The sequence below is a fragment of the Cognatiyoonia sp. IB215446 genome, assembly GCF_033963825.1.
Taxonomy (GTDB): Bacteria; Pseudomonadota; Alphaproteobacteria; order Rhodobacterales; family Rhodobacteraceae; genus Yoonia.
The window spans coordinates 1-111874 of the sequence record NZ_JAXBMD010000001.1 but is presented as its reverse complement, the minus strand read 5'-3'; the positions used below and the strand labels follow the sequence as shown (position 1 = coordinate 111874).

Here is a 111874-nt window from a genome sequence, read left to right as displayed (position 1 = left end):
GTGTGGATCGGGATCTCGTCAGCTGTTGCCTTCGGTATCAGCTGATAGGTGATACCAGTTGAGAGCGGTTGATAGATCAACGCCCCTTCGCCCTTGGTGGCTTCGTAGCACTCAACCCCTTTCTCGGTGTTATAGCCGGTCTCACATTCTACAACGCGGATCGTCTCCCCCCCGATCCCGCCATCGCGCGCATTCAAAAGCGCGAAGTAATCCTGATAGCCGTCCGAAAATGGCGTTCCGCCTGCCGCGTAAGGCCCGGTCCGGTAGCTCAGATCAGGGATGACAAGGTCTGCCATCGCGGAACTGCCGGCCACCGCCGCGCCAAGGGCCATTGCGGCCAGTGTCTTTCTTTTCATCGGTTTTTTCCTCCCATAGGTTTTATCCGAAATGTGGTCAGGGTTTTCCCCTGTCTTGGTTTAATAAGGGAACGGCCACAGCCGTAACTTCTCTTTTGCCAGCCGCCACAGCTGGGCCAGCCCGTGTGGTTCCTTGATCAGGAAGAACATGATCAGCGCGCCAATGATGACCAATTGGAAATGCGCCACAAGGTCCGTGGGCCATCCTAGCAGATCAACACCGATCACTTTCAAAAGCACCGGCAACAGGACAAGGAACGCCGCCCCGGCAAAGCTGCCAAAGATCGACCCCAACCCGCCAATGATGATCATGAAGAGCACAAGGAACGATTTCTGAATGCCAAAGGCCTCGCCCACTTCCACAGCGCCCAGATAGACAGCAAAGAAGAGCGCGCCTGAGATGCCGATAAAGAACGAGGACACCGCAAAGGCAGTCAGCTTCGCCCGCAGCGGGTTCACCCCGATAATCTCCGCCGCGATATCCATATCCCGGATCGCCATCCACGACCGGCCCGTTGTGCCGCGTGTCAGGTTACGGGCAATCAGCGCACACACCGCCACGAAGATCAGACAGATCATGTACTGCGCCCAAGGCTCCGTATTCGGCCCGGTCACCGCGATCTGCCCCACAAACCGTTCCGGCGCATTGATCTGACCGGAAGCGGAGTAGTTGTAAAACCAGCTGATCTTGTTGAACATCCAGACAAGGAAAAACTGCGCGGCGAGCGTCGCGACCGCGAGGTAAAACCCCTTAATCCGCAGGCTCGGCAAACCAAACAGCACGCCCACAAAGGCCGTGACAAACCCCGCCAGAATGACAGCGATCATCGGATTGATCTGACCTAGAATATAAACGGTCCATTCAGCATTCTGCGCGATCGTGAAGAACAGGAACTGCCCCGTCACCTCAAACGTCTCGCCGCCCTTGGGGATCATCGCGCCATCGCCCGGTGTATAGCCCGAACTGGCAAAATAGATATCAAGGCCTGTCATCAGCTTGTAACAGGCATAGGCCCCCACCGCCATGAAACCACCCGTCCCAAGGCTCACCTGCCCGCAATAGCCCGTCAGGATGTTCAGCCCGATCGCCGCGATGGCATAGATCAGAAAGGGCACAAAGATCGCATTGGCCCAGTAATCGTTGATCACCAGCGGAATGATCCCAAAGGCAATCGCCAACGTGACCCAAAACCCGATCCGATCAAACTTGATCGGGAAGGTATGGTTGTCGGCATGGTAGGAGGTTTTGAAGTCCCCTGCTTCACGGTAGAGCATTAGAACCTCCCTCGACATGCGTGGGTTTCACCCACCCTACGGGCGGTCTGTAGGGTGGGTGAAACCCACGCGAAAATGCCATCTGGGGCTCCACCCTTTGAAGGGCTCAAACGCTCCCCCAGAGCCTTTGCAAGACGCCCTTCAAACCCTCTCAATGATCTTCTCCCCAAAGAGACCCTGCGGTCGGAACACCAAAAAGATCAGGGCGAGCATATAGGCGAACCAGTTCTCCGTTGCCCCGCCAAGGAACGGCGCGCCAATCGTGTATTCGAACAGCTTCTCGCCCACCCCGATGATCAACCCGCCGACAATCGCTCCAGGGATCGAGGTAAACCCACCCAGCATCAGCACCGGCAGCGCCTTTAGCGCAATCAGCGACAGCGAAAACTGCACGCCCGATTTCGCCCCCCACATGATGCCCGCCACCATCGCAACGATCCCGGCAAGCGACCAGACCAGCACCCAGATATAGTTCAGCGAAATCCCGACGCTCAGCGCGGCCTGATGGTCATCGGCCACCGCCCGCATCGCACGTCCCTGCTTGGTATACTGCGCAAAGGCGATCAGGCTGATCACCAGAATGACGGCCACCACCGTCGCCACCATATCCAGCTTGTCGATGAAGAACCCAAAGAAGTCATCGCCGCCCAAACCGGATGTGGCCTCTTCCACCCAAAGCGAGCCGCCCTGCGGCAGACCAAGTGCGATGGTCTTGATATCCGACCCCCACATCAGATCGCCGACCCCTTCCAGGAAATAGGCCAGGCCAATGGTCGCCATGAACAGAATAATCGGCTCCTGCCCGACCAGATGTCGAAACACGAACCTTTGCACAGCCCATGCAAAGAAGATCATGACAAGGACAGTCATGAAAATCGCCAGAAGCGCAGGCACATGCCACCCGAAATGGTGGATCTCCGTCCCGAAAATCGCATTGATCAGATGCGCAAAGGGCACCTGCCCCTCCATTATCCCCACAAGCGTCAGCGCCGCGAAAAGCGCCATGACCCCTTGCGCATAATTGAAGATGCCAGACGCCTTGAAAATCAGCACAAAGCCCAGCGCCACCAGCGCATAAAGCACCCCGGCCATCAGCCCGTTGATGACAACTTCGATCCCATAGAGGAAATCAGCGGACATGCGCGCCTCCTGCCCAATCAATCATGCGCCACCCCCAGATAGGCATCGATCACCTGCTCATTATTGCGCACCTCATCGGGCGTCCCATCCCCGATCTTGCGTCCGTAATCCATCACGACCACCCGGTCCGAGAGGTCCATGACCACCCCCATATCATGTTCAATCAGCGCAATCGTGGTCCCGAATTCATCATTCACATCAAGGATAAAGCGGGACATGTCCTCTTTCTCCTCAACGTTCATCCCCGCCATCGGCTCATCCAGCAACAAAAGCTTCGGCTCCGCCGCCAGCGCCCGCGCCAGTTCGACCCGCTTCTTCAACCCGTAAGGCAGCCGCCCCACAGGCGTTTTCCGGATCGCCTGAATCTCAAGAAAATCAATGATCCGCTCGACTTTCTCGCGGTTCTCAACCTCTTCGTTCTCGGCCCGCCCGCTCCAGATCGCCTGCCAGAACATGTTTGCCTTCATATGGGTCAAACGGCCCGTCATGACGTTGTCGAGCACGGTCATCCCCTCAAACAGGGCGATGTTCTGGAACGTCCGCGCAATCCCCAGCCGCGCCACCTGATAAGGCTTTATCGGCGGGCGCTTCTCGCCGCGGAACCAAACCTCACCTTCCTGCGGATTATAAAACCCCGAAATCACATTGAGCATCGACGACTTGCCCGCCCCATTCGGCCCAATAATCGCGCGGATTTCGCCCTCACGGATGTCGAACGAAATATCCTTGATCGCCTCAACCCCGCCAAAACGCAGCGTGATGCCGCGCATATCCATCAAAACGCCACCAATCTGGCGCCCGTCCGGGGTGACGTAAGGCTCAACCACATCTTTCATACCCAAGCCCTTATCATCTCGCCAAAAATACTCCCGCCGGAGGCACAACGGGATGGCGGGCGGGGCGAAAGCGTAGCTGAGCGTCGCATCGTCATTCCGCAGCCACCTTATGCGCAACGGTCAGCACTTCCGCATCGCGGATCGCCAAAGTCGCATTGATACTGCCCTTGCGCCCGTCCTCGTAAGTCACTTCCGTTTCGGTGTAGATTTCCGATTTCCCGCCATAAAGCGCCTCGATCAGATCGCTGTATTTCTCATCCACGATCCGGCGCCGCACCTTCCGCGTCCGGGTCATTTCGCCATCATCGGCATCGAGTTCCTTATGCAGCACAAGGAACCTGTGGATCTGACACCCGGCCAGCATCTCATCCGCTGCAACGGATTTATTCACCTCAGTCACATGCGCCTCAATCGCATCCAGCACGCGCGGATGCTGCGACAATTCCTGATAGCTGGAATAGGCGATATTGTTCCGCTCCGCCCAGTTCCCCACCGCCGTCAGGTCAATATTAATGAAGGCCACGCAGTAATCGCGCCCCGCCCCAAACACGACAGCCTCAAGAATATCCGGATAAAACTTCAGCTTGTTCTCAACATATTTCGGCGCAAACAGCGCGCCTGACGCCATCTTGCCCACATCTTTCGCCCGGTCGATGATCCGCAGATGCCCGCTGCCTTCTTCAATGAACCCGGCATCACCGGTCGCAACCCAGCCTTCGGCATCCTTGGTCGAGGCGGTGCTGTCCGGGTTCTTGTAATACTCAACAAAAACACCGGGCGAGCGATAGAAGACCTCGCCATTATCAGCGATCTTCAACTCCACGCCAGGGCTCGGCACACCCACCGTGTCTGACCGCACTTCGCCATCGGGCTGCTGGGTGATGAACACCGTCGCCTCAGTCTGGCCGTAAAGCTGTTTGAGGTTGATGCCCAGCGCCCGATAGAAATCGAAGATCTCCGGTCCAATCGCCTCACCCGCCGTATAGCCCACCCGCACACGGCTGAGGCCTAGCGTATTCTTCAAAGGTCCAATCACCAGCAAATCGGCCAGCCGATATTGCACCCTTTCCATGCCAGAGACCGCCTCACCATCCAGAATCTTCGGCCCGATCCGGCGGGCGAGCGCCATGTAGTGATGGAACAGCCACTTCTTGAACCGCCCGGCATCCTCCATCCGGATCATCACATTGGTGAGCTGCTGTTCAAAGACGCGCGGCGGCGCGAAGAAATATGTAGGACCGATCTCGCGCAGATCGGTCTGCATCGTCTCTGCACTTTCCGGGCAGTTCACACAGAACCCCGCCCACATCGCCTGTCCGATGGAAAAGATGAAATCACCCACCCAGGCCATAGGCAGATAGGCCAGCACCTCATCCCCCGGCTGCAGATGGTCAAACTCCGCAGAGTTCTTCGACGTCTCGATCACATTGTAATTCGACAGCACCACACCCTTCGGCCGCCCTGTTGTGCCCGACGTATAAAGCATCACACAAGTATCATCGAGCGTCAGCGCCGCAGTGCGCTCTTCCACCTCGCCCATCCGCCCGCTCTCACGCCCGGCTTTCTGCAGGTCGTCGTAAGACGTCATATGCGTGTGGTCGTATTTCCGCAGACCCCGCCCATCGAGGTAAATCACATGGTCCAGCACGTGCAGCTGATCCCGGATATCGGCGATCTTGTCGACCTGCTCCTGATCGCCGGCGACAACAAACCGCGCGCCGCAATGATCCAGCGCATAGGCGATCTCCTCCGCCGCAGCATCGGCATAAAGCGGCACGGGCACGCAGCCCACCTTCTGTGCCGCCACCATCGCCCAGTAAAGCGCGGGCCGATTGCGCCCGGCAATGGCAATGTGGTCGCCCACTTCCGCCCCTAGCGTCAGGAAGCCTGCCGCGAGCGCATCAATCTCAAAAGCCGCCTCTTCCCAGGTCCAGCTTTGCCAGATACCAAATTCCTTCTCGCGATAGGCAGCCTTGCCCCCGAATTGCGCCACATTCCGCGCGAGCAGATCAGGAACAGATACGGGACCGCCGGTCGCGGATGCAGTCATGCCAAAATTCCTCCCTTACTGGCCTTGCACCAGTTATCGGGTGCGAGTCGCCTCCCCGCGACTGCACCCTTTGGCACTATACTGTGGGGCAGCCACCCGTCCCGTCAAATCATTTTTTGAACGAGCGTTCATTTAAATTGCGCAAATGCCGCAATCAGCCAAATTTTTTGACCGCAATGGATGTCGCCGCTGCCGGAAAGTTACTCGGCAGCGACCTGACCTTCGACCTTTTCCACTCTCACGGCAGCAAATTTGAACTCAGGGATTTTACCGTAGGGGTCAACTGCCGGATTTGTCAGGATGTTGGCTGCAGCCTCGACATAGGCGAAGGGCACGAAAACCATATCTGGCGAAACGGCCCGGTCAGCGCGGGCCATGATCTCAATCGAACCGCGCCGGGTCGACAGCCTGACCAACCCGCCCGGTGCAACACCGAGTTTGCGCAACGTCGACGGGTGAAGCGAGCAATTCGCCTCGGGCTCGACCGCATCCAGCACTTTGGATCGGCGGGTCATGGAGCCTGTATGCCAATGTTCCAACTGCCGCCCGGTGGTCAGCACCATGGGGTAGTCAGCATCCGGTGCCTCATCGGGTGCGATCACACTCGCAGGGGTGAATTTCGCGCGCCCATTCTCGCGCGGGAAGCCGTCGCCAAAGACGATGGGCTGGCCAGGGTCCTCCGGCGAGAGCGACGGGTAGGTGACCGCATTCTGGTTTTCCAGCCGGTCCCAGGTGATGTTGCTGAGCGATTTCATCGAGCGCGCCATTTCGCCGAACACATCGCGAGGGTGGCTGTAACTCCATGGCAGGCCAAGGCGTTTGGCGAGTTCCACGGTGATCCACCAATCTTCTTTCGCGTCACCGGGTGGCGGCACGGCAGAGCGGCCCATCTGCACCTGCCGGTTGGTGTTGGTCACGGTCCCGGACTTCTCGGCAAAGGCCGAGGCGGGCAGGATCACATCCGCAAAATTCGCAGTCTCCGTGATGAAGATATCCTGCACAACCAGATGCTTGAGCTTCGCCAGCGCATCACGCGCATGTTCGACATCCGGGTCGGACATGGCTGGGTTCTCACCCAGGATATACATGCCGTGGATGTCGCACGCATGCACGGCATCGAGTATTTCGGTCACGGTCAGCCCCTTATTCGGGTCGATGCTACCGCCCTCCCAAATCTCCTGAAAGGCGCTGCGCACGCCGTCATCGCCGACAGGCTGATAATCCGGCAGGAACATCGGGATCAAGCCCGCGTCAGAAGCCCCCTGTACATTGTTTTGCCCACGTAGTGGATGCAGCCCCGCGCCGGGGCGGCCCACCTGACCGGTCATCAGCGCAAGGCTGATCAGGCAGCGTGAATTGTCCGTGCCATGGATGTGCTGCGACACACCCATGCCCCAGAAAATCATCGCGGCCTGCGCACTGGCAAAGGTCCGGGCGACGTCGCGCAGTGTCTCCGCATCGATCCCACAGATATCCGTCATTTTTTCGGGCGTGAAATCGGCCAGATGCGCTTTCTCGGCTTCCCAGTTTTCGGTGTAGGCTTCGATATACTGGCGGTCGTAGAGCTCTTCTTCCACGATCACGTGCATGATCGCGTTCAGCATCGAGACGTCCGCACCGGGCCGGAATTGCAGCATGTGCGAGGCGAACCGCTTCAGCGCCTGCCCGCGCGGGTCCATGACGATCAGCTTGCCGCCGCGTTTGGTGAATTGCTTGAAATAGGTGGCGGCGACGGGGTGGTTTTCAATCGGGTTTGCGCCGATGACGATGGCGACATCGGCGTTTTCGATCTCGTTAAACGTGGCGGTGACCGCGCCGGAGCCGACATTTTCCAAGAGCGCGGCAACCGAGGAGGCATGGCAGAGCCGCGTGCAGTGATCCACATTGTTATGGCCAAAGCCCTGACGGATCAGTTTCTGGAACAGATACGCCTCTTCATTGGTGCATTTGGCCGAGCCGAACCCGGCCACGCCGCGCCCGCCGATATCCTTCAGGCCATTCGCGGCAACATCCAGCGCCTCGTCCCATGTCGCCTCGCGGAAATGGGTTTGCCAGTTCGCCGGATCCACATTCAGCCCCTTCGCAGGCGCGTCGTCGCGGCGGATCAGCGGCTTGGTCAGGCGGTGGTTGTGGTGGATATAGTCAAAGCCGAAGCGGCCCTTGACGCAAAGCCGCCCTTCATTGGCGGGGCCATTGATGCCTTCGACGAATTTAACCTTGTTGTCTTTGACCTTAAGCGAGACCTGACACCCGACGCCGCAGAACGGGCAGACGCTTTCGACCTCGCGGTCGTAATCCTTGGTGTCGCCGATCTGGTTTTCGTCGGTCACGGTGGCGGGCAGAAGCGCCCCGGTCGGGCAAGCCTGCACACATTCGCCGCAGGCCACACAGCTCGAGGCACCCATAGGGTCGTCCATGTCGAACACCGGATAAGCCTGCGCCCCGCGCCCTGCCATGCCGATCACGTCATTGACCTGCACCTCGCGGCAGGCCCGTACGCAGAGGCCGCATTGAATGCAAGCGTCGAGATTAACGGACATGGCGACATGGCTGTCATCGAGAAGCGGGATATGGTCCGCATCCTTGGTGGGAAAGCGGCTGTCATCCACATCCTGCTTTGCAGCCATGTCCCAAAGGTGGCTGGACTTGTCATGCGCAACCGCCTGCTCCGGCTGGTCGGCGACTAGCAGCTCCATGACCATGCGGCGCGCCTGCACCTCGCGCGGTTGGTCGGTGGTGACAACCATTCCCTCGGATGGTTCACGGATGCAAGAGGCGGCCAGCGTCCGTTCGCCTTCAATCGCGACCATGCAGGCTCGGCAATTGCCGTCAGAGCGATAGCCGGGGGCGGGCTTGTGGCAGAGATGCGGGATGACGAGGCCACGGCCATTGGCGACCTCCCAGATGGTTTCGCCGGGCTGGGCCGTCACGGTTTCGCCGTCAAGCGTGAAGGTGATCGGGTCTGACATCTGGAATCTCCGCCTCTTTGCGGCAGACTACACCATGCACGTGCCGCACGCGAAAGGTCATGGGCGACGGCAGGTGACGCATTTGCGCCATGCCGGATTTCCGATGGGCGGCGCGGGTTTCACAAGAGATGCGGTCAGCACTGTCATGCCGCTTATTCCGGGTCGACAAACTGCTCCATCACCCAGCGATGCTTGCCGATCTGGCGGCTGCGTTCAAAGCCGTGTCGCGCGAACATGGCCATCGCTCCGTGGAACAGAAAGGCAGCGGCAACCTTTCGGTCCGTGCAGTCCTCCGGATAGGCCTCGACCCGTCCGCCGCCCAGGCGCGCGATTTGCTCCAAAGCGCCTTTCAAACCGGCCTCTGCGACGCCTTTGCGCCGGTGACCCTTGCCGGTAAACGTGCAGGTGATGCGCCAATCGGGCAGGACCGGGTCGGTGGAAAGATAGGCCTTCAGGTTCTGTATCTTGGGCAGTTCCACCGGCGTTCCGAACTGGCACCACCCGACACAATCGTCGCCTTCAAATACAAGCGCCGCATGGGCCGTGCCACCGCGCACATGCGCCTCTTTCTCCAGCCGGTTCTGCGCGGGCGTCTTGTGCGTGCCGATGCCTTCGGGGTGATAGCTCATGCACCAGCAGCCACCCCAAACACCCTTGTTCTCTTCAACCAGACGGGCGAAGTCATTCCATGTCGCGGGATCGAGCGGTTTCGTCGTCAGAGTCATCGGGCTGCACCCCGCCGCCATGTTCTGTATTTGTTCTTATCGAGCGTTCAACCATGCATGTCAATGGAGTTCGGCTCGTCGCTACACTAACCCGCGAGTTCGTGGTTCACCTGAGCAAGGTTGTTGCGGATTTCAGGGACGCTGGGATCAATGCGTTGCGCTTGCCGCAAGGCGGTGCGCGCGCCGCGCAGGTCGCCCTGCCCATAACGAGCATTTGCCAATCCAAATTGCCAGATCCAGCTGTAGGGCCAGCGTGCCGCGCCGGTTTCGTACAGCGTTTCGGCGGCGGCCAATTGACCTACACGCTCCAGCGCGGCACCTGCTGAGAGAATATCGGGTTCGGGCACACTGACCGGCAGATCATCGGGCGGCAGAACGACCAGCCCCCAGTAATCGCCGCGACGCCATGTGCGCTCAAACGTGGCAAAGGGCAGAACCATCTGCTCAAGCTGACCGGAATTGAGGTAAACCTCATCCCTGCCGAAGTCGTAGCCGGTCACGACGCCATAATGCCAGACCGGCGCGATGCCCAGGCCGAGATTTTGAAAGACGATGACCGGGTGGCCAGCATCGATTTCGGACAAAAGCTGGTCGAAGGTGCTGATCTCAACAGCAAGCTGCCCAAGCCGCCTGCTGCTGCCGATCATATCCGCCAGATAGGTCCCCCGCGCGCCGGGGCTGAAGGCGAGCCAGGCCACATCCTCCTGGTCGATATCCGCACCCGCCCATTGCATAACCATCGCAATGGAGGCGGGCCCACAGTAGAAATCGGCCTGCCGGATCAGCGGCACATTAGCCACCTGCGCGCGGGTCGGGACGTCGACATCAAGCCGCGCATCAGGATCGAAAGCTGGCGCACAGGCCGCGATCCAGCTGGCAATCAGCAGGAATGCGACCCGGCGCAGAGCGCTTAGCGGATACAACGTGTAAAGTTGAAGATCCGGGTGAAGCACAGCAGGTCAGTGACCAGCAGGATGATAAAGACGGTAAACAGCGTACCGACGATATCGGCACCGGCGCTGTCATTTTCCATCTGCGTCAGGATCGTGCTGATCTCTTCATCCGAGAGGGCCGCAAGCCGCTGTTCAGCCTCTGCGGGATCAACACCAAGTTCGATGATCTGCTCACGAACTTCACTGCGCTGCAATTCATCCATCAAGACGCTGCGATTTGCCATCGCGGTGTATTTGCTGATCGCGGCATCTGTGCCGACCATCTGCGCCTCTGCCAATGTCACGGCCTGCGTGGCCAGCACCAACTGCGCGGAAAGCGCAAGTGCGACGCCTTTTTTGGTCAGGTTAAGAAAGCCCATCGGTAAAATCCCTCTTCTTAAGGGCGACGCTTATCCAGCCGCCCGGTGCCCCATCCTGGGCAGTTTTTCGCAATTGAGCAGGCAGCGCAAGCATCCACGCCCTGCGATTCTCGGGATGAGCGGAAAAATGGCCGTCAGCGAAAGAGGGTTGAGCAACCTACGTGATCAGGTTCCGCAAGATAATGATGCCCAACAGCACAACGACAGGCGACAGATCGATCCCGCCCATATCCGGCAGAAATCGCCTGATGCGGCTATAGACCGGCTGCAAGATACGTTCGAGCCCGTACCATATCTGTCCAACCAATTCCTGGCGGATGTTCAGCACCTCAAATCTGATCAGCCAGCTCATGATGAAATGCACAATCACCAGGAAGTAGGCGAAGCTGAGAATGGGCGACAGAATGTCCGATACGATTTCCATGTGCAGCGCTTTCTAACAAAGTCCGCCATGACCTAAGCCTTTGTCCGCGTGGGGACAAGTCCGTCAGTTCCGCAAGGTTAAAGTTGACGCGCAGGTCAATCGCGCCAATGTGCCGATCACGCAAAGAACGAGACCCCGATGTATCCTTTTGTTCGCCTGATCAAAGAAGTGCTGCACGCGCGCAAACTGCCGCCGCTTCCCCCACTTGGGACCCATATCTCGCATCACCGGTGTTGGCCGCAGGATATTGATCAGTTCATCGAGATGAACAATGGTCGCATCCTGACGATCCTTGACCTTGGACGGACCGGGCTGGCGCAACGCGTGGGCCTCTTGCGCGCGCTCTCCAAAAACCGCTGGGGTCTGACCGTTGCAGGCTCGTCGGTCATGTACCGCAAACGGGTTCGCCCTTTCGTGAAGTTCCGGGTGGTCAGCAAATGCGTGGGCTGGGACGAGCGGTTTATGTATCTTGATCAGTCGCTCTGGATTGGCGACGATTGCGCGGTTCAGGCCCTCTACCGCACTGCCGTGACAGATCGCAACGGCATCGTCCGCCCCGAACGCCTGATGGCGGCCCTTGGACTGCGCGACCAATCTCCGGCCTTTCCCGAATGGGTGCAGCGCTGGATCGAAGCCGACAAGGTCCGCCCCTGGCCCCCGCTTGATGACGGTACGTCCGCTTAAAGGATCGCTTGCCACAGCGCGTATTATCAGTGTCTTATCCCTGCAACAACAAAGAGCAGGGACAGGCACATGGCAGTCAGCAAGAGACGCATCTGGGGATGGATGTCCTTTGATTGGGCATCGCAACCCTTTTACACGCTTGGCCTGACGTTTATCTTCGGCCCTTACTTCGCGGTTGTCGCCACCGAGTATTTCCTCGGCACCGGGCTGGACGAACGGGCCGCAGACGCGCAGGCGCAATGGGTCTGGTCACTGGGCCAGACGGTGGCCGGTCTGTTGATTGCGTTCAGCGCACCCTTTCTGGGGGCCTTTGCCGACAATTCAGGGCGCAAGATCCCCTGGATTGCGTTCTTTTCCATCGTCTACGTGATTTCAACGACGCTCTTGTGGGGCCTAACACCAGACGGCTCCGCCCTGATCCTGATGCTGGTCATCTTCTATGTTGGTTTCATCGCGGCTGAAAGCGCGCTTAACTTTGTCAACGCGATCCTGCCGTCGCTGGGCACGGATGAGGAGGTTGGGCGCATCTCAGGCTCTGGCGCGGCCTTCGGCTATTGGGGCGGCGTTACGTCGCTTTTTATCATGCTGTTGCTCTTGGCCGAAAACGATCAGGGCGTCACGTTGCTGGGCAACGCACCGCTTTTCGGGCTGGACCCGGACCTGCGCGAAGGCACGCGGTCGGTCGGCCCCTTTATTGCGCTCTGGTACGTGATCTTTATCATCCCGTTCTTTCTATTCGTCCATGACGACCCAAACGCGGAAAAGAAATCGACGCGGATTGGGGCGGTTTGGGGCGAGTTGGTCGATACGCTGAAAGGCGTGTTGGACCGGAAAAGCCTTTTGAACTTTCTGCTGGGGTCGATGTTCTATCGCGACGCGCTGAATGCGGTCTATGCCTTTGGTGGGGTCTATGCCGCACTTGTGCTGGATTGGCAGACAATCCAGATCGGCGTTTTCGGGATTATCGCGGCCATCGCCGCGGCCATCACCACATGGCTGTCAGGTCTCGCCGATCAGCGCTTTGGCCCCAAGCCCGTGATCCGCGTTGCTGTATGGGTCTTGATTGCGGTGTCGGTCACAATCGTGGGTATGTCGCGCGAAACGCTCTTTGGCATTCCTCTTGCCGAAGGGTCGCAGTTGCCGGATATCATATTTTATATCTGCGGGATGTGCATCGGCGGTGCGGGCGGTGCGGTTTACGCATCCTCCCGCTCAATGATGGTCCGCCACACCCACCCAGACCGCCCAACCGAGGCATTCGGCCTCTTTGCCTTAACCGGCAAGGCGACGGCCTTTCTTGCCCCTGCGCTGATCACCCTGTTCACTTGGATGACCGGCAGCAATCAATTGGGCTTTTTGCCTGTGATCTTTCTTTTCCTGTTAGGACTTTTGTTGCTACGATGGGTCAATAAAGACGGAGATCGCGCAGAATGGTCCGCTACATCATCGCAGTGATTGCAGCCTTCGGGCTTGCCGCATGCCAGACCGATCAGCCACCAGTCGAGATCGTGTCGCAAAACGCGAATGACACACGCATCGCCAAGCCACTCTTTGAGGCGGTGCCGACCGCAACAAGCCAACCACCGCAACCCATCGGTGGCTATTCGCGCGGTTGTCAGGCCGGCGGTCAGCAACTGGCCGAAACCGGCCCAACATGGCAGGCCATGCGGCTGTCGCGCAACCGCAACTGGTCACAGCCCATTACCATCGATTTCGTGCAGGACCTCAGCCGTTTTGCCGCCACCCAACCTGGGTGGGAAGGGCTTTATGTCGGCGATCTGAGCCTGCCGCGCGGCGGCCCGGTCAGCGGGCATGCCAGCCACCAGTCCGGCCTTGACGTGGATATCTGGATGCTGCCACCTGACCGGCTGAACCTGACCGAGGCAGAGCGTGAGAGCATTTCATCGATTTCCATGCGCCGCTCTGCCGGAGCCTTCACCAACAGCAGCTGGACACCACAGCATGAGGCGATCATGCGCCAAGCTGCTTCGGATCCAAGGGTCAGCCGCATCTTTGTCTTTCCCGGCGCAAAGGTGTCGATGTGCAACAATACAACCGGCGACCGGTCCTGGCTGAGCAAGATCCGACCCTGGTGGGGACACCATTATCATTTCCACGTGCGTTTGAATTGCCCATCTGGCGCAGCGACTTGTGTCGATCAGACGCCACCGCCATCCGGTGACGGATGCGCTGAAGCACAAGGTTGGGTGGATCGTATCCTCAACCCGCCACCGCCCGACCCGAACGCCCCTCCTCCAACTCCGAGGGCGGAATTGACGATGGCCAATCTGCCGGGCCAGTGCCTATCTGTGTTGAACGCGAATTAAGTGCGGCTGTTTCTTCGTACGATGGCCCTTCTGGGGGCGAGTCCAGCCTGCGCGGAGGCCACATTGATCAGCACCTATATCTGGCAGGATAGTGATCCGAATTTCGGCGGTTTCTCGGCCATTGAAGTCTCGGATGACGGGAGCAGCTTCATCGCGCTCAGTGACAGGGGCCATATGACCGAAGGCCGGTTTGCACGCGAAGACGGCGTGATCGAAGCAGTTAATCACCAAACCTTGGAAGTGCTGCGCGCACCCCATCGTGCGCCGCTGCGCCGTCACGAACGGGACAGTGAGGGGCTGGCATATGCACCCGACGGCGGCATTTTTGTTTCGTTCGAATGGACCCACGGGCTGCGATACTTTGAACGCGTTGGCGCCTTCGGCTCTGACCTGATCGACCCGCCCACAGCAATGGAACTACAGAGCAATTCATCGCTCGAGGCTTTGGCTATCGGCCTTGACGGTGCGCTTTATACACTTCCCGAACGATCCGGTCTCGCCACGCGTCCCTTTCCCGTTTTTCGCTACAAGGACGGGGTTTGGGATCAACCGTTTGAGGTGCCGCGCACCGGGCCTTACCTGATGGCGGGCGCAGATATCGGTCCGGATGGACGGCTTTATCTGCTGGAGCGCGACTTCGCCGGGATCGGATTTCGCAGCCGTGTCCGGCGGTTTGACCTGAATGGCGGATCGGAGGAGCTGATCCTGCAGACCGGGCTCGGCGTGCACGACAATCTGGAGGGGATCAGCGTCTGGGAAGACGAAGAAGGCCTACGCCTGACCATGATCTCGGACGACAATTTCAGCTTCTTCCAACAGACCCAGATCGTCGAATATCGGTTGACCGACTAGGCAATGGGCGTTAAGGCGCGCTGTCCCCAGCATCCGGGGGCCAAGTGCCGCACCCTTGCCAAAACGGAAAACCAGACATGACACGTATCCTTCCCGGCGTCCTCGCCATGGCGACCATCGTGGTCGCATCCAACATCCTTGTGCAATTCCTGATCCTCGACGGCCTCTTGACCTGGGGGGCGTTCACCTATCCGCTGGCCTTTCTGGTGACGGACGTGATGAACCGCATCTACGGTCCCGCTGCCGCGCGCAAGGTTGTGTTTGCAGGGCTCATTGTCGGGATCATCTGCTCGCTGATTGGGTCACAGATCATGCTGCAAGGGGACGGGTTTGAATACCCAGCGGTTGCTTTGCGCATCGCCATCGGTTCGGCGACCGCGTTTCTGATCGCGCAACTGCTTGATATCGTTGTCTTCAACCGGCTGCGGGAGGGCTCATGGTGGAAGGCGCCACTGGGCAGCACGCTGGTCGGCTCGACCGTCGACACGGCCATCTTTTTTTCAATCGCCTTTGCCGCCGTCTTCAACGGGCTCAGCGCCTCCGCCGCGGAAGAGGTGATGTGGGCGCAGGACGCCGCGCCGTTCTTGACGACGGGGCCGATGATGCCGCTTTGGGTCACGCTGGCCGTCGCGGACTGGGGCGTGAAGCTGAGCATCGCATTGCTCGCCCTGGTACCATTCCGCCTGATTGTTGGGCGCATGACTCACGCCAGCACATAAACACGAGGTCGGGCGTATTTTTACTTGAAATATACCAAATCTGTGCCACCCTCCTGAGCAGGCGAAACATAATGAAAGGAGGTGATCCAGTGCATCATGAGGTATTGGAGATACGTGTCGGGACAACTTGTGGGGGTCTCATCTAAGGCAGCCCTTGGCTGAGAAGACCATAAGGTGGGCAACCTAACCGACCCGCCTCCGTAATTCAGGAAAGGGCCATCCCATCGCCGGGGTGGCCCTTTTTCCATGGTGAATGCCACGCATTCACCAAGTGTGGGTAAGCGTTTGGCGCAGCCAAATGCGGCCACACCAGTCTGAATTTTCATGTAAATATCCCGTACAGAACCTGTACATATCCTGTACGTACAGGCGTGTTGCAGCCGCAGGAGCCTCCGGCGGGAGTTTTTGTGCCAAGATGAAGATTAATGACCAGATCACCATCGCCGATTGGGAGCTGACGGAGAGCTTTACTCGGTCGTCGGGCCCCGGTGGGCAGAATGTGAACAAGGTGTCCACAGCCGTTGAGTTGCGGTTCGAGGCGGCGCGGTCCCCCAACCTGCCCGAGCCGGTCAAGGCGCGGCTGCGGCGGCTGGCAGGGCGACGGTGGACGCAGGACGGGGCGGTGGTGATTTTCGTGCAAGAGACGCGGAGCCAGGCGCGCAACCGCGAGATCGCGCGGGAGAGGCTGGCAGAGCTGATCCGCAAAGCCTGCGAGCGGCCCAAACGACGGGTGGCGACACGGCCCACGAAAGGATCAATCCGCCGCAGGCTCGCGGAGAAGAAAGCGCGCGGGGAGGTGAAGGCGCTCAGGGGGAGGGTGGATGGGCAGGATTGACCGGACCCGCCGCCTGACCCATATTGTACCTATCTTTGGCACATGAGATCTGACCATGCCGCGCAACACATCCGTTTCCCTTGGCGAGCACTTCACTGGGTTCATCGACGCGAAGGTGAAAGAGGGGCGCTACAGCTCGGCCAGCGATGTGGTGCGGGCGGGGCTGCGGTTGTTGGAAGAACGCGAGGCGAATCTGGAGCAGTTGCGGGCGTTGATTGACGAAGGGATTGCGTCCGGGATTGCCGAAGAATTTGACTGGGATGATTTTCGTACGCAGAAGCGGGCAGCGTATGAGGCCCGAGAGAAAGCGTCCGGGTGAAGCGGATCAAGTACGCCCGTGCGGCAGTCGAAGACATCGCCACCATCTGGGACTACACGGAAGACCACTGGGGTTATGCGCAGGCCGTCACATATGACGCCATGCTGGAGGAGCGGATATTGGGGATCGCCACCGGTGAGGTTGCGTCGCGGTCAGCCTATGAGGTTCGCCCGGGCCTGCGGCGCGTATTGACTGGACGCCATGTGGTGTTCTTCCGGGAGGACGATACGGCAGTGACGGTTATTAGAATTCTGCATCAGCGGATGGATGTGCAGCGACTATAGCATTGCGGCGAGGAGAACTTCGCCCTACGGGCATTTGTGAGACCGTAGGGTGTTCGGTTTACGCGCACCATTGTGGTGAGAGACGATGCGCAGTGAATGCGCACCCTAGGCTTGCTAATCTGCAATTGCAACTTTTTGAGCCTCTAACAAGATTATCAATTTGTCTATGTCACGGGCTGTAATGTCCTCCGCACCAAACAAATTTATCGTCACAGTCTTTTCAGAGCCCAATTTCACTCGGAACCATTCTTCAACAAAAGCTTGGTTGGATGGTTTTGACGTAGTGCCCGGACTAGTCCTTCCTATCTGCTGAGCTGCATTGTCAAAGGAACCGATATCCTTGTTGTCAAGCTGATCAGTCACAATACTGTCGTGATCCAACTCAGCCCCCTGTTCAAGATCACCCTCGCCAATCGTGATACCTTCAGCGACAAGGAAGCGAACGCTTTCCAGATACGAGCGGATGATCGGCGAAATAGCCCGATCTTGGAAACCCTCCCTCACTAGCCAAGATTCAAGAGCTGACTTAGATGGCGTACCATCCTGAAATCTATTGCTTATCTGTTGAAATACGGTGGGAGAGTTAATTGCATCGCGAAGCGCTATTTGGCGGTCTTCCGGGCGGTCAGGATGGAGTATTTCTACCGCAAGCGATGTTACTTGGACTTCCCCGGTCCCTGCTTTCTCTAACAAGCCGTATTGCGCAAGCGTCGAAAGTGTCTTGTCGGCTGCGCCACTGAGTCCACTATATCCGATGTGTTTAGCCGCAGTTTCGCGGTCGATCGGATTAGTGCGATCTTCTTTAAAAACAAGTGAAATCAGCTGCAAACACTTCTGTAATGGTTGGTTGGGGTAGCTTGGGCTCCGTGGACGCGACATCTGACAATTCTCCTTCGTTGAAGTCGAAAATAAGTTATCTAAGCTATTTTTCAAGCTAGATATTAGCTAAGGCAAATTTTTTGCTTGCCCTGATCAACACAGCCTGCGATGTTGTGCCTAGGGTGAATCAGACACCCATATATGGCCGAGAAGGAAAGCTAATGAGACTCTATGGGCCCTGCTCCGATAGCCGCGCGGCGTTGCAGGGAGACCAAAAAGAAAAAGGCCGACAAGTAAACCTGTCGGCCCCCTAGCGGCAAAGCAGAGCAGTAGCAGCTGCAGAATACCACTGATTTGCATCTTAGTATTCTCACAGTCCGGCTACCGCATCAAATCAAATCCTCAATAGAGGAGTTACGGCTATGGGAAATTCAGTTTTTCCGCCCCCTCCACCGGGAAAGCGTTGGATCTTCCGCCCATGGAAGACTGATCCAAAAACCGGTGAACGCATCTATGCCAGTCAATTTGGCAAACGCGCTTGGCCTATTTTGATTGACGAGTGACCGATTGGCCAGTGGTGGGGTAGCAACACGCCCCGCCACTTTCACTAAACCACAACCTCCATCTCCACCTGCTCTCCGACCCCGAACACCCGTTTGTAGCGGGCGATCTCGTCCTCTGGCCCCATGGCCTTGTTGGGGTTGTCGCTCAGTTTGACGGTGGGTTTGCCGTTTGCGGCGATGGCTTTGCAGACGAAGGAGAAGGGGGCGAGGGCGTCGTTTTCCGTCAGGCCTTTGAAGTCGTTCGTGAGCATTGTGCCCCAGCCGAAGGACACGCGGACGCGGCCGGCGAATTGGGCCTGAAGCTCGATGATTTTGTCCACGTCGAGACCGTCTGAGAAGATGACGAGCTTTTCGCTGGGGTCCTCGCCCCGGCTTTTCCACCAGTTGATCGCCGTTTCCGCTCCGGTCGCGGGGTCGCCGCTGTCAACGCGGATGCCCGTCCAGCGGGCCAGCCAGTCGGGCGCGCGGTCGAGGAAGCCCTTCGTCCCGTAGGTGTCGGGCAGGATGATGCGCAGGTTGCCGTCATGCTCCTCATGCCAGTCGGCGAGCACGTCATAGGGGGCCTGGGCGAGGGCCTCGTCGGTCTCGGCCAAGGCGGCGTAGACCATGGGGAGTTCGTGGGCGTTGGTGCCAATCGCCTCCATATCCCGGTTCTTGGCGATCAGGCAGTTGGAGGTGCCGACGAAACGGTCGCCCAGGCCTTCGGTCATGGCCTGCACGCACCAGTCCTGCCAGAGGAAGGAATGCCGCCGCCTTGTGCCGAAATCGGCGAGGCGCAGGTCGGGGATGTTGCGGAGCTGTTCGACCTTTTGCCAGAGCTTGGTCATGGCGCGGGCATAGAGGACCTGAAGTTCGAACCGCCCCATCTCGCCTAGGACAGCGCGCCCGCGTAGCTCCATCAGCACGGCGAGGGCGGGGATTTCCCAGAGCATGACCTCGGGCCATGACCCTTCGAAGGTGAGCTCATATTGCCCGTCGCGTTTTTCGAGGTGGTAGGGGGGGAGTTGCAGGTTCTCGAACCATTCCATGAAGGCGGGGGTGAACATCTGGCGTTTGCCGTAGAAGGTGTTGCCGCGGAGCCATGTGCTTTCGCCGCGGGTGAGGGAGAGGGAGCGGATATGGTCGAGTTGTTCGCGCAGTTCGCCTTCGTCCACCAGATCGGCGAGGCGGATAGATTTGGTGCGGTTGATGAGTGAGAAGGTGACTTGGGTGTCGGGCTTGTTGCGGAAGACCGACTGGCACATCAGGAGCTTGTAGAAATCGGTGTCGATCAGGGACCGGACGATCGGGTCGATCTTCCATTTGTGGTTCCAGACGCGGGTGGCGATGTCGACCATGTGCTGTTCCCCCTCTTGACTGCCCGTGTTAGATCAAGCGGGCGCGGGGGTGGCAAGGGGGCCTAAGGGGATGGCATTGCGTTATGATTTCGACATGGTCGCGGTCACGCCTGAGGGGCTGCCGGACCAGTTTGGCGATCTGGCGGTGACGGGTGTGGCGACCGAGAAGCGGGCGATGTTTCGTGACGCGCGGGTCGTGGCGGCGCTGGAGAAAGCGGATGCGTCTGTACGCACGTTTTTTCTGGAGAGCGGGTTTGCTTTGCAGGTCTATGACAGTGGCGCGCCGCCGGGCCGGTATCCGATCAGCGATGAAGCGGCCCGTGTGGGGGTGATCGAGAAGTTGACCGCCAATCTGGGCAATCATGATCTGAGCGGCGTGAATTGGGGCGGTTTTGATTTTCAGAGCTTTCTGGCGTCCCTTGATGCAGCGAAGCCGTTGGAGGATGAGACCTTGCTTGCGCCGACCCCGCGCGCCGCGCCAGCGACAGCGCGACCCCGGCCCAAGAACCAGACGCGTCGGGGTATTGCGCTGCTTGGGCTGGGTGTGGGTCTTTTGCTGCTTCTTTATGTGGCGTTAGAATTCGTTCAGTGACAAAGACTTACCCGCCTTCAATGGTCGGCGCGGTTGTGCTGGCGATGTTTCTGATTGTCGGCGGTGACGCAGCGGCGACCCTGCTGACAGGTGCGGGATTTCCGCAGGTCTTTGTCGCCTGGACACGGTTTGCGCTGGCCGCGATTCTGCTCGCGCCGTTTTGTGCCCTGCAATGGACCGAGCTGGGCCAATTGCTGGATTGGCGTCTGTTCCTGCGGGCGGGCCTGATCGTGGGTGGGATCGTCTGTATCCTGACGGCACTGAAGACCGAGCCGCTCGCGAATGTGTTTGGTGGGTTCTTTGTGGGGCCGGTCGTGTCCTACTTCCTGTCGGCAGTGGCGTTGGGAGAGCAGATTACGCGGCTGCGTACTATCCTGTTGCTGGTCAGCTTTGCTGGGGTTCTGTTGGTGGTCCGCCCCGGTTTTGGGATGACCACCGGCATGGGCTTTGCCGTTCTGGCGGGGTGCTTTTACGGGGCCTATCTGGTGGCAACCCGTTGGTTGGCCCCCGCCTTTCGCCCGCGATTTTTGCTGCTGTCGCAACTAATCATCGGGGCGATCATTCTGGCGCCCTTCGCATTCCTACCCATACCGGCGCTGACACCGCAGGCCCTCGGCTTGATCACACTCTCCGCGCTTGGCTCGGCGGGTGGTAACTTCTTGCTGGTCATGGTCAACCGAACGACACCTGCCGCCGTGATTGCCCCGCTGATCTATAGCCAATTGCTGGCCGCGATGGTGATCGGGTGGGCGGTCTTTGGCCAATGGCCGGATCAGTTGAGCCTTGCCGGGCTGGTTGTGATCATGATTGCGGGCGTGTCATCGGTCTGGTTTGCCGGACGCGGGCGCTAGGCGAGCGTAACGCCAGCCTCATCCATCGCCGTCCGGGCGGCCTGAAGCGATCCGTTAAAATCAATCGCGCGGCAAAGGCCGGTGTTGACCGTGACGGTAAAGCCCAGCCTTGCTGCATCGACCGCGGAATAATTCACGCAGAAATCCGTCGCGAGGCCGACAAGTGTTACGGCATCGATACCACGCGTGCGCAGATAGCCTTCGAGGCCGGTGGGCGTGACCTTGTCATTCTCAAAGAAGGCCGAATAGCTGTCGATGGCCGGGTTGTAGCCTTTGCGGATGATCAAATCGGCACGGTCGACCAGCAAGTCTTTGTGAAATGCCGCCCCTTGCGTGCCCTGGATACAGTGATCGGGCCAAAGGACCTGTGGGCCGTAAGGCATTTCCGTCATGCTCATCGGAGCCGCGTCATGGCTTGAGGCAAAGGATGAATGGCCCGCCGGGTGCCAGTCCTGCGTCAGGATCACGGCATCGAATTTATCCATCTCGGCATCGATGCCCGGCACAATCTCATCGCCGCCAGCCACAGCCAAAGCGCCGCCGGGGCAGAAATCATTTTGCACATCAATCACAAGAAGTGCGTGGGTCATCATAAAGCCTCCGCTTTTCTAGGCAGGTTAGCAATGAATGCGGCCACCTGCGAGCGGGTTTGTAGGTGATAGACTTTCAGATGCGGGAACTCTTCAATGATACGCTGCATACGCGCCCTTTTGCTGTGCCGTGTCGTCCAGATCCACCACCAGAATTCAAGCGTGTGCTTGCCAAAGGTCTCAGGGCAGCCATCAGCCATATCGGGCCGTACTTTTCCAAAGTCGCGCAGTGACCGCCAAACCACGCGGTAGAAACGCAAGACCAGCGGCAGATCGAGCCAGATGAACGTGTCGGATCGCGCGGCGCGGTCATCATGGGTCTTTGAATGCCCACCTTCAAAGACCCATGCATCTTTGGCGATGATCTCCATGACGAGTGGCGTTTTCGCAGCCTTGTCCCGTTCAACCCAACCCGGTGTCCAGTGGATATGGTCCATGTGGTAAGCAGGCAGCCCCAATCGCTCACCCATGATCCGGGCAAGCGTGCTTTTGCCGGAGCCTGGCCCACCGCAGATCATGACCCTTTGCATACGTGCCTCTTACGGGCGGGCGCCATAGATGAAAAGCGTCAGCGCTCAATCCCTGTCTCGTAAGTGCAAAAATCCGTGTGCTGCAGAGTGGCATTGCCGTTCTCGATATAGAGGACACCGTAATGCGGTGCCTCTTTTGCGGGAACAAAGCTGCTCCAATCCCAAGGCGGTTGTGGTGGCGGAGCCTGAAACGACAACGCCCGCAGCGTCGCGAAAGGGATGCCCCGGATCGTACCGCATGTGGGGCGATGAACGTGACCGATGAAGAGATGGTCCACGCGGCCGGCGATGAGGTTGAGAAAGGCATCCCCATCTGCCAGCTTGATCTCGTCCTGTGGCGGCAAATGCAGATCCATGGGCGGATGGTGCATGAAGACATATGTCGGCGTGTCGCCAAGATGGGCCGCCAGCCACTCCTGACGCGCGGCGCAAAACTCACCGGCATGCGACCCAACCATATGGGTATCGAGGCAAAGGATCGTCGCGTCGGGCATCGCGATCTTGTACTGAATGAACTCATCCATAGTGCCATCTGGCAAAGTCAGATGCGCGCGAAACCCGGCCCTGTCGTCATTATTGCCGACGAGCGGATAGACGGGGATCTTGCTCTCGGCGAGGTATGTGGCAAGCAGCCGGTAGTCGCCTTCGATATCATCGCCGACCAGATCACCCGTCAGTACCAGAAAATCCGCATCCGCATGGTGTGTATTCATATGTGCGATCGCCGCTTTCAGTCGGGAGCGCGGGTTCAGATCACCTATAAGCCCTTCATTCTGGAAATGCGGGTCGGTCATCCAGATGATTTTTGCCATGTGCGCCTCCTTGGCCCGATGCTGACGCGCCCAAGGCGGTTGATCAAGCCCCCGGGGCGGGCTTGCATGTGTCGCGGCTTGCGCATATCAGGCGCGTCTTTCGCAAATCATTGGAGGCGGCGATGGCGGTTTTAGCGATCGATTTTGGAACCTCAAATACGGCTGCCGGGGTGATGATTGATGGCAGGCCCCAGCTGATTATGGTTGAGCCGGGGCGCACCACTTTGCCGACGTCTGTCTTCTTCGATTATGACCGAAAGATCACGACCTATGGGTCCGAAGCGAATGCGGCCCTCATCGATGGGCGCGAGGGGCGGTTCATGCGTGCGCTGAAATCCGTTCTCGGCACGCCGCTGATGCGTGAAAAGCGCCAGATCGCATATGAACGACTAACACTGATCGAAGTTGTGGCCCGGTTCCTGCGTATGCTGCGCAACCGGGCAGAGGCCGAAACCGGCGAGACCTACGATGTCGCCCTGTCGGGGCGGCCGGTGCGTTTCCATTCCAGCGATGCCACCCGTAACGCACAGGCCGAAGTGGATCTGCGCGAAGCGTATATGGTGGCCGGATATCGCGACGTGGCCTTCATGTATGAACCGGAAGCCGCCGCCCGCGCGAGTGGCCCGCTAGAGCCGGGGACGCTGGGCCTAATTGTCGATATCGGTGGGGGCACGTCGGATTTCTCCATCTTCACACGCGACGGTGACCAGACCCGGATCATCGCAAGCCACGGCGTGCGTGTCGGTGGTACAGATTTTGACCGCGCCATTTCCATCGCATCGGTGATGCCGCTTTTGGGTCGCGGCGCGCCCGTGCGCAACGAACTGGGTGACGGTCAGCATATCGCCCCCAACGCGATCTATAATGATCTGGCAACCTGGCAGAAGATTCCCTTTGTTTACACGCCGGAAAACCGGCGCATGGCTGCGGATTACGCAAAGCTGGGCGTCAACCCTGACCTATTTGTGCGCTTGCGGACGGTCCTGCAGATGGAACTGGGCCACGACATCGCCTTTGCGGTGGAAGACGGCAAGATCCGGCTAAACGCACAGGACATCGCGCAGACGCGCATTGATCTTAGTGTCGTAGCACCCGCGCTTGCTGCCGATCTGACAAAGGAAGCCATGGCGGCAATTCTGGAAGACTATGCCACTCAGATCCGCCTCTGCGCGGAAGAGACGCTGGCGATGGCCGGCGTCCAGCCCGCACAGATCGGAAAGATCGTCTTTGTCGGCGGCTCCAGCCTGCTGCAGGTGGTCGCTGATACCATGGTCGCGCTGTTCCCGCACGCTGCTTCGGAACAGGCCGAAGCCTTTACCGCCGTGGCCGATGGGCTAGCCATTGCCGCCGCACAGGGCGCGGTGTCAGACTAGACCTGCCTTCGCACTCATAATCACAAGGCCCAAGGCCATATAAGCAATCGCGAACCCGATCAGAAAAGCCGGGGGCGTTGGACGTTTACGCATCAAACCGCTCCGCATTCAGTTGCGTTCATAGGTTATACGTCCATGCCTACCATTTCCGTCGCTGTCGGTAACAAGGCCAACCCTTGCGGAAACGCACTTGCGGGCGTAACTGACGCCGCATGTATGTCGTCGCCGCCCTTTATCACTTCACCCGCTTTGACGCGCCCGCTGCGTTGCAGGCGCCACTTCTTGCCTTGTGCAAAGCAAACCGCGTGAGCGGCACGCTTTTGCTCGCACAGGAAGGAATCAACGGCACGATTGCAGGGGATCGCAGCGGCATTGATGCGGTTATCGCGCATATCCGCGCCTTGCCGGGCTGCGCCGATCTTGACTGGAAAGAGAGCACCGCGACAACTCCGCCCTTTCACCGCATGAAGGTGCGTCTGAAAAAAGAGATCGTCACAATGGGCCAGCCCGATGTCGATCCGGTCGCTCGCGTGGGTCACTACGTGGCGCCTGCCGATTGGAATGATCTGATCAGCGCGCCGGATGTGGCGGTGATTGATACGCGCAATGATTACGAGGTCGCGATTGGCACATTTGAGGGTGCAATCGATCCCGAAACCAAGAGCTTTGGTGAGTTTCCCGCATGGTGGGAAGAGAACAAGCATCGCTTTCACAACAAGCGGATCGCGATGTTCTGCACCGGCGGTATTCGGTGCGAGAAGTCCACGAATTACCTTCTGGGGCAAGGGGTTGAGGATGTCTATCACCTCAAAGGTGGCATCCTGAAATACCTTGAAGAAGTGCCTGAAGCGCAAAGCAAATGGGACGGGTCGTGCTTTGTCTTCGATGCCCGCGTGAGCGTCGAGCACGGCCTGAAAGAAGGGCCGCATATCCTGTGCCATGCCTGCCGCCGCCCGCTGGAACCCGGTGATCGCAATCATCCCGCCTATGAAACAGGCGTGTCCTGCCATCATTGCGTGGATGAGACATCGGACGCGGACAAGGCCCGCTTTCGCGAACGTCAAAAGCAGATCGCGCTGGCCAGAAGTCGCGGCACCCATCATATCGGCGGGCTCTAGCGGCGTTGTCATTCCGCCACTTGCTGCTGCCGTAACGGAAAGCTGTTTGCTTTTTGCTGCACACACTGTATGAGTGTCCGGGTCGGACCACATCAACAAGGGAGGGTTACGATGACTTACAATCTTAATCGCCCCCTATTCTGGTGTCATCCGGCTGGCGTGTCTGCAACGATGTTGCCTGCTGGCTCATCGACCAGCTAAGCGCCACCGGCCGGTTTTCCGGCCTTCTTTTCCACCCATCTACCCACGTTTGACTGCTGCGCCAGCAACCTTTGTTGCACGCGTTTTCGTCAAACCGGAACTACAACGAAAGGCCGCAATGTATTTGCGGAAATGGAGCAAGATGAATGCTTTACCACTGAAGAACCCACAACCTCTGACCGAGGTGATCGATGATCTTGTCGCGAATTTCGGTCTGCGACGTGTTGTCTTGGCTGTTGCTGCAAGGCTGTTTCGCAAGCAGCATCCACCTGACGTGTATGATGTTCCGACGCGGCACCGGAAGCCAAGCACTGATCGATTGTCAAATCATCTGCGGCAGGATCTGGGGCTTCCGCCCCAAGTGCACCATCAGGTGCGTATAGACCCAATTATGCTGCACCGGCACTAGATTGCCGGGGTCAACGGGCATCACATCCGCGATGCCCGTTGACCATCTTCGCCTCGCACCGCATGGTCCGCGCAACGCCGCCACATGCCGAAGCGATGGAACCGGATTCTGAATTCTCACGGATACTTTTGGCCCTGACGATTGGGCTGATCTTCGGTATCGGTGCTTATGCGGTTGGTCTGCCCTTACCATGGATGCTGGGGCCGATGATCGGCAACACATGCGCCGCGATGTTGCGCATGCCGGTACGTGCCCCCGCCGGTCTGCGCCCCTTTGTCATTCCGGTGATCGGTGTGATGCTTGGGTCGGGCGTGACGGCAGAGGTCTTTGGCCTCTTGGGAAGCTGGGTTTTGACGCTGCTTCTGCTGCCGGTCTTTCTGGCCTGCGCCGCTGGGCTGTCATTTCTCGTCTATCGGCGCATTGGCGGCTACGATCCGGTATCGGCCTATTATGCTGCAATGCCTGGCGGCTTGAATGAAATGATGCTGTTAGGGGCCGAGGCGGGTGGCGATGAAAGGCGGATTGCCCTTGCCCATGCCGCGCGTATCCTGATTGTGATCACATTCGTGGCTCTCTTCTTCGGGCTGATCCTTGGCGTTTCAAGCAATGGGACAGGTGCGAGCACCTGGGTCGCGCTCGATGCAATCAGCCTTTCAGACTACATCATCCTTGGCGCCTGTGCCGTCATTGGTGCCTGGGGCGGAAAACGCCTGCGGCTGCCTGCCGCCCCGGTATTTGGACCGCTTATTCTGAGCGGTGCAACCCATATTCTGGGCTGGGTCACGGTGGCACCACCCACCCTCTTTATCATCGCGGCACAGATCACAATCGGCACAATCATCGGCACCCGGTTCGTCGGAGCCACCTTCGCCGAGATTAGACGGGACCTGCTGCTCGCAACTATGTCTTCGCTTGCCATGCTGTGTGTGGCCGTTGGCTTTGCCGAGATCATCGCATTGCAAAGCGGCATCCCACTCAGTCAGGCTTTCCTTGCCTATTCGCCCGGTGGCTTGGCCGAGATGTCACTGCTTGCTTTGGCACTGGAACAAGACATCACCTACGTTTCGATCATGCATGTGATCCGCATCACGCTTGTCATCGCGGCAGCGCCGCTTGTCTTTGCGGTTTTGCTAAAGAGCCACGGAAAGTGACAACGATTGACATGGTGGCGAGCGAACTCTGCAAGCGCGAGGCGTGTTTGCATAGAAAACGATCTTGACAAATCGGTACTAAATCCACACCGCTTTAAGCATTTACGAGAACTTCAATAATCAAGTAATTTCAACGTTGTAAGGCAGATTCAGACGGCTCATGATACTTGGATGGGGAAAAGCTGACACTCACATTCAGTCGCCGTTCTTCAGAAATCGAGGTTCTCAACGCTCAGCGCATTGTCCTGAATGAACTCTCGCCGTGGTTCAACCACGTCGCCCATGAGTTTCGTAAACAGATCGTCGGCTTCGGCCACATCCTCGACCTTCACCTGCAGCAAGGTACGGGCGTCGGGGTCCAGCGTTGTCTCCCACAACTGATCGGGGTTCATCTCGCCCAGTCCCTTGTAGCGCTGGAGTGAGAGGCCCTTTTCACCCTCTTCCAAAATCGCCTTGAGCAGATCAATGGGCCCGTGGATCACCTGACTGCGGTCCTTGCGCACCAGCGTCGCAGGCAAGTTATAGACCTCTTGCAAGCTTTGGGTGAACGACCCGCTGCGCCGCGCCTCACCCGACCGCAGCATCGGGCCATCAAGTGTGCGCACTTCTTCGACGCCGCGCAGAATACGCGCAAGCCGAATGCCCTTGTCCTGCGTGATCCGCCCCTGCCAGCCGCGCTCCCATTCCAGCGCGATCAGGTCGAGCCGCTGTGCCACCGTGTCAGCCACGCCTTGCAGGTTGGTATCCACCGCACCCGGCACGAAAGCCCCGGCAATCGCCGCCTGTTCCAGGATGTGGCGGGGGTAGTGGGTTGGGAAGGCGTCAAGCACGCGCTTCAGCTGTCGCGCTTCGTCCACTACGCGACGCAGGTCGGCGCCGGCGATTTCCTCGCCATTGCCCTGCCGCAGCATCGCGCCTTCAATCCCCTGTTCGATCAGGTACTCGTCCATCGCGGCCTGATCCTTGAGATACACCTCGGACTTGCCGCGCGTGACTTTGTAAAGCGGCGGCTGCGCAATGTAGAGGTAGCCGCCTTCGATCAGTTCCGGCATCTGGCGGAAGAAGAAGGTGAGCAACAGGGTCCGGATATGCGCCCCATCCACATCGGCATCGGTCATGATGACAACCTTGTGGTAGCGCAGCTTGTCGATATTGAACTCATCCCGACCAATCCCGGTGCCGAGCGCCATAACGAGGTTGCCAACCTCCTGACTGCTAAGCATGCGGTCAAACCGCGCCCGTTCGACGTTCAGGATCTTCCCACGCAAAGGCAGGATGGCTTGCGTCTTGCGGTCGCGGCCTGTCTGGGCGGACCCCCCCGCGCTGTCCCCCTCGACCAGAAAAACCTCGGTTTTGGAGGGGTCTTTTTCAGAACAATCCTTGAGCTTCGATGCGTTGAAGTTCACATCCATCGCCGACTTGCGTCGGATTTCGCGGGCCTTGCGGGCAGCCTCGCGCGCTGCTGCGGCCTCAACGATTTTCGTGATGATCGACTTCGCCTCGGCGGGGTTTTCCTCAAACCATTCGTTCAGCTTCTCGTTCATAAGGCTTTCGACCGCTGGCCGCACCTCTGAACTGACCAGCTTGTCTTTCGTCTGGCTGGAAAACTTCGGATCGGGCACCTTGACCGACAGCACGCAGGTCAGGCCCTCGCGCGCATCGTCGCCGGTCAGCGCGACTTTCTCTTTCTTCGCAATCCCGCTTTCTGCAGCATATTTGCTGATCGCCCGCGTCAACGCCCCGCGAAAGCCCGCCATATGCGTGCCACCATCCCGCTGCGGGATGTTGTTGGTGAAAGGCAGCACCATTTCGTTGTAGCTGTCGTTCCACCACATCGCGACCTCGACACCGATTTCATCGCGCTCACCCGCCACATAGATCGGGGCGTCCATCAACGGGGTCTTGGAGCGATCCAAGTATTTGACGAATTCTTTGACGCCGCCCTCGTAGAACAGATCAACCTTCAGCGGTTCAGCAGGCCGCAGGTCTTCAAGGATGATCCGCACGCCGGAATTCAGGAAGGCGAGTTCGCGCAAGCGCTTTTCCAGCGTGTGAAAGTCGTAGTCGCGGTTGCTGAACGTGTCGGTCGAGGCGAGGAACGTCACCTCAGTTCCGTTGCGCCCGTTTGCGTCACCTTCGACCCGCAGATGCTCGGTTGTGAATCCACCTTCGAACCGGGCGTAGTGTTCTTTTCCATCGCGCCAGATGCGCAACTCTAGATAATCGGAAAGCGCGTTGACGACTGACACACCAACCCCGTGCAACCCGCCGGACACCTTATAGGAGTTGCTGTCGAACTTCCCGCCGGCATGCAGTTGGGTCATGATGACCTCGGCCGCGGAAACGCCCTCTTCCTCATGTATCCCGACCGGAATCCCGCGCCCGTTATCGCCCACCGTAACCGACCCGTCAGGGTTGATTTTCACATAGACATGGTCGGCGTGACCGGCGAGTGCCTCATCAATTCCATTGTCCACCACCTCATAGACCATATGATGCAAACCGGAGCCGTCATCCGTGTCTCCGATATACATGCCGGGACGCTTGCGAACCGCCTCTAAGCCCTTGAGAACTTTGATGGAGTCGGCGCCGTAATCTTGTTGGTCTTGGTTGGTGTCCGCCATTAGGGAATTCCTGTATTTTTATCCCCAAGATATATGCGTTTTCGCCACCTTTGTCACGCGAATGACACAAGATTTCGTATTCCAATGCAGGGTGTTGCGACCCCCTTCAGCCAAGCGCGATGACGGCACCAACACCGATTAATAACCATCCGGCAGTCAGGTTCATCCGCCGGACCGCGATGGGCGATTTCAGCAAACCCCGGACCTTATCAACCGAGGCTGCCAAGACCAGATTGCCGACGAGCGGCACAAAAAAGCTGAGGCTGCAGATGGCCACCATATCCGTTGCCGTGACAACGCTCAGATCAAAGAACCCCGGCAGGATGCCCATATAGAATAACGCCGCCTTGGGGTTACCGATGATCACGGCGAGGCCCGCGACAAAGCCCGCCCACATACCGGGCCGGGTCAGGCGGCTATTGGCACTCAGCGCATGGTCCGCGTCACGGATCAGGGCGAGCCCCATTATCACAAAAACGATCACAGCCACCCATTGCAGCACGGTCATAAAACCCGCAAACGCCGAGACAAGCCAAGCAACACCCATCACAGCCACCAGCGGCCAGACGATATCGCCAACAGCGACACCGATGGCGAGCGGCCAAGCCGCCTGAAACCCGCCCGAGAGCGACCGCGCAAGCAGCGCAACCCAGACCGGCCCCGGTGTCATAAAAAGAATGATCAGTGCCCCCGCATAAAGGAGCATATCGGCAATGGCGATCGTCATTCGGGCGGCAGGGTCAGGCTGCCATCATCGTTCAGCGGCCAGAACGGGTTATGCGCCACTTCCCAGACATGGCCATCCGGATCGGCATAATAGCCCGAATAGCCACCCCAGAAGACCTTTTGCGGCTCTTTCAGGACCGTCGCACCAGCGTTGATCGCCGTTTTGTAAGCCGCGTCAACTTCGGCTTCTGTGCTAAAGTTCTGCGCAAGCGTCATCGCACCGGTCCCAAGCTGCGCATCTGGCCGCCCTTGATCCTTGGCTAATGGACCCAGCCCAAAGAAACCCAGCGCCATGCCATTGATCTGATAGAAGACAACCTGACCCTCCACTTCGCGCGTGGGCGTCCAGCCCAGTGCTGCATAGAAAGTCTTGGCACATTCCAGATCGGCTACGCCGAGGGTTATGAGCGTCACGCGTTGTGGTGTCATGTGGCAACCTTTCGAATAAGGGTGGAATGGCCATCGGTTTCCGTCACTTCAATATGCTGGGCGCGGTCACCAAGCTCCGAAAAAAGCTCTTGTCCGGTGCCGGTCATGAAGGCCTGCGCGCCGAGGTCGCAGATTTCGTAATAAAGTGCTGCGCGACGATTTGCATCGAGATGAGCCGCGACCTCATCGAGCAACAGGATCGGTGGTGCACCGAAATCAGCGGCAAGTGCGCGGCCATTGGCAAGGATAAGGCTGATGAGCAATGCCTTTTGTTCACCAGTCGAACAGTCTTTCGCCGCTACACCCTTATCCGCAAAGACGGCATCAAGATCCACCCGGTGCGGGCCGATCAGCGTGCGGCCTGCCGCCATGTCGCGGGCGCGGTTGTCGGCAAGGGCCGTCTGCAGATCATCGGGGATGGGATCAGCGCTGATCAGGGCGAGCGCCGCCGTGGGAAAGGCTGTCGTCGCGGCCTCTTGGGCGGCCATAAGGGCGACGACCGCGTGCTGCCGATTGGCCTGGATGAGCGTCGCCGCCTCGGCCATTTGTAATTCAATCGCCGTGTACCAATGCGGGTCACGGACCATGTCCTTGAGCAGCCGGTTACGTTCGCGCATGGCCTTTTCATAGGTCAGCACAGCTTCCGCATGCCTCGGTTCAAAACTGAGCGTCGCGCGATCAAGAAATCGCCTGCGCCCTTCCGCCCCTTCAATCCAGAGCCGGTCCATGGACGGCACCAACCACAAGATGCGGCCAATCCTGCCAAGGGCGGTTTGCGGGGCGCTCTTGCCGTCGATACGCAGCTGGCGCGGGCCACCCGGTTCGGCCCAGGTTTCGATCTCATGCGTCTGGCCAAGCGATTGCAGATGCGCGGTGATCTTCCAGCCCAGCGCCTCTGGGCGGCGCGTCAAATCATCGGCACCGGCACGTCGCAGACCGCGCCCGGGCGAGAGTAGCGATACCGCCTCCAGCAAATTGGTCTTTCCAGCGCCATTGGGGCCAAAGAACGCGAGAGGCCGCGCATCAACTTCGAGAACGGCACGCTTATGCGACCGGAAATGCGACAATGCCAGCTTTGTCAGGGCCAGCGCTGTCATGAGCGCTGATCAGGATTTTCCAAAATCCTGCATCCAAAAATTTTGAAAATTTTTGGCCTCGTCACACGCGCATCGGCATGACGACATAGACGGCGCTTGTGTCGTTGCCTTCGCGCATTAGCGTGGGATCGCCTGATGAGTTGAACATGAAGACAGCGTTTTCCCGATCCACCTGACTTGCAATTTCCAGCAGGTATTTCGCGTTAAACCCGATCTCCAACCGCTCGTCGCCATAGGCGACTGCCAGTTCCTCTTCCGCAGCACCGCTGTCGGGGGCGTTGACCGACAAGACCAGCTTATCCCCGTCAAGCTGCAGTTTCACGGCACGCGAACGCTCGGACGAAACCGTTGCGACGCGATCAACCGCCTTTGCAAATTCGCCTGCATCCACTTCCAGCTTGCGACTGTTCCCTTGTGGGATGACGCGCGTGTAGTCGGGGAAGGTCCCGTCGATTACCTTGGATGTCAGCGTGATATCTGGCGTCGCAAAGCGTACCTTTGTCTCGGACACCGAGACGGCGATCTGCATGTCGTCGTCGTCCAGCAATTTGCGCAACTCACCCACCGTCTTGCGCGGCACGATGACACCTGCCATCTCCGCCGCGCCTTGGGGTAGGTCTGCGTCAATCCGGGCCAGGCGGTGGCCGTCTGTGGCCACACAGCGCAGCACCTTGCCGCCATCGCCATCAGCCACATGCATGTAGACACCGTTGAGATAGTACCGCGTTTCCTCAGTCGAGATCGCGAACTTCGACTTGTCAAAGAGCCGACGCAGGATCGGTGCGGAGGCCGAGAAATTCGCAGCATATTCTGAAGACGCCATGATCGGAAAGTCTTCTTTCGGCAACGTTGCCAGAGAGAAGTTCGACCGCCCCGCTTCAATCGTTAAGCGACCTGATGCGCCGTCTTCTGTCAGGGTCACCAAGGCTCCATCAGGCAGCTTGCGTACAATCTCGTTGAGCGTCACCGCAGCGACTGTCGTGGCTCCCGCCCGTTCAACCTTGGCCGGGGCTTTGTCGACCACTTCGATATCCAGATCTGTGGCGCGAAAATGCACTTCATCGCCTTCGGCTTCGATCAAGACGTTGGCGAGGATAGGTATCGTGTTGCGGCGTTCCACAACCGATTGGGCCTGCGCGACTGCCTTGAGAAGAACCGCGCGCTCAATGCTGAATTTCATGTCCCCAATCTCCGCATATCTTGGTGGCCGGGCCTGCCGGGACGCAAAATCTACTGCATTTCCGCGCTGGCTCAAGCGTTTTTTCGACTGTCCGTCAGGGGCGCGGCAGGGTCAAGCCCCGGCCACGTGCAAACCCTTTGTGCGGTGTATTTGAGGCGCAGTCAGCGGAAGATACTGAGAAAAGCAAGCCATGCATAAACGATGGGATAGCGCCATCGCGGATAGCCCAGAAAGAAACGGAGCATCTCGCGCGATGCTCTGGGCCCAAGTGGGTCGGCATAGCTCCCGCCGTGTTGCCCACCAGACCAGGCATGGCCCAATTCCTCGACCCGCCAGTATTCTGCGGCGGCATGATCGCCATTGGGGCGGATCACAAAGCGTCTGCAAGACCGCTGTCGGATACGAAAGCGCCTGCCGCGACCCAGGGCCTGAGCGAAGGCGATCCGGTCACCATTTGCAGAAGCCACCACATCATCATCGAGACCATGAAAGACAATTGTGCGCATCGGTCCCGGTCCCTTGTCCCCTGCATCACCCGTTTCCATCGCGTGCATCGCGCCAATTATCGTCGTCGCAGCCCCGGTCGGTACGCCGGAATGCACGCCGATTGCGCCGATCTGTTGCGGGAATGCGCGGCCCAGAATGGCGGCCATGCTGCCACCTGCCGAGAGGCCCGCGACAAAGACACGCGAGGGGGCGATGCCATGTTCTGTGGCCAGTTCATCGCGCACTTTCATGATTAACCCGGCCTCGCCCGCTGTGTCCTGATTGCGCGGATCAAACCAGTTCCAGCAGCGCAGTGGATTGGCCGTCAGATTCTGCTGCGGCAGGCACAGCAGAAATCCATGCAATGCGGCCAACCGCGCCATATCCGTTGCGTGGGCAAATTCCGCGGCTGTTTGGCGGCAACCATGCAACAGGACGATCAAGGCGGGTTTGCGTGCGAGCCAAACCGGGGTGAATAGCAGATAATCAAGATGGCGCTGCGCATTCTCGATCTTGCCTTCTGACCAAAGACCCGTCTCCGCCTGCCGCTTGGCCCGGAACGGAGCCATGATGTTAATCAGATGAGGATGCATAGCGGGCCAGCCATCTTTATTGCAAACAGCCTCCCTCTCGCTGACCGCAACACAGATTTTGGCACCGGTCCAGCGGGAAACTTTCAGCCAGCAAAGATGCGCCCAGTTGGGCTATTCCTCAAGCGCGCGGCGCAGCAGTTCCAGGTCGTCAGCGATCTGGCTGTCAAGCGCCTTGAGTTCTTCAATCTTGCGCACGCCGTGCATGACCGTCGTATGATCCCGCCCGCCAAAGCGCCGCCCGATCTCGGGTAAGGAGCGGTTGGTCATATGCTTGGCCAGATACATGGCCATTTGCCGTGGCCGCGCATAGTTGCGAACGCGCTTTGGGCCGATCATGTCCGACAGGCGGATATTGTAGTGCTCAGACACTTTGCGCTGGATCTCTTCGACCGTGACCTTGCGGTCGGATGCCTTCAGCACATCCGAAAGGCAATCCTGCGTCAGTTCCAGCGTGATTTCGCGGCCCACGAGCGATGCAAATGCAAAAAGACGCGTCAGCGCGCCTTCCAGTACGCGGACATTCGTGGTGATGCGATGGGCAAGGAATTCCAGAACACCATCAGCGATCTTGAGTTCGGGATATTGCGCCGCATAATACTCGACCTTCGACTGCAACACGCCCAAGCGCAGTTCGTAGTCTGTCGGGTGCAAATCAACGACCAAGCCGCATTGCAAACGAGATTTAATCCGCTCTTCTAGATCCTTGATCTCTCCCGGAGCCCGGTCAGCAGAAATGATGATCTGCTTTTGCCCGTCAACAAGGGCGTTGAAGGTATGAAAGAACTCTTCCTGCGTGCTGTCCTTGCCCGCAATGAACTGCACATCATCGACCATCAGCACGTCAACCGAGCGAAAGATTTGCTTGAAATCCATCATCTTGCGTTCGCGCAAGGCGGTGATGAAGCGATACATGAATTGCTCGGCCGACAGATAAAGCACGTTCAAGTCAGGGGAGCGCTGTTTCAGCTCGTGGGCGATCGCATGCATCAGGTGCGTCTTACCCAAGCCGACACCACCGTAAAGGAACAGGGGGTTAAAGGTGACGGGTCCACCTTCGGCCACTCGGCGGGCGGCGGCGTGGGCCAATTCGTTGGGTTTGCCGACGATAAACGTGTCAAAGGTAAAGCGGGCATCCAGCGGCGATCCTGCGATCTCGTCCACCTCAGTGGGCTTGGCCACAGGTTTAGTTGCGGGTTTCACGACTGACCGCGCTTGCCTGAGGACGTTGAACTGCAGCCGCTGTACGTCCTGCCCCTGTTTCTTCATCTGGTAAATGATCTGATCGCCAAAATTCTGCGACACATAATTGCCCATAAAAGGTGTCGGGACATGAAAGGTTGCAACACCACCTGACAGGTCATCAAACTCAAGTGGTTCGATCCAGCTTGAAAAGGAATTTGCCCCCAACGCGCCTTTGAGCCCCCGCAACACCTCTGCCCAGATATCGTTCGTCATCTTGTTCCTTTGTCCCACACTCTTATGGCGCATTCGCAAACAACGCACACCGGTTACACGCGACCAGGAAAGCTCCGGGCAAAAACTACCTGCCGCTCGGACTGTCCCTTTCCGAACGTCGGGCCTTGTGCCAATAACATAGGCCAAGGCGTCGCACCGCACATGACAGGCGCAGCACGTCCGCCCAATGGCAGTTGGTGGAACATAAACGACGCCGATCTTTGGAGAGCACTCTCCAAAAACGCGCAGACGCAAAATGACCTGGTGCGATAGCTTTAGCTACTTACCCCGACGCCACCTTTGCATGAAGCTCGACAGTCTGTTTGATCCGAACATTGCGCCATGACCGGCGCCAAATTAGACAATGACTGTCAATCCTCTTCATGTTCCCCCCGGAACGATGTGAATCGCATCGCTAAGCTAGCAAGGCGTCTGGGACCCCTTCAATACAACAACGCGCTTGACTCAATGATTGTGCAAAAAGAATCTGTGGGCCCCTTGAAATGACTGAGAAACCTGATTGCCGGTGCAACACGGCCAAAAAAAAGCACGCCTTGCGAGGCGTGCTTGTGTTGCCAAAATGGTCCGAATTCAGCCGACCGCTTTGACCCGTGCAGCCAGACGGGACATTTTCCGTGCGGCTGTATTCTTGTGATAAACGCCTTTCGTAACACCGCGCATAAGCTCCGGCTGGGCGGCTTTCAGTGCCGCTTGTGCGGCGTCCTTGTCGCCTGATACAATCGCTTCTTCAACGGCACGCAGGTAGGTACGAATGCGTGAACGACGCATCTTGTTGACAGCGAAACGGGCTTCGTTCTGACGTGCCCGCTTTTTCGCCTGGGGTGAGTTTGCCATGTATCGGTTCCCTTGATTGGGTCAAATTGAATGTGGTCGCGCAAGATGCCCAATCCGGGTTTTACAAACCGGCTGTCCGGCCAGAGCGGGCCTCACGCGCATGTACAAGCGGAGTTGTTAGAGTGCGCGTGGGGCAGAGTCAACAATGGAATACGGCAACGTGGCGTTGTTAGTAGACCCGTTTCGAGTAAATCGCATAAAGATGCGCAACGTCGTTCATCGTGTACATCTTGTCCGCGAGGATCTCGTAAAGCGTTTCGGCATTATCCGGTGCCAGCGCCCCGGTTTCCATGATCGTCACCAGGTGCCCTGAAATGACATCGAAGTCAGACGACATGTATTCCAGCTTGGCCGCGATCTCTGGCGTTGGCGGGGGCTGAATGCCCAGTTCAGGTGCACCGTTCTGCATCGCCGCCATGCCAAATTTGAACTGGCCAGCGGCCGTGTTCAAGAGGTCGATATATGTCTCATCAGCGGCACCTGACCACACAAGGCACCCAAGAAACGACAGGCGCTGGGACAGCATGCTTTGGCGTCCGGCTACCTCTAGCAGAAGCGCATCGGAATAGAGCAGTTCTACAGGATTGGCATATTCGCCCTCAAGCTCACTGAGCAGATAATAGGTTTGATCGAGCATGTCCGAGGCGGTTCCATAAAGCACCTCAACCGCAGATTCGTCTGACGGGTTGGCAAGAACCTGTTCTCCTGCCTCTTTCAAAGGCGCCCAGGAAACTTGGATCTCTTCGATCAGTCGCCTTGTCTTGGCGCGCTCTTCTCCTCCGACGATGCCGAAGTCAGGATTGCCGTTCAAAAGCGCATCGGCCATTACATCGAAGTTATCCAATCCCTCGCGCAGCAGCTTGGCGCTCATCTCTGGTGCGACGCCATTATGGAGATGGCAGACAGCGGCGGGTACTTCTTGCGAGATGGTGCGCAACGCATCGCCCGCCTCAATCCGGATCGCAGCGCCGGTATCTTCGACAAAGCCGATTTGCTGAAATCTTGCGAGCAGCGATGTCGCGCCTTCTGCCAGAACCGCGCCGGGTACGGCAAGCAAAGCCGCGGCAGTGACGGCACGCAAAGCAATTTTATGAAACATATCGTACTCCTTGAATGGGCGGGATTTGAACCCGCCAGCACTTGGTATTGGGTTCAGTAAACGCGCTTGGAATAGTCCTGGTACAACTCTTCAAGCTCTTCGACTTTGTAGAGTTTGAGCGCGAGGCGATGATAAAGGTCTTCACGGACCTGAAGACTGACATCGGCACCGGAGCGGATCTCGCTCAGATAGCCGCTGAGGATTTCCCAGTCTGAAGCAACATCTTCCAGATTGGCTTCGATCTCCGGCGTTGGCGGGGCCAGCACACCCAAGGCTGGCATGCCATTGGAAAGCGCATCCATGGACGCCTCGAAAATGCTGATGGACTTATCAAGCTCTGCCAGCGCATGCGCATCACCGTCACCTGACCAAACACGACAAGCCTCGTAGGCCATGCGCTGTGTCATGGCCGCCATCCGGCCAGACACTTCCAGCAACATCATGTCAGAGGCCAGCAACTCAACGGGATTGGCGTATTCGCCTTCCAGCTCGCTGAGCAGATGGTAGGTCTTTTCCAGCATCTCATCAGCGGAGGCATAGACGATCTCAGCTGCTGTTGCGTCGGTCGGGTCGTCCAGCACGGCCATCGCGGCGATGCGCTTGGGCTCCCACGTTTCGATCAACGCTTCGAGTTCGACAACCGTTTTGCGGCGTGTCTCGCCACCGATGATCCCCATCTCCTCATTGCCGTGCAGAAGCGCGAGGGCAACCGCATCAAATTTGGCGACGCTGTAGCTCAACAATTCGCGCGCCTCGGCAACATCCACATTGTTGTGCAGATGGCAGACGGCGGCAGGGATCTCCTGTGACAAGGTCCGCAGTATATCGCCCGCGACGATGCGGTTTGCTGCCCCTGTATCCTCAACAAAACTAAATTGCTGGGCGAGAACCAGTCGCCCGCCTTCCATGACCGTCTTGGGCGACGCCAATTGATTCAGGTCTGCAGTTGCCACACTAGGCACCGACATCGCAACGGCGATGACGGCCCCAATGGTTTCGAAAACGAACTCAGAACGCACTTTAACCACCTCACTTACAAGCTCACACCACGCGACAGAGCCGGGAGGTCCGACCTAACGCTGGGTAAACTTTAATAAGAAATGTGGCAAAAAATAGGGCAATACCTCTAAAATTGAGAGAAATCTGTCGAAACCACTGTCTTTTGACGTTAATAATTAACGATCCCGGAACTGTGCTTCTCGTTTTTCGAGGAATGCGGCCATGCCCTCGGTCTGATCCTCGGTCGCAAAGAGCGAGTTGAAGAGCCGTCTTTCGTAGTTGAGTCCCTCGGCCAGCGTCGTCTCATAGGCGCGGTCAACCGCATCCTTGGCAGCGATTGCCGCGATCTGCGACTTCTCGGCAATCTTCTCTGCCGCGGCGCGCGTCTCGGACATGAGTTTCTTGACCGGCACTACACGACTGACAAGCCCGCAGCGCTCGGCCTCTTCGGCATCCATGAAACGGCCCGTCAGGTGCATATCCATTGATTTGGACTTGCCGACGAAACGGGTGAGCCGCTGTGTCCCGCCAAGCCCGGCGATCACACCCAAGTTGATCTCGGGTTGGCCAAACTTGGCGTTGTCCGCAGCAATGATGAAGTCGCACATCATCGCCAACTCGCATCCACCCCCCAACGCATAGCCTGCGACCGCGGCAATAATGGGCTTGCGAATGCGGTTAAACCGGTCGGATTCATTCTCGAAATAGCGGCTCGTATACATCTCAACAAATGACTTGCTGGCCATGTCGCTGATGTCGGCGCCCGCCGCAAAAGCCTTTTCCGAACCGGTGATGATGATGCACCGCACCTTGTCGCTGGCATCGGCCTCTTCCAGCGCCATGCACAACTCGCTCAGAAGGTCGCTGTTGAGCGCATTTAGCGCATCTGGCCGGTTGAGAGTGATGGTGGCGATGTCGTCGCTGATATCCACGATGATCTTGTCAAAGGCCATGCTGCTGTCCCTGTTGCCGCTGGTCAGACCTTAACGCTTAGCAAAGCAAGCTGCCGGATCAAGCTATCTTTGACATTGCGGACAGAAGAAAGATGAGCGTCCGGATTGTACGATTCGCTGGATTTCTTTTTGACATCCGGGCGTTACGCAAGGCGCGCCAGCGCGGTCATAGACCTGGAAAACATGCTGGAAATACCCCAGTTCCCCGTCTGATTGCCGATAATCGCGCAAGGATGACCCGCCAGCGGCAATGGCTTCGGACAAGACATCGCGGATGATCGGCACCATGGCCGCAACACGCGGCGCGCTGATCCGGCCCGCTTTCCGCTTGGGGTGGATCCCTGCGCGAAACAGCACCTCGCACACGTAAATATTGCCTAATCCGGCCACGATCCGTTGGTCCAGAAGTGCAGACTTGATAGGCGTGTTCCGCCCCTTCAAAGCGTCGATGAGATATTGTTCATGAAAGGCATTGCCAAGCGGTTCGGGGCCCAGATCGCGGATCAACCAATGATCATCCTGCGCATCGGTCGCCATCAGATCCATCGTGCCAAACCGCCGCGCATCGTTAAAGATGATCCGCGCCCCGTTTTCCATATGAAAGATAACATGGTCATGTTTGGCAGGGGCGGGGTGCGGGTGATGAAAATCGCCAATCATATGGCCCGAGATCAGCATCCGCCCCGACATGCCCAGATGGATCAGCAGCGTTTCGTCGCTGTCGAGATCGACAAGAATGTACTTCGAACGGCGACGCAAACGCAGAACACGCTTGCCGGTCAAGCGTTCCGCCATCCTCTCAGGGAATGGCCAGCGCAGGTCCGGGCGGCTCACATCCGCCTGCACGATAACCTGCCCTTCCATCACGGGCGCTATTCCGGCCTTTACCGTTTCAACTTCGGGCAGTTCGGGCATGTCTGTTTCTGGGATGCGTCTATCGGTCCGTTGCATAGGCCACATTTCAGCGCGTGGCACAATGACAGTTTGTCTCTGCCGCCAAGTGGGTATAACGGGTTTCGGACAGATCTGCAGTGAAGGCATCCCATGACCGAAAAGCCACAGAACACCACGCATTTCGGGTTCGAAACGATCCAGGAGGATGACAAGGCGGGCCGCGTGCAGAGCGTATTTTCGTCGGTGGCGAACAAATACGACATTATGAACGATGTCATGTCTGCCGGCATTCACCGGATCTGGAAGGATGCGATGATGGATTGGCTGGCGCCGCGTGCAGGCCAGCGGCTGCTCGACGTGGCAGGTGGCACAGGCGATATCGCCTTTCGGTTCCTCAAACGCGCCGGGCACGGCCATGCGACAGTTCTGGACCTGACTGAGCCGATGCTGGTTGAGGGTCGCAAACGGGCCGAGGCGGCACGCATGTCCGACAGCCTCACTTGGGTGGTCGGCGATGCCATGTCGCTACCCTTTGAGGCCAATACGTTTGACGTCTACACAATCAGCTTCGGCATTCGGAACGTAACTCGCCCGCAGGACGCCCTTGCTGAAGCCTTTCGTGTCCTGAAACCGGGTGGACGCCTGATGGTGCTGGAATTCAGCCAGTTGCCGAACCCGATGATGCAGGCCGCTTATGATGCTTATTCGTTCAACATCATTCCGCGGATGGGTCAGATCATTGCAGGTGATCGGGACAGTTATCAATATCTGGTCGAATCGATCCGCAAGTTCCCCGATCAGGACACGTTCCTTGCCATGGTGCGCGACGCGGGTTTTGAGAACGCCAAGTATCGCAACCTCAGCATGGGGATTGCGGCCCTGCATTCGGGCTGGAAGCTTTAGCTTGCGAGGCCCTCACAACATCATTCGCCTAATCCGCACAGGCGCTACTTTTGAACGCACCGGCGCAATGAAGGTTGTGTTAGAGGCGCTCGAAGCCGGGCCACTTTTGCGTGTGACCTTCCGCACCCTCGCCTGGCCGTTCCGGTGGCTGGGCTACAGGGGCGATGTCAGCATGCCGCCCGTGCCTCGCGCGCTAACGGCTCTGGGTCCAGCTTACATCAAATTCGGTCAAATCCTCTCAACCCGACCCGATGTGGTGGGTGAGGATATGGCAGTGCAACTGCGTGTGCTGCAGGACAAGCTGCCGCCTTTTTCGATGCGCGCCGCCAAAGAGACGATCCAAAAGGAGCTGGGCCCATCCTTTGACCAGCTTTTCACATCCTTTTCCGAGCCTGTCGCAGCGGCATCACTCGCCCAAGTCCATAAGGCACATCTTGCCGATACGGGCGAGGCTGTCGCGGTCAAAATTCTGCGCCCGGGGATCGAACGCGCCTTTCGCACAGATATTGACGCTTTTTACTTTGCCGCCCGCACCATTGAATTCCTATCACCATCATCGCGGCGCCTCCGACCGATGGACGTCATCGCCCATTTTGAAGGCGTCGTAATGGCCGAGCTTGACTTGCGTTTGGAGAGTGCCGCCGCCGCAGAATTCGCCGCGAATACGGACGGCGACTCCGGTTTTCAGGTGCCGCAGGTTCGCTGGGCCTTGTCCGGTCGACGGGTCATGACTCTCGATTGGGCGGAAGGGACCAATATCGGCATCAACGAAGCGCTCGACAGAGCGGGCCATGACCGTAGCGAGCTAGCCGCCCGGGTGCTGCAATTGTTCCTCAATCATGCGCTGCGCGACGGGTATTTTCACGGCGATATGCATCAGGGGAACCTGAAGGTAGCGGCCAACGGTGACATCATCGCCTATGATTTCGGGATAATGGGCAGGATTGATGAATATACCCGGCGCGTCTATGCGGAGATCCTGTTCGGCTTCATCCGCAAGGACTATCAACGGGTTGCCGAAGTGCATTTTGAGGCGGGATATGTCCCCGCCGACCGTGATGTTGACGAATTTGCCCGTGCATTACGTGCGGTTGGTGAACCGATCTTCGGTATGGATGCCAGCCGGATTTCCGTGGCGCGCTTGCTCAGCTACCTCTTTGAGGTCACGGAGCGTTTCGGGATGGAGACGCGAACAGAGCTTATCCTGTTGCAGCGCACCATGGTTGTTGTCGAAGGTGTGGCCCGATCGCTCGACCCGCACATGAATATCTGGCAGGTCGCCAAGCCGGTGGTCGAGAACTACATTAAAGAGAGCATCGGACCAAAAGCGCTTTTACGTGATTTACGCAAAACGGCAGTGATCCTCGCACGATTTGGGCCGCAACTGCCGCGTTTGGCTGAAGAGGCGTTGATACGTCTCAACAATCCGCCACCACCGCCCAAACCGCAACGACGCCGTGCGCGGCTGGCATGGATGGCATTGGGCAGCGTTTTTACAGCGGTGTTGATTTGGATAGCCAGTCTGGTTTGACACATCCACCACAGCGCCATCTATATTATCAGCTATCGCGATCACAATCCGAGACTGTCCCGTCATGAAAAATGAGAGCCGCTCGTGCTATATTGCGAAGCAAGCGTCCGCAAGGCAAGTAAGACAGCCAAGCGTAATGGCGCCCAAACACAAATGCCAGTGATGCGGACACGCAACTAGCCGCCACGGCAGTCGTCATGCTGGGTCGCGCAAGGCCGTCACTTGGCTTGACGGTACTGCGGCACCACCCTTGAGGATAAGAACGGTCTGACCTTCAGTCATGCGGACCTCAGTCACATCGCTGTAAACTTCGACAAGGTCTTCCGACAAAATCTCATCGTCTGCGCGGCTGACCAGCTCGAATGTGTATTGTCCTGGCGAAAAGGGTTCACCACCCGGACCGACCCCTGCCCAGGAAACCGCCTCTGGCGTCGGTGAAACGGCAAATTGCTGAACCACCTGGCCATTTTCATTTCGCACAATGATCTCCGCACTTTCGGCCAGTGCAGGTGGATTCGGGGCCAGAGTAAGCGGCTCTCCATCAAAATATGCAGGAGCCGCGGCCCGCGCCTCTTTGCCGACCCAAGCGGCCATATCTGCCAAACCGCTGAAGTTCATCTGGGCCGTGAGTTCTTTCAGCAAATCGTTGGTCAGAACGGCCTGCTCAACATTTGAGAATGTTGCGAGTTGCGTTGCAAAATCGGTCGATTCAATCGGATTCAGCGGGTCCTGATACTGCATTTGCGCGGTCAGCATCTGTAAAAAAGTATCAAAGTCTGAACTGATCGCACTCGACGACGAGGTATTGGTATTGCTGCCAGTGTTTGCAGTATTTGCAATTTGGTTAACTTCCATCGTCATTCCTCACAATCTTAGATCCAGCCCCGACGTCGGTCCCGTCTTTGGGCGAAGTGGAACCTCTGATTTGTCAGAGGCCATGTTCATGTCGGGCATTTTTTCGGGAGCAGACCCATCATCCGATTTGCCATCACCATCGAACGAAAAGTTAATGTCATCATAGCCCAGATCCCGGAACTCCTGCGCAAGAACGTCAATGTTGCGTCGCAGGAGTTCGGCAGTTTCGGGGCGTTCAGCCGTCACGCTCAGCGTAATTGCAGCATCAAGCGACGTCATGGCCAGGCGCACCCGCCCCAATTCCTCAGGATGAAGTGCAATCTCCGTCATGCGTCCTGCATGTTGCGTCATTGAAGTGACCAGTTGCTGAGCGACCTGCCGTGTGGTTTCAGCTCCGTGGGGTGATGAAGTCACCACCACCTGTTGTGACGCATTTGCTGCCGGTCTTTCGCTAACCAGGAGCGTTTGCGTCAGTTCCACATCGCCAAGCGGCGCATTCGCGCCGGGCTTCGAGATGTCCTGCATCATCTGGGCAAGGGGCGTTGCCTGCACTGGCATCGGCGTTTCACGTATCAGCAGCGGCGCTACCTTTGGCGGTGTTCGGGCTTCAACCGGGATGTCGCGCTTCTCCGGCTTTGGCGGCAGCAATTCGTCCGCCACGGCCACTCCTGATTTTTCCTCAGGAAGCGCCATGGCGATTGGCGTCGTCGCAGTTGGTTTTGGAGTTGCCTCCTTGGACGCGCCCAACATATTGGTCGTCTCCTGCGGCATCGCATCGGCTGGCGGCGCCTTCGCTGACGGATCAATTGCCGGTGCAACAGGTGTTTTTGGCTGTCCGGCAACCAACACCTTTGCCGCCTCTGCAGTCTCAACTTTCGTTGGCGGCATCTGCACCTCAACGACGCGCTGCGCCATGGTTGGCGGTGTGGCGGGAGCCGACCCCTTAGCCATAGCAGGCCTCGGCACCTCTGCCTGCTTTGCGCCGGGCAACTCTTCACGCGGCGCGGTCTGTTCAGCATCAGGGCGCGGCATCAGCCTTTTGCCCTCTTCGACGACCGCTGACGGCGAATGCTCCGCCACGGCTTTGGGAGTCTCAGCAATCGCGATATCAGGTCCCTCAGGTGGGATCTCTGACTCAACTTGTGGCACTGGAGTTTCCAACTCTGCCTCAGGCGCAGAGACCAGCTTTTCCGCCTGATCTGCCTCCAAAGCAAAGGTCGCAGCAAAATCCAGCGCCTCACCGTCCTGCTCGGGCTGTTGCGCTGATTTTGACGCGCGCGCATCAACAGGACCACCCTTTGGGGGCGCACCCAAATCTGTCATTGGCAATGGTAGCATCGGTTCTCCGAAAGAATCGCGTTCTTCTTTTGTTTCGCGCAAAAAACTTACTGAATGTTTAGGAGTAACCGGCAAAAGGCAGGGAGTTGACAGAACCGGAGAACCCGATGACGCTCATCCCCGCACTTCCTGCACCCCAATCAAATGTAGCCCTTCCAGCCTATGCGCTAGAAGACGGAAAGTTGCGCGCCGCCGCAGAACAGCTAGAGGCGACTTTTCTTGCAGAAATGTTGAAATCGGCGGGTCTTGGTGCGCCGCGCGATTCCTTTGGCGGCGGTATCGGGGAAGAGCAATTCGGTTCGTTCCTGCGCGAAGCCCAAGCGAAAGAAATTGTGGCCGCAGGCGGCATTGGCCTCGCCGAAGCGTTGTTCGAAGCCATGAAGGTGCGCATGGATGCCTGAACAGATCAGCCATGACCTTATCGCTTTACTAAGGAATGAGCGTGCCGCCATTCGGCGCGCCGATTTTGATGAGCTGCAGAAGCTGACTGAAACAAAAGAGAGGTTGTTTTTGGAGCTTCAGTCGCACGCCCCAAGCCAGGCGGCGCTGGCCACGATCAAGGACTTGCTGACTACCAATCAGTCGCTCCTTTCTGCGGCAATGAAAGGTGTCAAGGATGCAAAGGCACGGCTCTTGGAGATCGCGGATGTGCAAAAGGGCCTGCGTGTTTATGACCCTGCTGGCCAAATGGCACATGTGAAAACACGGCAGTCAGGCTTGGAAAAGAAGGCGTAATTTCGCTCAAATTGCGCGCATTTGACCGATGCGTCTTAACAGGTTGTTCAGGTCACTTCGATTTATCTGCCGTCACTGCCAAGAAGGCAAACCGCATCGGTGAACGCACTGCGGTGATCACGTCAGAATGACGCTTCAACGCATCCATAAGGGTGTTTTCTGAATCAAAACGGCGCAAAGCGCCTTTCAAGAGGACCACGAAATATGTCCAGTATTCTGACTAACAACAGCGCAATGGTGGCGCTGCAGACGCTCAAATCAATCAACATGGACCTGGCCAAAACCCAGTCGATGATCTCGACCGGTAAAGAGGTTGGTTCGGCACGCGACAACTCTGCCGTGTGGGCCATCTCGAAAGTCATGGAATCGGACGTAAAGGGGTTCAAGGCCATTTCAGAAAGCCTGTCGCTGGGCTCTTCGTCTGTCGCAGTCGCCCGCAACGGTGCCGAAACCGTCACCGACCTTCTGAACGACATGAAGGAAAAGATCGTCGCCGCACAGGGCGAAAACGTTGACCGCACAAAACTACAAGCTGACGTTGACGCAATTGCGGACCAGATTTCATCTGTTGTTGGCGCAGCTCAGTTCAACGGCTTGAACATGCTGAATGGCACCGAAAGTGTGAATGTTCTTTCATCGCTTGATCGCGCAAGCGACGGAACGGTTTCGTCTGCAAACATCACAGTTGCCCGTCAGGATCTTAGCTTCGATGGCGGGGTCTATGGGACCGGCGCCGACCTGAGTGCAAACATCACAACAACGCTTGGCGCTAACCTTGCTGCTGACGGTACAGGTGATGCTTTCTCAAACGGTGCGAACGTTCTGGAAGCAACAGTTGCCGGTACTCTCACTGCCGGTGAAACCTACAACTTTCAGATCGCAGGCGAAACTGTAAGCTTCACGACTACGACGACTGCGGTAAACGACCTCGCTTCCGGATTGACTGCTGCCATCAACGCAGCTGGCATTGAAGATATCTCTGCCACCGTTGCTGGCGCCGTCATCAGCATCAACTCGACATCGCAGTTCGATGCAGTTGAGGTCAACACAAGCGGGACTGGCTCTGGTACTTTCGCGCTTGAAGCAAATGGAGCCACCGCAGCAGCGGCAACAACCAACACCCAGACAATCAATGCGCGTGCATCCGAACTTGCATTCTCAACAACCGCAGGCGTTAACGAGGGTGACGGTTACCGTGCAACAATCGGCGGTGTCAGCTACGACTATGTCGCTGGCCCCAACGAAACCTTCGAGGATGTCGCACGCGGCCTTAAGACGGTGATTGATGGTGCTGGTATCGAGAACATCGAAACGCGCGTTCGTCAGGATGCAACAACCGGTGCATGGGTGCTTCAGATTGACAATGATGGCGCTGCCCAGACCCTGACAGATGCTGGTGCTGCTGGCGGTACAGCAACCGGCGGTCTCGTTGGTTTGGACAACCTGGATGTCACATCTGACGAAGGCGTTGCCGCAGCTTTGGCGAATATCGAAACCTATATCGATACAACCATTGATGCCGCTGCTGAGTTCGGTTCCAGCCAAGGCCGGATCGATACGCAGGCAGAGTTCATCTCGAACCTGACCGACAGCCTGAAATCCGGTATTGGCGCACTGGTTGACGCCGATATGGAAGAGGCTTCTGCCCGCTTGCAGGCACTGCAGGTACAGCAGCAGTTGGGCGTACAGTCGCTGTCGATTGCCAATCAGGCACCGCAGACGATCCTGTCGCTGTTCCGGTAGTGACATTTGGCGGCGCGGGGTAACCGGCGCCGCCTCAATCCCGGCGCGGTAAAACCGCGTCTCGTTCAACACTGTCCCGGAAGGACCTCTCGTGAACGTTATTGACCAAGCCCGTCAGGCTTACGCCCCAACACAAGTTGCCGTTCGCACGGCACAATCAATCGAAGTTCAACTGATCAGCCAGATCACCGCCCGCATCAGACGCGCGCAGAGCTCTCAGCCCGTAAATTTTCCCGCTCTGACCAGCGCACTGCATGACAATCGGCGCATGTGGTACACCATGGCGGCGGATGTCGCCGACAAAGATAACGCATTGCCACGCGAACTACGGGCGCAGCTTTTCTACCTTGCCGAATTCACGGATCACCATAGCAAGCGTGTCCTGAAAGGTGAGGCTGACGCCAATGCGCTCATCGACATCAACACCGCTGTCATGCGCGGATTGAATGCCCAAGGACCCGCGTGATGTCAGGGCTCGTGTTAAAACTGAACCCAAAGGAAAGGGTGCTCGTCAATGGCGCTGTGATAGAGAATGGCGATAGGCGAAGTCGTCTGTCGATCCTGACGCCAAACGCCAACATCCTGCGTCTGCGCGATGCCATTCGCCCTGATGAGGTGAATACGCCAGTCCGACGTGTCTGCTACATTGCCCAATTGGTGCTGTCAGGAGATGTCACACCAGATGATGCAAGACTGCAGATTCTGCGTGGCATCGAACAGCTTAGCCAGGTTTTCCGGGATGAAGATAGTCGCACACATCTTGATGCCGCGACTAGTGCGCTTGACCAAGACGACTTCTACCGAACGCTCAAGGCGCTCCGCAACTTGCTTCCGCGGGAAGCACGGCTTTTGGCGGCACAACGCGCATGAGTTTTCAACCGGTTGTCCCCCTCTCCGGCTATGTCGGCTGGCGCTTTTTGGAACGCACGCTGGATGCGCAACAGACAGCATTTTCAGATAGCCAGCCGATCACTCGGGCCACCGATTACTTTCGCGAAAACATCGGCAATGTGCGAACGGTCGGGGATCTGGTGAACGACCGGCAATTACTGTCGGTCGCCCTGGGCGCCTATGGTCTGGACGACGATATCGACAATCGCTTCTTCATCCGAAAGATCCTTGAAGACGGCACTATCGATGAGGATGCCTTGGCAAATCGATTGGCCGATAATCGATATGCCGAGTTTAGCCGCGCGTTCGGCTTTGGTGATCAACCGATTCCAAGAACGGGGGATACGTCGTTTGTTGAGGACGTTGTTGCGCGGTTTGAAACTCGGCAATTCGAACGCGCCGTCGGTGAACAGGACAACAATTTGCGGCTTGCCATGAATGTCAGCACCGGCTTATCGGATATTCTCAACCGCAATAGCACGCCCACTGGACAGTGGTTCTCTGTCATGGGGAATGCGCCTTTGCGCAACGTTTTTCAGACGGCCCTTGGGCTGCCATCTAGTATTGCGAGCATCGATTTGGATCAACAGCTTGAAGTGTTTCAGGAAAGATCAAAATCCGCGCTTGGTACGGATGATTTGTCTGATCTCGCTGATCCAGAAGAACAGGAAAAGCTGATCAGGCTTTTTCTGGTGCGATCCGAAGCTGCTGAGATTAGCGTAACCTCGGGTGCTTCGACTGCGTTGGCTTTGCTGCAATCTGCACCTTAGGTACTAGCGTAACGCACGATCGTATGGCCTTTAGTTATTTCACCTCTGTCGCCATCAGCTAGACTCTAAGCTGTCGCGCAGCTCTAGCTTTTGTCGCTCGGCAAGTGAGACTTCGCTTGCGGAATACAATCTCGCGATATGTGATCATCGCAGTGGTCAGGAACTTCGACCATTTACTTGGCTGTTGTGGAGATGCCCAAAAGGACGCGTTTTCACAACGACAGCTAAAGCGGTGTACCAAAGGATGCTATCCATTTCCGAATGCTAACTCTAGCGCAAGCCGTTATCCTGTCCCACCAAGAAGAGGGAAAACCCGAGACAAATAGACTAGGGTTAGAACCCACTAATCTCTGATTGGCTACGTGCTTCAAGGTTCGAAAACCGAGCGGTGAACATGGCCAATAAATTTTGGCTAACAGAAGCGCATATGGCGCGTCTTGAGCCTTTCCTTCCAAACCTCCATGGTAAACCTCGCGTTGACGACCGGAGAGTGCAGAGTGAGATTGTCTTTATCAATCGCAACGGTTTAAGGCGGCGCGATACACACGCGACCTATGGCCCCGCGCAATACGCTATATAATCGCTGTAAACGCTCGAGCGATAAGAGAGTCTTTGCCTGGATGATAGCCGGTCTGGCAGCCGACCACGGCAAGACGAAGACCGCGATGATTTAGCGCCACCTATCTGAAAGCTCACCGAGCAGCGACCAGCATTGGTCTGAAAAAGGGGGTTTGGACGTCTGATTTGTCGCACCAAAGGTGGCATGGATACGAAGCTGCATGCCGTCTGTGACAGCAATGGGCTTCCACCGAACCTGTTTGCGAATGCTGGATAGGTCAGCGACTTTATCGGCACGCGCGCTCTTTGGCAGCCTGCCGAATGCTTTGATTGGCTTCTCGATGATCGTGGCCATGACTCCGACTGGTTCAGAGAAGCATTCAAAGACAAAGGGATACGCCCATGTATCCTCAGTCGAAAGCAACGCAAGAAAACGAATAAGTAAGTCAAGCGCCGATACAGGCGGCCCAACCGGATTGAGATCATGTTTGGCAGGCTCGAGGATTAGCGGCGCGTCGCAACCCGATAGGACGGATTCCCGAAGGTCTTCCTATCAGCCTCGCTCCCGCGACAAACGTCATTTACTGATTATGTATCCTGATCTTAGGGTCCGCTCCCAGTCACCTCCTCGGCTGCGAAACGATTGTTCGCCCCCTGCATCGCCTGCCGGAGCTTGGCAAAATGCGAAAGGCTGCCGCGTTGATCCTTAACCGTCATTAACTCGTGCAGCGCTGGCACGCAGTGAATCGCCGCATCAATGGCCTTGTCGGATCCAGCTGCATAAAGGCCCGACTGGATCATCAGTTCCGCTCTATCATAGCACCCCAAATGCGCACGGGCCTGAGCAATCAATGTGTTTTCCTGAGGCGTGGCTGCATATGGCAATGCGCGAGAGACCGATTTTAGCACATTGATTGCCGGAAAATGGCCGCGCTCTGCAATTTCGCGATCCAATACCACATGACCATCAAGCACACCACGCAGCATGTCCGCCACGGGCTCATCCATATCGGATCCGGCCACAAGTACCGAGAAAATGGCCGTAATATCACCGTAACTCGGCAAACCTGGGCCGGCGCGTTCGCAAAGCGCGGCGATTGTCGGCCCGGTAGAGGCAGGATAGCCACGCAGATTGGCGCTTTCACCGGCAGCAAGGGCAATTTCACGGTGCGCCTCGCAAAACCGCGTCACCGAATCGACAAGGAGCAGTACCTGTTGACCAGCGTCGCGAAAGTGCTCAGCCACTGCCATTGCAGCCCATGCGCACTGCCGCCGCTTTTGCGGTGATTGATCGGATGTCGCCGCCACAACAACCGCGCGTGTCATTCCGTCGACGCCAAGGACCTCTTCAACAAAATGGCGTAACTCACGCCCACGTTCACCAACCAGTGCGATCACGATGACGTCAGCCGCCACACCTCTAGCCAGATCGGCGAGCAGCGTCGATTTGCCCACGCCAGACCCCGCAAAAAGGCCAATCCGCTGCCCCTGCACGATTGGAAGCATGGTGTTAAAGACCGCTAGGCCGGTTTCCAGCCGTGGCCCGAGCCCGCGCCGCATATGTGCGGAAGGTGGTGTGTTTCGGCGACGACGTGGTATGGGCCCCGGCAAGAGCGGCTTGCCATCCATTGGGCGCCCGTCCGGATCGACAACACGTCCAATCCAGGACGCGTCAGGCGCGAAAACCGTTGGTGTCTGAAAGATCGCGGCATCGCCGATGGAAATCCCATCAGTCTCAGCCTCCATCAACAGATGCACGCCAGCACTATCCAGCTTCACCACCTCACCGCTGAGCGTCCGCTGTGCTGACCTGATTTCGACACGATCACCCACACGGGCGGTGTCAATCACGCCGCCCACCTGAACCGTCCCGCCCGAAACACCCTGAACGCGGCCCACATCGTAAACAGGGTCTAAACCCGCGAGCGCCATCTGCATCTGATCAATGATGTTTTCGGTCATCTTTTGTTCTCAGCCGTTAACCACAAACCTCTTTTTAAGGAATCGGGCTTAAAGCTTCGTTGAAATCAGCCGAGGGAGAAGCCCCGATGTATCAATCACTGGATTTATTCCAGACCGCCCACGCGATGGCCCGGCATGCCGGGGCACGACAGGCGTTGGTGGCGCAGAATATCGCGAACGCGGACACCCCGCGTTATGAGGCGCGACATATCCCACCCTTTCAGGACGTCTTTGAGGCGAGCGGTGATATGCAGATGCGCGCAACCCGCGCAGGGCATCTCTCGGCTGGCGGCACCGTTGGTGCCAATGCTGCGGCGCTGACAGCGACGACGGAACCTTCGCCCAACGGAAACACCGTTTCCTTGGAAGAAGAGATGATGAATTCGGTTGCAATCAGCCGCGAACATAACCGCGCTCTCACGATCTACCGCCATACCATGGCGGTGCTGCGCACCAGCCTTGGGCGGAGCTAGGGAGCGGATATGACTGATTTCAGCGAAGCAATGTCCGTCGCGACCAGCGGTATGAAGGCGCAAGCTAACCGTTTGCGCCACGTTTCGGAAAACATCGCAAACAGCGACACGCCCGGCTATCAAAGAAAGATCGTCTCGTTTGAAGAGATGGTCGCTCAAGGTATGCGTACGGGCGAGGTGGCAACTGGCCCTGTGCGCCTCGACCAAACCGAATTGACACGCATTTACGACCCCGCAAACCCTCTGGCGGACGAAACCGGCCATTACGACGGTTCAAACGTCAATCTGCTTTTCGAAATTGCGGACGCGCGTGAGGCGCAACGCAGTTACGAAGCCAATCTCAAAATGTTCGATCAGGTACGGCAGATGTCATCTGCCCTCATGGATCTTCTTCGGAATTAAGGAGTAACGACATGGACATCAGCTCACTCGTCGCCCAGAATTATGCGGCCAGCAAAACCGCAACCGCGCCCGAGCCGGGCACCGGAAACGCTTTGCTGGGCGCCACGCAAGACTTTATGACGACACTGCGCAACAGCGAGAACACCGCAATGCAGGCCATGACAGCTGGGGCCGATCCGCATGCGCTGGTGCAGGCATTGGCCCAGACGGAGCTGGCCGTGCAGACCGCCGTCACGGTTCGCGACCGCGTTGTCGAAGCCTATCAGGAAATTCTGCGTATGCCGGTTTGATGAACGAAGCTTTGTTCTATGACACGCTGCGGCAGGGTCTTTGGGTGGCGTTTGTGATCTCGTTGCCAATCCTGACAGTGGCGCTGGCGGCTGGCCTTGCGGTGGGCTTGTTTCAGGCGCTCACCTCGATCCAGGAAATGACGCTGACATTTGTGCCCAAGCTGGCGGCCATCATCGGCGTGTTCTGGATCACGATGGCATTCATGTCCGAAACGCTGGTGTCACTTTTCAAAACGACACTCATCCCCATTATCGCGGGAGGCTAAAGATGGATAACGCGTCCTACACCACGCTCACGCGCCAATCAGGCCTGATGCGCGAGATGCAAGTCATCGCCAACAACATCGCGAATGCATCGACCACCGGCTTTCGCGCCGAAGAGGTAATGTTCGCCGAACATGTCAAAGGGCTGGGGCCGGGCACGCAATCGCTTTCCATGGCGACGGCCAATGTACGCGATACGGTGATGTCGCAGGGGACGCTCGCGCAGACCGGCGGCACCTTCGATCTGGCGATCGAGGGGGAGGGCTTCTTTCTGATCGAGACGCCACAGGGGCAAAGACTGACCCGCGCGGGCGCATTTGGACCCAACGAAAACGGTGATCTCGTGACGCCAGACGGATACGCCGTGCTTGATCCGGGTGGCGCGCCGGTCTTTGTTCCGCAAGGCCTTGGCGCCATTGGCATCGCACCTGACGGCACGATCAGCGCTGGCGGGCAGCCGGTTGGCCAGATCGGTATGGTTAACCCCATCGACTCCACGCAGATGGTTCGCGAAAGCGGCGTTCTTTTTGACGCCCAAGGCGGGTTTGAACCGGCCCTCGACGGTCGGATGTTGCAGGGCTTTCTGGAGGCATCCAACGTCAACCCGATCTTGCAGATTAGCCGCATGATCGAGGTGCAGCGCGCCTATGAGCTGGGGCAAAGCTTTCTTGATAAAGAAGATGAACGCATCCGCAGCGTCATCGAATCCATTCGGCGATAAAGGAGACTGACGATGCGCGCATTACAGATCGCAGCAGCGGGCATGACCGCACAACAAATGCGGGTCGATGTGATTTCCAACAACCTCGCGAATATGAACACGACCGGATACAACGCTCGACGCGCCGAGTTTGCGGACCTGCATTATCAGCAACTGGCGAGACCTGGCACGATCAACGCGTCAGATGGAACAGTGCTGCCAACCGGTGTGCAGCTTGGCCTTGGCGTGCGGGCAAGCGCGATATCCGTCATGCTGAGCCAAGGGTCGCTGGCCGCCACGGGCGGCGATCTCGACCTCGCAATTGAAGGGGAAGGCTATCTTGAGGTCACCCTGCCTTCTGGCATCTCGGCCTATACACGCGATGGCGGCCTGAAACTGACGGGCGACGGGCTGATCGTGACCTCCGACGGCTATCCCGTGGTGCCGGATATCACGATCCCGCGCGATACCCGCTCCATTTCGATCAACGCCGAGGGTGAGGTGTGGGGCTATTTCAACGATCAGGTGCAGCCACAGCTTTTGGGCCAGTTTACGATTGCGGGTTTTACCAATCCCAAGGGGCTTGAGGCGATTGGCTCTAACCTGTTCCTCGAAACACCCGCATCCGGCCCCTCTGCCGTTACAACGCCGGGGGAAGAGGGACTGGGTCTATTGCGTCAGGGATATCTCGAAGACAGCTCGGTCGATCCGGTGCGCGAGGTCACGGATCTGATCGAAGCACAGCGCGGATATGAACTGAACTCAAAGGTGATCACCGCCGCCGACCAAATGCTGGGCGCAATGGTGCAGTTGAGATGATCCGTACATTGCTCTTGTGTGTCGGGCTGGCTGGGCCCACGGCTGCTGACACTGTTGTTGCCACACGCACAATTCCCGCCCAGTCGCTGATCATGGACGGTGATGTCACCGTCAGCAGCCGAGATATACCCGGTGTTGTCAGCGATCCAGCTCAGGTTATCGGTATGGAGGCGCGGGTTGCCCTCTTCGCCGGAAGGCCGATCCGCCCTGCCGATGTTGGCTTTCCCGCTGTGGTCGAACGGAACCAGATCATACCCCTCTATTTTCAACGTGGCGGTCTTATGATTTCGACCGAAGGGCGCGCCCTGGGCCGGGCCGGGCCGGGTGACCTTGTCAGGGTCATGAATATCAGTTCGCGGAGCACGGTCACCGCACGAATAGGCGCAGATGGGGCAGGCTATGTGGCACCGTAGGCCCATCCTCTCAATTGCCGTGCTTGTTGCCGGTTGCACCACCACACCGGTTGGCAAGCCACCCGCCTTCTCCCCACCCGAACGCGCGGCGGAAAGAGAGGCGATGTTCAACCCCAGCTTTCCCGATCCGGTGCTGACATCGTCGCTGGGCCCGTCCCCGAATGCGTCGCTTTGGACCGGAGCACGCGGGTCGCTCTTGGGTGACAGACGTGCGATGTTGCGTGGTGATATCATGACAGTTGTGATCGAGATCGATGACAGTGCCGAGATTTCGAACTCGAGTGACCGGTCACGCTCGGCGTCGCAACAGGCCAGTATCCCGCAATTACTAGGCCTGCCACAGCGGGTCGATGAACGGCTTCCAACAGGCGCGTCATCAGCGCAACTTGTGGATCTGAATTCCCAAAGCAGCGCGTCAGGTGACGGCACAGTGCGGCGCAACGAACAATTGACACTACGCGTTGCGGTAACAGTGACCGATGTGCTTCCTAATGGCGTGCTGCAAATCGTCGGCCAGCAGGAGGTTCGCGTAAACTATGAACTGCGTGAGCTGATTGTGACCGGGTACGTCCGACCAGAGGACATAACACGGCAAAACGAAATAACCTATGACAAGATCGCATCGGCCCGAATTTCTTATGGTGGTCGTGGACAAATCACCGACATGCAGCAACCACGGTACGGACAGCAAGTGCTTGAAACAGTACTGCCATTCTAGCATGCTGAAGGAGATCGCGTTTTGAAAAAGCTGCTATTGCCTGTGATATTGCTGGTGATTGGTGTCGGTTCAGGCGTTGCCGCCGGCTTCGCACTTAAGCCAGAGGCGGTCGCCGGAGATGATCTTTTGGCAGACGGCCACCCATGCGGCGATACACAGAAGGTGGCCGAAGCTTCGCAACCACCGGAAATCCCCGAAGAGCGTGAATACGCAAAACTCAACAACCAGTTCGTCGTCCCTGTGGTCGAAGACGGCAACGTCGTGGCCCTGGTGGTCATGTCTCTAAACGTGGAAGTGACAGTAGGCGGCCGTACAACAATTTTTGCAACCGAGCCGAAGTTACGAGACGGCTTTCTACAGGTCATGTTCGATCACGCGAATATTGGTGGCTTTTCGGGTAACTTCACGTCGGGCACGAACATGCGTACGCTTCGTAATGAGCTTTTGCGCGTCGCGCAGGAAATCGCGGGAAGCATTGTAACGGATGTCCTGATAATCGACATCGTACGTCAGGATTCATAATCTGAAAACCGCTTTTGATCGCGCCTCGCAGCAAAGACTGCGTGATCAAGCAATGCTCGGGCAGCCTGATCCTTGCCAAGCGCCAAGCGTAGCTTTGACTGATAGTAATCCTTGCTGGCACGGACCTGCGCCAGCTCTGTATTTATTATAGCACGCCGCTGATCTACCCAGCGGTGCCATCGGATATCGGCACCCGCAACGAGTGCCGCATCATCCGAGCTTCGCGACGCGCACGCCAAGGACGCCTTACTCTCAGTCAATTGAGCCAGGTTTCGGCAAAGATCGGCCTCCTTCTGAGTAAGGCGCGCCATATCCGCCTGAGCAGCGCGGTAGGCCAGCCCAGCGATGTCTGAGAGACTTTTGATTTGTTCTATATCTCGGCTCATCTCGCGCGCGCTTTCTGCCGTATCCCTTCGGCAAAGCGAATAGCAGCTGCCACGGCCTGATAGTGCTCTGGCGCAATCTCCTCGCCTAAGTCGACGGTGGCATGCAACGCCCTCGCAGTTGGGGGATCAGAGTGGATCGGAACAGCGTTTTCGGACGCAACCTCGCGGATGCGGGCCGCGATTTCATCGATACCTTTGGCCACACACACCGGTGCCGGTGCTACATTGCGATCCCATTTCAGCGCAACAGCAAAATGCGTTGGGTTGACAACCACCACGTCCGCCGTTGGAACATCCGACAGCATCTTGTTCATGGCGATCTCCTGACCCTTCTGGCGTCTCTGTTGCTTCATCATCGGATCGCCTTCGGCTTGTTTGAGCTCTTCAATGACTTCCTTTCGGCTCATACGATTTTTGCGGATGTGTTCCGTATGCTGCCATAGGTAGTCTATGCCGCCGATCACGAACGCCACACAAATGACGATCATTGTCATTGAGACCAGCATCCGTGCGATTTCGTTAACGATGAGGGCTGGTGGCAGATGAATGCTGACGATAATCCGATCAAGTTGCGCGATCAAAAAAATGGCCATGATCACAGAATATATGGTGAGCTTTGCGGCGCTCTTGGTGAACTCGAACAAGCCCTGTCGCCCCAGCTTGTTCTTGACACTCTCAATGGGTGAAATCCGGTTCAGCTTTGGTGCAAGTTTACTTGGTGTCACTACAAATGCCCGTTGCGCCATCACGGCTAAAATCGCCAAAGACGCTGGGACGATAAACCAAGCCGCGGTCCCCCAGAAAACTTCGCGCAGAATTCCGGCATGGAAGGCATTGCTTGGCCCATCAAACACTTCAACAGCGATGTCATACGACCGGCCAAGCATCACGGACATTGCGGTACTCAAGCCAATCAATGATGCGGGCCCCACAGTCAGACAAACAATTAGAAAACCGGCGTATGCCGCGGCCGTGGTGATATCCGCTGATTTTGCGATCTCACCTTTCTTACGCGCATCATCGAGTTTTTTCTGAGTTGGCTCGAATTGTTTGTCGCTGTCTTCGTCGGGCGTACTCATGGCCAGGCTCCGAACGGAGCTTCCATAAATGCCGAGAAGGCAATCATCCATACTGACAAAATCACCGGTGCGGTCAGAAGCAAAAGAAATAGGCCGCCCGCAGTAATGGCGGGTGCACCCACAAATGAAACCATCAGTTGCGGCATGGCCCTGTTAATTACACCAAGGATCACATTGTATATTAACGAGGCGATCAAAAACGGTGCAGCGAGAGTGAAGGCCATACCGAACGTGCGCGTTACCTCGCCGACACCGACCTGCAAGACAACATCTGATTGAAGTCCGGTGCCATACGGCACAATCACATAGCTTTGGATCATATAGGCAGTGGCCTGCACATGCAGACCTGACAAAGTGGCAAGCGCCGTGCCCGCTACCACTAAAACATGTCCGATGGCCGGCTGGGGGTCGACTCCGGTTGTGCCGCCAAAGATTTGCGATAGTGATGTTGCTTGCGCTGCAATTGAACCGGCGATCTGCAAGATCAGGATGAAGAAGCGCAAAAAAATACCGAAGAACAAACCACTCAACGCCTCGGGCCCAAGAAAAGCTGCGACCGGAAGCAAACCATTTGGCATCGAGCCGATCGTGGGTGCAACCGCTGGCGCGACAACCAGCGTAAACATCAAAGCAAGCACAAGACGGACGCGCATCGGCACAGGCTGATCACCGAACGCAGGCAGCACCGCCATAACGGCACTAACTCTCACAAAAACCACGAACCCGACCCAGAGCGCCCTTTGCGAGAGCGGCAAGAGCGGGATCAACTCCTCCATCAGGCTGTAACCAAGCCAACAAGAGCTGGACGCGCATCGATCCCAATTTCTTCAAAAGACAGCACCGGATTCATGATGCCCTTAGCGGCCATAACAGTACGCAAAAAACGTCGCCGTCGCATTGAGGTTACAACAGCCGCATACGTACCGGCTTCAGCAGCCTGTCCCAATTTCTCTGCGATGCCGTCCGCAAGTTGATTGAAGTTCTCCGGTGGCAGTGCAACATCACCGCCACCGCGATCCGTTCTTATTTCGTATGAGGCAAACGTATCCTCCCATTCCGGCGCCAATTGCACCAGAGGGATCGTGCCATCCGGGCGCCGCATTTCCGCAACAAGTTGAAACCCGAGGCGCTGGCGGACATGTTCGGTGACCCCGTCCACTGTTTGAAAGAGTTGGCGCCCCTCTGCCGTGGCTTCTAAAATCAAAGGTAGGTTGCGGATTGAAACCCGTTCTTCCAAGAGCATGCGAAGAACGGACAAAAGAACGTCGATTGGCACCTTGTCGGGGATCAATTCATCGAGCATCTTACGATTCGCCTCTCCCCGGGCAGCATCCGACAAATTCACCATCTCGTCCAACCGCCGCCGCAAGGCTTTAAAGGTAAGCAGTCGTGGGAAGTTGCGTTTGACGATTTCTAGTAAATGCGTCGCCAAAACCTCGGTAGGTTGAACGGTTGTCATACCCGCCAGACCCGCTGCCTCTTGCTCATCCAGATCGATCCATCGCGCAGGTGCGCCGTAGACGGGTTCCTTTACGTTTTCGCCCGCGATCTCGCTTGGCTCGGCCTCATTGATCAGTGCTAAGACTTGGCCAGGTTTCAAAACGTCCCGCACCTGCTCCACGCCTTGTACATTAACAACGTAGCACCCTGAAGGTAAGGCGGCGTTGTCGGTTAACCTGATCTCGGGCAACAGCACGCCAAATGATGTTGCGACGTGGCTGCGCATGTTGGCAATCCGCGCATCAAGGCCGGTGCCGGGATCAAGAACCATGTCGACAAGATCAGGTGCAAATTCGACGTGAATGTCATCGAGATCCAACATGTCGCCCATCGACACTTCAGCATTCGTTTCTTCCAGCGTCTCGGGCGCTTCTATCGCCGGATCATCGGCATGCGCCGCGTTGGTCGACAAGGCGAAAGCGCACGCACCTAACGTTAATGACCCAGTTATGAAGGGCAAGAAAGGCAATCCGGGCACCAGCGCGAAAAGCGCCATTAGTATCGCAACCGTTGCCAGAGCGGCGGGATGGCGGCCGAGTTGTGCCACAAGTGCGAGGTCTGTTGCCCCCGTTGCGCCGCCGCGAGCCAAAAGCAGCGCGGAGGCAATCGAAATTATGACAGCCGGTATCTGAGAAACTAAGCCGTCTCCAACCGTCAGAATGGCATATGTTTCGAAAGCTTGAGCGATTGGCATCTCATGAACGGTAACTCCGATGATCAGCCCCATAACTAGATTCAGCGCAGTGATGAGCAGACCAGCGATCGCATCGCCCTTCACAAATTTAGATGCACCATCAAGTGACCCAAAAAACGTGGTCTCGGCCTGCTCTTTTTCCCTGCGCGCCTTCGCTTCCTGATGATCAATGGCACCAGCGGACATGTCACTATCAATCGCCAACTGCTTGCCCGGCATAGCATCCAGTGCAAATCGCGCGCCTACTTCAGCCATACGTGTGGCACCCTTGTTTATTACGACAAAGTTCACGATCAGCAGAACGCAGAAAATCACAAGGCCTAGCAGAACGTTGCCCCCCATCACAAACATTGCGAAGCCTTCGATCACGTCACCTGCAGCGTTCGTCCCTGTGTGACCTTCTCCGATAATGAGTTTCGTTGAAGAGACATTGAGTGACAGACGCAGCATGAGTGACGCAAGAAGGACTGTGGGAAATGCTGAGAAATCCAGCGGGCGCTCGATAAAGAGGGTTACGGTGAAAATCAGTATTGCAAGAGCGAATGATGCGGCCAAGCCGATGTCCAGAATCCAGGCCGGCATCGGCAGTATCATCATGACGATGACCGCCATCAGGGCAATCGCCAATAGCACGGTTGGTTGGAACAGTTCTCGTACCGACAGACCGCTCATACGAGGAGGATCCACTCTGATGCGCAGCGGCGTCGCTTAAAGGCGGCAAGGTGCGAAAGAAGCATCTTGATGCAAAATCTGCTACCGGTGACGCCAGCAATTGAACGCACAGGCTGCAATACGCTTAGTGCTGGATCTTGGCATGTCGCATCATCATCGAGAAATAGTCCTGCGTTTCGCCACATGGGACTCTGCCAGAGTATCGCGCGCCAAACCGGCAGGTCTGACTGCCGCCACTGATCGCATAGTGCCTGCATCGATATCCGCACCTTCTGTTGCCGACGCAGAAAGCATTAGCTTGAATTTCTTGACAATTCGTAAGCTCTGTTTGTTCATGATCAGAAAGTCGGAGGTCCTGAAAAACGGTCCAGTAAACGCTCCATAACATCTCGCGACTGCACGGATTTCTCCAACAATGCACGCCCACTTGCAATTGGGGTGCTCTCAGACAGAATAGTTGCCGAACGACTGCGAACCAAATCCGAAACATCACGCAATAGAGGATCATCGGAAGCAGATATCTCGGCCCAGTCTTCAACTCGCCAAGGTCCCGAACCATCCGTCTGAATCCCTAATCGCGTGCGGTCAAACAACTCGCCGCGCGCAACGCTTTCCGCAGCGCCACGCAACCACGCAGCACGTTCCGATTCAATGCCATCAATCTCTTTCAAGGCAGTCGCTGCATCACCACGCATCAAAGCGATTTCTGCCTGTAAATAGCCTCGCTGGGCTCCAACTTGCTCAGATGCAATACCCACAAGTATTTCAGCAGCGCGTTCTGGGAACCCAAGGTCAAGCAGGCGCTCCGATACTGCAAGCTGTGTGGCTGCAACAGGAGCCTCCAGCATATCATCAAACGCAAAGTTCAAAAAGCGGCCGTCCTCACCCCGTTCGGTCAATGTCAAAGCGAATGCGTCTTCTACCATCTGAAAAACCGATGAACCCGCTGTCGACCGCAATTCTTCGCGTAGTCTCGCTGCCGCATCGAAAGCGTCTTGATGGAGGTAGGCATTCATCTGTGCAAGTTGTAAGTCATTGATATCCGACGACGCAGCGTTCTCAAACCGAAGTACATCTGCGAGAGCAAAATCCTGATCTGTTACTGAAATATCGTTTCGGACCGCAGCCCGTAAAAATGCCGCCATTGCCGCGGGCGTAGTTCTGTTCTCGACGCGCGCTAGCGCTGCCAGGTTTGCATTGGCCTCTTCCGTCTCTCCGATCTCCTCAAGCAATGCCGCTTCTGCCAATTGCGCATCGACCTCAGGTTCTGGTTCGGAAACGGCTTGGGCCAAGGATTGCAGCGCGCTGCTTTCATCACCTATAGCCAAAAACCGCTCTGACAGCCGCGGTCCCAGATGTGACTGCAAGTGCAGCGGCAAAGCCTTGAATGCACGCAGTACGGATGACACATCGACCTGACCATCAAGGCCACCTTCAGCCGTCGCGAGAAGCGCCCACAAGGCTACATTTGCGCGGCAACTGACAAGTCCATCAAATACGCCCGGTGACGGCGGATCTTCATCAATGATGTGTGCCAAGGCGATCAGAAAGCGACGCTCCTGCGACATGGCACCATCAAGTGAAAGGGTCTGGATAGCCTCGCGTCCAAAACCGAAATGGATAAAAAGGCGCGCTTTAGCAAGTATAGATTCCTCATCATAACGGTCAAACTCGCCAACGAAATCGCCCCTGAGTTTGCCGAGCTGCTCGAAAAAAGGTAAATCCTTGGCCCACCCGGAAACATCAAAGAAGGCTGCAGGTGGGCAGATCTGACCGTCCTGCGTTCGTACGATTCGTGGATCTGACGGAATAGCAGCCAAATCAATCCCGGACCTTGTTTCGATGCCAGGTGGTGCTAGGTCGCCCGCCTCCGCATCAATGCCCAATCCACCTTGAAGGTCGAGATTGGGAAGTAATGCTCCCTGAGACAGGCCGCGTGCCAGACTTTCAGTGATGGACTGAGCTAGCGCTTCAAGATCAGCACTTTGTTCCTCGCTCAGTTTGGATTGGTCTTGATCGGCCCCATTGATCGTTATTTGCACATCACCACTAGGCTGCGGTGGTCTGGTGGTTTCAACGGCGTTTGCGTCGGACAATGCAGAAACCGACAATGGATTTTCCAATTGAGGAGGTGGCGGAAACACAATCGGCAAAATCCCGTTTGCTGAGACCCGATATTGATCGGGGGTGGCATCGACTGGAACTGGTAGATCGGCTGGCACAAACGGTGTTTCAAAGGCTGCATCCTTGGGTGCCCGACCCGACTTTAGATCAACAACCAATATGTCAACCCGATCGATGAATGCGTCGACGAAGCAAAGGCAATCGACAAAAAGCTGGAGCTGATCGGGCTGTGTGCCAATTTGCGCATCGCGAATACGTGTTCGCGGGATCAGATCAAAAAACCGTGACAGATCGTATCCGTCCACGCCAGAAACCTGCAGCAAATAGCCCTCGGCGTTACGGCCCAATCGCCAATCCGAACCAGTAGGAATGCTTACAACTACGCGTGTAAAACCGTCATGCTCACCGGTTTGAAGATTGACCTGCTGCGAGGTTGCCTGAATCGGGAAAATCAATGTGATAAGAAATACCAAATAACGCATTAAGCAGCGTCCTGTTTCGCGGCCTTTAAGGCTTCCTCCATTTCCGAGAAACTCGGACGGTAGTGGCTAGGCATGTTCTGCCGGCCAACTTCAATACAGATATTTGGGGCATGTGCATGCAGATTGGCAATCAACACTTCCCGGATGAGCTGTTGAAAATGAGCATCTTCCTCGACAACTGCTTTCACCTTAGCTGAGAACGGCCCGACGAACCCATAGGCTAGGAAAACGCCCAGAAACGTACCGACAAGCGCACCGCCAATCAATTTTCCCAAAACTTCTGGTGGCTGATCAATGGAAGCCATTGTCTTGATGACCCCCAAGACTGCCGCGACGATTCCCAGTGCTGGTAGACCGTCTGCGACGGTTTGCAAGGCATGCGTCGAGTGCATCTTGTGATGCAGCGTCGCCTCAATCCGTTTCTCGAGGATCTCTTCTACCTGGTGGGGGTCATCGTAATTCATCGAAGCGGAACGCAATGTGTCGCAGATAAGAGCAACGGCCTCCCCATCATCCAGAATCCGGGGATACTTTCCAAAGATGGTTGAGTCGCCCGGTGCCTCGATATGCGCCTCAAGCGCCACAGGGTTCGAGCGTGCGACGCGGATCAGTTCAAACAATAAGCAAAGAAGATCTCGGTAGTCTTGCGACTTCCATTTGGGTCCCTTGAACACCTTGCCCAAATCCTTCAGCGTATGCTTAATCGCCGAATTGTCGTTGCTGATGGCAAAAGCACCGATTGCCGCGCCGCAAATCATCAGCATTTCAAACGGTAGGGCTTTTATAATGATACCCATCTTACCGCCGGCCAAAAGATAACCGCCAAAAACCGTGGAAAAGACAATAACGATACCGATCAAGCCTACCATGGAATTGCAACCTATTGTTCACGCAGCATGCCCAAGAGCTTTACGTCAAAAGGATTAAGGAACTCTCTGCAGCTACTCGGTTGGGGTATTGGCATTCCGCCCGGCAAGGACGACGCTAAAGGAATAAGCAGTCTCCGGTTCGAGCTCCGTCATGATTAGTGCGGCCGCGTCAGGTCGCATCATACCTAGAAAACCAGCGGCGAATTGCGGCGTCATTTCCTCAAAAAGTGCGGCAGCTTCCTTGGGCTTCATGTTTTCGTAAACCGTGGTCAGCTGACCGATATCGGTCTGCGATGCTGTCTCAGCCTGCGCGATAGTCGCGCTCAATGCGGCCTCAGCCGCGAGCAACGCTTCCAGCTTTTCGGTAATCTCCGCCTCTGCAATCTCCAGGGCCCGTAATCTGTCGCGTAGCTGCCCCTCGCGGGTGATGAGGCGCGCCTCTCTTTGCTGGAAGGCATCAAGCAGACGGCTGGTCTCTACCGGCGGTGCGGTTTCGTCAACAGTGTCAGTTGTGATGGATGCGTCCTGTGCCAGTGCGGGACCGGCTTCAGCCACAAACCGTATGACTGCGGAAGCGATCAAAAAGCTTGCGAGGATATGTAGTGCGCCCTTACCGTGAGCCGGTTGAATTGACTTTTTCATTGTGCGCTTCCCGCATTTGGCGTCCGACGCACAAAGAACGGGTTTTCGGCTTGCTTACTTACCGAAGGGTCGGGCAAATCATGCAAAGAGGCCACAAGTAATTCAAGATGCCGTGCGGCTGCCTCTGCCCGAGCACTGACATCATCTAGGCGATCAACCGACGATTTCGCGGTTGTCTGCGCTTGTGTGAGCGTTTTCGTCAAATCATCCACTTGCGCAGACAATACTGCAACGGCACCGCCGACCCCCTTTTCCAGATCGGTAAAGCGCCGCAAACGTCGTGAAAGAACATAACAATAGAAACCTGCACCCAACGCACCTGCCACAAGCAGTGTATCCGCAATTGTTAGCATGGGAGCCTCTCTCTAGCTTAGGACAAATTCCATGATCAACAGATCATTGACACGCTTCTCGCCAGTCACAACGCGAACCCGACGCAACATCTGTCCACGAAGGCGCATCAGCGCCGTCGGGTCTTCGAGTTCGTCGAGGTCGACAGCTCGCAGGTAGCCATTCAACACATCAACGATCCGTGGCTTAATGGCCTCAATATCTGCAACGTGATCGGGTGCGACCTCTAATTGCGCAGAAAAACGCAAATGATGTCTGACGCCATTGCCGGGCAAGGAAATCACGAGTGGGTCAATTGCCACAAAAGCCACAGAAGGAAGTGCTTCGGCAACCTCCTTAGTCTCTTCGACCGCTTTCTCCGTTGCCTCCGTCGCGCCGCCCAAAAGACCCGTTTGTACTGCAAAGAACCCACTGCCAGCGCCAATAACGGCCAAGGCAAGCCCTATGAGCAGGGGCAGTTTCGAACCTTTTTTCGTCGGTTCTTCAGCTGGGTCGGCGGCAGTTGACATTGATGTAACCTCATCGAAACGCGATGCATGAGTCATAAACCGACAAGCCCTAACCGATTGTTAAGGCTCATGGGGCAAACAGAGAACATCGGCAGAACGCCATAAGATGGAGAAATGGTTTGCAGAGCCTCAGCAGCGTTTGGGCAGCACTTGATGCGAAACGACGCGTCTTTGTTATTGTTGCAACAATTGCGGTTTTCGCCGCAATACTGCTTCTCGCACGTGGCGCAGGTACCAAGGACATGTCGCTGCTTTTCGGCGGACTAGAGGCGCGGGCCGCAGGTGATGTGATCGGAGCGCTCGATCAACGCGGCGTCCCCTATGAGGTACGCGGCAACGCCATATATGTGCCGACCGGACAACGTGACGTTTTGCGGATGGCGCTGGCCAGCGAAGGGCTGCCGGCTATGGGCAGTCAAGGATATGAGCTACTTGATTCGCTGTCAGGGTTCAGCACGACCTCGCAGATGTTCGATGCCGCGTATTGGCGCGCGAAAGAAGGGGAGTTAGCACGTACGATTTTGGCGAGCCCGCATATCCGCTCGGCGCGCGTGCACATCTCGACCCCTTCAACACGGCCGTTCCAGCGCCATGAGGCACCAACTGCTGCTGTCACCGTTACAACAGGCGGTGGTAGCTTATCCGCCCCGCATATCAAAGCGCTACAATACCTTGTTGGATCCGCAGTACCGGGTCTTGCGCCAGAGGCAGTCGCAGTGATCGATGACAATGGCGGCCTGATGTCTGACGTAGATGGTGGTGCGCTCAGCGCAAGCGGTGATGAGCGGGCTGAGACGTTGCGCCTGCGCGCCGAGCGGCTATTGGCGGCACGCGTCGGCGCCGGAAATGCTGTTGTCGAGTTGTCGCTCGATACGGTTACTGAAAGCGAGGCCATTACAGAGCGGCTGGTTGACCCTGACAGCAGGATTGCCATCAGCACGGATGTGACAGAAAGTGCCGGCACATCTTCAGATAGCCGCGGCGGAGATGTAACTGTCGCGTCGAACCTGCCGGACGGGGATGCCGGTGGCGCATCGGGATCCTCGGCCAACGAGTCCAGCGAAAGCCGGACGCTCACAAATTATGAGATCTCCGAAACTGAGCGGCAGGTGGTGCGCGCGCCTGGCGCTGTGCGTCGCCTCACCGTGGCCGTTCTTGTAAATGATCTTACTGTCGTTGCTGATGACGGAACAACAGTCACTGAACCGCGATCTGATGAAGAGCTCGCAGCGCTTGAGGAACTTGTGGCCTCCGCTGTGGGATTTGATGCAAATCGGGGTGACATTATCACTTTGAAATCCATGTCATTTGAACCGATCGTCCCACTTGGCACGGAAGTTGCAATACCCGGCCCGGGCATTCCCTTGGATATTATGCAGTTGATACAGGTAGGTGTTCTGGCTGTGGTTTCACTGATTCTTGGCTTGTTCGTCGTGCGACCGATCCTTGCGCCATCAAAACTGCTTCCAGCTCCAATTGCCGCGTTGGAAGAGGACGGCGACGACGACGAAATTCCCATGTTCGGCATGGCGGAGCTACCGACTATCGATGACAATGATCTGGGCCTCATCGATCAAGGTGACGATCCCGTGCAACGCTTGCGTCAGATGATTTCCGAGCGTGAGACGGAAACGATCCAGATCCTGCAAGACTGGATTGATGATCCAGCCACGAAAGAGCGGGCCTAATGTCTCAGCTTCTATCACTTGAATCCTTTGACGACATCGAAATCGATGATGCGGTCGAAACCAGAAGTTATCAGGACGGCTATGACCAAGGCTACACAGCAGGCCTCCATGCAGCCCTGGCGGAGCAGGCAGCGCTAACGGAGGAATGCGTCGAGGCGCTAAGCGCAATTGATATGACGTTTACAGAGGCGCGACGACAGTTGCTTGATTCGCTGCAACCGCTCTTGCATGACTTATCAGATAAGGTGTTACCGCATTGCGTGGCCAATGGTTTTGCGGACCAGATCGCAGCACTCATATTTGATACAACCAAGCAAAATGCGGGCGCGACACTTACGTTACACGTCCATCCCAGCCAGCAAGCGGCAATAGCGGCAACTGCTCAGAAGACAACGGCCAACGTCATCATCAAGACCGACCCCAGCCTTAGCCCGCATGCCGCTTGGCTCGCACATTCAGGGTCCGAAGCACTTCTTGACATGGATGGTTTGCTGGCTTCCATCGCCGAGATTTTGAAAGCCATCAGCATCACTGACGATAGGAAACCCAATGGATAATGACAGGACAGAAATGTCTGCAACTTTGGATGATCACCCGCTGCATAGTATCCCGATTGAAATCTCCGTCTCGGTTGGTAAGGCGCGGCCATTGATCAAGGATCTGCTCAGCTTGAATGAAGATGCAGTGTTGCCATTGGACAAACGAATCGAGGACCCAGTAGAGCTTTATGTCGGTGACAAGTTAATCGCGCGCGGAGAATTACAAGAGCTCGAGGGGGGTGAACCTGGTCAGCTCGCGGTTCGCCTGACACATGTCGTATCAGATAAGGGTGAGCTGACCTAGATGCGCCTCATTTGGCTGATTGCAACCGCATGTCTTGCACTTTGGGCAATGCCTGCATACGCGCAGGACGTGTCGATTACCTTGGCTGATGACGGGTCGCTTGCCACGCGCTCGGTCCAGCTGCTGGTATTGATTACGATACTCAGCATTGTACCTGGCATCGCGATCATGGTGACCTGTTTTCCCTTTATCGTGACCGTCTTTGCCATCCTGCGACAAGCCATCGGCTTGCAACAATCGCCACCCAACATGCTGCTGGTCAGTCTTTCCTTGTTCCTGACTTACTTCGTTATGGAGCCGGTTTTTGTTGACGCATGGAACAGCGGGATTGACCCACTTCTGAAAGATGATTTGCCGCTTGAACAAGCATTTCTGCAAACTATGGACCCTTTGCGCACTTTCATGTCTGCCCGTGTCGCGCCGGATACATTTGCAGCACTTGTCGATCTGAGACCGGATCTTGAGGGGTCGGTTCCACCAGAGGGGGCACCGTTGTCCGTTCTGATTCCCTCTTTCCTGCTAAGTGAAATGGAACGGGCATTTCAGGTGGGTTTCCTAATTTTTATCCCATTCCTCATCATCGATCTGGTCGTAGCAGCAGTACTGATGTCGATGGGAATGATGATGGTGCCGCCCGCAATCGTGTCGCTACCATTCAAGCTGGCCTTCTTTGTCGTCGCCGATGGTTGGGGTTTGATCGCATCCAGCCTGGTCCGCAGTTATGGCTGAAGAAGCTTGTGAAAATCGGTAGAGGAGTTTTTCGATTTCCGCATTTGCAATAGGCGAGAAAGCTTGAACGGCTCTCAGTGTGCAAGATCAAGGAGTTCGACCCATCCGTTGTGTGCCAGTCCCGAGCGGCTTGGCCACCAGCGATACGACCATTCGACGATCGTCATCGACCTTGAAGCATCGGCGTCGAGTTCAAAGGCAAATCAAATGCTTCCCATCAGTTTCCGTAGGCTACCGAGGGTAACCACGTGGTCAAAGCCGGAAATTCAAACACGATGAACAATCCCAGGAGCTGCAGCATCACAAACGGGATGATACCTTTGTAGATATGCCCCAAGGTCACGCCCGGCGGGCAAACGCCCTTAAGGTAGAAGAGCGCGAAGCCCACCGGCGGGGTGAGGAATGAGGTTTGTAACGTCACGGCGACCAGAATAGCGAACCAGACCACTGAGGGATCACGCACCTGATCAAAGCCCGGCACCGCAAGTTCAAGGGACAGGATGATCGGCAGCATCAGCGGCATGATGATGATGGTGATCTCGATCCAGTCCAGCAGGAAGCCCAACAGGAATACGATGAAGAGGATGAATGCCACCGTCATGTACGGGTCATCAAAAGCCGAGAGGACCATGTGCTGGACGATCTCATCCCCGCCATAGCGCCTCAACACATAAGCAAAGAAGTTCGCGGCCAGGAAGATGCCCACGATATAGCCTGATGTGTTCAGCGTTGAGCGACTGACATCGCGCAGCACGCGGAAGTTCAGCTTGCCATTGGCCAGAGCGAGAAGCGTCGCACCCAATGCACCGAGACCCGACGCCTCAGTCGGTGTCGCAAAACCTGCAAAGATGGAGCCCAAGACCAGCAGGATCAAGAACATTGGCGGCACGACTGCCAGCAATACCTCTCTCACTTCCGGCCATCCGACCTTCCCTGCCTTTTCCGGGGCTGGCATCGCGTCCGGGTTGATAAAGCCGTAGATCACGATGAAGACGATGTAGAGCCCGCCCAGGATCAAACCGGGAAAGAGCGCACCCATGAACAGATCGCCCAGCGAGATCGCCAATTGGTCAGACATGATCACCAGCATAATCGACGGCGGGATCAGGATGCCCAAGGTTCCTGCCGAGGCGATGGTGCCGGTCGCGATTGGTTTAGAGTAGTTCTGTTTCATCATCGCAGGCAGGGCCATGACGCCCAAAAGCGTTACAGAGGCGCCGATCACACCGGTTGATGCGGCCAGAATGATCCCGATCAGGAGCACCGTCAGGGAGAGCCCGCCGCGCAAGGCGCCAAAGAGCTTTTGCATCGCATGCATCATCCGCTGCGCCACCCCCGATTGATCCAGCATCAACCCCATGAAGATGAACATCGGCAACGCAACCAGAACCGGGTTCTTGACGATATTGCCAAAGAGGCGCCCAGAGAGGGCCTGCAAACGCTGGTAATTGATGCCGGTGCGATCAAATTCGATGATATCGCGGAAGAAGCTGCGATAGGGATCAAGAAAGAACTCGGCAATCAGCACGAAGATCAGGCTGACACCGACCAGCGCCATCGCCACTGGGATGCCGCGGAAGAGCATCCAGATAAAGGTTGCAAACATCGCCATCACGGCGATTTCGTTCAATGTCAGGAACTGACCCAGGAATTCAAACATGTCAGGTCCCCTTAAACCGCGTTGTCGTTGCGTGCAGCGCGGTCCAGAAACCGGGCCGCGCCGATGACAAGCACAGTCAGAACAAGTGAGATAACGATTGTGTACTTGATGTCGTAGACGCCCACCTCAAACTCATCAAAGATGGCCGAGCGGCCGACCTCGCGAGCGGTCGTGTCAGCGGGGCTGGTCAGATAAATGAACCACCAGATCGCATAAAAGGCGATGAGGTTGATGAGAAACATCGTGGACGGAAACGCGTAGATCAACTGCCGTGACAGTGTCGGTTTCATCAGCTTCGAAAGGTTGCGGACATAGGCCGACCAGGCGGCGATACCGATGATGATGAAGCTGGCATTCATCATGATCTTCAAAATCCAAAGGTTATGCAGCCCGTTTGGGCTATCCGATCCTTCGTCAGCGACGACCGAAGCAACCGCATAGTGGATTGTCACGTCCCAGCACAGAATGATGAATGGCAAGAACAGCCAGGCCAGCGCAAAGATCTCCGTGCGCAACTTTTTCTTGTCGGGGAAATTGTCGTAGAGGATGTCGACGCGGACATGGCTATTTGTGGTCACCGCGTAGCCGATTCCCACCAAAACGGCCGAGCCGTAGAGCCACCATTGAAAATCATCAAGCCAGGCCTGGTTCATCCCAGCGCCGCGCAAAAAGACTTGCGCGCAGATTGCGATCATCAGAATTGGAAAAATCCAGGCAAAGAGATTGGAGATCAGGACGGTCAGACGATCACCCTTGTTGTGTTCGTCTCTTCCCACCTCACCGGGGTCGTTGACCGCGGCGATTTCTTCGACAGACTGCATGAAACGGCCCTCCTAGACCTAAGCAGAACCCATCATCCGGCTCTCCCCTTCCGAATGTGGGGCTGATGTCGGGGCAAAGCCGCTTTGCCCCTGACAGGCACGCACCAGCGCAATCACTGCGCCGGCGACATGCATTTTTGGATCAGTTACGCGGACGTGGCAGATAGATGTTGCTGTTCCACACGGCGTAGCCTTCGCGGAATTCCTGCAGGTCGGTCCAGACTTCGGCAAAGAACGCATCTTCTGCGGCCAGTTCCGCAGCCACTTCGTTCCATGACGCTTCAAACGCGTCCAGCATTTCTGGCGGCCACTGCTTGATTGTCACACCGTTGTTTTCGGTGTTGTCCCTCATCGCTTCAAAGTTTGTGGCTTCACCTTCAGCATAGTTGTCGGTGATGTTCGCCATGCATGCGATCTCGACCTGATTTTGCGCGATCTCGTCAAGGTCTTCCCAACGATCCTTGTTGATCAACAGCTCAAACATCGTCGCAGGCTGGTGCCAGCCGGGGAAGTAATTGTACTTGGCGATGTTGTGGAAGCCCAACCGCGCATCGATCCGTGGCATCGAGAATTCGGTCGCGTCAATCGCACCGCGTTCGAGCGCGGGGAAGATGTCGCCAGCCGCCAAAAGTGATGTGGACACGCCCAGGCGCTGCATCACCTCGGCACCCAGACCGAAGAAGCGCATGTTCAAGCCTTCAAGATCCGCCAGCGAGTTGATCTCGTTCTTGAACCAACCGGACGTTTCCGGAGCGATGATGCCGCAAGGAATAACATGCACGTTATATCCATTCTCGTCATACATGCGCTGGAACAGCTCCATACCGTCGTCGTACATGATCCATGCTAGGAATTCGCCCGCCTCGGGGCCAAAGGGCACAGCAGCGAAGAGTGATGCGGCGGGGATTTTGCCCTGCCAATAGCCAGCCGTCGTATAGGCCGCATCAACCGAACCGTTTGAGACGGCGTCCAGTGCTTCAAGCGCAGGCACCAATTCACCGGGATCAAAATGCTCAAACTCGACATCTTCGGTGATCGAATTCAGTTTTTCGGTAAAGCCAACGGCAGCCGTCCCAAGAATGGGTAGGTTCTTACCAAAAGCTGATGTCATCTCGAAGGTTTCCTGCGCTTGCGCAGGGGCAGTGAATGCGATGCTGGCAGCAGCAGCCGCGGCGAAAGTACGAATGGCCATGAAGGACCCTCCCTTATTATGAAACCAGACCCCTCCCAAGGTCTGTGGTAAAAGAACCTTACCAATTTCTGTCGTATACCGGGTCCCATCATGACTGTGAATACCCAGTAGTACGCAGGAGCTTACGCATACATTAATGCTCTGGCTACTATGAAATCGCAATCACAGCCTTTACTTTTGGCTGCCTCATCGGTTCGCCAGCGCAAAGAAAAAGGCCCCGAGGTTACCCCCGAGGCCAATCGTCTGACAGAGAAGCTATTGCGCCAGAAGGCGAAAAACCACGCTTTAGTTCAGCGCCTGATCCGTAATCACGTGGGTCCAGGCACCTTCGGGCTGCGAGGTGATCACGGGGTCGGACCCGCCAGCCAGCAGCGTATCCACAGTCCGCTGGAAATCGGCGGGGTCGAGTGAGCCGTCAGAGCCAGCTGTCAGCTTGGCGATCTCGCCCATCATGCGAATCTGTGCAGCTTCGCCCTGCGCACCGGTTTCATCGTAATCAAGCACGATGCCGGCCGCATCTTCCGGGTTTTCTTCGGCCCATTTCCAACCCTTCATCGAAGCGCGGACAAAACGCACCATCTTGTCGACGAACACAGGATCTTCAAGGTTCTCCTCAAGCGCGTAGATGCCGTCTTCCAAAGTGGCGACACCCTGTTCTTCATATTTGAAGGTCACCAGTTCATCCTCGGACACACCCGCGTCAAGAACCTGACCATATTCATTATATGTCATGGTCGAAATGCAGTCGGCCTCGCGGTTCAACAGCGGATCAACGTTAAAACCCTGCCGCAGCACGGTCACCCCATCATCGCCGCCATCAGTAGGTATGCCCGCCTGGCTCATCCAGCTCAGGAACGGATATTCGTTGCCAAAGAACCAGACGCCGATGGTCTTGCCCCGGAAATCCTCAACGCTCTCAATCCCCGTATCCTTCCAGCAGGTCAGCATCAGGCCGGAGGTCTTGAAAGGCTGCGCGATGTTCACCACGGGCAGGCCCTTTTCACGGGCCGCAAGGGCCGAAGGCATCCAGTTCAACATCACATCCGCGCCGCCACCGGCCAGCACCTGGGGAGGTGCAATATCCGGCCCACCGGGAAGGATCGTGACGTTCAGACCTTCCTCTTCGTAAAACCCCTGATCCAGCGCCACGTAGTAGCCTGCGAATTGAGACTGTGTGACCCACTGCAATTGCAGTGTCACATCATTTGCATGCCCATCAGCCTGGGCCGTCCCGCCCAGACCTGCGGCGAGTGCAGCCGCCAGCATAAACTTCTTCATGTACTCTTCTCCTAGTTGGTGTTGCGCCCTCTTTGCGGGGCTTTGATTATTTGCGTTGCGATGGGTGCCAAAAGGTCACCCGCCCCTCAATCCATGCCATCAAACCATAAAACGCGCTCCCCGCCAGCGCAGCGACGACAATCTCCGCCCAAACCATATCAAGCGCAAGCTGGCCGACGGAGGTCGATATCCGGAAGCCCATGCCAACCGTGGGTGAGCCGAAAAATTCAGCAACGATGGCCCCAATCAGCGCCAAAGTGGTCGAAATCTTGAGACCGTTGAAGATGAAAGGCATTGCGGCGGGCAGGCGTAGTTTGAAAAGCGTCGCCCAATAGCTGGCGCCATAGGTGCGCATCAGATCGCGCTGCATAGCGGTCGTATCGCGAAGGCCTGCAACGGTGTTTACGAGGATAGGAAAAAACACCATCACCGCGACGACCGCCGCTTTGGATTGCCAGTCGCTCCCTAGCCAGCGGACGAAAATTGGCGCGATCCCGACAATCGGCAGCGCCGCCATGAAGCTGCCCACGGGCAGGATGCCGCGCGTCAGAAAATCAGACCGGTCGGCCAGAATCGCAATTGCAAAGGCGGCGAGCCCGCCAACGATATACCCGGTCATCGCCCCCTTGATGATCGTTTGCACAAAATCGGCCCAGAGCGTCGGGATTTCGTTTGCAAACCGCTCCGCAATCATTGTTGGTGGCGGCAGGATGACAGGGCTCACCTCCAGCATCCGCACCAGAAGCTCCCACATGATCAGCAGCGTCAGACCAAAGATCGCAGGCACTGCCAAGCGCACCACACGCGTCCCGGCCACGGTGCTCGCAGCCAGCCGTGCGTTTAACCACCAACCTGCGCCCCAAACCGCCAAAGCACTGATGATCGCCGCGCCCGTCATGCCGCGTGCATCCCCATGCGGCGCAAGGTCAGCCGCTCTATTAGGCTGAAGAACCCGACAAGCGCCGCTGCCGTAATCGCCGCCGCAAAAAGCGCAGCCCAAGTCACCAGCGGCTGCCCATACTGATCGCCCACCAGCATCCGCGCGCCAAACCCGGCCCGCGCGCCCGTTGGCAATTCGGCAACAATGGCCCCCACCAGCGACGCCGAAATCCCAATCTTGAGCGACGCGAAGAGATAAGGCACTGAGGCAGGCAAACGCAGTTTCCAGAACCCCTGCGCAGGGCTCGCATTATAGGTATGCAAAAGGTCCGTCTGCATCGCGTCCGGGCTGCGCAACCCCTTTACCATGCCAACGACAACCGGAAAGAAGCTCAAGTACGCACTGATGACCGCCTTCGGGAACAGCCCCTGAATGCCAATGGACCCCAGCATGACGATTATCATCGGCGCGAGTGCCAGAATGGGGATCGTCTGGCTGGCAATCGCCCAGGGCATCACGCTCATATCCATCGCCTTGTTGTAGACAATCCCGACCGCCAGCAGAATGCCCAGCCCGGTCCCAATCGCAAAACCCACCAACGTCGCCGACAGCGTGACCCAGCCGTGATAGACAAGCGACCGGCGCGAGGTCACACGACGCTCGAACACCGTCTCCCACATCTCGGCCCCTACCTGATGCGGCGATGGCAGGCGTGGGCGCTCCAGAGTGTAAGTCCGGCTGATCAAGCTGGTATTCTGCAAAGTCAGGCCGAGACCCGAATAAGCCTGCCGCTCCGCTGGCGTCTCAGGTGTCACAACCAGCCCGTCCCGCTGCGCCTGATCAGTGGTCAGATGCATGTTCATCGGGATCACGGCAAGCACCCAGAACCCAAGGATCGCGGCAACGACGGTGACGATAGGCAAGACCGACTTCATGAGCAAAAGCCCTCATCATCTCGCCAAAAATACTCCCGCCGGAGGCGATCCTCACGCATCCACATGCCCCGCCCGCAGACCGTCACGCACCCTGTGCGCAATCTCGATGAATTCCGGCGTATCGCGAATGTCCAAAGGCCGCTCTTTCGGCAAAGGGCTGTCGATCACATCCGTGATCCGCCCCGGTCGCGGGGACATCACGACGATCTTGGTGGACAGATACACAGCCTCCGGAATCGAGTGGGTCACAAACCCAATCGTCTTCTCCGTCCGCGCCCAAAGGTCAAGAAGCTGTTCGTTGAGGTGATCGCGCACAATCTCATCCAGCGCACCGAATGGTTCGTCCATCAGCAGGATATCCGCGTCAAAGGCCAAGGCCCGCGCAATGGACGCCCGCTGTTGCATCCCGCCCGAAAGCTGCCAGGGATACTTCTTCTCAAACCCCGCCAGATCGACAAGCTCCAGCACCCGCATCACGCGTTCTTTCTTCTCGACCTCCGAAAACCCCATGATCTCCAAGGGCAGGCGAATGTTCCCCCCAATCGTCCGCCAGGGATAAAGCCCCGCTGCCTGAAACACATAGCCATAAGCCCGCGCCCGCCGCGCCTCATCCGGGGTCATGCCATTGACGGTGATCTCACCGCCGGTAGGCTTTTCCAGCCCCGCGATGCAGCGGAGGAATGTGGTCTTTCCGCAGCCCGAGGGACCGATGAAGCTGACGAAATCACCCTTCGCGATGTCGAGGTTCACGTCCTTGAGCGCGTGGACGGGGCCGTCATTGGTCTGGAACGTGAGGTTGAGGCCGTTTGCCGAAATGACGGGAACACTGCTCATCTAGTTTACTCGTCCTTCTTCGCGCGCTCTCAAGCCAAAGAAGTTGGACCAAGCGTAACCGCCAAAAATTAGGCTAAGCCTACGCCCGTTCTCAAAATCGACACCGACCCGCCCATCCAACACGTCCTCGGCTAATTGATAGAGCTGATCAGACCAGAATTCCGGCAACTTCAATTCCTTCAGGTCTTCCGCCATATCAAAACAGCGCCCGTTCCATAGTTCACCATTGGTGTACATATCCGACAGTTTGTTGACGTCCTCGTGTTCAGCAGTCGATCGGGCGTTGTGACCGGCGCGGACGATCAACTGCTCAACCAACTCGGCAAAGCTGACATTGCGCAACCAAATGCCGCTATCCTCTTTGAAATAGAGCTTGTGCACGTAATTATCTTTAGCCTTTAAACCCCAGTCGCCGGAATACCTGTCCGCTCCACTGGCATCGGCGCGGTCAGTTCTTTCCACCTGCTCAGCGCCTTGTTTGTCGGCGTATTCGCCTCGCGCGCGACAAATTTCCCGTGGCCCTCCTGCGTCCGGATCTCTCCGTCATGGATCGCCACATGGCCCCGCGTCAGGGTAAAGCGCGGCAGGCCAGTCACTTCTTTCCCTTCAAACACGTTGTAGTCGATGGCCGATTGTTGGCTGTCCGCCGTGATCGTCTTGGATTTCTCCGGATCCCAGACCACCAGATCTGCATCGGCGCCGACCAGCACCGCGCCCTTCTTGGGATAGCAGTTCAGGATCTTCGCGATATTGGTCGAGGTCACGGCGACAAATTCGTTCGGCGTCAGCCGCCCGGTCTTTACCCCATGGGTCCAGAGCATCGGCATCCGATCCTCAAGCCCGCCAGTCCCGTTCGGGATTTTTGAGAAATCGCCCACGCCCGTCCGCTTCTGCTCAGTCGTGAATGCGCAGTGATCCGTCGCCACCACCGACAGTGACCCCGCCTGCAATCCAGCCCAGAGGCTATCCTGATGCTGCTTGTTCCGGAACGGGGGCGACATGACGCGGCGGGCGGCGTGGTCCCAATCCTTGTTGAAATATTCTGATTCATCGAGGGTCAAATGCTGGATCAGCGGCTCACCCCAAACGCGCTTGCCCTGCTGACGCGCACGGCGGATGGCCTCGTGCGCTTCTTCGCAAGAGGTATGCACCACATAAAGCGGCACGCCCGCCATATCGGCGATCATGATGGCGCGGTTGGTCGCCTCGCCCTCGACTTGGGATGGCCGGGAATAGGCATGCCCTTCCGGCCCCGTATTGCCCTCGGCCAGAAGTTTCGCCGTCATCTCGGCCACCACATCGCCGTTTTCAGCATGGACCATCGCGATGGCCCCCAGTTCGGACAGGCGGTTGAAGCTGGCAAACAGCTCATCATCATTCACCATCAACGCGCCCTTATAGGCGAGGAAGTGTTTAAACGTGTTGATCCCCCGGTCCTTCACGACAGTTTCCATGTCGTTGAACACCTGCTCACCCCACCAGGTGACGGCCATGTGGAAGGAGTAATCGCAATTGGCGCGTGTCGATTTGTTGTCCCAGCGCTTGATTGCGTCGAGCAGGCTTTCGCCCTGATTGGGCAGGCAGAAATCGACGACCATGGTTGTGCCACCCGCAAGACCCGCGCGAGTGCCGGATTCAAAATCATCGCTGGAATAGGTGCCCATAAACGGCATCTCCAGATGCACATGCGGGTCGATGCCGCCGGGCATGACATAGCAGCCGGTTGCATCGAGCTCCTCGTCCCCTTTCAGATCCGGGCCGATTTCAATGATCTTGCCGCCGTCGATCAGGACGTCGGCGTTGTAGGTCAGATCATGCGTGACAATGGTGCCGTTTTTGATGACTTTGGTCATTGGTGTCTCCCTATTTCGAAACCGCACGCGACTTCTTTAGCAATTCCAGTAAAGTACGGTCAGTATCGGCTCCCGTAGACCTCATGATCGGCAGAATCGCGGTGATTGCAGTAAGATCATTCAAGGGCCCGTCTTCCAGTGCGAAGTGAAGCGCTCGGGATAGCGCGAGCTCCCACTCGCCATTCGCAATCAAGGCCAGCGACGATTGGTAGATCTCTAACGAAATCTCGCCTCGGATGCCTTCCAACAGCTTGATCGCTCTTCTTTCGTCGAGGTCGTAGTCAAGCGCGGACGTCACCCCACGATCTCCGCCGTCTCGACCACCGCGTGGAACAGCACGTCCGTCCCCGCACGCGCCCATTCGGGGCTAATCTCTTCGGCTTCGTTGTGGCTCAGCCCGTCCACACAGGGGCACATGACCATGGATGTCGGGTAGAGGTCGTTGATCCAGCAGGCGTCGTGCCCAGCACCTGATACTATATCCATGTGGCTGTAGCCCAGCCGCTCGGCAGCGTTCCGCACGGCCTTCACGCAACCTTCGTCAAAGGCGGGCGGGTCGAATTGGCCGACGATCTCGGCCTCGAAACTCACCCCGATCTCTTCGCAGAGCTTCGGGGCGCGTTCCATCAATTCATCGACCATCCCGTTCAGCTTGTCCAAAAGATGGGTCCGCATGTCGACGGTAAAGACCACCTTGCCGGGGATGATATTGCGGCTGTTGGGGTAGACGTCGATATGGCCAATGGCGCCCACCGCATTGGGCTGGTTCTTCATCGCGATCTCGTGGACCAGTTCGGTGATCAGGGCGAGGCCACGGCCCGCATTCTTGCGCATATGCATGGGCGTTGAGCCCGTATGGCTTTCCTTGCCGGTCACCGTGCATTCGATCCAGCGCAGGCCCTGCCCGTGGGTGACGACGCCGATATCCTTGCCCTCAGCCTCAAGGATTGGGCCCTGTTCGATATGGAGTTCGAAGAAGGCGTGCATCTTACGGTCGCCCACCTTTTCGGTGCCTTTCCAGCCGATCCGCTCCAGTTCATCGCCGAAGCGTTTGCCGTCGGCATCGACACGGTCAAAGGCCCATTCGAGTTCATGCTTACCCGCAAAAACGCCCGAGGCCAGCATGGCAGGTGCGTAGCGCGTGCCTTCCTCATTCGTCCAATTCGTTACGACAATCGGGTGCTTAGTCTTAATGTCGAGGTCATTCAGCGTGCGGAGAATCTCCAACCCGCCGAGTACCCCCAAGACCCCGTCATATTTGCCACCCGTGGGCTGCGTATCCAGATGCGACCCGACATAGACAGGCAGCGCATCCGGGTCCGTTCCTTCGCGCCGGGCAAACATGTTGCCGATCTCATCGACACCCATCGTGCAGCCGGCATCCTCACACCATTTCTGGAACAGGTGACGACCTTCACTGTCTTCATCCGTCAGGGTCTGGCGGTTGTTGCCACCTGCGATACCGGGGCCGATCTTGGCCATTTCCATCAGGCTGTCCCACAGGCGTTCCCCGTTGATACGCAGGTTCTCTCCCGGTGCGGCCATGGCTCTCTCCTGTTGGCTAGGGCAGTCTTGGTTTGACCAGTTGGTCAAATCAACGCTAACAGAGGGGGGGCGGCAGTCAAGTTCTCCGCATCAATTGCGAGCAGATGCAACCAAAGGCAGCAGTTGCGCCCATGCGAAGGCAAGACGCCTGCATTTTGAGCAAAGGAAAGCTATGACCAAAACGCTCACCCGGATCCAGCAACGCAACAGATCGGCGATCCTTGATGCCGGGTTGGAGGTGTTTTCGCAATACGGGTTTCGGGGGTCGACGCTGGATCAAATTGCGGAAGCGGCCGGACTGTCGAAGCCCAATCTGCTTTACTACTTTCCATCAAAGGAGGCAGTGCACACTGCATTGCTGGAGCGGCTTTTGGAAAACTGGTTGGCCCCACTTCAGGCGCTCGATCCGACAGGCGATCCTATTCAAGAAATCCTCGGCTATGCGCAGCGCAAGCTGGCCCTCAGCCGGGACTATCCGCGTGAAAGCCGACTGTTTGCAAATGAAATCCTGCAGGGCGCGCCGCGGATCCATAACATCTTGCGGGGTGATCTCAAAACCATGGTGGATGATAAGGCGGCAATCATCAGCGGCTGGGCGGAGGAGGGCCAAATTGCCGATATCGACCCACACCACCTGATCTTTTCGATCTGGGCCTTCACCCAGCACTATGCGGATTTTGACGTTCAGGTCCGTGCTGTCCTGGGCGACAAGCCGCCCTATGATGGAGCGGCTGTCTTTCTTGAAACGCTCTACGAGAAGCTACTGACGCCCTGACTATTCAGCGGCTACAGCCCCTGGATTATTGGGATGCGTCGTCCAGTTGGCGTATTCCTTTTCCACCACCTTGCCCGTGCGCGGATCGACCTCTCCGGCCTTCATCGGCTCCATGGTGATGCAGCCGTCCACTGGGCAGACGTCGACGCAGAGATTGCAGGCCACGCATTCCTCGTCGATGACGGAGAAGGTGCGGTCCTCTGACATCGCGATTGCCTGGTGGCTGGTATCTTCACATGCCGCATAGCAGCGCCCGCATTTGATGCAGTCATCCTGGCTGATCCTGGCCTTGGCGACGTAGTTGAGGTTCAGGTATTGCCAATCGGTGACATTGGGGACGGCGCGGCCAACGACCTCTTCAACAGATGTGTAACCCTTTTCATCCATCCACTGCGACAGGCCGCTGATCATCTCTTGCACGATCTTGAACCCATAGGTCATAGCCGCCGTGCAAACTTGCACATTGCCGCAGCCGAGGCTGATGAACTCTGCCGCATCGCGCCACGTCGTGATCCCGCCAATTCCACTGATCGGCAGGCCGTGGGTTTCCGGGTGGCGCGCAATCTCGGACACCATGGACATCGCAATCGGTTTGACGGCCGGGCCGCAATAGCCGCCATGGGACCCTTTGCCATCAATTGAGGGTTCTGGCGACATCGTATCGAGGTTGACGGAGGTGATCGAGTTGATCGTGTTGATCAGGCTCACCGCATCTGCACCACCGGCCTTCGCTGCCGCAGCCGGTTTACGAATGTCGGTGATGTTGGGCGTCAGCTTCACGATTACCGGTTTATCGTAGTACTTCTTGCACCATTCAGTGACCATCTGGATGTATTCCGGCACCTGCCCCACGGCAGAGCCCATGCCGCGTTCGGACATCCCGTGCGGGCAGCCGAAATTGAGCTCGATCCCATCGGCACCCGTCTCGGCGACGCGGGGCAGGATCGCTTTCCAGGCGTCCTCTTCACAGGGCACCATGATCGACACGATCATCGCTCGATCGGGATAGTCAGCCTTGACCCGCGTGATCTCCTCCAGATTGGTCTCCAACGGACGATCAGTGATCAGTTCGATGTTGTTCAGACCCAACAACCGCCGGTCTGCCCCATAGATAGCGCCGTAGCGCGGGCCGTTGACGTTCACGACCGGAGGGCCTTCCACGCCGAGCGTCTTCCACACCGCGCCGCCCCAACCGGCCTCGAACGCGCGGCGGACATTATATTCCTTATCCGTCGGCGGGGCAGAGGCCAGCCAGAATGGGTTGGGTGATTTGATGCCGAGGAATTCTGTCGTTAGATCAGCCATTTAACTCTCCTTCCGGTCGGGTGGGTCAAGACCCACCTTACGACATGAGCATGTTGTGAATGTCTTCAGCCGCGTCGCGTCCTTCGGCGACTGCGGTCACGGTGAGGTCGTCACCGCCGCTCGCACAATCGCCACCAGCCCAGACGCCGGCGCGGCTGGTGCGGCCCGCGCCGGTGACGGCAATTTTGCGACCATCAAGCGTCAGGCCGCCATCGGTTTCCAGTGTTTGACCAATCGCCTTGAACACCTGATCAGCCTTCAGGCACGTGGTCTCGCCCGTGCCTTTTAGCCCGCTTCCGTCATCTTTTGTGTATTCCAGCTCAATCTCTTGCGCTGCACCATTTCCGTGGATCGCGACGGGTTGAGCGTTGAACACCAGGTTTACGCCTTTGGAAGCGGCGAGGTCCTGTTCGTAGCGGCTGGCGCTCATCGCGTCGCGCCCGCGGCGGTAGGCGATGGTGACATTTTGCGCACCCAAAAGCTTCGATTGCACAGCGGCGTCAACGGCGGTCATCCCGCCGCCGATCACTACCACGTCGCGTCCGACAGGGAGGGTTGTGAGGTCGCTGGCCTGTCGTAGATCTGCGATAAAATTAACAGCGTCACGCACGCCGTCTTTATCTTCACCGACCGCACGCAGGGCGTTCACACCGCCTAGGCCGACGCCCAAAAAGACCGCCGGGAAGCAGCCGACGAGGTCGTCCAAAGACAGATTTTCACCCAGCCGCATGCCATATTTGACTGTGATGCCGCCAATACCTAGCAGCCAATCCACTTCCGCAGCGGCGAAATTGTCCGTCGTTTTATACGCGGCGATGCCGAATTCGTTCAGCCCGCCGGGCTTGTCGGCGGCGTCGTAGATTGTTACGTCATGACCATACATCGCGAGGCGGTGCGCGCAGGCCAGGCCAGCGGGGCCCGCGCCAACCACGGCCACTTTCTTGCCGGTCTCAGGCGCCCGTTCGTAGGGATGGCTTTGCTTTGCCATCAGTGTGTCGGTCGCGTGTCGTTGCAGGCGCCCGATCTCGACCGGTTTGCCCTCGGCCAATTCGCGCACGCAGGCCTGTTCGCAGAGGTCTTCGGTCGGGCAGACGCGGGCGCACATGCCGCCCAGAATGTTCTGATCAAAGATTGTCTTGGCCGCAGCCTCGGGCGTGCCGGTACTGATCTGCCTGATAAACAAGGGAATATCGATGTCGGTCGGGCAGGCCGTCACACAGGGCGCATCATGGCAGAAATAGCAGCGATCGGCAGCGACTGTCGCCTCATGCGGGGCGAGAGGCGCGTGCAGATCATCAAAATTCTCGGCCAAAGTCTCGGTGGGCAAGCGTCCCGCAACAATGCCGGGCGTCATCTGAGTGTTCTGGGGGCTGGACATGAGCGATCCCTGTCGTGGCTTCCGATGCTTTAGCCTGCCACAGAATTATTTTTTATCAAACGGTAAATTTTTGGCAGTTTATGAACGCGGCGAAAACGGCGTATAGAACCCGTACAGAAGCTGTACAGATCCTGTACGTACAGGTCAGATCAGAAATGAAAGGGATCAACGGCGATCCGCTTGCCCAAAGTTAGAGCATCGGCGACATGGATCATCGGCGACAGATCGACATCCGAGGCGCCCGTTCTGATCAGTTGGGCCATCCGGGCATAGAGCGCGGGATACTCGTCGAGATCGGAGGGGGCCGCGTCCTGATCATTGATCACACAGCGGTTGCCGCCATCCAGCAGATGCACACTGTCATCGCCCGCCTGTAGAGTGACTTCCCAAGTCTGCTCTCCCTCTTGTCGCCAATCAAAGGCGGCTGTGATGCCCCCGGTAAAGCTCAGGTCGGCAGCGATGGGGGTCTGCCGGTTTGCGGGAAATGATAGGCTCGCCGATTGCAGATGGACCGGGGCGGGCAGCACTTCTGTCAGGATTGAGAGTGCGTTGATGCCAGGATCAAAAACGCCCATACCGCCCGGTTCGAACACCCAGTCCTGTCCGGGGTGCCAGCGGCGCACATCCTCTTTCCAAGTGATCTGGCCAGCGGTCACAGCCTTGTCCGCGAGTAAGGCCTTCGCCGCCGCAACGCCGCGTGCCATGCGGCTATGCCATGTTGTATAGAGCGTAACGCCCGCCTTGGCCGCCATATCCTGCAGCGCCTGCACCTCTGCCAGCGTTGCCCCCGGTGGCTTTTCCAACATCACGTGCCGCCCTGCCGCTATGGCTTTGGCCGCATAGGCGTAGCGCGGAACCGGTGGCAGGCAGAGCGACATGACGGGAATGTCTGTCTCGGCCAGCATCCGGTCGAAATCGGTGAAGGCGGGGACGCCCTCGACCTTGCCGGAGCGGCTGACGGTCGCCGCCAATTCCCAGTCATCGCTGGCGTTGATCGCGGGCACGTGCTGGTCCACCGCGATCTTGCCGATGCCCACAAGGCAAATGGGCGTCATCAGTGGGCTTCCTTGCCCACGGCGTTACCGCGACACCCAACGAGGAAGTCGAAATCGGCGCCCGTGTCGGCTCCCATGACCCGGTCGTGGTAGAGCATCGCATAGCCGCTTTCGGGGCGGGGGTTTGCGCCGGAGGCTTCGGCGCTCCATTTCGATAGCCGGTCGTCCAGTTCCTGATCGGTGATGTCCAGATGAATTCGCCGCGCTTCTACATCCAGTTCAATCATGTCGCCATTCTGGACGATGGCGAGCGGGCCGCCGCGCGCCGCCTCAGGCGTCGTGTGCAGAACGACCGTGCCGAACGCTGTACCCGACATCCGAGCGTCCGAGATGCGGACCATGTCGGTGATCCCTTTCTTCAGGATCTTGGGCGGCAGCCCCATATTCCCGACCTCAGCCATACCCGGATAGCCGCGTGGGCCGCAGTTTTTCAGGACCATCACGCAGGTTTCGTCGATATCCAGATCATCGTCGTTGATGCGTGCCTTGTAGTCGTCGATATCTTCAAAAACGACAGCGCGGCCCTTGTGTTTCATCAGATCCGGCGTCGCGGCAGAGGGCTTCAGCACCGCCCCACCGGGGGCGAGGTTGCCGCGCAAGACAGCGATGCCGCCCGATTGGGTCAGCGCCCTTTCGACGGGCAGGATGACGTCTTCGTTCCAGTTCTGGACATCCTTGACCTCATCCCACATCGACCCGCCTGAGACAGTCAGAGCATCCTTGTGCAACAGACCCGCCTCGCCCAGCCTCTTGATCACAACGGGCAGGCCACCGGCATAGAAGAATTCTTCCATCAGGTATTTGCCCGAAGGCATGAGGTTGACGATTGTCGGCACGTCGCGCCCGAGCCGGTCCCAATCATCAAGGCTCAGATCGACGCCCCTGGTCCGCCCTGCCATGGCGAGCAGGTGGATGACAGCGTTGGTGGACCCGCCGATGGCCGCATTGGTGCGGATCGCGTTTTCGAACGCCTGTTTGGTCATGATGTCGGAGGGCTTCAGGTCGTCCTTGACCATCTGCACAATGCGTCTGCCGGTGACATGCGACATCGCGCGGCGACGGCTATCGACGGCTGGAATGGCCGCATTGCCGGACAGCGCCATGCCCAGCGCCTCTGCCATCGACGCCATCGTGCTGGCCGTGCCCATGGTGTTGCAAGAGCCGGGGGAGCGGGACATGGAGGCTTCTGCCTCCACAAACTCTTCCGCCGTCATCTCGCCTGCGCGGACGGCTTCGGAGAATTTCCAAAGATGCGTGCCGGAGCCGACCGTTTCACCCCGGAAATAGCCGTTCAGCATGGGCCCGCCAGAGACGACGATGGCGGGCAGATCGACCGAGGCCGCGCCCATCAGCAGCGCGGGCGTAGTCTTGTCACAGCCCGCGAGCAACACGACCCCGTCGATGCATTTGGCGCGGATCGCCTCCTCCACATCCATGGCGCAGAGATTGCGGTAGAGCATTGCGGTAGGGCGGATCGTGCTTTCGGAAGGGCTGAAGACAGGGAATTCGACGGGCAAGCCGCCAGCCTCGTAGACGCCGAATTTCACCCGCTCGGCCAGATCACGCAGATGGGCGTTGCAGGGGGTCAGTTCGGACCATGTGTTGCAGATACCGATTACCGGGCGACCATCAAGCAGGTCAGCAGGCAACCCCTGGTTCTTCATCCAGGACCGGTGATAGATCGCGTCCTTCGATGTGCCGCCAAACCATTCCTGTGATCGCAGCTTGCGTGGCCATTTGGCGGGTGTGAAGGCCATGACGTCTTCCTTTGTTGGGTGTTTGCGCCATCATTAGCGCGGGCGATGGGCAAATCCAAGGGAGCGGGTATGAACAAACCGGTCGGAAATCTGACCATTGGGCCGAACGTGTGGATATGGCCGCGGCGTTTCGCTGGACCGCGCGGCTGAACATGCACGAGGCTGTGGCGAACCATTTCAGCCTGGCGATCGATGATGATGGGACACGGTGTCTGATGAACCCCAACCAGATGCATTTTGCCCGGATCAAGGCGAGCGATCTGATTGTTGTGGATGCCAATGAACCCGAGACACTGGCGGGTCCCGACGCGCCGGACCCGACCGCTTGGGGACTGCGTGACGGTATTCATCGGCTCGTACCGCATGCCCGCTGCGCGATGCATGTTCATTCGATCTTTGCGACAGTCCTCGCCTCGCTGCAGGATAGCCGGTTGCAGCCCATCGATCAAAACGGCCGCACCTTCTTCAATCGCTACGTGATTGACGAGAGTTATGGTGGGTCGCCGTTTGAGGAAGAGGTGGAGCGCTGTGCGGCTCTCTTTGACGATCCGATAAAGCGGGTAATGATCATGGGCAATCATGGGGTGCTGGTGATTGGTGAGACCTTGGCCGAGACCTTCAACCGAATGTAATATTTCGAACGCGCCTGCGCGACCTATATCCGTGCGCTGCAAACGGGCATGCCGCTGCGAGTCCTGTCGGACGAGGTGGCCGAGAAGACGGCGCAAGAGCTGGAAGGCTACCCCAAGCAAGACGCGCGGCATCTGGCGGAGTTGAAGGCCATCCTAAATTGGGAAGGATCGGACTACGCTGGGTGAGGCCGGTCAACGGGTGCGAAAGGTAACAAGCTGCGCAGTACCACTCCGATGCTCTTCATCCGCGCGGTCGTCATGGATTCTCACTTCGCGGGTTTTCAGATCGGCACTCTGGCGGCTGAAATCATCCAGAAAGCCGTTGAAATTCGCCTCGCTAAAATGCTGCGCATTGACCGAAATCGCGAAGACCGCACCAGTTGCGGCAATGTGAACAGATGCAACAACACCTAGGGGCTGAACTGGCCAAACGTGATTGTTACCGCACCGACAATCCCGGCATAGGGTGCATCGCTCAACTGCAACGATTTGGTGACGTCCCCAGTGACCAGTCCGCGATAGCACCCCTTCTTGCCTGCGACACACAGCATGTCTTCCGACAGATCGATTCCGTCAATAACTGCCAAACCAGCAGCATGCAAAAAAGCGCCTGCCAAGCCGGTTCCCGCCGCAACCTCGCGTGGTAGCTGACAACCCTGACCATTATAAAAGCTGGTGCCGTGGCTTAAAGACCAAGTCCCATAAAGCGCCTTCATGTCCTCGGCAGATTTCGGGGCGTACGCATCGTTGACATTGGGATCTTTAGCCGTGAGCCGGTGATATCAGAGGCTTGCGCAATCCCAAACACTGCGTCACCACGGGCAGTATGGAAAAGACACTGCTTTCATTCGGGCACGGCTACAGCGCCATGGCCCTGTCCCGTCTGCTGCTCCCGCGGGATTGGCGCATCATAGGTACCACCCGATCAGAGGATAAGGCGCCCAAGCTGATGGCCGACGGGATTGAGCCGCGGATTTGGCCGGGGGCGGACATGGTCCCGGCTTTGAATGCGGCCACGCATGTATTGATCTCTGCCGCGCCTGGCGCAGACGGTGATCCGGTTTTGGCGGAGCTGCGGGATGAGATTGCCGCGCGTGCGGGGCAGTTCGCATGGGTTGGGTATCTCTCTACAACCGGGGTTTATGGCGATCATCAGGGCGGGTGGGTGGATGAAAACACACCCCTCACCCCCGCTACAAAACGCGGTATTGCGCGGGTAGAGGCGGAAACGGCCTGGGCGTCCATCCCCGACCTGCCCCTACATATCTTCCGGCTTGCGGGTATTTACGGCCCCGGACGCGGGCCTTTCTCGAAAGTGCGCAACGGCACGGCGCGGCGGATCATCAAGACGGGGCAGGTGTTCAGCCGGACCCATGTGGCCGATATTGCGCGGGTGCTGGCGGCCTCAATCGCCAAACCCAATCCGGGTGCAGCTTATAATGTCTGCGATGATGACCCCGCCCCGCCGCAGGATGTGATCGCTTATGCGGCGAAACTCCTTGGCCTGCCCATCCCCCCGTCGGTTGATTATGAGACTGCCGAGATGACGCCTATGGCGCGCAGCTTTTATGCGGAAAGCAAGAAGGTGCGGAACGACCGGATCAAGGATGAGTTGGGGGTAGAACTGCTCTATCCTGACTACAAATCAGGTCTCAAAGCATTGCTGGCGCAGGAAATCGGCGCCTGAAGCCCCAGGCGATGGCCGCGTAGATCAGCAAGACACCTGCACCGACAGCGAGGTTAGAGCAGTAAAACACTGCCCGCTCAGCCAGTTCGAGGTTGTTGAGAAACGGATAGGGCAAGCCGCTTGTGACCATCCCCTCGGGTGCGTCGTTAAAGCGCTGCACGACCAGTTCAGCCCAGGCCACATAAAGGCAGATCACCCCGATCAGCCAGGCAAACGCCGCACCAAGCCGCCGATAGGCGCGATGAATAAAGAGCGTGTCGATCACCTGCAAAAGCGGGCCAAGCCCGTGCAGATAAAGCTCCAGCGACCAGGCGCGCAATTGCCCGTTGTTAGTCACCGATGTCGGATCGGCAAAGTAAAGCCGCCAGTAGAGAAACACGACCATGGTGTTGATGACAGCCGTCATGCAGACAAAGCCGTCCCACCGTGCGTCGCTCCGCCCTTCCTCAATCGCCATCATCCGGCTGAAGGCAAAAAACGAACAGAAGAGGGCCCAGATCGTCAGATAGCGAAACGGTCCACCGAAACCGTCCCAACCACCAAAGAAAAGCGTGCGCAGGCAATAGCCTGCTGCCAACAAAAAAGCGATCCAGCGGAAAATCAGAACAGGGCGTAAGGTCATGAAATGCTCACTCTTTCAGCGCAGGATGGCCTGCAAGGGCAGGTTGCGTCCACAATGACCTTGCGTCGACCGAAGCACTTGCTGCCGGGATGGAAACCTCCCATATCTGGGGCGCTTGTGAGCAGAGGCAAATCAAATGACACTTCGCGAGAGAACCGCCCAACTGATCGACACTGGCTGGTTTCGGAACTTCATCGTCGGCGTGATTATCTTCAACGCCATCATTCTGGGGATGGAGACATCGGCATCAATCATGGCACAGGCCGGTCCGCTGATCCATTTTCTGGATAGTGTATGCCTGACCATCTTTGTGGTGGAACTTGTTGCGAAGCTTTTTGCGCAAAGGCTCGCGTTCTTCCGCAGTGGCTGGAACATCTTTGATTTCATCATCGTCGGCGTATCGCTGGTGCCGGGCAATGGCGGCCTGTCGGTTCTGCGCGCCCTGCGTATCCTGCGGGTTTTGCGCGTAATCTCGGTCGTCCCATCACTGCGCCGCGTGGTCGAGGGGTTCGTGACCGCCTTGCCGGGCATGGGGTCGGTATTCCTTTTGATGGGGATTGTCTTTTACATCGGTGCTGTGATGGCGACGAAGCTTTTCGGGGCAAGCTTTCCCGAATGGTTCGGCACACTGGGTCGGTCGGGCTATACGCTGTTTCAGATCATGACGTTGGAAAGCTGGTCAATGGGCATCGTGCGCCCGGTGATGGATGTCTACCCCTATGCCTGGGTCTTCTTTGTGCCGTTTATCATGGTGACAACCTTCGCGGTCGTGAACCTGCTTGTGGGCCTGATCGTAAACTCCATGCAGGATGCCCACGCCGAAGAGGGTAACGCCGCGACTGATGCATACCGCGACGAGGTGATGCGCAAACTGGAGGCGATTGAGGCGCGTTTGGAGGATCGAGAGTGAACAATTGAGCGGTTTGTTTTAGCCGAGGCAGCAGATATCCCGCTGTGCTCACCGCTGCGAGGAAAGCTCAGCAAGGTAAGCCTTAGGGTCACGCAAATCAATTTTACCAAAATAGCTCTCCGGCCCTGCCTCCATGAGATCTATCGGCACAAACTCCTCAACAATGGTATCAAAGTGCTCTTCAAGAACACTGCTTTCAGGATTGAGATCAGAGACGCAGCATAGTCCAGTACGGTTGGCGTTTAATACATCAATCTTCAGGTCTGGACGGTACTTCTTTAATGCCGGCACGACTTTCCAGACATCACCTGTCCAGGCCGTTCCGACACTCAAGTAATTCTCGTCTCGAGTAGTCATTTCTGCATTGAACGGTACAACATCATGAAAGCAGATGATACCATCTCTCGACATCGCTCTTTCGCAATTCATAAAGTCCTTCAGTGCATTCTCGAAATGATGCATTCCATCAATGAATGCCAGATCAGGCACCAGAGAATTTCTCATCAGAAACTCAGATTCAAAGAAATCATCAGAAGTCTTACGAAAGAAGTACATATCACCGGCGCTCTGAAAGTCGCTTGATTTTAAATTGAAAACTGGGTCAATCGCTATAAAGCTACATCCTCTAGATATAAGCGATGAACCCGTACGTGATCCGATTTCAAGATACAAATCCGGGTTTAGCCGATCTTCAATTCCAGCCAATACTTTCAAGTAGTGTAATCCATCAACAACCGGATAGTTCGGATCCTGCTCAATTTCACCCTTGGTGGCGCGTTTCTTGAAAAGCGACATTTCATGCAACTCCAGCTATGCGTGACATATCCTTGAATGCCTGCGCTAGAGCAGGTCCAGACGTCAACTCTTTGATTTGGCCTACAGCATGTAGCGCATCTTGCCACGTTTTTGTTCCGAAGGAGGACCTTGCCATCTCGAAAGCCTGCAGGATTTCTTCTTCTGAGTTATCGTTGGTCAAGTATGGATAATCTGATCCTAATAGCGCTTCAGCGTCCCAGACTTTACGGCTTGTTATAACATTTGATGAACACATCGCTGCAGTTACTCCCTTTGTAAAGGGCTTGATTATTCCGTCCGATTTCTCCTTGCTTCGTCGGAAACAATAATGCAGCGAAAACTGAGACAGACGGTTCAAGCTCTTCTTGAAATCCTTCGTACTGCTTGCATCAATAATCTGTACTTCGCTCTGTAGAACCTCTGGGATCTCTGTCATTGCAATTGTACCAACATATGCTGTTGAAAAACTTGATGCTGGCTTGGATTTCATATTTGTGAGATCTGCACTGGCATTATGTAAAATGACACAAGTGGGGCCAGGCGCGAATTGTCCTTCCAACTGAAGTCTAATTATTGCCTTCTCCTGAGCATAAGATGTGCAAACATGAATGTCGGCAAACTCCGACCGGATGCGCTGAAGATCGCCATCGACATAGTCGAAGCATACGGCCCTCGCTCTGCTCTTCAGAATGTGGGCGGCCTCCGGGTCAATTCTCTCGAGAGCCCGCTTTGTCAAAAAATAAATGGCATCTCGCGGAACCACTCGCGCCCAAATGCGCTGCGCAATACGATGCTTTGCTGTAGGCATTACAATTTGTCGAGCACTGAGATTGGGACCCATATACGGCTCAACGAGTTCAAAGAGGTCATGACCGCGCATTTGAGTGCTACCGGTGTTTTCGTCACCAAAAAGCCTAACGAAATATACTGCTACTTCGGCCATCAAAGGCTCCTTGTTGAGGACTCGCGCGTTGGCCGACAGGGTTCACCGGTCTCAGTGAACCCGTAACCTAAGAAAAGACCTTAGGGTCGTCAATCTTCGAAAAGGTAAGACATCGAGCAGCTACCAGAGCTTCTTTTGTCGTGGTAGCGCGGAGAGAATACCGGAACTTCTCTTTCGTCGGCCAGTCTTTTCTCTACGATTAGCAATCCGCTTCAAAAAAACTCTCCAGTTCACTATGCCCGCTTCTCCAGCCTTGCGACACCCAGCACTTCCAGAACCTTTGCCTCAATGTGCTCTGCGTTCATGGCGGCCACGTTATACATGGCGGTGGGGCTGGCCTGATCGATGAAGATGTCGGGCAGGACCATGGAGCGGTATTTCAGCCCGTGATCGAAGACGCCTTCATCCGCCAAAAACTGCGCCACGTGGCTGCCAAAGCCACCTACGGCGCCCTCTTCGATGGTGATCAGGGCGTCATGTTCAGTGGCGAGTTGCAGGATCAAATCGCGGTCGAGCGGTTTGGCAAAGCGCGCATCGGCGATGGTTGGTGTGATACCCTTCGCCTCCAGCGCTTCGCAGGCCTTCATCACCTCTTGCAGGCGGGTGCCCAAGGACAGGATCGCGACCTCTTTGCCCTCGCGGATCATCCGACCCTTGCCGATTTCCAGCGTTGCGGGGTTTTCCGGCATCTCGACGCCCACACCTTCGCCGCGGGGAAAGCGGAAGGCGATGGGGCCGTCATCATAAGCAGCGGCGGTGGCGACCATGTGGACCAATTCGGCTTCATCCGCTGCGGCCATCACGACAAAGCCGGGCAGGTTTGAGAGGTAACCAACGTCGAATGATCCGGCATGGGTGGCGCCATCGGCACCGACAAGACCGGCACGGTCGATGGCGAAGCGGACCGGCAGGCGCTGGATGGCCACGTCATGCACCACCTGATCATAGCCGCGCTGCAGGAAGGTTGAGTAAAGCGCGCAGAAGGGGCGCATGCCGCCAGCGGCGAGACCGGCGCTAAATGTTACCGCGTGTTGCTCGGCGATGCCGACGTCGAAACAGCGGCTCGCGTAACGCTCCATGAACTTCGAGAGGCCCGTGCCGTCCGGCATGGCCGCCGTGATCGCGCAGATCTTGGGGTCATCGGCTGCGAGTTTGATCAGCTTATCGGCAAAGACGGACGTGTAAGAGGGCGCGTTGCTTTGCGCCTTTTTCTGCTTGCCCGTGATAACGTCGAATTTGGCTGTCGCATGGCCCTTGTCGCTCGCCATCTCGGCCGGGGCATAGCCCTTGCCCTTCTTCGTGATCGCGTGGATCAGGATTGGGCCATCGGCGCGGGCTTTGACCGTGCGCAGGACGGACAGCAACTGTTCCATATCATGCCCATCGATGGGGCCGAGATAGGAGAAGCCCAGTTCCTCAAACAACGTCCCTCCGACGGTCATATGCTTGAGCATATCTTTCGCCCGCTTGGCGCCTTCGCGGAAAGGTTCGGGCAACAGGGAAACGGCCCCTTTGGCGGCGGCTTTGAATTCCTGAAACGGCTCACCGGCATAGAGGCGCGACAGGTAGGACGACATCGCCCCTGTTGGCGGGGCAATCGACATCTCATTGTCGTTGAGGATCACGATCAGGCGTTTCCCCAGATGCCCGGCATTGTTCATCGCCTCATAAGCCATGCCCGCCGACATCGCGCCATCGCCGATCACCGCAATCGCGTCACCGCCCATGCCGCCCAGATCGCGGGCCACGGCAAAGCCCAAAGCCGCCGAGATCGACGTGCTGGAATGGGCCGCGCCGAACGGATCATAGGGGCTCTCAGAGCGTTTGGTGAAACCGCTCAAGCCGCCTTCCATCCGCAAGGTGCGGATGCGGTCGCGCCTGCCTGTCAGGATCTTGTGCGGGTAGCATTGATGCGAGACGTCCCAGACGATCTTGTCCTTGGGCGCATCGAAGACCGCATGCAAGGCGACCGTCAGCTCCACAACACCAAGCCCGGCCCCTAGATGCCCGCCTGTCACCGAAACAGCAGAAATCGTCTCGGCCCGCAGTTCATCAGCCAGTTGCCGCAACTCGCCATCCGACATGTCCTTCATATCGTCGGGCGTCTTCACACGGTCGAGGATGGGGGTATGGGGTTGGTCTGACATGGCGACCTTTCTCAATGCGTGCGCGCAATCACGAATTGCGCGGCCTCTTTCAACGTCTCTGCGTCGTCACCGTAAGGAGATAGCCCATCGCAGGCCTCTGCCACCAGTTCCGCCGCGCGGCCTTTTGCCCCATCGAGACCGAGATGTGACACGAATGTCGCCTTGCCCGCCGCCGCATCCTTGCCCACGGCCTTGCCCATCGCGTCTGCATCGCCGGTGATGTCCAGAATGTCGTCCGCGATCTGAAAGGCGAGGCCCAGATTCGCGCCGTAGATCGAGAGCGGCTCACGCTCTGCCTCGGCCAAGCGCGGGCCGACAAGGGCCGACCAACCGATGAGCGCCCCGGTTTTGCCGGCTTGCAGGTCCATGATCTGGTCAAGGGACAGTGGCTGAACAGCCTGTTCCGCTGCGATATCCGCCGCCTGCCCGCCGACCATGCCGCGAATGCCCGCCGCATTGGCAAGGCTGATCACAAGGTTCAGTTTGGCGCGCGGTGCGCATTCGGCCTGCATCAGCAATTCGAAAGCCAGCGCCTGCAAGCCGTCGCCTGCCAGAACGGCAGTCGCCTCATCCCACTTTTTATGAACCGAGGGCTGGCCGCGCCGCAGATCGTCATCATCCATACACGGCAGGTCATCATGGATCAGCGAATAGGCATGGATCGCCTCAATCGCCGAAGCAGCACCCGCTGCTGAGGCGGGGTTGATCCCGTGGAGCCGTGCCGTCTCCAGCGCAAGAAAGGACCGCAGCGCTTTGCCACCTGTCACCGCATAGAGCATCGCCTCGGGTACAACACCGTCGAGCCCGCTGAGCGCAAAGCCGATGCGCGCTTCAGCGATCTTGGCCGCTTGTGCCATGGCGTCTTGCAAAGGGCGGCGTTCAAGGGCGGCGATGCGGATCGTCATGTCAGCCATCCAGCGGGGCCGTACCCGTCGGCTCCCCCCCTTCGCCGAGGGTGATCTTCGCGACCTTCTCTTCCGCCTCTTTCAACTTGGCCTCGCACCGCGCTTTCAGGGCCGCGCCGCGTTCGTAAAGGGCGATGCTTTCGTCCAATGCCACGTCACCGCGTTCCAGTTGACCTACGACCGTTTCAAGCTCTTTGATCGCGTCCTCAAAGCTCATTTGATCAATGTCGCTCATCGGCCTCTCTCCTCTAACACCTGCAAATGCGCGGCGGCTGATGCGCCCAATGCGGGCAGGTCATAGCCCCCTTCGAGCGTCGATACCACCCGGCCCGCGCAGTGTTTGTCGGCCAGATCGCACAAACGCCCGGTCACCCAGCCGAAATCCTCGGTCGTCAGTTCCATGCCCGCCAAAGGATCATCGCGATGTGCATCAAATCCGGCAGAGATCAGCAGAAGTTGCGGAGCGAAGGCATCGACGCGCGGTAGCACCACCCGTTCCATCACATCGCGGTACGGCTTTGACCCCATGCCGCCAGGCAGCGGCACGTTCAGCACATTGCCAACGCCAGTTTCGTGCGCGGCGCCAGTGCCGGGGTAAAGCGGTGATTGATGGGTGGAGCAAAAGAGGATCCGCGGATCATCCTCTACCAAATCCTGTGTGCCATTGCCGTGATGGACGTCAAAATCGACAATCGCCACACGCTCAAGCCGATGATGGTCGAGCGCATGTTTAGCCCCGATCGCGACATTCCCGAAGAAGCAGAATCCCATGGCCGTCTCGCGTTCCGCATGGTGGCCAGGTGGGCGCATGGCAGCAAAGGCATTTGCCACCTCGCCGCCCATCACCATATCCACCGCCCGCACAACACCGCCGGCTGCGCGATAGGCAGCCTGCAAACTACCGACCGACATATGCGTATCCGCATCGAGCGACCGCCACCCTTCGCTGGGTGCCGCCGCCCGAACAGCATCCACATGCGCTTTGGGATGCACGCGCAAGAGGTCATCCTCTGCCGCGAGCGGTGCTTTCACGCGCTCAAGATCAAAGTCTTTCAGCGCCCCCAAAACCGCATCTAGCCGCGCCACCTGCTCCGGGTGGCCGGGTGGCGTGACATGGTCGTAGCAATCGTCATGTGTGATCAAAGCTGTCGTCATGGGGCGCAGAGAACCCATTTTCAGCAGCAAGTACAACAGGATTGATCAAGGACCAGCCGCAAAACATGCGGCACCGGGCCAAAGCTACGCGCGTATGACCTTAAGGTCTGACGCGTTGCGCTTTTGTGCGGCAAGCCCACGCGCGGTTTCTTCCGTCAGCAATATGCCACCATGAATACAGATATCGGCACAAAGGCCACATTTTGTGCATGCCGCCTTGTCCACGAAATAGGGAAGCCCCGCCCCGTCCAGAAGAAGCGCATAGACCGGACAGACCGCAACGCAGTCGCCGCAGCTTGTGCACTTTTCGATAAGGTGCACCAATGGCAACGCTCCTGGTGGACGCTCCATCGCAAGATCCGCTTGCCAGGAATGTGACCCATATGTCGACATATCGACCCGCCTTCCTATCAGCGCAGAGCTATGGCGAAGACGCATGATCTTGAGTGAGCCAACTGCCTCCGCCAAGGCAACTGATGTAGTTAGGATAGCATCAGAGACCGAGCGTGTAATTGACTCAAATCATGGTCACCGAGCCGCGAGAAGACAGCCCACGCAGGCTTTATTCCGGTGCGAGCATGTAGCCAGCGCCGCGCACCGTCTGCAGGTAGCGTGGCTGTTTCGGGTCAGCCTCAATCTTGCGGCGGAGCCTTGTGATCTGCACATCCACCGCGCGTTCCTGGGTCTGCCCGCCAGAGCGGCTGAGTTCCTCGACCAGACGCGCGCGGGTGACGGCCTCACCAGGGCAACCGGAAAATATACGCATCAACTGGCTTTCGGTCGCGGTCAGGCGCACCAGTTGGTCGCCCTGCCACATCTCGCCACGTTCGATGTCATAGCGGACAGGCCCAAGGTTCAGGACCTTCGGCAGCACCACCGCTGGCTCGGTCGCGGGTACGCGGCGCAGGATCGCGTTGATCCGCAAGAGCAATTCCTTGGGCTCGAACGGTTTGGCGAGGTAATCATCCGCCCCGGCCTCAAGCCCCGTAATCCGGTCATCGGTCTCGCCCTTAGCTGTCAGCAACATGATCGGTGTGGTGATCGACTTGCGCAGATCACGGCAGAGCGCCATGCCGTCCTCGCCCGGCATCATCACGTCCAGCACGATCAAATCAAACTCCAGCCCCGACAGGACCCTGCGGGCATGGGCGGCGTCGCGGGCCGTACTGACCAGAAAGCCAGAGCGCATCAGGAATTTCTGTAACAGGCCCCGAATGCGTTCGTCATCGTCAACAATTAAAAGGTGGGCATCATCAACACTCATTCAGGTCTATCCTTCATCGCCTCGTAATGGTGGCGCGTCTCTTCATCCATCATTGCCTCAAGCACCTGCCGAAATCCAGCCACTGCTGCCGGACCTGCCGCGCGATAGGCCGCGCGCATCCGATCCCGCTGCGCGTCCGACAGGGCCCGTTCCAACACTGCCCCGTCCCCTGTCAGGTGCAGATGGCGTTCGCGTTTGTCGCGGGTGCCCACGGTGCTCTCTACCAAACCGTCCTCGATCAACGTGCGCAACACACGATTGAGCGATTGTTTTGTCACGCCGAGGATGGACAGAAGGTTGTTCACCGTTGTGCCAGGGCTGCGATGGATAAAGTGGATAGCCCGGTGATGGGCGCGCCCATATCCCTTTTGCGCCAAAATGCGGTCGGGGTCGGCGGTGAACCCGCGATAGGCGAAAAACATCGCCTCAATCCCTTTGCGCAACTGCTCATCCGTCAGGAAAAGCAGACTTTGCCCAAGCTGAGGTTGCAACCCTTCCGCCATGCGGCCCTCCCGCGATACTGCGGATCACAATACGTCAGCTTTGTTGACATTCCAAGAATCAACTGATAGCGAAACGCAGAAATTGCGCAATATTATGTCCGAAACGGACCTATCGGAGTAATTATTGCAAATCTAGCGGAGGCTGTGATGACTGGCGGATATGATGACAGGGACGGCAAAATCTGGATGGACGGGCAGCTTGTCGACTGGCGCAGCGCCAATGTGCACATCCTGACCCACGCGATGCACTACGCCTCGTCGGTATTCGAAGGGGAGCGTTGCTATAGCGGCAAGATCTTCAAATCGCGCGAACATTCCGAGCGTCTGATCCAATCCGGCAAGCTGATTGATGTGGAAATTCCCTACACTGTCGATGAGATTGAAGCCGCCAAGGTAGCAGCGCTGGAAGCCAATGGTTTGACCGATGCCTATGTCCGGGCCGTCGCCTGGCGCGGCGCCGGGGACATGATGGGGGTCGCATCCGCTGCTAACCCCGTCCATCTCGCCGTGGCCTGTTGGGAGTGGGGCAGCTACTATGGCGACGCGAAGTTCAAGGGCGCCAAGCTCGACGTTGCAAAATGGAAGCGCCCCAGCCCTGAGACCGCGCCTTCGCAAGCCAAGGCGGCAGGGCTATACATGATCGCCACCATGTCGAAACACGCGGCTGAGGCCAAAGGATGCTCGGACGCGATGATGTTCGATTATCGCGGCTACGTGGCCGAAGCGACGGGCGCGAACATCTTTTTCGTCAAGGATGGTGAGGTGCATACGCCGACACCTGACGCGTTTCTCAACGGGATCACGCGCCAGACGGTGATCGGCATGCTGGAACATCACCAGATCAAAGTGCATGAGCGGGTGATCATGCCTGATGAGTTGGAAGGGTTTGAGCAATGCTGGCTCACCGGCACTGCTGCCGAGGTCACGCCTGTTGGGCAGATCGGCGACTACAATTTCGACGTCGGCGCGATGACCCGCGATATTGCCGAGGAATACGAAAAGACGGTGCGCCTCTAGGCCACGTCATTTGGACACCACGCGGACCGACAGCCGATCCGCGTGGTGCATTTCGTCGGCTAGAGATGCACACCGATCAGATCGGCGTCCTGTCTTGCAATTCTGACATATTGCAGCGTGCGCTGCTTGGCACCGGTCGCCCGCAAACGCCGCTGCAGCCTCAGGCTGCCATGATGAGGCCGCACCCCCTTTTCTATGCGCAACGCCTGACCAATCCAGCTTTTGCGCGCTGTCCGTGGGCGATCCAAAATGTGCTTTTTCATGGTCTCCTCCTCGGTCTGATACGTGCATTATAGCACAGACGCGGACAGATTCGCGCGTCTAATCAAACGGCATGTATTCAAACCAGACGAGATTGACGGCAAAGCAATGTCTTATCTTGGCCCAAGTTCGGCCCGGTTTAAGCACTAAGGCTGACGCCAGCAAAACCTATAAAAATATGACACAGATCCGCACCAGACCACTATTTCCAAACCATACAGAAGAGACGCTTCGCAACATTTTGAAGTCGTCACCGCAGGAACTGTGGCTCGAAACGATCCGCCGCACCCGTGGTCCGGAGCATGATACGCTGGTCCACTGGATGATCAGTCAGACGCAATGTGATTTTGCCGTTGCGGTCCATGCCTTCTTTCGCAGTGATCCCGGCCAGTATCTGGATATGCCGCGCCCGCTGCCGACCCGTCCCGGCCCATCTGACATCTTTGCGCAGCTTCTGTTGAACTGGGACACAGGCTATTACCGATCACATCAATTGGCAGTCGAAAGGCAGGACGTGGATCCGCGCCAATTGATACGGATCAATCAAAAAGTCATGGCCCGCGCACGCGGATCCCTCCCCTTTAACATTCCGCGTAGATTTCTCGATCCCGAAGGCGGCAGCCCATCGCAACTTGCCACGCATTTGTCGCCTGATGAGTCAGTGCATCTGTGGCCGATCTATTCAGAGCTTGGCTTGCGTGTGCACAAAGCGCCGCCAGGACTTGCCCGCAAGCTCGCGCATGTACGCGATTTCTTCTTTCGCTTCGGTGTGCCAAGCCGTGCAAGCTAGTTGCCCGAATGCCCGGTGGCTTTGCGCTGCTGCGCACGTTGCAGGCCCAGCCGCCGCTCCCGCCAGATGATCAGCACCCCGGCGATCATCACAATCATTGCACCGATCAGCATCGTGCCCGTAGGAACTTCATCAAAGATGAGATATCCAATGGTCAGCGCCAGGATCATTGATGTGTAATCAAACGGCGCGACAAGCGAGGCGTCGGCATAGCGATAGCTGGAGGTCAGGCAGATCTGGCCGACCCCGCCCAGCAGGCCCGCGCTAATCAGCATCACGGCGACCGACATGTCCGGCATCAACCAGCCCCAGGGCAGTGTAAAAAGCGCTAGAACCGAGGACGTCACCGTAAACCAGAACACAATGGCTGCGGTGGTCTCGGTCGCCACCATCTTGCGCACGAACACATGCGCAAGCGCGGCAAAGATGGCACCCATCAATGCCACGACCGCACCCAAAGTCTGTGAGACGTCGAGCGTTCCTCCAAGGCTCAACCGTGGCGAAAGCACGATGAGCACGCCGATCATGCCAAGCCCGACGGCAGACAGGCGGAACGCGCGCACCTTTTCACCCAGAAACATCGCAGCAAAGATCACGACAAAGATCGGCGCGGCATAACCGATGGCCGTCACTTCGGGCAGTGGCAGGAGCCCTAGGGCGGTAAAGCCCAGACCCATCGCACTTGTCCCGATCAGCCCCCGCCAGAAATGCCCCATCGGGTTCTTTGTCTTCCAGCCATTACGCAGCTCTCCGCGCAGGGCCAGCCAGCCAAAGATGATCGGCAGGGCAAAGAAGGAACGAAAGAAAACGGCCTGGCCCGGCGGCACATCTGCCGATGCCGCCTTGACCAGACTTGCCATGCCCATGAACAGGGCCACGGACATGACTTTGTAGAGAATGCCCCGCAGCGGCTGCATCAGGTTTCCTTTTCCGCCCGGGCTGGCGGCGCGTTCAGTTGGCGACAGCTTTCATGAAACGATCGCGAATGACCACTGGGTCCATCGTGATAACCGGCAGTTTGATATTGCCGCTGTCACATTTGCACACGATCACTGTCATCTTGCGATCATCAATCGCCTTTTGCAGGACGGGGCCTAGATCCTTGTCCTGGACCTCAATCACATTATCGCAGCCGCACGCCTTGGCTACTGCCGTCAATGACGTCTTCTTTCCAGTATAAGTCGGCTGATCCCCGGTCGAGCCATAAGAGCCATTGTCGATGATCAACAGGATGTAGTTGTCGGCCACGTTGTTCGCGATGGTGGGCAATGTGCCCATATTCGTGAGCACTGAGCCATCGCCATCAATCGAAATGACCGTCTTGTCCTGGGCCAGGGCCAGCCCAAGGCCGATGGAAGACGACAGCCCCATCGTGCCCAGCATGTAAAAGTTGGTGGGTTGGTCGTCGATGGAATGCAGTTCCTGACTGGGCAGGCCGATGTTGCAGATCACCAGATGGTCACGAATGATAGGCGCGATCTCACGCAGGATTTCAGAACGGATCATTGGTCGCCATAGCCTCCCCAGAAATTGGCATCGGTTAGGATAGCCACGGGTTTGTTGCACATGAAGGTGTATTTCAGGATGTTGTCGAACTCTTCGACGTCTTTTTGCCAGTGGAAGTGATAGGTCGGGATATTCAGTTGCGCGAGAAGCGCCTTGGTATGCACGGCCATCTCGACCTGACAGGCGATCGGCTCCCGCAACTCACCCCGGTAGCTGATCAGCATCGGCAGTGGCATCCGGTAATACTGGATCAGCGTGGCCAGCGTGTTGATGGTCACGCCAATCGCTGTGTTCTGCATGATGATCGCGGGGCGCTTGCCACCCATGAAGGCGCCTGCGCAAAGCCCCATCCCCTCATCCTCTTTGTTTGAAGGGATGTGATAGATGCTCTCACTCGCTTCAACGGCGTCGATGACGCCAGCCAGCTGCTTGCACGGCACTGTCGTGATGAATGACACATCGTTGGCGACAAAGTCATCGACGATTTTCTGGTTGATGTCCACGTCTGGTGTTCTCCTGTTGGTATGGCAGGTTCAGGGGTGAAGGATGATCTTGGGCGCCGCGACTTGGCCCGCACGGATATCGGCAAATGCGGCAGGGCCGTCAGCAAGCGTGCGCATCTCGACCCAATCGAGCGGACCGAGGCGACCGTCAAAGATCGCTTGCGCCGTGTCGCGAAAGTCTTGTGCGGTGTAAGTGTAGGTGCCGATGAACGTGACCTCTTGCAGGGTCATCCGCCGGATATCCAGACCACCCGTCGCCTCGCCCAGCCCGATATGGGCGATCACACCGCCCGGCTTTGCATGGGCGGAGGCTATGGCGCGTGTCTTCGCGAAACCGACGCCATCGATAACAATGTCGAACATCATGTCATTGGTCAGATCATCGGGTGCGATTGCGTGTTGTCGGCATTTGTCCGTCAGATAGGTCCGCCTGCCTTCGTTTGGCTCGACCAATGTGATGTCGTGCACGCCTTGCGCCACCAACGACAATGCAGCGCCGAGGCCAATGGCACCGCCGCCCAGAACAAGCGCTGTGTGGCTCCCCGCGCCCAACCGTTCCTTCGCCAGCCGCACGGCATGCCAGCCGCAGGCAATCGGCTCTGCCAAGGCAGCTTTTTCCAATGAGACATGCCCCGGCACTGTGATCAGGTTCTCAGCCCGCATCGCCACATATTGGGCAAACGCCCCTTCACGCGGGGGCATCGAGATGATCATGCGTTCGGGGCAAAGGTTATCCCGCCCTGTCAAGCAGGCCTCGCAGATGCCACACGTCACCAGCGGGTTCAGCGTCACACGTTCCCCATCGCGTGGCCCGCCGACGATCACACCTGCCGCTTCGTGCCCCAGGATCAGCGGGGCCGGTCGGCGCTCGTCATGACCCAGATATGCATGCATATCAGAGCCGCAGATGCCGACCGCCGCCACCTTCACCAGATGCTGATCCTCCGTCAGCACAGGGTTCGGCGCGTCGCGCAGACTGAGTTGTTCGGGGCCCTCGTAAACCAGCGCCTTCATTTCGCAGTGAACCCCCCGTCGACCATCAAGACCTGCCCCGTCACATAAGCCGAGGCGTCCGAGCACAGAAACAAGAGCGGCCCGTCGATATCCGCGAGTTCGCCGTTGCGACCGGCACAGGTCTGCGCGGCGTTGCGCGCGGCGCGGTCCGGGTCCGCAAAGACCGGGCCTGTCAATTCCGTTGGGAAAAATCCGGGGCCAAGCGCGTTCGCGGTGATCCCGTCTTTTGACCAAGCTTCGGCCATTGCGCGGGTCAGTTGGGCGATGCCGGCCTTCGATGCACCGTAGCTGACGCCACCCGGAAACGCGCGCGTCGTCTGGAGCGAGGCAAAACTGACGATCCGCCCCCACCCTTTGGCCGTCATCGCGGGAGCGAAGGCCTGGCTGAGGAAAAACGGGGCGGCAAGGTTCAGGTTCATGGTGACGTCCCATCCTTCGGGCGTCACATCATCCGCCGCTTCGCGGGTATTGATACCCGCCGCGTGAACGACGATGTCGGGTGGGCCAAAGGCGCCGGATACCTCGGCTGCGATACCGCCAAGCTTGTCACGCTGCGACAAATCTGCCGCAACTGCGGTGGCTTTGTGCCCTGTCGCCGTGACCCACTCCGCCAAAGCCTCTGCGCGACGGGCGACACCGACAACCTGCGCCCCAGCCCCTGCCAGAACGCTGGCCGCACGTTGGCCCAAGCCGGAACTGGCCCCGGTCACGCAGGCCACGCGCCCCGTCAGGTCAAAAAGCTGGCGGGGGTCATTCATTTGCGCTCAGGTCGAAATTCTCACCTGGGAAGTATTTGGCCAGCCGCACATCAGCTGCACGGGCATGACCCTCCATCCCCTCAAGCCGTGAAATCCGGGCGGTGGCAAGGGCGACGCGTTTGGATCCATCACGGGTCGCGCGCTGCCAGGTCACGATCTTCATGTATTTGTGGACGGACAGCCCACCGGTGTAAGAGGCAGCACCAGAGGTGGGCAAAACATGGTTCGTCCCGCTGGCCTTGTCGCCATAGGACACCGTCGTTTCCTCGCCCAAGAACAGTGACCCGTAGCAGCTCAGCCGCTCCAACCACCAATCCAGATCCTCGGCCTGAACCGTCAGGTGCTCAGGCGCGTAATCATCCGAGGTCGCCGCCATCTCTTCCCGATCCGCGCAAAGGATCACCTCGGCATAGTCGCGCCAGGCTGCTTTGGCGTTCTCCCGGTTCAATTCCGGAAGATCATCAATCAACGTCGGCACAAGCTCCATCACCTCTTCCGCCAGATCGCGGCTGTCGGTAACCAGCCAAACCGGTGAGTTGTAGCCATGCTCGGCCTGACTGACGAGGTCGACTGCGACGATCATCGGGTCGGCCATGCCATCAGCCAGGATCAGGCTGTCCGTTGGCCCTGCAATCATGTCGATGCCTACACGACCAAAGAGAATGCGCTTGGCCTCGGCCACGAACTGGTTTCCGGGGCCGACGAGGATATTGGCCTTTGGCAGTCCAAAGAGGCCAAAGGTCATCGCGGCCACGCCCTGTACGCCGCCCATCGCCATGATCGTGTCCGCCCCGCAAACATGCGCGGCATAAACAACCGCAGGGGCCACGCCCACGTCGGGGCGCGGTGGGGAGGCGGCAGTGATATGGCGGCACCCGGCGACCTTGGCCGTGGTGACGGTCATGATCGCAGAAGCGATGTGGCTATACCGCCCGCCCGGCACGTAACAGCCCGCCGCATCAACCGGGATCGCCTTTTGCCCGGCAATCATGCCCGGCACAATCTCAACCTCGACATTGCTGACCGTCGCCTTCTGCGCCTCGGCAAAGCGGCGCACATTGTCATGGGCAAACTGAATATCCGCCTTCAGCTTTTCCGGGACAAGGTCAGCGGCGGCCGCAATCTCCTCCTTGGTCAGGATGATATTGCCTTCATATTTGTCGAACTTGGCAGCGTATTTGCGGGCGGCATCATCGCCGCCACTTTCGATATCGGCCAGAATACCGCTGACGATATCATGCACATCTGTCGCATCTGACTGAGCGGTGAGCGTGGCCCTTTTGAGGTATTCTCTTGCCATTTCGATTGGTCCCATTCTTCGAGGTCAGCCGTCAGCCTTTCGTTCGCGAGAGCGTCATGGGATGCGCTTCCAGCAAGATCCCAACACGCGACTCGATAGCGTCGGAAAGCCCGTCTACTGTCGTTGTAAGCGCTTACATTGGCGCAATGCAAGCCTTTACATTACCCGAAGTCAACCCTAGTCAATAAGACCATGATGAAGGCGCAGAGCCCAACGCTGAACGATGTCGCCATGCAGGCCGGGGTGTCGACCGCCACGGTGTCGCGTTGTCTGAACGAACCTGAAAAGGTAACAGCCAAGACCCGCGAGAAGGTCATGGCGACAGTCACGGCACTTGGCTATTCGCCCAATTTCGGCGCGCGCGCGATGGCCACGCAGCGCACCAACACAATTGGTGCCGTCATCCCGACAATGGAAAACGCCATATTTGCGCGGGGTTTGCAGGCCTTTCAGGAGGAACTGTGGCGGCTGGGTTTTAATCTGATGGTTGCAAGCTCATCCTATCAGCGCGAGTTGGAGGTGGCGCAGGTCAGATCACTCGTGGCGCGCGGGGCCGATGCGTTACTGCTGATCGGGCATATTCGCGACCCGCAAATCTACGCGCTTCTTGACGCGCAGCGGATCCCATCGCTGGTAACATGGACGTATGATCCGTCAGCGGAGCGCCCGTCGGTCGGGTTCGACAACCGTGCCGCGATGCGCGACATGGCCCGCAAGGTTCTCGAACTCGGACATCGGCACTTGGCCATGATGACCGCGCCCCTGGCCCGCAATGATCGGGCACAGGCCCGTTTGCTGGGGCTGAAGGACGCCATGGTACAATTTGGATTGAACCCAGACGCGCTGCCGATTGTCGAATACCCTTATGGTATCGAAAACGGGGCCATCGGTTTTGCGGCATTGATGACGGGCTCAACAAAACCCACCGCTATCTTTTGCGGAAACGACGTTCTAGCCGTTGGTGCGCTGCGCGGCGCCCGCGACATGGGGCTGGATGTGCCGGGTGATGTCTCGATCATCGGATTTGACGATATCGAGCTTTCGCAGGTCACCTATCCGCTGCTGACAACTGTCCACGTGCCTCACAGAGATATGGGGCAGCGAGCCGCGCGTGCGCTTGTGCAGCACTTGAACGATGACGCGCCGCTCGAAAGCCAGGAACTAAACACGGAGTTACGGCTGCGCGCATCCCTCGGGCCACCGCCACGCTAGCGGAACATCCATTTCCCGACTGAATTAATCGGATTGCCCGTGCAGGTCAAAACGAGGTAAGCGACATGGGATGAGCATTCAGGTTCTCAAACGCCGTTCGTTCCGTGGCCTTCTGACACCCGCAATCTACGGGATTGTCGGCTTTGTCACCGCGATCTGCGTTTTGCCTTATCTAGGCGTGTTGGCAGCCGCGTTGACGGGCTCATTCGATACGCTGCTGCACTTGGCCGAGACAGTGCTGCTGCGCTACACCAGCACGACTTTTGCCTTGCTGATCATCGTCATGATTGGCAGCGCGATGATCGGCACAGGGGCTGCCTGGCTAGTGACGATGACCGACTTTTGGGGGCGGCGCTGGCTGGAAATCGCCCTCGCAATCCCGCTGGCTTTTCCGGCCTATGTCTTGGCCTACGGCTATACCCACATCCTTGATCATCCCGGTATCGTCCAATCGACCTTGCGCGATGTGATGGACTGGGGGCCGCGAGACTACTGGTTTCCTGAAATCCGGTCACTGGGCGGGGCGGCGGTGATGCTGACGCTTGTCCTATATCCTTACGTCTATCTTCTGGCGCGCGCCGCTTTTGCGGTACAAGGGGCGACGGCCTTTCTTGCCGCGCGGGTGCTGGGCAAATCGCCGTTTGTGGCCTTTCTGACCGTGTCACTTCCCATGGCCCGACCCGCCATCGCCTCGGGCGTCATGCTGGTGGCGATGGAGACTATCGCCGACTTCGGCACGGTGGCCTATTTCGGCGTTCAGACATTTGCGGTGGGTATCTACACAAGCTGGTTCACCTTGGCGGACCGCGCAGCTGCTGCACAATTGGCGCTTGGGCTCCTCGCCTTCGCGCTCCTGATCGCGTTATTGGAGCGGTCGAGCCGTGGCGGGGCGGCTTATACCGATGGACGCAAGAAGGCACCGATGCAACGCATTGCATTGGCCCCGCAAAAACAGGCCATTGCCTTCTTCTTTTGCGCCCTGCCCGTAGCGCTGGGCGTGCTGGTACCAGTGATTACGCTGGGAACAATGGCCATCGGGTCAGAGCAGAACCTGCTCAGCCCCCGTTACCTCGGCTTTATCCAGAACTCGATCACACTTGCCGGGATTGCTGCAATATTAACGGTGATGGCGGCCCTTCTGCTTGGTACCGTGCATCGGTTACATACCACCCGGCTGTCGGCATTCGCACTTTACATGGGCCGCATCGGTTACGCCGTGCCCGGAGGCGTGATCGCCGTTGGACTGCTGGTTCCTTTCGCTTTGTTTGACAACACGCTGGACGCCTGGATGCGTGCGCAATTCGGGATCTCAACAGGGCTTTTGTTCACAGGCTCAATCTGGCTCTTGATCTGCGCCTACATGATCCGGTTTCTGGCCGCAGCGATCGGTGCCTATGACGGCGGCATCGCGGCCGTGGGTCCGAACATGGACGCAGCCGCACGCACCTTGGGCCAGGACATGCCGGGGATGGTGCGGCGCGTGCATATGCCGATGTTGAAGACAAGTCTGCTGACCGCCGGGCTGATCGTCTTTGTGGATGTGATGAAGGAGCTTCCGGCAACACTGATCATGCGGCCGTTCAACTACGACACACTGGCCGTACAGGCCCACCGACTAGCCTCTGACGAACGCCTCAGCGGCGCTGCTGTCCCCAGCCTTGTGATCGTCGCCATCGGGTTGATCCCCGTGATCCTGCTTTGCCGCAGGATCGGTCGTGAAACACGATAAAAAAGGGCGCGACCGACGCCGCGCCCCCGGGTTGGGTACATCGTCGATTGGAGCCTATTCCCAGCCGACCTCATTGAAGATGGTCTGCGCCGCGGGCACGTTCTTGGCGACCTTACTCAGATCCACCGAATCAGGGCGAAACATACCGAGGGTTGCAACCGAAGGCGAAATGCCAACACCCGCGACAGCAGGGTATTCATCATTACCTGCGCTGAAGTATTCCTGCGCTTGGTCAGAGGCGAGGTATTCAAGGAACTTAATGGCGTTTTCACGGTTTGGCGCATTAGCGGCGACACCACCACCAGACAGGTTCATGTGGGCCCCTTCAGCATTCTGCGCAGGAAAGACCCAGCCGATGTTGGCGAGCGCCTCAGCATTCAACCCGTCCACATCTTTGCGGAGTGCCCGCGCAAAATAGTAGGTGTTTGAAATCGAGATGTCGCATTCCCCAGATACAAGACCCCGCAATTGGTCTGTATCGCCACCTTGAGGGTCACGGGCAAAGTTGTTTACAAAACCTTGCGCCCATGTAGTCGCGGCATCGGCGCCGTGATTTTCGATGATGGCTGAAACAAGAGTCTGCGAATACACATTCGTAGAAGACCTATGGCAGACCATGCCTTCATAAGCTGGATCGGCGAGGTCGACATAGGTTAGCGGCGGTTCGGTCACATCCGATTTATCATAAAAGATGATACGCGCGCGTTGACTAAAGCCAAACCACTGGTTGTCAGCATCTTGAAGACTTGCGGGAATGCGCATCTCAAGCACCTCACTGTCGATGGCCTGAAGTACACCGGCATCTTTGGCACGCTCCAATCGCGAGGTATCCACTGTCAACAGAATGTCCGCAGGCGAGTTAGCCCCTTCGGCTTCCATCCTCGCGATCAGTTCATCCGCATTGCCTTCGATCCGGTTGATCGTAATTCCGGTCGCTTCGGTGAAATCCGAGTAAAGCCGTTCATCGGTATCATAGTGGCGCGATGAATAGAGGTTCAACTCACCCTCGGCAGCGGCAGATGAAGCGATCGCCGTAGCAGCGGTTGCGCAAACGATGAGTGCGGTCGTGGTCTGTCTCATAATCCAATCCCTGTTTTGTGAGCATTTTACTCAGGATTTGCATTTAACAGGATTCTTTCGGTTGTCCAGATACCTGATTAAATTTGTCAGATTGACATACCTTATAAAATCACTCAGATTTGCACGCATGTTCCAGCCACCCATGTCGACAGCACGGGAAGCCCGATGATCAACTCGATGAAAGGACTTCTCCTTATGCCAAAGTCAGTGGATAGACAGAAAGCTCTCAGCCGCAATGACGACATTCCTGTGCCTTCCAAAGCCGAAGTACTTGAAGTCCTTCAGCATGACGGCAGCCGCGCGGGACTACAGCTTGAATGGATGCTTGATCATTGTGCCCGACGTGAAGGGGATATGTGATGGGTATGCAGAAAATTGTGCCGCCGACAACTCAACCAACCCAACACTTGCCGTGTTTCGACGCACGCGATCTTGTCAGCGAAACCGGTCAAGCAAACATTATCCTGGACGACCAAATGTATGTGCTTCGGATCACCCGCGCGGGCAAACTCATCCTGACGAAATGACCACTTTTCCCGCAAATCGCGGCGGTGCCACCGTCGCCATCCTTGATGACTTTGATGGCCTGACAGCTGCAGCGGTGCTCTATCTGAGAATGTGGTACGAAGGGCCCGATACGCAAACACGCGTTATGAAAGACATTCTGAATACACTAGGCGAGACACGCGGCAGTAATGCTATCGCCTCGTTTTCTGAGTTGTGCAGCATATGCGTGCAACACGGGCGTCGGCCATTCTGCCGACACGCACTGAAATGCAGATGCGTTGGCGCAGATGAAGCAAGTTTTGCACATTTCGTTGCCACCGCTGCTGAAGGTGACCGCGATGATGCGATGCTGATAGCAATCCTCATGGTCCGCCCGGACATGGCGCCCGTCCTGACAAGCCTTGCCGCGGATTTCGGCCTGGCACTCAAACAAATGAATCTTGCTGCACCGAAGGCCGTGGCCCAGATGCGAGCCCATCAACCAGTACTTCACTAATAGGGAACAGACTTATGAAATCCACTTATCTTGCGTCAACGGCACTGTGTTTGGCACTTGCGACGCCTGCTCTCGCTGTCGAAAAAGCGGACGTTCTTGACAATTATGCCAACATGGCAGCGGCCAAATATGCTGATAGCCTAGCCTCGGCAAAGGTCTTGCAGACCGCGATCAACACGCTGGTGGCCAGCCCATCGTCGGAAAACCTTGAGGCCGCCAAAGCGGCCTGGCTGTCCGCACGCGTACCATATCAACAAACCGAGGTTTTCCGTTTTGGCAACGCAATTGTGGATGATTGGGAAGGCAAGGTGAATGCATGGCCTCTAGACGAGGGGCTGATTGACTATGTCGCTTCGTCTTATGGCGGGCCGACGGATGAAAACGCCGCTGCGACACTGAACGTCATCGCCAACACCTCTTTCACACTGTCGGGCGAAACGGTTGATGCGTCGACCATCACGCCCGCTTTGCTGGAAAACACGCTGCAAGAAGCTGACGGGGTGGAGGCGAATGTCGCCACCGGATATCACGCGATTGAGTTCCTTCTGTGGGGGCAGGACCTCAACGGGCACGGGTCTGGCGCCGGCAATCGTCCTTGGACAGATTATGCGCAAGGCGATGCGTGCACGAACGACAATTGTGATCGCCGCGTGGAGTATCTGGTGGCAGCCACCGATCTCCTGATCTCAGATCTGGAATGGATCACAGGACAATGGGCCGATGACGGCGCAGCCCGGGCCGAATTGATGGCAGATTCCGATGCGGGCATCGCCGCTATCCTGACTGGCATGGGCTCGTTGTCGTATGGAGAAACAGCGGGTGAGCGTATGCGCCTTGGTGTAATGCTGAACGATCCAGAGGAGGAACACTCCTGCTTCGCCGATAACACCCACAACGATCACTTCTACAACGGTGTTGGCATCCAGTCAGTCTATCTTGGAAGTTATACATCCATCAATGGCACAATTGTCAGTGGGCCATCCCTGTCTGATTTGGTCGCTGCGACAGATCCTGCGCTCGATCTGGAAATGAAGACGAAACTGTCCAATGCGGTACTCGCGCTGGGTCGCATCAAAACTGCCGCAGAGGCGGGCTTTACCTACGACATGATGCTAGAACGCGGTAATGCGGCAGGTGAAGCGCTGATCATGGGCGGTGTGAATGGGCTCATCGACCAGACTCGTTCAATCGAACGTGTCATCGCCGTGCTGGGAGCCGACGGGATCGAAATCGAGGGCTCTGATAGCCTCGATAACCCGGATGCAGTTTTCCAGTAGAGCGATCAACATGCTCTTGAAGTAAGGGCGGCGCCGGCAAAGTGCCGCCCTTATTCTATTAATCGCCAGGTGCATCCACACCCAACGTTATCAAAATGGCGTCGACTGCATATGGCGATCTGATCTCTACCCTCAACAGTTAGGTCCGGAGAGCCCGCCTTTACGCGACCAAATGCCAAGGCCCGGTCGACATCTTGAATGTAAGCTTCAGACAAAAAGGTAACGATATAGGCTTCACCCTTTTGCATTTATCAGCCAAAAGACCGCCAGATGCATCGCATCGATAATCGCATTT

Annotated in this window: 117 protein-coding genes and 2 pseudogenes (1 of these 119 cut by a window edge); 47 read left to right on the top strand and 72 right to left on the bottom strand. The window is 57.5% G+C overall.

Features of this window, described 5'->3' with window-relative positions; translation table 11 throughout:
* From SLH49_RS00595 to SLH49_RS00550, 10 genes are all read right to left on the bottom strand, one after another.
* Positions 1-356: the 5' end (the start) of an ABC transporter substrate-binding protein gene (locus SLH49_RS00595; RefSeq protein ID WP_320267244.1), read on the bottom strand. Its footprint begins 928 nt before the window's first position; only the first 356 of its 1284 coding nucleotides appear in the window; the start codon lies at positions 354-356; its stop codon lies off the left edge, out of view.
* Between the two features lie 60 nt (positions 357-416).
* On the bottom strand, positions 417-1631 hold the full coding sequence (locus tag SLH49_RS00590; RefSeq protein ID WP_320267243.1) for a branched-chain amino acid ABC transporter permease: 1215 nt from the start codon (positions 1629-1631) through the stop codon (positions 417-419).
* A gap of 141 nt (positions 1632-1772) precedes the next feature.
* Positions 1773-2771 carry a branched-chain amino acid ABC transporter permease gene (locus SLH49_RS00585; RefSeq protein ID WP_320239242.1) on the bottom strand — a complete coding sequence of 333 codons (999 nt, stop codon included), beginning with the start codon at positions 2769-2771 and terminating at the stop codon, positions 1773-1775.
* A 17-nt stretch (positions 2772-2788) separates the two neighbouring features.
* Complete coding sequence (locus SLH49_RS00580; RefSeq protein ID WP_320267242.1) at positions 2789-3607, bottom strand: ABC transporter ATP-binding protein; 819 nt, start codon at positions 3605-3607, stop codon at positions 2789-2791.
* Between the two features lie 91 nt (positions 3608-3698).
* Entirely contained in the window at positions 3699-5657 is a 1959-nt protein-coding gene (locus tag SLH49_RS00575; RefSeq protein ID WP_320267241.1) for an AMP-binding protein, read from the bottom strand.
* A 200-nt stretch (positions 5658-5857) separates the two neighbouring features.
* Positions 5858-8626 carry a formate dehydrogenase subunit alpha gene (gene fdhF / locus SLH49_RS00570; RefSeq protein ID WP_320267240.1) on the bottom strand — a complete coding sequence of 923 codons (2769 nt, stop codon included), beginning with the start codon at positions 8624-8626 and terminating at the stop codon, positions 5858-5860.
* A 152-nt stretch (positions 8627-8778) separates the two neighbouring features.
* On the bottom strand, positions 8779-9351 hold the full coding sequence (locus SLH49_RS00565; RefSeq protein WP_320267239.1) for a GNAT family N-acetyltransferase: 573 nt from the start codon (positions 9349-9351) through the stop codon (positions 8779-8781).
* Positions 9352-9437: 86 nt separating this feature from the next.
* Positions 9438-10274 carry a PA2778 family cysteine peptidase gene (locus SLH49_RS00560; protein ID WP_320267238.1) on the bottom strand — a complete coding sequence of 279 codons (837 nt, stop codon included), beginning with the start codon at positions 10272-10274 and terminating at the stop codon, positions 9438-9440.
* The gene (locus SLH49_RS00555) at positions 10262-10663 is read right to left on the bottom strand and encodes a PA2779 family protein (protein ID WP_320267237.1); all 402 of its coding nucleotides are present in this window, start codon (positions 10661-10663) and stop codon (positions 10262-10264) included. The genes SLH49_RS00560 and SLH49_RS00555 overlap by 13 nt, the downstream gene beginning before the upstream one ends.
* A 157-nt stretch (positions 10664-10820) precedes the next feature.
* Positions 10821-11087, bottom strand: a complete 267-nt coding sequence (locus SLH49_RS00550) for a YggT family protein (protein WP_320239234.1) — start codon at positions 11085-11087, stop codon at positions 10821-10823.
* Between the two features lie 138 nt (positions 11088-11225).
* Here SLH49_RS00550 and SLH49_RS00545 point away from each other — a divergent pair, with 138 nt between their 5' ends.
* The 8 genes from SLH49_RS00545 (at position 11226) to SLH49_RS00510 (ending at position 17107) form a co-directional block, all read left to right on the top strand.
* On the top strand, positions 11226-11771 hold the full coding sequence (locus tag SLH49_RS00545; protein ID WP_320267236.1) for an acyl-CoA thioesterase: 546 nt from the start codon (positions 11226-11228) through the stop codon (positions 11769-11771).
* A gap of 69 nt (positions 11772-11840) precedes the next feature.
* Positions 11841-13226, top strand: coding sequence for an MFS transporter (locus SLH49_RS00540; protein WP_320267235.1), 1386 nt, complete (start codon positions 11841-11843; stop codon positions 13224-13226).
* Positions 13202-14098 (top strand): penicillin-insensitive murein endopeptidase, encoded by an 897-nt coding sequence (gene mepA / locus SLH49_RS00535; protein ID WP_320267234.1) that lies wholly within the window; start codon positions 13202-13204, stop codon positions 14096-14098. Before SLH49_RS00540 ends, mepA begins: the two co-directional genes overlap by 25 nt.
* Positions 14099-14950, top strand: coding sequence for an esterase-like activity of phytase family protein (locus SLH49_RS00530; RefSeq protein ID WP_320267233.1), 852 nt, complete (start codon positions 14099-14101; stop codon positions 14948-14950).
* A 77-nt stretch (positions 14951-15027) separates the two neighbouring features.
* Entirely contained in the window at positions 15028-15669 is a 642-nt protein-coding gene (locus SLH49_RS00525) for a queuosine precursor transporter (RefSeq protein ID WP_320267232.1), read from the top strand.
* Between the two features lie 415 nt (positions 15670-16084).
* The gene (arfB, locus tag SLH49_RS00520) at positions 16085-16504 is read left to right on the top strand and encodes an alternative ribosome rescue aminoacyl-tRNA hydrolase ArfB (protein ID WP_320267231.1); all 420 of its coding nucleotides are present in this window, start codon (positions 16085-16087) and stop codon (positions 16502-16504) included.
* A 55-nt stretch (positions 16505-16559) separates the two neighbouring features.
* Positions 16560-16823 (top strand): type II toxin-antitoxin system ParD family antitoxin, encoded by a 264-nt coding sequence (locus SLH49_RS00515; protein WP_320267230.1) that lies wholly within the window; start codon positions 16560-16562, stop codon positions 16821-16823.
* A complete protein-coding gene (locus SLH49_RS00510) occupies positions 16820-17107 on the top strand; it encodes a type II toxin-antitoxin system RelE/ParE family toxin (RefSeq protein ID WP_320267229.1) in 288 nt (95 codons plus the stop codon). Before SLH49_RS00515 ends, SLH49_RS00510 begins: the two co-directional genes overlap by 4 nt.
* Before the next feature lie 114 nt (positions 17108-17221).
* Here the strand turns inward: SLH49_RS00510 and SLH49_RS00505 are convergent, their stop codons facing one another.
* Both SLH49_RS00505 and pncB read right to left on the bottom strand, forming a co-directional pair.
* On the bottom strand, positions 17222-17986 hold the full coding sequence (locus SLH49_RS00505; RefSeq protein ID WP_320267228.1) for a hypothetical protein: 765 nt from the start codon (positions 17984-17986) through the stop codon (positions 17222-17224).
* Between the two features lie 547 nt (positions 17987-18533).
* Positions 18534-19826 carry a nicotinate phosphoribosyltransferase gene (gene pncB, locus SLH49_RS00500; RefSeq protein WP_320267227.1) on the bottom strand — a complete coding sequence of 431 codons (1293 nt, stop codon included), beginning with the start codon at positions 19824-19826 and terminating at the stop codon, positions 18534-18536.
* Between the two features lie 70 nt (positions 19827-19896).
* Between pncB and SLH49_RS00495 the strand changes: the two genes are divergently transcribed.
* Positions 19897-20418 (top strand): hypothetical protein, encoded by a 522-nt coding sequence (locus tag SLH49_RS00495; protein WP_320267226.1) that lies wholly within the window; start codon positions 19897-19899, stop codon positions 20416-20418.
* Positions 20419-20462: 44 nt separating this feature from the next.
* The gene (locus SLH49_RS00490) at positions 20463-21269 is read left to right on the top strand and encodes a DMT family transporter (RefSeq protein ID WP_413785271.1); all 807 of its coding nucleotides are present in this window, start codon (positions 20463-20465) and stop codon (positions 21267-21269) included.
* Here the strand turns inward: SLH49_RS00490 and pncA are convergent.
* The 3 genes from pncA to SLH49_RS00475 are packed head-to-tail and all read right to left on the bottom strand — an operon-like array spanning position 21266 to position 23201.
* Positions 21266-21859 carry a bifunctional nicotinamidase/pyrazinamidase gene (gene pncA / locus SLH49_RS00485; RefSeq protein ID WP_320268488.1) on the bottom strand — a complete coding sequence of 198 codons (594 nt, stop codon included), beginning with the start codon at positions 21857-21859 and terminating at the stop codon, positions 21266-21268. The two genes, SLH49_RS00490 and pncA, sit on opposite strands and share 4 nt — an antisense overlap.
* On the bottom strand, positions 21859-22389 hold the full coding sequence (locus SLH49_RS00480; protein ID WP_320267225.1) for an AAA family ATPase: 531 nt from the start codon (positions 22387-22389) through the stop codon (positions 21859-21861). The genes pncA and SLH49_RS00480 overlap by 1 nt, the downstream gene beginning before the upstream one ends.
* Before the next feature lie 38 nt (positions 22390-22427).
* Positions 22428-23201, bottom strand: coding sequence for a metallophosphoesterase (locus SLH49_RS00475; protein ID WP_320267224.1), 774 nt, complete (start codon positions 23199-23201; stop codon positions 22428-22430).
* A 122-nt stretch (positions 23202-23323) separates the two neighbouring features.
* On the opposite strand from SLH49_RS00475, the gene SLH49_RS00470 reads away from it, so the two are divergent.
* From SLH49_RS00470 to SLH49_RS00460, 3 genes are all read left to right on the top strand, one after another.
* Positions 23324-24574: an Hsp70 family protein gene (locus tag SLH49_RS00470; protein WP_320267223.1), complete on the top strand. Its 1251-nt coding sequence runs from the start codon at positions 23324-23326 to the stop codon at positions 24572-24574.
* A 212-nt stretch (positions 24575-24786) separates the two neighbouring features.
* Entirely contained in the window at positions 24787-25692 is a 906-nt protein-coding gene (locus SLH49_RS00465) for a rhodanese-related sulfurtransferase (RefSeq protein WP_320267222.1), read from the top strand.
* A gap of 648 nt (positions 25693-26340) precedes the next feature.
* Positions 26341-27453 (top strand): AbrB family transcriptional regulator, encoded by a 1113-nt coding sequence (locus tag SLH49_RS00460; RefSeq protein ID WP_320267221.1) that lies wholly within the window; start codon positions 26341-26343, stop codon positions 27451-27453.
* A 209-nt stretch (positions 27454-27662) separates the two neighbouring features.
* On the opposite strand, the gene gyrB is transcribed toward SLH49_RS00460, so the two are convergent.
* The 12 genes from gyrB to mutM all read right to left on the bottom strand — a co-directional run bounded on the left by gyrB (position 27663) and on the right by mutM (position 40864).
* Positions 27663-30077: a DNA topoisomerase (ATP-hydrolyzing) subunit B gene (gyrB, locus tag SLH49_RS00455; RefSeq protein ID WP_320267220.1), complete on the bottom strand. Its 2415-nt coding sequence runs from the start codon at positions 30075-30077 to the stop codon at positions 27663-27665.
* 106 nt (positions 30078-30183) lie between these two features.
* Positions 30184-30804: a LysE family translocator gene (locus tag SLH49_RS00450; protein WP_320267219.1), complete on the bottom strand. Its 621-nt coding sequence runs from the start codon at positions 30802-30804 to the stop codon at positions 30184-30186.
* On the bottom strand, positions 30801-31232 hold the full coding sequence (locus tag SLH49_RS00445; protein WP_320267218.1) for a VOC family protein: 432 nt from the start codon (positions 31230-31232) through the stop codon (positions 30801-30803). Before SLH49_RS00445 ends, SLH49_RS00450 begins: the two co-directional genes overlap by 4 nt.
* Complete coding sequence (gene recF / locus SLH49_RS00440; RefSeq protein ID WP_320267217.1) at positions 31229-32329, bottom strand: DNA replication/repair protein RecF; 1101 nt, start codon at positions 32327-32329, stop codon at positions 31229-31231. Before recF ends, SLH49_RS00445 begins: the two co-directional genes overlap by 4 nt.
* A 61-nt stretch (positions 32330-32390) precedes the next feature.
* On the bottom strand, positions 32391-33509 hold the full coding sequence (gene dnaN / locus SLH49_RS00435) for a DNA polymerase III subunit beta (RefSeq protein ID WP_320267216.1): 1119 nt from the start codon (positions 33507-33509) through the stop codon (positions 32391-32393).
* Positions 33510-33670: 161 nt separating this feature from the next.
* Positions 33671-34588 carry a PHB depolymerase family esterase gene (locus tag SLH49_RS00430; protein WP_320267215.1) on the bottom strand — a complete coding sequence of 306 codons (918 nt, stop codon included), beginning with the start codon at positions 34586-34588 and terminating at the stop codon, positions 33671-33673.
* Between the two features lie 111 nt (positions 34589-34699).
* Entirely contained in the window at positions 34700-36043 is a 1344-nt protein-coding gene (gene dnaA, locus SLH49_RS00425) for a chromosomal replication initiator protein DnaA (RefSeq protein WP_320267214.1), read from the bottom strand.
* A gap of 591 nt (positions 36044-36634) precedes the next feature.
* Positions 36635-36898: a 30S ribosomal protein S20 gene (rpsT, locus tag SLH49_RS00420; protein WP_320267213.1), complete on the bottom strand. Its 264-nt coding sequence runs from the start codon at positions 36896-36898 to the stop codon at positions 36635-36637.
* Positions 36899-37067: 169 nt separating this feature from the next.
* Positions 37068-37997: a type IV pili methyl-accepting chemotaxis transducer N-terminal domain-containing protein gene (locus SLH49_RS00415; protein WP_320267212.1), complete on the bottom strand. Its 930-nt coding sequence runs from the start codon at positions 37995-37997 to the stop codon at positions 37068-37070.
* 53 nt (positions 37998-38050) lie between these two features.
* Positions 38051-39016, bottom strand: coding sequence for a type IV pili methyl-accepting chemotaxis transducer N-terminal domain-containing protein (locus SLH49_RS00410; protein WP_320267211.1), 966 nt, complete (start codon positions 39014-39016; stop codon positions 38051-38053).
* Positions 39017-39172: 156 nt separating this feature from the next.
* The gene (locus SLH49_RS00405; protein ID WP_320267210.1) at positions 39173-39949 is read right to left on the bottom strand and encodes an enoyl-CoA hydratase; all 777 of its coding nucleotides are present in this window, start codon (positions 39947-39949) and stop codon (positions 39173-39175) included.
* Positions 39950-40012: 63 nt separating this feature from the next.
* The gene (gene mutM / locus SLH49_RS00400; RefSeq protein ID WP_320267209.1) at positions 40013-40864 is read right to left on the bottom strand and encodes a bifunctional DNA-formamidopyrimidine glycosylase/DNA-(apurinic or apyrimidinic site) lyase; all 852 of its coding nucleotides are present in this window, start codon (positions 40862-40864) and stop codon (positions 40013-40015) included.
* Positions 40865-40993: 129 nt separating this feature from the next.
* Here mutM and ubiE point away from each other — a divergent pair, with 129 nt between their 5' ends.
* Together ubiE and ubiB are read left to right on the top strand one after the other, a co-directional pair.
* Complete coding sequence (gene ubiE, locus SLH49_RS00395) at positions 40994-41746, top strand: bifunctional demethylmenaquinone methyltransferase/2-methoxy-6-polyprenyl-1,4-benzoquinol methylase UbiE (protein ID WP_320267208.1); 753 nt, start codon at positions 40994-40996, stop codon at positions 41744-41746.
* A gap of 1 nt (position 41747) precedes the next feature.
* Positions 41748-43277: a 2-polyprenylphenol 6-hydroxylase gene (gene ubiB, locus SLH49_RS00390; RefSeq protein ID WP_320267207.1), complete on the top strand. Its 1530-nt coding sequence runs from the start codon at positions 41748-41750 to the stop codon at positions 43275-43277.
* 195 nt (positions 43278-43472) lie between these two features.
* Here the strand turns inward: ubiB and SLH49_RS00385 are convergent, their stop codons facing one another.
* Together SLH49_RS00385 and SLH49_RS00380 are read right to left on the bottom strand one after the other, a co-directional pair.
* Positions 43473-44132: a flagellar hook capping FlgD N-terminal domain-containing protein gene (locus tag SLH49_RS00385; protein WP_320267206.1), complete on the bottom strand. Its 660-nt coding sequence runs from the start codon at positions 44130-44132 to the stop codon at positions 43473-43475.
* A gap of 9 nt (positions 44133-44141) precedes the next feature.
* The gene (locus SLH49_RS00380) at positions 44142-45470 is read right to left on the bottom strand and encodes a flagellar hook-length control protein FliK (RefSeq protein WP_320267205.1); all 1329 of its coding nucleotides are present in this window, start codon (positions 45468-45470) and stop codon (positions 44142-44144) included.
* Positions 45471-45577: 107 nt separating this feature from the next.
* Between SLH49_RS00380 and SLH49_RS00375 the strand changes: the two genes are divergently transcribed.
* The 7 genes and pseudogenes from SLH49_RS00375 to SLH49_RS00345 all read left to right on the top strand — a co-directional run.
* Positions 45578-45871: a rod-binding protein gene (locus tag SLH49_RS00375; protein ID WP_320267204.1), complete on the top strand. Its 294-nt coding sequence runs from the start codon at positions 45578-45580 to the stop codon at positions 45869-45871.
* Complete coding sequence (locus tag SLH49_RS00370; RefSeq protein WP_320267203.1) at positions 45864-46205, top strand: flagellar protein FlgN; 342 nt, start codon at positions 45864-45866, stop codon at positions 46203-46205. Before SLH49_RS00375 ends, SLH49_RS00370 begins: the two co-directional genes overlap by 8 nt.
* A gap of 204 nt (positions 46206-46409) precedes the next feature.
* The gene (locus SLH49_RS00365) at positions 46410-47948 is read left to right on the top strand and encodes a flagellin (RefSeq protein WP_320267202.1); all 1539 of its coding nucleotides are present in this window, start codon (positions 46410-46412) and stop codon (positions 47946-47948) included.
* A gap of 91 nt (positions 47949-48039) precedes the next feature.
* The gene (gene flaF / locus SLH49_RS00360; protein WP_320267201.1) at positions 48040-48414 is read left to right on the top strand and encodes a flagellar biosynthesis regulator FlaF; all 375 of its coding nucleotides are present in this window, start codon (positions 48040-48042) and stop codon (positions 48412-48414) included.
* Positions 48414-48818, top strand: a complete 405-nt coding sequence (flbT, locus tag SLH49_RS00355) for a flagellar biosynthesis repressor FlbT (RefSeq protein ID WP_320267200.1) — start codon at positions 48414-48416, stop codon at positions 48816-48818. Before flaF ends, flbT begins: the two co-directional genes overlap by 1 nt.
* A complete protein-coding gene (locus SLH49_RS00350; RefSeq protein WP_320267199.1) occupies positions 48815-49609 on the top strand; it encodes a DUF1217 domain-containing protein in 795 nt (264 codons plus the stop codon). Before flbT ends, SLH49_RS00350 begins: the two co-directional genes overlap by 4 nt.
* A 394-nt stretch (positions 49610-50003) precedes the next feature.
* Positions 50004-50672, top strand: a pseudogene (locus tag SLH49_RS00345) (IS5 family transposase); the annotation flags it as partial.
* Between the two features lie 98 nt (positions 50673-50770).
* Here SLH49_RS00345 and SLH49_RS00340 read toward each other — a convergent pair.
* Positions 50771-52129, bottom strand: a complete 1359-nt coding sequence (locus SLH49_RS00340) for a FliI/YscN family ATPase (RefSeq protein ID WP_320267198.1) — start codon at positions 52127-52129, stop codon at positions 50771-50773.
* A gap of 86 nt (positions 52130-52215) precedes the next feature.
* Between SLH49_RS00340 and SLH49_RS00335 the strand changes: the two genes are divergently transcribed.
* Genes SLH49_RS00335 through SLH49_RS00295 form a run of 9 tightly spaced genes read left to right on the top strand, consistent with a single transcriptional unit; the run spans position 52216 to position 56730 of the window.
* Entirely contained in the window at positions 52216-52602 is a 387-nt protein-coding gene (locus SLH49_RS00335; protein ID WP_320267197.1) for a FlgB family protein, read from the top strand.
* Positions 52603-52611: 9 nt separating this feature from the next.
* On the top strand, positions 52612-53004 hold the full coding sequence (gene flgC, locus SLH49_RS00330) for a flagellar basal body rod protein FlgC (protein WP_320267196.1): 393 nt from the start codon (positions 52612-52614) through the stop codon (positions 53002-53004).
* Between the two features lie 11 nt (positions 53005-53015).
* Entirely contained in the window at positions 53016-53294 is a 279-nt protein-coding gene (gene fliE / locus SLH49_RS00325) for a flagellar hook-basal body complex protein FliE (RefSeq protein ID WP_320267195.1), read from the top strand.
* Complete coding sequence (locus SLH49_RS00320) at positions 53294-53560, top strand: flagellar biosynthetic protein FliQ (protein WP_413785256.1); 267 nt, start codon at positions 53294-53296, stop codon at positions 53558-53560. The genes fliE and SLH49_RS00320 overlap by 1 nt, the downstream gene beginning before the upstream one ends.
* A 2-nt stretch (positions 53561-53562) precedes the next feature.
* On the top strand, positions 53563-54279 hold the full coding sequence (locus SLH49_RS00315; protein ID WP_320267193.1) for a flagellar hook-basal body complex protein: 717 nt from the start codon (positions 53563-53565) through the stop codon (positions 54277-54279).
* Positions 54280-54291: 12 nt separating this feature from the next.
* Complete coding sequence (gene flgG / locus SLH49_RS00310) at positions 54292-55077, top strand: flagellar basal-body rod protein FlgG (RefSeq protein WP_320267192.1); 786 nt, start codon at positions 54292-54294, stop codon at positions 55075-55077.
* Positions 55074-55490 carry a flagellar basal body P-ring formation chaperone FlgA gene (gene flgA / locus SLH49_RS00305; RefSeq protein WP_320267191.1) on the top strand — a complete coding sequence of 139 codons (417 nt, stop codon included), beginning with the start codon at positions 55074-55076 and terminating at the stop codon, positions 55488-55490. Before flgG ends, flgA begins: the two co-directional genes overlap by 4 nt.
* Complete coding sequence (gene flgH, locus SLH49_RS00300) at positions 55477-56208, top strand: flagellar basal body L-ring protein FlgH (protein WP_320267190.1); 732 nt, start codon at positions 55477-55479, stop codon at positions 56206-56208. The genes flgA and flgH overlap by 14 nt, the downstream gene beginning before the upstream one ends.
* Before the next feature lie 21 nt (positions 56209-56229).
* Positions 56230-56730, top strand: a complete 501-nt coding sequence (locus tag SLH49_RS00295; RefSeq protein ID WP_320267189.1) for a flagellar basal body-associated protein FliL — start codon at positions 56230-56232, stop codon at positions 56728-56730.
* Positions 56731-57112: 382 nt separating this feature from the next.
* On the opposite strand, the gene SLH49_RS00290 is transcribed toward SLH49_RS00295, so the two are convergent.
* The 8 genes from SLH49_RS00290 to fliL all read right to left on the bottom strand — a co-directional run bounded on the left by SLH49_RS00290 (position 57113) and on the right by fliL (position 66038).
* Positions 57113-58195: a flagellar type III secretion system protein FlhB gene (locus SLH49_RS00290; protein ID WP_320267188.1), complete on the bottom strand. Its 1083-nt coding sequence runs from the start codon at positions 58193-58195 to the stop codon at positions 57113-57115.
* Positions 58192-58971 (bottom strand): flagellar biosynthetic protein FliR, encoded by a 780-nt coding sequence (locus tag SLH49_RS00285; protein ID WP_320267187.1) that lies wholly within the window; start codon positions 58969-58971, stop codon positions 58192-58194. Before SLH49_RS00285 ends, SLH49_RS00290 begins: the two co-directional genes overlap by 4 nt.
* A complete protein-coding gene (flhA, locus tag SLH49_RS00280; RefSeq protein WP_320267186.1) occupies positions 58971-61061 on the bottom strand; it encodes a flagellar biosynthesis protein FlhA in 2091 nt (696 codons plus the stop codon). The genes SLH49_RS00285 and flhA overlap by 1 nt, the downstream gene beginning before the upstream one ends.
* Before the next feature lie 338 nt (positions 61062-61399).
* Entirely contained in the window at positions 61400-63667 is a 2268-nt protein-coding gene (locus SLH49_RS00275; RefSeq protein WP_320267185.1) for a hypothetical protein, read from the bottom strand.
* A complete protein-coding gene (gene motA / locus SLH49_RS00270) occupies positions 63667-64536 on the bottom strand; it encodes a flagellar motor stator protein MotA (protein WP_320267184.1) in 870 nt (289 codons plus the stop codon). Before motA ends, SLH49_RS00275 begins: the two co-directional genes overlap by 1 nt.
* Positions 64537-64608: 72 nt before the next feature.
* Entirely contained in the window at positions 64609-65178 is a 570-nt protein-coding gene (locus tag SLH49_RS00265) for a hypothetical protein (protein WP_320267183.1), read from the bottom strand.
* Positions 65175-65531, bottom strand: coding sequence for a hypothetical protein (locus SLH49_RS00260; RefSeq protein WP_320267182.1), 357 nt, complete (start codon positions 65529-65531; stop codon positions 65175-65177). Before SLH49_RS00260 ends, SLH49_RS00265 begins: the two co-directional genes overlap by 4 nt.
* A 12-nt stretch (positions 65532-65543) precedes the next feature.
* On the bottom strand, positions 65544-66038 hold the full coding sequence (gene fliL / locus SLH49_RS00255) for a flagellar basal body-associated FliL family protein (protein WP_320267181.1): 495 nt from the start codon (positions 66036-66038) through the stop codon (positions 65544-65546).
* Between the two features lie 119 nt (positions 66039-66157).
* On the opposite strand from fliL, the gene fliF reads away from it, so the two are divergent.
* The 4 genes from fliF to fliP are packed head-to-tail and all read left to right on the top strand — an operon-like array spanning position 66158 to position 69298.
* Entirely contained in the window at positions 66158-67726 is a 1569-nt protein-coding gene (fliF, locus tag SLH49_RS00250) for a flagellar basal-body MS-ring/collar protein FliF (RefSeq protein ID WP_320267180.1), read from the top strand.
* Positions 67726-68283 (top strand): hypothetical protein, encoded by a 558-nt coding sequence (locus tag SLH49_RS00245; RefSeq protein ID WP_320267179.1) that lies wholly within the window; start codon positions 67726-67728, stop codon positions 68281-68283. The genes fliF and SLH49_RS00245 overlap by 1 nt, the downstream gene beginning before the upstream one ends.
* A complete protein-coding gene (locus SLH49_RS00240; RefSeq protein ID WP_320267178.1) occupies positions 68276-68569 on the top strand; it encodes a FliM/FliN family flagellar motor C-terminal domain-containing protein in 294 nt (97 codons plus the stop codon). The genes SLH49_RS00245 and SLH49_RS00240 overlap by 8 nt, the downstream gene beginning before the upstream one ends.
* Complete coding sequence (fliP, locus tag SLH49_RS00235; RefSeq protein ID WP_320267177.1) at positions 68570-69298, top strand: flagellar type III secretion system pore protein FliP; 729 nt, start codon at positions 68570-68572, stop codon at positions 69296-69298.
* A 217-nt stretch (positions 69299-69515) separates the two neighbouring features.
* On the opposite strand, the gene SLH49_RS00230 is transcribed toward fliP, so the two are convergent.
* From SLH49_RS00230 to SLH49_RS00180, 11 genes are all read right to left on the bottom strand, one after another.
* Positions 69516-70958, bottom strand: a complete 1443-nt coding sequence (locus SLH49_RS00230) for a TRAP transporter large permease (protein ID WP_320267176.1) — start codon at positions 70956-70958, stop codon at positions 69516-69518.
* 11 nt (positions 70959-70969) lie between these two features.
* On the bottom strand, positions 70970-71779 hold the full coding sequence (locus SLH49_RS00225) for a TRAP transporter small permease subunit (protein ID WP_320267175.1): 810 nt from the start codon (positions 71777-71779) through the stop codon (positions 70970-70972).
* A 142-nt stretch (positions 71780-71921) separates the two neighbouring features.
* Positions 71922-72971, bottom strand: a complete 1050-nt coding sequence (locus SLH49_RS00220) for a TRAP transporter substrate-binding protein (RefSeq protein ID WP_320267174.1) — start codon at positions 72969-72971, stop codon at positions 71922-71924.
* Between the two features lie 285 nt (positions 72972-73256).
* A complete protein-coding gene (locus tag SLH49_RS00215; RefSeq protein WP_320267173.1) occupies positions 73257-74249 on the bottom strand; it encodes an ABC transporter substrate-binding protein in 993 nt (330 codons plus the stop codon).
* Positions 74250-74295: 46 nt separating this feature from the next.
* Positions 74296-75147, bottom strand: coding sequence for an ABC transporter permease (locus SLH49_RS00210; RefSeq protein ID WP_320267172.1), 852 nt, complete (start codon positions 75145-75147; stop codon positions 74296-74298).
* Positions 75144-76064 carry an ABC transporter permease gene (locus SLH49_RS00205; RefSeq protein WP_320267171.1) on the bottom strand — a complete coding sequence of 307 codons (921 nt, stop codon included), beginning with the start codon at positions 76062-76064 and terminating at the stop codon, positions 75144-75146. The genes SLH49_RS00210 and SLH49_RS00205 overlap by 4 nt, the downstream gene beginning before the upstream one ends.
* 51 nt (positions 76065-76115) lie before the next feature.
* Positions 76116-76898, bottom strand: coding sequence for an ABC transporter ATP-binding protein (locus SLH49_RS00200; RefSeq protein WP_320267170.1), 783 nt, complete (start codon positions 76896-76898; stop codon positions 76116-76118).
* Complete coding sequence (locus SLH49_RS00195) at positions 76899-77360, bottom strand: hypothetical protein (protein ID WP_320267169.1); 462 nt, start codon at positions 77358-77360, stop codon at positions 76899-76901.
* Positions 77297-78751 (bottom strand): dihydropyrimidinase, encoded by a 1455-nt coding sequence (hydA, locus tag SLH49_RS00190; protein ID WP_320267168.1) that lies wholly within the window; start codon positions 78749-78751, stop codon positions 77297-77299. Before hydA ends, SLH49_RS00195 begins: the two co-directional genes overlap by 64 nt.
* 10 nt (positions 78752-78761) lie before the next feature.
* A complete protein-coding gene (locus SLH49_RS00185) occupies positions 78762-79049 on the bottom strand; it encodes a hypothetical protein (RefSeq protein ID WP_320267167.1) in 288 nt (95 codons plus the stop codon).
* The gene (locus SLH49_RS00180) at positions 79046-80296 is read right to left on the bottom strand and encodes a Zn-dependent hydrolase (protein WP_320267166.1); all 1251 of its coding nucleotides are present in this window, start codon (positions 80294-80296) and stop codon (positions 79046-79048) included. The genes SLH49_RS00185 and SLH49_RS00180 overlap by 4 nt, the downstream gene beginning before the upstream one ends.
* 172 nt (positions 80297-80468) lie before the next feature.
* Here SLH49_RS00180 and SLH49_RS00175 point away from each other — a divergent pair, with 172 nt between their 5' ends.
* Positions 80469-81071, top strand: coding sequence for a TetR family transcriptional regulator C-terminal domain-containing protein (locus SLH49_RS00175; protein ID WP_320267165.1), 603 nt, complete (start codon positions 80469-80471; stop codon positions 81069-81071).
* On the opposite strand, the gene preA is transcribed toward SLH49_RS00175, so the two are convergent.
* The 4 genes from preA to araD form a co-directional block, all read right to left on the bottom strand.
* Entirely contained in the window at positions 81072-82376 is a 1305-nt protein-coding gene (preA, locus tag SLH49_RS00170) for an NAD-dependent dihydropyrimidine dehydrogenase subunit PreA (protein WP_320267164.1), read from the bottom strand.
* A gap of 37 nt (positions 82377-82413) precedes the next feature.
* Positions 82414-83754: an NAD(P)-dependent oxidoreductase gene (locus SLH49_RS00165; RefSeq protein WP_320267163.1), complete on the bottom strand. Its 1341-nt coding sequence runs from the start codon at positions 83752-83754 to the stop codon at positions 82414-82416.
* Between the two features lie 149 nt (positions 83755-83903).
* A complete protein-coding gene (locus SLH49_RS00160; RefSeq protein ID WP_320267162.1) occupies positions 83904-84809 on the bottom strand; it encodes a Gfo/Idh/MocA family protein in 906 nt (301 codons plus the stop codon).
* Positions 84809-86566, bottom strand: coding sequence for an L-arabinonate dehydratase (gene araD / locus SLH49_RS00155; protein ID WP_320267161.1), 1758 nt, complete (start codon positions 86564-86566; stop codon positions 84809-84811). Before araD ends, SLH49_RS00160 begins: the two co-directional genes overlap by 1 nt.
* 53 nt (positions 86567-86619) lie before the next feature.
* Between araD and SLH49_RS00150 the strand changes: the two are divergent.
* A pseudogene (locus SLH49_RS00150) lies at positions 86620-87384 on the top strand (class II aldolase and adducin N-terminal domain-containing protein).
* A gap of 48 nt (positions 87385-87432) precedes the next feature.
* A complete protein-coding gene (locus SLH49_RS00145) occupies positions 87433-87612 on the top strand; it encodes a hypothetical protein (protein ID WP_320267160.1) in 180 nt (59 codons plus the stop codon).
* Here SLH49_RS00145 and SLH49_RS00140 read toward each other — a convergent pair.
* Positions 87609-87815: a hypothetical protein gene (locus tag SLH49_RS00140; RefSeq protein ID WP_320267159.1), complete on the bottom strand. Its 207-nt coding sequence runs from the start codon at positions 87813-87815 to the stop codon at positions 87609-87611. The two genes, SLH49_RS00145 and SLH49_RS00140, sit on opposite strands and share 4 nt — an antisense overlap.
* 209 nt (positions 87816-88024) lie before the next feature.
* Between SLH49_RS00140 and SLH49_RS00135 the strand changes: the two genes are divergently transcribed.
* On the top strand, positions 88025-88885 hold the full coding sequence (locus SLH49_RS00135) for an SDR family oxidoreductase (protein WP_320267158.1): 861 nt from the start codon (positions 88025-88027) through the stop codon (positions 88883-88885).
* On the opposite strand, the gene SLH49_RS00130 is transcribed toward SLH49_RS00135, so the two are convergent.
* The gene (locus SLH49_RS00130) at positions 88851-89507 is read right to left on the bottom strand and encodes a hypothetical protein (protein ID WP_320267157.1); all 657 of its coding nucleotides are present in this window, start codon (positions 89505-89507) and stop codon (positions 88851-88853) included. The genes SLH49_RS00135 and SLH49_RS00130 overlap by 35 nt on opposite strands.
* A 136-nt stretch (positions 89508-89643) precedes the next feature.
* Here SLH49_RS00130 and SLH49_RS00125 point away from each other — a divergent pair, with 136 nt between their 5' ends.
* Positions 89644-90417 (top strand): ion transporter, encoded by a 774-nt coding sequence (locus tag SLH49_RS00125; protein WP_320267156.1) that lies wholly within the window; start codon positions 89644-89646, stop codon positions 90415-90417.
* Positions 90418-90465: 48 nt separating this feature from the next.
* On the opposite strand, the gene SLH49_RS00120 is transcribed toward SLH49_RS00125, so the two are convergent.
* The 9 genes from SLH49_RS00120 to SLH49_RS00080 form a co-directional block, all read right to left on the bottom strand.
* On the bottom strand, positions 90466-91212 hold the full coding sequence (locus tag SLH49_RS00120; protein ID WP_320267155.1) for a class I SAM-dependent methyltransferase: 747 nt from the start codon (positions 91210-91212) through the stop codon (positions 90466-90468).
* A 1-nt stretch (position 91213) separates the two neighbouring features.
* Positions 91214-92155, bottom strand: coding sequence for a hypothetical protein (locus tag SLH49_RS00115; protein WP_320267154.1), 942 nt, complete (start codon positions 92153-92155; stop codon positions 91214-91216).
* A gap of 233 nt (positions 92156-92388) precedes the next feature.
* Complete coding sequence (dxs, locus tag SLH49_RS00110) at positions 92389-94302, bottom strand: 1-deoxy-D-xylulose-5-phosphate synthase (protein ID WP_320267153.1); 1914 nt, start codon at positions 94300-94302, stop codon at positions 92389-92391.
* 11 nt (positions 94303-94313) lie between these two features.
* Positions 94314-95216 (bottom strand): farnesyl diphosphate synthase, encoded by a 903-nt coding sequence (locus SLH49_RS00105; RefSeq protein WP_320267152.1) that lies wholly within the window; start codon positions 95214-95216, stop codon positions 94314-94316.
* Complete coding sequence (locus tag SLH49_RS00100; RefSeq protein ID WP_320239583.1) at positions 95209-95442, bottom strand: exodeoxyribonuclease VII small subunit; 234 nt, start codon at positions 95440-95442, stop codon at positions 95209-95211. Before SLH49_RS00100 ends, SLH49_RS00105 begins: the two co-directional genes overlap by 8 nt.
* The gene (locus SLH49_RS00095; protein ID WP_320267151.1) at positions 95439-96362 is read right to left on the bottom strand and encodes a histone deacetylase family protein; all 924 of its coding nucleotides are present in this window, start codon (positions 96360-96362) and stop codon (positions 95439-95441) included. Before SLH49_RS00095 ends, SLH49_RS00100 begins: the two co-directional genes overlap by 4 nt.
* Positions 96363-96446: 84 nt before the next feature.
* Positions 96447-96755 (bottom strand): 4Fe-4S binding protein, encoded by a 309-nt coding sequence (locus SLH49_RS00090; protein WP_320267150.1) that lies wholly within the window; start codon positions 96753-96755, stop codon positions 96447-96449.
* Positions 96756-96924: 169 nt separating this feature from the next.
* Complete coding sequence (locus tag SLH49_RS00085; RefSeq protein WP_320239586.1) at positions 96925-97626, bottom strand: response regulator; 702 nt, start codon at positions 97624-97626, stop codon at positions 96925-96927.
* The gene (locus tag SLH49_RS00080) at positions 97623-98129 is read right to left on the bottom strand and encodes a MarR family winged helix-turn-helix transcriptional regulator (RefSeq protein ID WP_320267149.1); all 507 of its coding nucleotides are present in this window, start codon (positions 98127-98129) and stop codon (positions 97623-97625) included. Before SLH49_RS00080 ends, SLH49_RS00085 begins: the two co-directional genes overlap by 4 nt.
* 147 nt (positions 98130-98276) lie before the next feature.
* Between SLH49_RS00080 and SLH49_RS00075 the strand changes: the two genes are divergently transcribed.
* A complete protein-coding gene (locus tag SLH49_RS00075; protein WP_320267148.1) occupies positions 98277-99146 on the top strand; it encodes a branched-chain amino acid aminotransferase in 870 nt (289 codons plus the stop codon).
* Positions 99147-99205: 59 nt separating this feature from the next.
* On the opposite strand, the gene SLH49_RS00070 is transcribed toward SLH49_RS00075, so the two are convergent.
* A complete protein-coding gene (locus SLH49_RS00070) occupies positions 99206-99409 on the bottom strand; it encodes a hypothetical protein (protein ID WP_320267147.1) in 204 nt (67 codons plus the stop codon).
* Positions 99410-99585: 176 nt separating this feature from the next.
* Here SLH49_RS00070 and SLH49_RS00065 point away from each other — a divergent pair, with 176 nt between their 5' ends.
* Positions 99586-100197, top strand: coding sequence for a hypothetical protein (locus SLH49_RS00065; protein ID WP_320267146.1), 612 nt, complete (start codon positions 99586-99588; stop codon positions 100195-100197).
* Here SLH49_RS00065 and SLH49_RS00060 read toward each other — a convergent pair.
* The 6 genes from SLH49_RS00060 to hisD are packed head-to-tail and all read right to left on the bottom strand — an operon-like array spanning position 100194 to position 105278.
* Positions 100194-101114 carry a DMT family transporter gene (locus SLH49_RS00060; protein ID WP_320267145.1) on the bottom strand — a complete coding sequence of 307 codons (921 nt, stop codon included), beginning with the start codon at positions 101112-101114 and terminating at the stop codon, positions 100194-100196. The genes SLH49_RS00065 and SLH49_RS00060 overlap by 4 nt on opposite strands.
* A 34-nt stretch (positions 101115-101148) precedes the next feature.
* Positions 101149-101703 carry a sulfopyruvate decarboxylase subunit beta gene (gene comE / locus SLH49_RS00055; RefSeq protein ID WP_320267144.1) on the bottom strand — a complete coding sequence of 185 codons (555 nt, stop codon included), beginning with the start codon at positions 101701-101703 and terminating at the stop codon, positions 101149-101151.
* Positions 101700-102206: a thiamine pyrophosphate-binding protein gene (locus tag SLH49_RS00050; RefSeq protein WP_320267143.1), complete on the bottom strand. Its 507-nt coding sequence runs from the start codon at positions 102204-102206 to the stop codon at positions 101700-101702. Before SLH49_RS00050 ends, comE begins: the two co-directional genes overlap by 4 nt.
* 30 nt (positions 102207-102236) lie before the next feature.
* Complete coding sequence (locus SLH49_RS00045; protein ID WP_320267142.1) at positions 102237-103220, bottom strand: alcohol dehydrogenase catalytic domain-containing protein; 984 nt, start codon at positions 103218-103220, stop codon at positions 102237-102239.
* Positions 103217-103978: an SDR family NAD(P)-dependent oxidoreductase gene (locus SLH49_RS00040; RefSeq protein ID WP_320267141.1), complete on the bottom strand. Its 762-nt coding sequence runs from the start codon at positions 103976-103978 to the stop codon at positions 103217-103219. Before SLH49_RS00040 ends, SLH49_RS00045 begins: the two co-directional genes overlap by 4 nt.
* Positions 103971-105278 carry a histidinol dehydrogenase gene (hisD, locus tag SLH49_RS00035; protein WP_320267140.1) on the bottom strand — a complete coding sequence of 436 codons (1308 nt, stop codon included), beginning with the start codon at positions 105276-105278 and terminating at the stop codon, positions 103971-103973. The genes SLH49_RS00040 and hisD overlap by 8 nt, the downstream gene beginning before the upstream one ends.
* 192 nt (positions 105279-105470) lie before the next feature.
* On the opposite strand from hisD, the gene SLH49_RS00030 reads away from it, so the two are divergent.
* Complete coding sequence (locus SLH49_RS00030; RefSeq protein WP_320267139.1) at positions 105471-106490, top strand: LacI family DNA-binding transcriptional regulator; 1020 nt, start codon at positions 105471-105473, stop codon at positions 106488-106490.
* Between the two features lie 70 nt (positions 106491-106560).
* Complete coding sequence (locus tag SLH49_RS00025; RefSeq protein WP_320267138.1) at positions 106561-108219, top strand: iron ABC transporter permease; 1659 nt, start codon at positions 106561-106563, stop codon at positions 108217-108219.
* Positions 108220-108273: 54 nt separating this feature from the next.
* Here SLH49_RS00025 and SLH49_RS00020 read toward each other — a convergent pair whose 3' ends face one another.
* Complete coding sequence (locus tag SLH49_RS00020; protein ID WP_320267137.1) at positions 108274-109299, bottom strand: extracellular solute-binding protein; 1026 nt, start codon at positions 109297-109299, stop codon at positions 108274-108276.
* Between the two features lie 359 nt (positions 109300-109658).
* Between SLH49_RS00020 and hemP the strand changes: the two genes are divergently transcribed.
* Genes hemP through SLH49_RS00005 form a run of 3 tightly spaced genes read left to right on the top strand, consistent with a single transcriptional unit; the run spans position 109659 to position 111579 of the window.
* Positions 109659-109826 (top strand): hemin uptake protein HemP, encoded by a 168-nt coding sequence (gene hemP / locus SLH49_RS00015; protein ID WP_320267136.1) that lies wholly within the window; start codon positions 109659-109661, stop codon positions 109824-109826.
* Positions 109823-110302, top strand: a complete 480-nt coding sequence (locus tag SLH49_RS00010) for a hypothetical protein (RefSeq protein ID WP_320267135.1) — start codon at positions 109823-109825, stop codon at positions 110300-110302. Before hemP ends, SLH49_RS00010 begins: the two co-directional genes overlap by 4 nt.
* A gap of 14 nt (positions 110303-110316) precedes the next feature.
* Complete coding sequence (locus SLH49_RS00005) at positions 110317-111579, top strand: imelysin family protein (protein ID WP_320267134.1); 1263 nt, start codon at positions 110317-110319, stop codon at positions 111577-111579.
* Positions 111580-111874 lie beyond the last annotated feature (295 nt).

Excerpts from the sequence above, each read along its gene's own strand:
- SLH49_RS00470 (WP_320267223.1), top strand. The coding sequence starts at position 23,324 with ATGGCGGTTTTAGCGATCGATTTTGGAACCTCAAATACGGCTGCCGGG.
- SLH49_RS00265 (WP_320267183.1), bottom strand. The coding sequence starts at position 65,178 with ATGAAAAAGTCAATTCAACCGGCTCACGGTAAGGGCGCACTACATATC.
- SLH49_RS00465 (WP_320267222.1), top strand. The coding sequence starts at position 24,787 with ATGTATGTCGTCGCCGCCCTTTATCACTTCACCCGCTTTGACGCGCCC.
- SLH49_RS00385 (WP_320267206.1), bottom strand. The coding sequence starts at position 44,132 with ATGGAAGTTAACCAAATTGCAAATACTGCAAACACTGGCAGCAATACC.
- SLH49_RS00430 (WP_320267215.1), bottom strand. The coding sequence starts at position 34,588 with ATGCATCCTCATCTGATTAACATCATGGCTCCGTTCCGGGCCAAGCGG.
- SLH49_RS00315 (WP_320267193.1), top strand. The coding sequence starts at position 53,563 with ATGGATAACGCGTCCTACACCACGCTCACGCGCCAATCAGGCCTGATG.
- SLH49_RS00040 (WP_320267141.1), bottom strand. The coding sequence starts at position 103,978 with ATGAATGACCCCCGCCAGCTTTTTGACCTGACGGGGCGCGTGGCCTGC.
- SLH49_RS00125 (WP_320267156.1), top strand. The coding sequence starts at position 89,644 with ATGACACTTCGCGAGAGAACCGCCCAACTGATCGACACTGGCTGGTTT.
- SLH49_RS00495 (WP_320267226.1), top strand. The coding sequence starts at position 19,897 with ATGGCATTGCGTTATGATTTCGACATGGTCGCGGTCACGCCTGAGGGG.
- hisD (WP_320267140.1), bottom strand. The coding sequence starts at position 105,278 with ATGGCAAGAGAATACCTCAAAAGGGCCACGCTCACCGCTCAGTCAGAT.
- SLH49_RS00230 (WP_320267176.1), bottom strand. The coding sequence starts at position 70,958 with ATGTTTGAATTCCTGGGTCAGTTCCTGACATTGAACGAAATCGCCGTG.
- recF (WP_320267217.1), bottom strand. The coding sequence starts at position 32,329 with ATGACAGCGCTGGCCCTGACAAAGCTGGCATTGTCGCATTTCCGGTCG.
- SLH49_RS00025 (WP_320267138.1), top strand. The coding sequence starts at position 106,561 with ATGAGCATTCAGGTTCTCAAACGCCGTTCGTTCCGTGGCCTTCTGACA.
- flgC (WP_320267196.1), top strand. The coding sequence starts at position 52,612 with ATGACTGATTTCAGCGAAGCAATGTCCGTCGCGACCAGCGGTATGAAG.
- SLH49_RS00205 (WP_320267171.1), bottom strand. The coding sequence starts at position 76,064 with ATGAAGTCGGTCTTGCCTATCGTCACCGTCGTTGCCGCGATCCTTGGG.
- SLH49_RS00550 (WP_320239234.1), bottom strand. The coding sequence starts at position 11,087 with ATGGAAATCGTATCGGACATTCTGTCGCCCATTCTCAGCTTCGCCTAC.
- SLH49_RS00145 (WP_320267160.1), top strand. The coding sequence starts at position 87,433 with ATGCTCTTCATCCGCGCGGTCGTCATGGATTCTCACTTCGCGGGTTTT.
- SLH49_RS00350 (WP_320267199.1), top strand. The coding sequence starts at position 48,815 with ATGAGTTTTCAACCGGTTGTCCCCCTCTCCGGCTATGTCGGCTGGCGC.
- SLH49_RS00380 (WP_320267205.1), bottom strand. The coding sequence starts at position 45,470 with ATGCTACCATTGCCAATGACAGATTTGGGTGCGCCCCCAAAGGGTGGT.
- dnaN (WP_320267216.1), bottom strand. The coding sequence starts at position 33,509 with ATGAAATTCAGCATTGAGCGCGCGGTTCTTCTCAAGGCAGTCGCGCAG.
- pncA (WP_320268488.1), bottom strand. The coding sequence starts at position 21,859 with ATGACCCACGCACTTCTTGTGATTGATGTGCAAAATGATTTCTGCCCC.
- SLH49_RS00320 (WP_413785256.1), top strand. The coding sequence starts at position 53,294 with ATGAACGAAGCTTTGTTCTATGACACGCTGCGGCAGGGTCTTTGGGTG.
- SLH49_RS00340 (WP_320267198.1), bottom strand. The coding sequence starts at position 52,129 with ATGACCGAAAACATCATTGATCAGATGCAGATGGCGCTCGCGGGTTTA.
- SLH49_RS00075 (WP_320267148.1), top strand. The coding sequence starts at position 98,277 with ATGACTGGCGGATATGATGACAGGGACGGCAAAATCTGGATGGACGGG.
- mepA (WP_320267234.1), top strand. The coding sequence starts at position 13,202 with ATGGTCCGCTACATCATCGCAGTGATTGCAGCCTTCGGGCTTGCCGCA.
- SLH49_RS00290 (WP_320267188.1), bottom strand. The coding sequence starts at position 58,195 with ATGAGTACGCCCGACGAAGACAGCGACAAACAATTCGAGCCAACTCAG.
- SLH49_RS00585 (WP_320239242.1), bottom strand. The coding sequence starts at position 2,771 with ATGTCCGCTGATTTCCTCTATGGGATCGAAGTTGTCATCAACGGGCTG.
- SLH49_RS00555 (WP_320267237.1), bottom strand. The coding sequence starts at position 10,663 with ATGGGCTTTCTTAACCTGACCAAAAAAGGCGTCGCACTTGCGCTTTCC.
- SLH49_RS00175 (WP_320267165.1), top strand. The coding sequence starts at position 80,469 with ATGACCAAAACGCTCACCCGGATCCAGCAACGCAACAGATCGGCGATC.
- SLH49_RS00480 (WP_320267225.1), bottom strand. The coding sequence starts at position 22,389 with ATGCAAAGGGTCATGATCTGCGGTGGGCCAGGCTCCGGCAAAAGCACG.
- rpsT (WP_320267213.1), bottom strand. The coding sequence starts at position 36,898 with ATGGCAAACTCACCCCAGGCGAAAAAGCGGGCACGTCAGAACGAAGCC.
- SLH49_RS00375 (WP_320267204.1), top strand. The coding sequence starts at position 45,578 with ATGACGCTCATCCCCGCACTTCCTGCACCCCAATCAAATGTAGCCCTT.
- flbT (WP_320267200.1), top strand. The coding sequence starts at position 48,414 with ATGTCAGGGCTCGTGTTAAAACTGAACCCAAAGGAAAGGGTGCTCGTC.
- SLH49_RS00085 (WP_320239586.1), bottom strand. The coding sequence starts at position 97,626 with ATGAGTGTTGATGATGCCCACCTTTTAATTGTTGACGATGACGAACGC.
- SLH49_RS00475 (WP_320267224.1), bottom strand. The coding sequence starts at position 23,201 with ATGGCAAAAATCATCTGGATGACCGACCCGCATTTCCAGAATGAAGGG.
- SLH49_RS00490 (WP_413785271.1), top strand. The coding sequence starts at position 20,463 with ATGTTTCTGATTGTCGGCGGTGACGCAGCGGCGACCCTGCTGACAGGT.
- SLH49_RS00130 (WP_320267157.1), bottom strand. The coding sequence starts at position 89,507 with ATGACCTTACGCCCTGTTCTGATTTTCCGCTGGATCGCTTTTTTGTTG.
- SLH49_RS00065 (WP_320267146.1), top strand. The coding sequence starts at position 99,586 with ATGACACAGATCCGCACCAGACCACTATTTCCAAACCATACAGAAGAG.
- SLH49_RS00045 (WP_320267142.1), bottom strand. The coding sequence starts at position 103,220 with ATGAAGGCGCTGGTTTACGAGGGCCCCGAACAACTCAGTCTGCGCGAC.
- SLH49_RS00120 (WP_320267155.1), bottom strand. The coding sequence starts at position 91,212 with ATGTCGCTTTTCAAGAAACGCGCCACCAAGGGTGAAATTGAGCAGGAT.
- SLH49_RS00515 (WP_320267230.1), top strand. The coding sequence starts at position 16,560 with ATGCCGCGCAACACATCCGTTTCCCTTGGCGAGCACTTCACTGGGTTC.
- SLH49_RS00005 (WP_320267134.1), top strand. The coding sequence starts at position 110,317 with ATGAAATCCACTTATCTTGCGTCAACGGCACTGTGTTTGGCACTTGCG.
- SLH49_RS00200 (WP_320267170.1), bottom strand. The coding sequence starts at position 76,898 with ATGAGCAGTGTTCCCGTCATTTCGGCAAACGGCCTCAACCTCACGTTC.
- SLH49_RS00020 (WP_320267137.1), bottom strand. The coding sequence starts at position 109,299 with ATGAGACAGACCACGACCGCACTCATCGTTTGCGCAACCGCTGCTACG.
- SLH49_RS00285 (WP_320267187.1), bottom strand. The coding sequence starts at position 58,971 with ATGGAGGAGTTGATCCCGCTCTTGCCGCTCTCGCAAAGGGCGCTCTGG.
- araD (WP_320267161.1), bottom strand. The coding sequence starts at position 86,566 with ATGGCCTTCACACCCGCCAAATGGCCACGCAAGCTGCGATCACAGGAA.
- flgG (WP_320267192.1), top strand. The coding sequence starts at position 54,292 with ATGCGCGCATTACAGATCGCAGCAGCGGGCATGACCGCACAACAAATG.
- arfB (WP_320267231.1), top strand. The coding sequence starts at position 16,085 with ATGAAGATTAATGACCAGATCACCATCGCCGATTGGGAGCTGACGGAG.
- SLH49_RS00580 (WP_320267242.1), bottom strand. The coding sequence starts at position 3,607 with ATGAAAGATGTGGTTGAGCCTTACGTCACCCCGGACGGGCGCCAGATT.
- dnaA (WP_320267214.1), bottom strand. The coding sequence starts at position 36,043 with ATGACGAACGATATCTGGGCAGAGGTGTTGCGGGGGCTCAAAGGCGCG.
- SLH49_RS00220 (WP_320267174.1), bottom strand. The coding sequence starts at position 72,971 with ATGGCCATTCGTACTTTCGCCGCGGCTGCTGCTGCCAGCATCGCATTC.
- SLH49_RS00505 (WP_320267228.1), bottom strand. The coding sequence starts at position 17,986 with ATGTCGCGTCCACGGAGCCCAAGCTACCCCAACCAACCATTACAGAAG.
- SLH49_RS00545 (WP_320267236.1), top strand. The coding sequence starts at position 11,226 with ATGTATCCTTTTGTTCGCCTGATCAAAGAAGTGCTGCACGCGCGCAAA.
- SLH49_RS00100 (WP_320239583.1), bottom strand. The coding sequence starts at position 95,442 with ATGAGCGACATTGATCAAATGAGCTTTGAGGACGCGATCAAAGAGCTT.
- SLH49_RS00080 (WP_320267149.1), bottom strand. The coding sequence starts at position 98,129 with ATGGCGGAAGGGTTGCAACCTCAGCTTGGGCAAAGTCTGCTTTTCCTG.
- SLH49_RS00275 (WP_320267185.1), bottom strand. The coding sequence starts at position 63,667 with ATGCGTTATTTGGTATTTCTTATCACATTGATTTTCCCGATTCAGGCA.
- SLH49_RS00565 (WP_320267239.1), bottom strand. The coding sequence starts at position 9,351 with ATGACTCTGACGACGAAACCGCTCGATCCCGCGACATGGAATGACTTC.
- SLH49_RS00365 (WP_320267202.1), top strand. The coding sequence starts at position 46,410 with ATGTCCAGTATTCTGACTAACAACAGCGCAATGGTGGCGCTGCAGACG.
- SLH49_RS00260 (WP_320267182.1), bottom strand. The coding sequence starts at position 65,531 with ATGCTAACAATTGCGGATACACTGCTTGTGGCAGGTGCGTTGGGTGCA.
- SLH49_RS00245 (WP_320267179.1), top strand. The coding sequence starts at position 67,726 with ATGTCTCAGCTTCTATCACTTGAATCCTTTGACGACATCGAAATCGAT.
- hydA (WP_320267168.1), bottom strand. The coding sequence starts at position 78,751 with ATGACCAAAGTCATCAAAAACGGCACCATTGTCACGCATGATCTGACC.
- fliE (WP_320267195.1), top strand. The coding sequence starts at position 53,016 with ATGGACATCAGCTCACTCGTCGCCCAGAATTATGCGGCCAGCAAAACC.
- fliP (WP_320267177.1), top strand. The coding sequence starts at position 68,570 with ATGCGCCTCATTTGGCTGATTGCAACCGCATGTCTTGCACTTTGGGCA.
- gyrB (WP_320267220.1), bottom strand. The coding sequence starts at position 30,077 with ATGGCGGACACCAACCAAGACCAACAAGATTACGGCGCCGACTCCATC.
- pncB (WP_320267227.1), bottom strand. The coding sequence starts at position 19,826 with ATGGTCGACATCGCCACCCGCGTCTGGAACCACAAATGGAAGATCGAC.
- SLH49_RS00030 (WP_320267139.1), top strand. The coding sequence starts at position 105,471 with ATGATGAAGGCGCAGAGCCCAACGCTGAACGATGTCGCCATGCAGGCC.
- SLH49_RS00060 (WP_320267145.1), bottom strand. The coding sequence starts at position 101,114 with ATGCAGCCGCTGCGGGGCATTCTCTACAAAGTCATGTCCGTGGCCCTG.
- SLH49_RS00165 (WP_320267163.1), bottom strand. The coding sequence starts at position 83,754 with ATGTCCAGCCCCCAGAACACTCAGATGACGCCCGGCATTGTTGCGGGA.
- SLH49_RS00215 (WP_320267173.1), bottom strand. The coding sequence starts at position 74,249 with ATGAAGAAGTTTATGCTGGCGGCTGCACTCGCCGCAGGTCTGGGCGGG.
- SLH49_RS00575 (WP_320267241.1), bottom strand. The coding sequence starts at position 5,657 with ATGACTGCATCCGCGACCGGCGGTCCCGTATCTGTTCCTGATCTGCTC.
- SLH49_RS00370 (WP_320267203.1), top strand. The coding sequence starts at position 45,864 with ATGCCTGAACAGATCAGCCATGACCTTATCGCTTTACTAAGGAATGAG.
- SLH49_RS00135 (WP_320267158.1), top strand. The coding sequence starts at position 88,025 with ATGGAAAAGACACTGCTTTCATTCGGGCACGGCTACAGCGCCATGGCC.
- SLH49_RS00240 (WP_320267178.1), top strand. The coding sequence starts at position 68,276 with ATGGATAATGACAGGACAGAAATGTCTGCAACTTTGGATGATCACCCG.
- comE (WP_320267144.1), bottom strand. The coding sequence starts at position 101,703 with ATGATCCGTTCTGAAATCCTGCGTGAGATCGCGCCTATCATTCGTGAC.
- SLH49_RS00115 (WP_320267154.1), bottom strand. The coding sequence starts at position 92,155 with ATGGCCGAAGTAGCAGTATATTTCGTTAGGCTTTTTGGTGACGAAAAC.
- SLH49_RS00180 (WP_320267166.1), bottom strand. The coding sequence starts at position 80,296 with ATGGCCGCACCGGGAGAGAACCTGCGTATCAACGGGGAACGCCTGTGG.
- fliL (WP_320267181.1), bottom strand. The coding sequence starts at position 66,038 with ATGTCAACTGCCGCCGACCCAGCTGAAGAACCGACGAAAAAAGGTTCG.
- mutM (WP_320267209.1), bottom strand. The coding sequence starts at position 40,864 with ATGCCCGAACTGCCCGAAGTTGAAACGGTAAAGGCCGGAATAGCGCCC.
- SLH49_RS00415 (WP_320267212.1), bottom strand. The coding sequence starts at position 37,997 with ATGTTTCATAAAATTGCTTTGCGTGCCGTCACTGCCGCGGCTTTGCTT.
- flgA (WP_320267191.1), top strand. The coding sequence starts at position 55,074 with ATGATCCGTACATTGCTCTTGTGTGTCGGGCTGGCTGGGCCCACGGCT.
- motA (WP_320267184.1), bottom strand. The coding sequence starts at position 64,536 with ATGGTAGGCTTGATCGGTATCGTTATTGTCTTTTCCACGGTTTTTGGC.
- dxs (WP_320267153.1), bottom strand. The coding sequence starts at position 94,302 with ATGTCAGACCAACCCCATACCCCCATCCTCGACCGTGTGAAGACGCCC.
- hemP (WP_320267136.1), top strand. The coding sequence starts at position 109,659 with ATGGGTATGCAGAAAATTGTGCCGCCGACAACTCAACCAACCCAACAC.
- SLH49_RS00095 (WP_320267151.1), bottom strand. The coding sequence starts at position 96,362 with ATGACGACAGCTTTGATCACACATGACGATTGCTACGACCATGTCACG.
- SLH49_RS00445 (WP_320267218.1), bottom strand. The coding sequence starts at position 31,232 with ATGACACCACAACGCGTGACGCTCATAACCCTCGGCGTAGCCGATCTG.
- ubiE (WP_320267208.1), top strand. The coding sequence starts at position 40,994 with ATGACCGAAAAGCCACAGAACACCACGCATTTCGGGTTCGAAACGATC.
- SLH49_RS00070 (WP_320267147.1), bottom strand. The coding sequence starts at position 99,409 with ATGAAAAAGCACATTTTGGATCGCCCACGGACAGCGCGCAAAAGCTGG.
- SLH49_RS00450 (WP_320267219.1), bottom strand. The coding sequence starts at position 30,804 with ATGACGATCGCCATTGCCGATATGCTCCTTTATGCGGGGGCACTGATC.
- flgH (WP_320267190.1), top strand. The coding sequence starts at position 55,477 with ATGTGGCACCGTAGGCCCATCCTCTCAATTGCCGTGCTTGTTGCCGGT.
- SLH49_RS00405 (WP_320267210.1), bottom strand. The coding sequence starts at position 39,949 with ATGGCCTTTGACAAGATCATCGTGGATATCAGCGACGACATCGCCACC.
- preA (WP_320267164.1), bottom strand. The coding sequence starts at position 82,376 with ATGGCTGATCTAACGACAGAATTCCTCGGCATCAAATCACCCAACCCA.
- SLH49_RS00540 (WP_320267235.1), top strand. The coding sequence starts at position 11,841 with ATGGCAGTCAGCAAGAGACGCATCTGGGGATGGATGTCCTTTGATTGG.
- flhA (WP_320267186.1), bottom strand. The coding sequence starts at position 61,061 with ATGAGCGGTCTGTCGGTACGAGAACTGTTCCAACCAACCGTGCTATTG.
- SLH49_RS00335 (WP_320267197.1), top strand. The coding sequence starts at position 52,216 with ATGTATCAATCACTGGATTTATTCCAGACCGCCCACGCGATGGCCCGG.
- SLH49_RS00160 (WP_320267162.1), bottom strand. The coding sequence starts at position 84,809 with ATGACGCCCATTTGCCTTGTGGGCATCGGCAAGATCGCGGTGGACCAG.
- SLH49_RS00090 (WP_320267150.1), bottom strand. The coding sequence starts at position 96,755 with ATGTCGACATATGGGTCACATTCCTGGCAAGCGGATCTTGCGATGGAG.
- SLH49_RS00225 (WP_320267175.1), bottom strand. The coding sequence starts at position 71,779 with ATGCAGTCTGTCGAAGAAATCGCCGCGGTCAACGACCCCGGTGAGGTG.
- SLH49_RS00210 (WP_320267172.1), bottom strand. The coding sequence starts at position 75,147 with ATGACGGGCGCGGCGATCATCAGTGCTTTGGCGGTTTGGGGCGCAGGT.
- fdhF (WP_320267240.1), bottom strand. The coding sequence starts at position 8,626 with ATGTCAGACCCGATCACCTTCACGCTTGACGGCGAAACCGTGACGGCC.
- SLH49_RS00525 (WP_320267232.1), top strand. The coding sequence starts at position 15,028 with ATGACACGTATCCTTCCCGGCGTCCTCGCCATGGCGACCATCGTGGTC.
- SLH49_RS00010 (WP_320267135.1), top strand. The coding sequence starts at position 109,823 with ATGACCACTTTTCCCGCAAATCGCGGCGGTGCCACCGTCGCCATCCTT.
- SLH49_RS00105 (WP_320267152.1), bottom strand. The coding sequence starts at position 95,216 with ATGGCTGACATGACGATCCGCATCGCCGCCCTTGAACGCCGCCCTTTG.
- SLH49_RS00590 (WP_320267243.1), bottom strand. The coding sequence starts at position 1,631 with ATGCTCTACCGTGAAGCAGGGGACTTCAAAACCTCCTACCATGCCGAC.